The 115,343-nt window shown below is 66.5% G+C and carries 102 protein-coding genes and 2 pseudogenes (2 of these 104 only partly in view); 46 read left to right on the top strand and 58 right to left on the bottom strand.

The genetic code is table 11. The features are described 5' to 3' along the window. From L8G49_RS07185 to L8G49_RS07175, 3 genes are all read right to left on the bottom strand, one after another. Positions 1–491, bottom strand: the 5' portion of a protein-coding gene (locus L8G49_RS07185; RefSeq protein ID WP_242183526.1) for a glutathionylspermidine synthase family protein. 649 nt of this gene lie to the left of the window's left edge; only the first 491 of its 1,140 coding nucleotides appear in the window; the start codon lies at positions 489–491; its stop codon lies beyond the left edge, outside the window. Next, entirely contained in the window at positions 491–871 is a 381-nt protein-coding gene (locus L8G49_RS07180) for a hypothetical protein (protein ID WP_242139596.1), read from the bottom strand. Before L8G49_RS07180 ends, L8G49_RS07185 begins: the two co-directional genes overlap by 1 nt. A 216-nt stretch (positions 872–1,087) precedes the next feature. Beyond that, positions 1,088–2,422, bottom strand: coding sequence for a chloride channel protein (locus tag L8G49_RS07175; RefSeq protein WP_242183525.1), 1,335 nt, complete (start codon positions 2,420–2,422; stop codon positions 1,088–1,090). Between the two features lie 86 nt (positions 2,423–2,508). Here L8G49_RS07175 and L8G49_RS07170 point away from each other — a divergent pair, with 86 nt between their 5' ends. Then, positions 2,509–3,177 (top strand): glutathione S-transferase family protein, encoded by a 669-nt coding sequence (locus L8G49_RS07170; RefSeq protein ID WP_242183524.1) that lies wholly within the window; start codon positions 2,509–2,511, stop codon positions 3,175–3,177. A gap of 868 nt (positions 3,178–4,045) precedes the next feature. Here the strand turns inward: L8G49_RS07170 and L8G49_RS07165 are convergent. Next, positions 4,046–4,150 (bottom strand): annotated as a pseudogene (locus tag L8G49_RS07165) (transcriptional regulator); the annotation flags it as partial. A gap of 117 nt (positions 4,151–4,267) precedes the next feature. Next, positions 4,268–4,900 carry a PEPxxWA-CTERM sorting domain-containing protein gene (locus L8G49_RS07160; protein WP_242139593.1) on the bottom strand — a complete coding sequence of 211 codons (633 nt, stop codon included), beginning with the start codon at positions 4,898–4,900 and terminating at the stop codon, positions 4,268–4,270. Between the two features lie 199 nt (positions 4,901–5,099). Here L8G49_RS07160 and dapE point away from each other — a divergent pair, with 199 nt between their 5' ends. After that, a complete protein-coding gene (dapE, locus tag L8G49_RS07155) occupies positions 5,100–6,239 on the top strand; it encodes a succinyl-diaminopimelate desuccinylase (RefSeq protein ID WP_242139625.1) in 1,140 nt (379 codons plus the stop codon). A gap of 378 nt (positions 6,240–6,617) precedes the next feature. After that, entirely contained in the window at positions 6,618–7,784 is a 1,167-nt protein-coding gene (locus L8G49_RS07150; protein ID WP_242183523.1) for a glycosyltransferase, read from the top strand. A 42-nt stretch (positions 7,785–7,826) separates the two neighbouring features. Here the strand turns inward: L8G49_RS07150 and grpE are convergent, their stop codons facing one another. Next, positions 7,827–8,378, bottom strand: a complete 552-nt coding sequence (gene grpE / locus L8G49_RS07145) for a nucleotide exchange factor GrpE (protein WP_242139591.1) — start codon at positions 8,376–8,378, stop codon at positions 7,827–7,829. 20 nt (positions 8,379–8,398) lie between these two features. Beyond that, positions 8,399–9,442, bottom strand: a complete 1,044-nt coding sequence (gene hrcA / locus L8G49_RS07140; protein ID WP_242183522.1) for a heat-inducible transcriptional repressor HrcA — start codon at positions 9,440–9,442, stop codon at positions 8,399–8,401. A 145-nt stretch (positions 9,443–9,587) separates the two neighbouring features. On the opposite strand from hrcA, the gene L8G49_RS07135 reads away from it, so the two are divergent. Genes L8G49_RS07135 through L8G49_RS07125 form a run of 3 tightly spaced genes read left to right on the top strand, consistent with a single transcriptional unit; the run spans position 9,588 to position 12,165 of the window. After that, complete coding sequence (locus L8G49_RS07135; protein WP_242183521.1) at positions 9,588–10,169, top strand: SRPBCC family protein; 582 nt, start codon at positions 9,588–9,590, stop codon at positions 10,167–10,169. Then, a complete protein-coding gene (locus L8G49_RS07130) occupies positions 10,169–11,356 on the top strand; it encodes a zinc-dependent alcohol dehydrogenase (protein ID WP_010215963.1) in 1,188 nt (395 codons plus the stop codon). The genes L8G49_RS07135 and L8G49_RS07130 overlap by 1 nt, the downstream gene beginning before the upstream one ends. A 23-nt stretch (positions 11,357–11,379) precedes the next feature. Continuing rightward, positions 11,380–12,165, top strand: coding sequence for an SDR family NAD(P)-dependent oxidoreductase (locus L8G49_RS07125; RefSeq protein WP_242183520.1), 786 nt, complete (start codon positions 11,380–11,382; stop codon positions 12,163–12,165). A gap of 662 nt (positions 12,166–12,827) precedes the next feature. Here the strand turns inward: L8G49_RS07125 and L8G49_RS07120 are convergent. Further along, on the bottom strand, positions 12,828–13,592 hold the full coding sequence (locus tag L8G49_RS07120; protein ID WP_242183519.1) for a TonB family protein: 765 nt from the start codon (positions 13,590–13,592) through the stop codon (positions 12,828–12,830). A gap of 97 nt (positions 13,593–13,689) precedes the next feature. On the opposite strand from L8G49_RS07120, the gene rph reads away from it, so the two are divergent. After that, entirely contained in the window at positions 13,690–14,406 is a 717-nt protein-coding gene (rph, locus tag L8G49_RS07115; protein ID WP_131527368.1) for a ribonuclease PH, read from the top strand. Further along, entirely contained in the window at positions 14,403–15,047 is a 645-nt protein-coding gene (gene rdgB, locus L8G49_RS07110) for an RdgB/HAM1 family non-canonical purine NTP pyrophosphatase (RefSeq protein WP_242139587.1), read from the top strand. The genes rph and rdgB overlap by 4 nt, the downstream gene beginning before the upstream one ends. A gap of 76 nt (positions 15,048–15,123) precedes the next feature. Here rdgB and L8G49_RS07105 read toward each other — a convergent pair whose 3' ends face one another. Both L8G49_RS07105 and L8G49_RS07100 read right to left on the bottom strand, forming a co-directional pair. Continuing rightward, the gene (locus tag L8G49_RS07105; protein WP_242183518.1) at positions 15,124–15,735 is read right to left on the bottom strand and encodes a PEPxxWA-CTERM sorting domain-containing protein; all 612 of its coding nucleotides are present in this window, start codon (positions 15,733–15,735) and stop codon (positions 15,124–15,126) included. A gap of 204 nt (positions 15,736–15,939) precedes the next feature. Further along, positions 15,940–16,482 carry a CAP domain-containing protein gene (locus tag L8G49_RS07100; RefSeq protein WP_242139623.1) on the bottom strand — a complete coding sequence of 181 codons (543 nt, stop codon included), beginning with the start codon at positions 16,480–16,482 and terminating at the stop codon, positions 15,940–15,942. Positions 16,483–16,544: 62 nt separating this feature from the next. Between L8G49_RS07100 and hemW the strand changes: the two genes are divergently transcribed. Further along, positions 16,545–17,723: a radical SAM family heme chaperone HemW gene (gene hemW / locus L8G49_RS07095; RefSeq protein WP_242183517.1), complete on the top strand. Its 1,179-nt coding sequence runs from the start codon at positions 16,545–16,547 to the stop codon at positions 17,721–17,723. Positions 17,724–17,853: 130 nt separating this feature from the next. Here hemW and L8G49_RS07090 read toward each other — a convergent pair whose 3' ends face one another. Then, entirely contained in the window at positions 17,854–19,053 is a 1,200-nt protein-coding gene (locus L8G49_RS07090) for a penicillin-binding protein activator (protein ID WP_242139584.1), read from the bottom strand. Positions 19,054–19,064: 11 nt separating this feature from the next. On the opposite strand from L8G49_RS07090, the gene rsmI reads away from it, so the two are divergent. The 5 genes from rsmI to L8G49_RS07065 all read left to right on the top strand — a co-directional run bounded on the left by rsmI (position 19,065) and on the right by L8G49_RS07065 (position 22,956). After that, the gene (gene rsmI / locus L8G49_RS07085; RefSeq protein ID WP_242183516.1) at positions 19,065–19,898 is read left to right on the top strand and encodes a 16S rRNA (cytidine(1402)-2'-O)-methyltransferase; all 834 of its coding nucleotides are present in this window, start codon (positions 19,065–19,067) and stop codon (positions 19,896–19,898) included. A gap of 157 nt (positions 19,899–20,055) precedes the next feature. Further along, the gene (locus tag L8G49_RS07080; protein ID WP_242183515.1) at positions 20,056–20,412 is read left to right on the top strand and encodes a YraN family protein; all 357 of its coding nucleotides are present in this window, start codon (positions 20,056–20,058) and stop codon (positions 20,410–20,412) included. Positions 20,413–20,624: 212 nt separating this feature from the next. Next, positions 20,625–21,575: a glutathione synthase gene (gene gshB, locus L8G49_RS07075; protein WP_242183514.1), complete on the top strand. Its 951-nt coding sequence runs from the start codon at positions 20,625–20,627 to the stop codon at positions 21,573–21,575. A 13-nt stretch (positions 21,576–21,588) separates the two neighbouring features. Beyond that, on the top strand, positions 21,589–22,188 hold the full coding sequence (locus L8G49_RS07070) for a DedA family protein (protein ID WP_242183513.1): 600 nt from the start codon (positions 21,589–21,591) through the stop codon (positions 22,186–22,188). A 90-nt stretch (positions 22,189–22,278) separates the two neighbouring features. Continuing rightward, positions 22,279–22,956 (top strand): type 1 glutamine amidotransferase domain-containing protein, encoded by a 678-nt coding sequence (locus tag L8G49_RS07065; protein WP_242183512.1) that lies wholly within the window; start codon positions 22,279–22,281, stop codon positions 22,954–22,956. Positions 22,957–23,095: 139 nt separating this feature from the next. Here the strand turns inward: L8G49_RS07065 and L8G49_RS07060 are convergent, their stop codons facing one another. Then, positions 23,096–23,980, bottom strand: coding sequence for a tyrosine recombinase XerC (locus tag L8G49_RS07060; protein ID WP_242183511.1), 885 nt, complete (start codon positions 23,978–23,980; stop codon positions 23,096–23,098). A gap of 237 nt (positions 23,981–24,217) precedes the next feature. On the opposite strand from L8G49_RS07060, the gene L8G49_RS07055 reads away from it, so the two are divergent. Next, entirely contained in the window at positions 24,218–26,386 is a 2,169-nt protein-coding gene (locus L8G49_RS07055; protein WP_242183510.1) for a primosomal protein N', read from the top strand. Between the two features lie 163 nt (positions 26,387–26,549). On the opposite strand, the gene L8G49_RS07050 is transcribed toward L8G49_RS07055, so the two are convergent. The 3 genes from L8G49_RS07050 to L8G49_RS07040 are packed head-to-tail and all read right to left on the bottom strand — an operon-like array spanning position 26,550 to position 30,133. Beyond that, positions 26,550–28,718, bottom strand: coding sequence for a TonB-dependent siderophore receptor (locus L8G49_RS07050; protein ID WP_242183509.1), 2,169 nt, complete (start codon positions 28,716–28,718; stop codon positions 26,550–26,552). A 60-nt stretch (positions 28,719–28,778) separates the two neighbouring features. Then, a complete protein-coding gene (locus L8G49_RS07045; RefSeq protein ID WP_242139576.1) occupies positions 28,779–28,946 on the bottom strand; it encodes a hypothetical protein in 168 nt (55 codons plus the stop codon). After that, complete coding sequence (locus L8G49_RS07040) at positions 28,943–30,133, bottom strand: PepSY-associated TM helix domain-containing protein (protein ID WP_242183508.1); 1,191 nt, start codon at positions 30,131–30,133, stop codon at positions 28,943–28,945. The genes L8G49_RS07045 and L8G49_RS07040 overlap by 4 nt, the downstream gene beginning before the upstream one ends. Before the next feature lie 155 nt (positions 30,134–30,288). On the opposite strand from L8G49_RS07040, the gene L8G49_RS07035 reads away from it, so the two are divergent. Both L8G49_RS07035 and L8G49_RS07030 read left to right on the top strand, forming a co-directional pair. Beyond that, positions 30,289–31,368, top strand: coding sequence for a sialidase family protein (locus L8G49_RS07035; RefSeq protein ID WP_242183507.1), 1,080 nt, complete (start codon positions 30,289–30,291; stop codon positions 31,366–31,368). A gap of 199 nt (positions 31,369–31,567) precedes the next feature. Next, positions 31,568–33,112, top strand: a complete 1,545-nt coding sequence (locus L8G49_RS07030; RefSeq protein ID WP_242183794.1) for a trypsin-like peptidase domain-containing protein — start codon at positions 31,568–31,570, stop codon at positions 33,110–33,112. Here L8G49_RS07030 and L8G49_RS07025 read toward each other — a convergent pair. From L8G49_RS07025 to L8G49_RS07010, 4 genes are all read right to left on the bottom strand, one after another. Continuing rightward, complete coding sequence (locus L8G49_RS07025) at positions 33,101–33,988, bottom strand: type II CAAX endopeptidase family protein (RefSeq protein ID WP_242183506.1); 888 nt, start codon at positions 33,986–33,988, stop codon at positions 33,101–33,103. The genes L8G49_RS07030 and L8G49_RS07025 overlap by 12 nt on opposite strands. A gap of 126 nt (positions 33,989–34,114) precedes the next feature. Next, a complete protein-coding gene (ada, locus tag L8G49_RS07020; RefSeq protein ID WP_242183505.1) occupies positions 34,115–35,152 on the bottom strand; it encodes a bifunctional DNA-binding transcriptional regulator/O6-methylguanine-DNA methyltransferase Ada in 1,038 nt (345 codons plus the stop codon). 58 nt (positions 35,153–35,210) lie between these two features. Further along, positions 35,211–35,888: a dienelactone hydrolase family protein gene (locus tag L8G49_RS07015; protein ID WP_242183504.1), complete on the bottom strand. Its 678-nt coding sequence runs from the start codon at positions 35,886–35,888 to the stop codon at positions 35,211–35,213. A 460-nt stretch (positions 35,889–36,348) separates the two neighbouring features. Beyond that, positions 36,349–38,130 (bottom strand): methyl-accepting chemotaxis protein, encoded by a 1,782-nt coding sequence (locus L8G49_RS07010; RefSeq protein ID WP_242139570.1) that lies wholly within the window; start codon positions 38,128–38,130, stop codon positions 36,349–36,351. Positions 38,131–38,351: 221 nt separating this feature from the next. Here L8G49_RS07010 and L8G49_RS07005 point away from each other — a divergent pair, with 221 nt between their 5' ends. The 5 genes from L8G49_RS07005 to L8G49_RS06985 all read left to right on the top strand — a co-directional run bounded on the left by L8G49_RS07005 (position 38,352) and on the right by L8G49_RS06985 (position 43,340). Further along, positions 38,352–38,906, top strand: coding sequence for a F0F1 ATP synthase subunit delta (locus tag L8G49_RS07005; RefSeq protein ID WP_242183502.1), 555 nt, complete (start codon positions 38,352–38,354; stop codon positions 38,904–38,906). 7 nt (positions 38,907–38,913) lie between these two features. Beyond that, positions 38,914–40,443 (top strand): F0F1 ATP synthase subunit alpha, encoded by a 1,530-nt coding sequence (atpA, locus tag L8G49_RS07000; protein ID WP_242183500.1) that lies wholly within the window; start codon positions 38,914–38,916, stop codon positions 40,441–40,443. Between the two features lie 138 nt (positions 40,444–40,581). Beyond that, positions 40,582–41,460, top strand: a complete 879-nt coding sequence (locus L8G49_RS06995; RefSeq protein WP_010162902.1) for a F0F1 ATP synthase subunit gamma — start codon at positions 40,582–40,584, stop codon at positions 41,458–41,460. A 41-nt stretch (positions 41,461–41,501) separates the two neighbouring features. Beyond that, positions 41,502–42,962: a F0F1 ATP synthase subunit beta gene (gene atpD, locus L8G49_RS06990; RefSeq protein WP_242183792.1), complete on the top strand. Its 1,461-nt coding sequence runs from the start codon at positions 41,502–41,504 to the stop codon at positions 42,960–42,962. Between the two features lie 126 nt (positions 42,963–43,088). After that, on the top strand, positions 43,089–43,340 hold the full coding sequence (locus L8G49_RS06985) for an ATP synthase F1 subunit epsilon (protein ID WP_131527320.1): 252 nt from the start codon (positions 43,089–43,091) through the stop codon (positions 43,338–43,340). Here L8G49_RS06985 and L8G49_RS06980 read toward each other — a convergent pair. Further along, positions 43,337–44,785 (bottom strand): hypothetical protein, encoded by a 1,449-nt coding sequence (locus L8G49_RS06980; protein ID WP_242183498.1) that lies wholly within the window; start codon positions 44,783–44,785, stop codon positions 43,337–43,339. The genes L8G49_RS06985 and L8G49_RS06980 overlap by 4 nt on opposite strands. Positions 44,786–45,047: 262 nt before the next feature. On the opposite strand from L8G49_RS06980, the gene L8G49_RS06975 reads away from it, so the two are divergent. Beyond that, a complete protein-coding gene (locus tag L8G49_RS06975; RefSeq protein ID WP_242183496.1) occupies positions 45,048–46,571 on the top strand; it encodes a CpaF family protein in 1,524 nt (507 codons plus the stop codon). 60 nt (positions 46,572–46,631) lie between these two features. On the opposite strand, the gene L8G49_RS06970 is transcribed toward L8G49_RS06975, so the two are convergent. Then, positions 46,632–49,250 carry an HWE histidine kinase domain-containing protein gene (locus tag L8G49_RS06970; RefSeq protein WP_242183494.1) on the bottom strand — a complete coding sequence of 873 codons (2,619 nt, stop codon included), beginning with the start codon at positions 49,248–49,250 and terminating at the stop codon, positions 46,632–46,634. Between the two features lie 3 nt (positions 49,251–49,253). After that, on the bottom strand, positions 49,254–50,222 hold the full coding sequence (locus L8G49_RS06965; RefSeq protein WP_242183492.1) for an AraC family transcriptional regulator: 969 nt from the start codon (positions 50,220–50,222) through the stop codon (positions 49,254–49,256). Between the two features lie 3 nt (positions 50,223–50,225). Here L8G49_RS06965 and L8G49_RS06960 point away from each other — a divergent pair, with 3 nt between their 5' ends. Then, positions 50,226–50,765 (top strand): biliverdin-producing heme oxygenase, encoded by a 540-nt coding sequence (locus tag L8G49_RS06960; RefSeq protein WP_242183490.1) that lies wholly within the window; start codon positions 50,226–50,228, stop codon positions 50,763–50,765. A gap of 33 nt (positions 50,766–50,798) precedes the next feature. On the opposite strand, the gene L8G49_RS06955 is transcribed toward L8G49_RS06960, so the two are convergent. Together L8G49_RS06955 and phaR are read right to left on the bottom strand one after the other, a co-directional pair. After that, positions 50,799–50,957, bottom strand: a complete 159-nt coding sequence (locus L8G49_RS06955; RefSeq protein WP_242183488.1) for a hypothetical protein — start codon at positions 50,955–50,957, stop codon at positions 50,799–50,801. Between the two features lie 26 nt (positions 50,958–50,983). After that, complete coding sequence (gene phaR, locus L8G49_RS06950) at positions 50,984–51,553, bottom strand: polyhydroxyalkanoate synthesis repressor PhaR (protein WP_242183487.1); 570 nt, start codon at positions 51,551–51,553, stop codon at positions 50,984–50,986. A gap of 79 nt (positions 51,554–51,632) precedes the next feature. Between phaR and L8G49_RS06945 the strand changes: the two genes are divergently transcribed. Together L8G49_RS06945 and L8G49_RS06940 are read left to right on the top strand one after the other, a co-directional pair. Then, positions 51,633–52,673: an alpha/beta fold hydrolase gene (locus tag L8G49_RS06945; protein ID WP_242183790.1), complete on the top strand. Its 1,041-nt coding sequence runs from the start codon at positions 51,633–51,635 to the stop codon at positions 52,671–52,673. 59 nt (positions 52,674–52,732) lie between these two features. Beyond that, positions 52,733–53,905, top strand: a complete 1,173-nt coding sequence (locus L8G49_RS06940) for an acetyl-CoA C-acetyltransferase (RefSeq protein WP_242183485.1) — start codon at positions 52,733–52,735, stop codon at positions 53,903–53,905. Between the two features lie 110 nt (positions 53,906–54,015). On the opposite strand, the gene L8G49_RS06935 is transcribed toward L8G49_RS06940, so the two are convergent. The 5 genes from L8G49_RS06935 to L8G49_RS06915 form a co-directional block, all read right to left on the bottom strand. Next, a complete protein-coding gene (locus tag L8G49_RS06935; RefSeq protein WP_242139558.1) occupies positions 54,016–55,056 on the bottom strand; it encodes an alanine racemase in 1,041 nt (346 codons plus the stop codon). A 33-nt stretch (positions 55,057–55,089) separates the two neighbouring features. Then, complete coding sequence (locus L8G49_RS06930) at positions 55,090–56,715, bottom strand: MFS transporter (RefSeq protein ID WP_242183483.1); 1,626 nt, start codon at positions 56,713–56,715, stop codon at positions 55,090–55,092. Positions 56,716–56,797: 82 nt separating this feature from the next. Further along, positions 56,798–57,571, bottom strand: a complete 774-nt coding sequence (locus tag L8G49_RS06925) for an ABC transporter ATP-binding protein (protein WP_242183481.1) — start codon at positions 57,569–57,571, stop codon at positions 56,798–56,800. Then, a complete protein-coding gene (locus L8G49_RS06920; RefSeq protein WP_242183479.1) occupies positions 57,562–58,524 on the bottom strand; it encodes an iron ABC transporter permease in 963 nt (320 codons plus the stop codon). Before L8G49_RS06920 ends, L8G49_RS06925 begins: the two co-directional genes overlap by 10 nt. Beyond that, complete coding sequence (locus tag L8G49_RS06915) at positions 58,521–59,327, bottom strand: ABC transporter substrate-binding protein (protein ID WP_242183477.1); 807 nt, start codon at positions 59,325–59,327, stop codon at positions 58,521–58,523. The genes L8G49_RS06920 and L8G49_RS06915 overlap by 4 nt, the downstream gene beginning before the upstream one ends. Positions 59,328–60,177: 850 nt before the next feature. On the opposite strand from L8G49_RS06915, the gene L8G49_RS06910 reads away from it, so the two are divergent. The 3 genes from L8G49_RS06910 to L8G49_RS20980 all read left to right on the top strand — a co-directional run bounded on the left by L8G49_RS06910 (position 60,178) and on the right by L8G49_RS20980 (position 62,454). Further along, positions 60,178–60,636, top strand: coding sequence for a hypothetical protein (locus tag L8G49_RS06910; protein WP_242139553.1), 459 nt, complete (start codon positions 60,178–60,180; stop codon positions 60,634–60,636). A gap of 100 nt (positions 60,637–60,736) precedes the next feature. Beyond that, positions 60,737–62,227 (top strand): DEAD/DEAH box helicase, encoded by a 1,491-nt coding sequence (locus L8G49_RS06905; protein ID WP_242183475.1) that lies wholly within the window; start codon positions 60,737–60,739, stop codon positions 62,225–62,227. Continuing rightward, positions 62,179–62,454, top strand: a complete 276-nt coding sequence (locus L8G49_RS20980) for a DUF1289 domain-containing protein (protein WP_347272044.1) — start codon at positions 62,179–62,181, stop codon at positions 62,452–62,454. The genes L8G49_RS06905 and L8G49_RS20980 overlap by 49 nt, the downstream gene beginning before the upstream one ends. Before the next feature lie 90 nt (positions 62,455–62,544). Here L8G49_RS20980 and L8G49_RS06895 read toward each other — a convergent pair whose 3' ends face one another. From L8G49_RS06895 to L8G49_RS06850, 10 genes are all read right to left on the bottom strand, one after another. Continuing rightward, on the bottom strand, positions 62,545–63,189 hold the full coding sequence (locus tag L8G49_RS06895) for a glutathione S-transferase family protein (RefSeq protein WP_242183474.1): 645 nt from the start codon (positions 63,187–63,189) through the stop codon (positions 62,545–62,547). A gap of 65 nt (positions 63,190–63,254) precedes the next feature. Then, positions 63,255–64,127 (bottom strand): dienelactone hydrolase family protein, encoded by an 873-nt coding sequence (locus L8G49_RS06890; protein WP_242183472.1) that lies wholly within the window; start codon positions 64,125–64,127, stop codon positions 63,255–63,257. Between the two features lie 122 nt (positions 64,128–64,249). Further along, positions 64,250–65,344, bottom strand: a complete 1,095-nt coding sequence (locus L8G49_RS06885) for an MBL fold metallo-hydrolase (protein ID WP_242139550.1) — start codon at positions 65,342–65,344, stop codon at positions 64,250–64,252. Between the two features lie 32 nt (positions 65,345–65,376). Continuing rightward, positions 65,377–66,036, bottom strand: a complete 660-nt coding sequence (locus tag L8G49_RS06880; RefSeq protein WP_242183470.1) for an HAD hydrolase-like protein — start codon at positions 66,034–66,036, stop codon at positions 65,377–65,379. 138 nt (positions 66,037–66,174) lie between these two features. Beyond that, positions 66,175–66,675 (bottom strand): EF-hand domain-containing protein, encoded by a 501-nt coding sequence (locus tag L8G49_RS06875; protein ID WP_242183468.1) that lies wholly within the window; start codon positions 66,673–66,675, stop codon positions 66,175–66,177. A gap of 2 nt (positions 66,676–66,677) precedes the next feature. Beyond that, positions 66,678–67,712: a tRNA preQ1(34) S-adenosylmethionine ribosyltransferase-isomerase QueA gene (gene queA / locus L8G49_RS06870; protein ID WP_242183466.1), complete on the bottom strand. Its 1,035-nt coding sequence runs from the start codon at positions 67,710–67,712 to the stop codon at positions 66,678–66,680. A 34-nt stretch (positions 67,713–67,746) separates the two neighbouring features. Further along, entirely contained in the window at positions 67,747–68,505 is a 759-nt protein-coding gene (locus L8G49_RS06865; RefSeq protein ID WP_242183773.1) for a peptidylprolyl isomerase, read from the bottom strand. 131 nt (positions 68,506–68,636) lie between these two features. Further along, positions 68,637–69,161, bottom strand: coding sequence for a pantetheine-phosphate adenylyltransferase (gene coaD / locus L8G49_RS06860; RefSeq protein ID WP_242183464.1), 525 nt, complete (start codon positions 69,159–69,161; stop codon positions 68,637–68,639). Next, positions 69,158–70,057: a polyprenyl synthetase family protein gene (locus L8G49_RS06855; protein ID WP_242183462.1), complete on the bottom strand. Its 900-nt coding sequence runs from the start codon at positions 70,055–70,057 to the stop codon at positions 69,158–69,160. Before L8G49_RS06855 ends, coaD begins: the two co-directional genes overlap by 4 nt. A gap of 4 nt (positions 70,058–70,061) precedes the next feature. Then, positions 70,062–70,301 (bottom strand): exodeoxyribonuclease VII small subunit, encoded by a 240-nt coding sequence (locus tag L8G49_RS06850; RefSeq protein WP_242139544.1) that lies wholly within the window; start codon positions 70,299–70,301, stop codon positions 70,062–70,064. Positions 70,302–70,408: 107 nt separating this feature from the next. Between L8G49_RS06850 and L8G49_RS06845 the strand changes: the two genes are divergently transcribed. Then, entirely contained in the window at positions 70,409–71,755 is a 1,347-nt protein-coding gene (locus L8G49_RS06845; protein WP_242183460.1) for an NAD-dependent succinate-semialdehyde dehydrogenase, read from the top strand. 126 nt (positions 71,756–71,881) lie between these two features. On the opposite strand, the gene leuB is transcribed toward L8G49_RS06845, so the two are convergent. The 7 genes from leuB to L8G49_RS06810 all read right to left on the bottom strand — a co-directional run bounded on the left by leuB (position 71,882) and on the right by L8G49_RS06810 (position 79,837). Then, positions 71,882–72,934, bottom strand: coding sequence for a 3-isopropylmalate dehydrogenase (leuB, locus tag L8G49_RS06840; RefSeq protein WP_242183459.1), 1,053 nt, complete (start codon positions 72,932–72,934; stop codon positions 71,882–71,884). A 52-nt stretch (positions 72,935–72,986) separates the two neighbouring features. Next, on the bottom strand, positions 72,987–73,613 hold the full coding sequence (locus L8G49_RS06835; RefSeq protein WP_242139541.1) for a recombination protein O N-terminal domain-containing protein: 627 nt from the start codon (positions 73,611–73,613) through the stop codon (positions 72,987–72,989). Between the two features lie 226 nt (positions 73,614–73,839). Continuing rightward, positions 73,840–74,784, bottom strand: a complete 945-nt coding sequence (locus L8G49_RS06830; protein ID WP_242183458.1) for a polysaccharide deacetylase — start codon at positions 74,782–74,784, stop codon at positions 73,840–73,842. Between the two features lie 83 nt (positions 74,785–74,867). Next, complete coding sequence (locus L8G49_RS06825; RefSeq protein WP_242139540.1) at positions 74,868–76,271, bottom strand: nitronate monooxygenase; 1,404 nt, start codon at positions 76,269–76,271, stop codon at positions 74,868–74,870. A gap of 68 nt (positions 76,272–76,339) precedes the next feature. After that, positions 76,340–77,476, bottom strand: a complete 1,137-nt coding sequence (locus tag L8G49_RS06820; protein WP_242183457.1) for a glycosyltransferase family 4 protein — start codon at positions 77,474–77,476, stop codon at positions 76,340–76,342. A gap of 254 nt (positions 77,477–77,730) precedes the next feature. Beyond that, a complete protein-coding gene (locus L8G49_RS06815) occupies positions 77,731–78,858 on the bottom strand; it encodes a glycosidase (protein WP_242183455.1) in 1,128 nt (375 codons plus the stop codon). 103 nt (positions 78,859–78,961) lie between these two features. Then, positions 78,962–79,837 (bottom strand): alpha/beta hydrolase, encoded by an 876-nt coding sequence (locus tag L8G49_RS06810; RefSeq protein WP_242183453.1) that lies wholly within the window; start codon positions 79,835–79,837, stop codon positions 78,962–78,964. A gap of 37 nt (positions 79,838–79,874) precedes the next feature. On the opposite strand from L8G49_RS06810, the gene L8G49_RS06805 reads away from it, so the two are divergent. The 14 genes from L8G49_RS06805 (at position 79,875) to L8G49_RS06740 (ending at position 94,894) form a co-directional block, all read left to right on the top strand. Next, on the top strand, positions 79,875–81,236 hold the full coding sequence (locus L8G49_RS06805) for a protein adenylyltransferase SelO (protein ID WP_242183452.1): 1,362 nt from the start codon (positions 79,875–79,877) through the stop codon (positions 81,234–81,236). A 50-nt stretch (positions 81,237–81,286) separates the two neighbouring features. Further along, a complete protein-coding gene (gene astD / locus L8G49_RS06800) occupies positions 81,287–82,699 on the top strand; it encodes a succinylglutamate-semialdehyde dehydrogenase (RefSeq protein ID WP_242183450.1) in 1,413 nt (470 codons plus the stop codon). A gap of 147 nt (positions 82,700–82,846) precedes the next feature. Then, positions 82,847–83,227, top strand: coding sequence for a hypothetical protein (locus tag L8G49_RS06795; protein ID WP_242183449.1), 381 nt, complete (start codon positions 82,847–82,849; stop codon positions 83,225–83,227). A 151-nt stretch (positions 83,228–83,378) separates the two neighbouring features. Further along, a complete protein-coding gene (locus tag L8G49_RS06790) occupies positions 83,379–84,371 on the top strand; it encodes an alpha/beta hydrolase (RefSeq protein WP_242183771.1) in 993 nt (330 codons plus the stop codon). Positions 84,372–84,604: 233 nt separating this feature from the next. Continuing rightward, positions 84,605–85,831, top strand: coding sequence for an L-fucose:H+ symporter permease (gene fucP / locus L8G49_RS06785; protein WP_242183447.1), 1,227 nt, complete (start codon positions 84,605–84,607; stop codon positions 85,829–85,831). After that, positions 85,828–86,805: an aldo/keto reductase gene (locus tag L8G49_RS06780; protein WP_242183445.1), complete on the top strand. Its 978-nt coding sequence runs from the start codon at positions 85,828–85,830 to the stop codon at positions 86,803–86,805. Before fucP ends, L8G49_RS06780 begins: the two co-directional genes overlap by 4 nt. After that, positions 86,802–87,101, top strand: coding sequence for a UxaA family hydrolase (locus L8G49_RS06775; protein ID WP_242183443.1), 300 nt, complete (start codon positions 86,802–86,804; stop codon positions 87,099–87,101). Before L8G49_RS06780 ends, L8G49_RS06775 begins: the two co-directional genes overlap by 4 nt. Continuing rightward, positions 87,098–88,300, top strand: a complete 1,203-nt coding sequence (locus L8G49_RS06770) for a UxaA family hydrolase (protein WP_242139529.1) — start codon at positions 87,098–87,100, stop codon at positions 88,298–88,300. Before L8G49_RS06775 ends, L8G49_RS06770 begins: the two co-directional genes overlap by 4 nt. Continuing rightward, positions 88,297–89,025, top strand: coding sequence for an SDR family oxidoreductase (locus L8G49_RS06765; protein WP_242183442.1), 729 nt, complete (start codon positions 88,297–88,299; stop codon positions 89,023–89,025). Before L8G49_RS06770 ends, L8G49_RS06765 begins: the two co-directional genes overlap by 4 nt. A gap of 156 nt (positions 89,026–89,181) precedes the next feature. After that, the gene (locus tag L8G49_RS06760) at positions 89,182–90,024 is read left to right on the top strand and encodes a fumarylacetoacetate hydrolase family protein (protein WP_242183440.1); all 843 of its coding nucleotides are present in this window, start codon (positions 89,182–89,184) and stop codon (positions 90,022–90,024) included. Then, entirely contained in the window at positions 90,024–90,374 is a 351-nt protein-coding gene (locus tag L8G49_RS06755) for an L-rhamnose mutarotase (RefSeq protein WP_242183438.1), read from the top strand. The genes L8G49_RS06760 and L8G49_RS06755 overlap by 1 nt, the downstream gene beginning before the upstream one ends. A gap of 130 nt (positions 90,375–90,504) precedes the next feature. After that, positions 90,505–91,677, top strand: coding sequence for an FMN-dependent L-lactate dehydrogenase LldD (lldD, locus tag L8G49_RS06750; protein ID WP_242183436.1), 1,173 nt, complete (start codon positions 90,505–90,507; stop codon positions 91,675–91,677). Next, positions 91,674–94,007, top strand: a complete 2,334-nt coding sequence (locus L8G49_RS06745; protein WP_242139524.1) for a TIM-barrel domain-containing protein — start codon at positions 91,674–91,676, stop codon at positions 94,005–94,007. Before lldD ends, L8G49_RS06745 begins: the two co-directional genes overlap by 4 nt. A gap of 98 nt (positions 94,008–94,105) precedes the next feature. Continuing rightward, positions 94,106–94,894, top strand: a complete 789-nt coding sequence (locus tag L8G49_RS06740; RefSeq protein WP_242183434.1) for an IclR family transcriptional regulator — start codon at positions 94,106–94,108, stop codon at positions 94,892–94,894. Between the two features lie 31 nt (positions 94,895–94,925). Here L8G49_RS06740 and L8G49_RS06735 read toward each other — a convergent pair whose 3' ends face one another. Further along, complete coding sequence (locus L8G49_RS06735; RefSeq protein ID WP_242139522.1) at positions 94,926–95,843, bottom strand: ROK family protein; 918 nt, start codon at positions 95,841–95,843, stop codon at positions 94,926–94,928. 367 nt (positions 95,844–96,210) lie between these two features. Between L8G49_RS06735 and L8G49_RS06730 the strand changes: the two genes are divergently transcribed. Beyond that, positions 96,211–97,434, top strand: a complete 1,224-nt coding sequence (locus tag L8G49_RS06730; RefSeq protein ID WP_242183432.1) for an ROK family transcriptional regulator — start codon at positions 96,211–96,213, stop codon at positions 97,432–97,434. A 17-nt stretch (positions 97,435–97,451) separates the two neighbouring features. On the opposite strand, the gene L8G49_RS06725 is transcribed toward L8G49_RS06730, so the two are convergent. From L8G49_RS06725 to L8G49_RS06700, 6 genes are all read right to left on the bottom strand, one after another. Beyond that, complete coding sequence (locus L8G49_RS06725) at positions 97,452–98,876, bottom strand: glycoside hydrolase family 125 protein (protein ID WP_242183430.1); 1,425 nt, start codon at positions 98,874–98,876, stop codon at positions 97,452–97,454. Between the two features lie 25 nt (positions 98,877–98,901). Beyond that, complete coding sequence (locus tag L8G49_RS06720) at positions 98,902–101,268, bottom strand: GH92 family glycosyl hydrolase (protein WP_242183428.1); 2,367 nt, start codon at positions 101,266–101,268, stop codon at positions 98,902–98,904. Between the two features lie 64 nt (positions 101,269–101,332). Continuing rightward, positions 101,333–102,379, bottom strand: a complete 1,047-nt coding sequence (locus L8G49_RS06715) for a glycoside hydrolase family 43 protein (protein ID WP_242183427.1) — start codon at positions 102,377–102,379, stop codon at positions 101,333–101,335. A gap of 92 nt (positions 102,380–102,471) precedes the next feature. Continuing rightward, positions 102,472–105,504 (bottom strand): TonB-dependent receptor, encoded by a 3,033-nt coding sequence (locus L8G49_RS06710; RefSeq protein ID WP_242183426.1) that lies wholly within the window; start codon positions 105,502–105,504, stop codon positions 102,472–102,474. Positions 105,505–105,715: 211 nt separating this feature from the next. Further along, a complete protein-coding gene (locus L8G49_RS06705; RefSeq protein WP_242183425.1) occupies positions 105,716–107,668 on the bottom strand; it encodes a sugar-binding domain-containing protein in 1,953 nt (650 codons plus the stop codon). Then, entirely contained in the window at positions 107,665–109,983 is a 2,319-nt protein-coding gene (locus tag L8G49_RS06700; RefSeq protein ID WP_242183424.1) for a GH92 family glycosyl hydrolase, read from the bottom strand. The genes L8G49_RS06705 and L8G49_RS06700 overlap by 4 nt, the downstream gene beginning before the upstream one ends. Positions 109,984–110,252: 269 nt before the next feature. On the opposite strand from L8G49_RS06700, the gene L8G49_RS06695 reads away from it, so the two are divergent. After that, a complete protein-coding gene (locus L8G49_RS06695) occupies positions 110,253–111,947 on the top strand; it encodes a GGDEF and EAL domain-containing protein (RefSeq protein ID WP_242183423.1) in 1,695 nt (564 codons plus the stop codon). A gap of 1,432 nt (positions 111,948–113,379) precedes the next feature. Here the strand turns inward: L8G49_RS06695 and L8G49_RS21095 are convergent. From L8G49_RS21095 to L8G49_RS06675, 5 genes and pseudogenes are all read right to left on the bottom strand, one after another. Next, a pseudogene (locus L8G49_RS21095) lies at positions 113,380–113,583 on the bottom strand (methyl-accepting chemotaxis protein); the annotation flags it as partial. A 118-nt stretch (positions 113,584–113,701) separates the two neighbouring features. After that, positions 113,702–114,394: an HAD-IA family hydrolase gene (locus tag L8G49_RS06685; RefSeq protein ID WP_242183422.1), complete on the bottom strand. Its 693-nt coding sequence runs from the start codon at positions 114,392–114,394 to the stop codon at positions 113,702–113,704. A 69-nt stretch (positions 114,395–114,463) separates the two neighbouring features. Next, on the bottom strand, positions 114,464–114,727 hold the full coding sequence (locus tag L8G49_RS06680; protein ID WP_242183421.1) for a hypothetical protein: 264 nt from the start codon (positions 114,725–114,727) through the stop codon (positions 114,464–114,466). Then, on the bottom strand, positions 114,724–114,858 hold the full coding sequence (locus tag L8G49_RS20970; RefSeq protein WP_277923120.1) for a hypothetical protein: 135 nt from the start codon (positions 114,856–114,858) through the stop codon (positions 114,724–114,726). Before L8G49_RS20970 ends, L8G49_RS06680 begins: the two co-directional genes overlap by 4 nt. A 129-nt stretch (positions 114,859–114,987) precedes the next feature. Then, positions 114,988–115,343, bottom strand: partial view of a LysR family transcriptional regulator gene (locus L8G49_RS06675; protein WP_242183420.1) — the final stretch only. It continues 451 nt past the right edge of the window; the window shows 356 of its 807 coding nt (coding positions 452–807); its start codon lies off the right edge, out of view — the gene reads right to left on this strand; the stop codon is at positions 114,988–114,990.

Raw genomic sequence — 115,343 nt, 5'->3', positions numbered from 1 at the left:
CCCGGCGGTGGCGCGATGTCGCGCCATTTGGCGACGAGCGTGTCGTGCAGGCTGTTATACTGGTCGGCATTCGGGAAGACCGCTTCCTTCCAGTCCCACTGGATCACCGCCGCCTCGACCAGCGAGGTCGGGGTATCGCAGTTGAATTCGAACAGCTTGGGCGGATTGGTCCCGTCATAGCCGAGATCGAACCGCCCGAAATTGAGCGCGGGCGGCTCGGCGTTCCAGGAGTCGTGAATCGCATCGTGGCAGAAGGCGGGAATGCCGAAGTCGCCCAACAGTTCGCGGTCGAGCACATGCTGCCCCGCTGCGATGAACATCTCGTACAGGTCGGCGCTCGCCGCCTCGATCGTCGCGATCTGGGCGGGGGTGAAGATGTAGCACGCGCTCTCGTCCCAATAGGGCTTGCCGTCGGCGGTGTGCCAGACGAGCCCGAGCGCTTCGACTCGAGCCTGCCAGTCGGCACGGGGCGTGGTGTCGATCCGGCGCATCACTCGCCGCCCCCGCCGCCGCCGCGCGCGCTCATTCCGAAGCCCCCGCGCGAGACGGTGGCGGCGGATGCGCGCGCGTAGCTCGTCCCGGCGCGTGGCGACATGTAGCCGCCCGCGAGCGGGCGTCCCATCGCCGGAACGACGCTGCCGCGCGAAAGGTAATACCACGCCGCCGCGCCCATGATCGCGCCGTTCATGCCGTGCCCGCCACCGCTGCGCGCGCAATTGGCGTCCGCCGTGCGCACCCCGTTCGCATCACGGCACACCGCGACGTCGGACCGCGCGACATCGGTCGAGGGACCGCAGCCGCTCGCCAGCAACGCGGTCGCGACGGCGCTGGTGATCGGCAGGAATCTGGGATCGAACGTACGCTTGGTCATCAAAAGGCCTCCCCGTGTATGGCGAGCATAAGCCACGCGGGCCGGCGCGAACAGGAAAACCGAGGAAGCCGGATGCGCGTTACCGTGTTCCTGCGAACGCAGGAACCCAGAGCCGAGCAGACCAGCCGATGGCAATGCCGGCGACCCCTGGACTCCCGCCTTCGCGGGAGAACGGTGCACGACGGTTCTGCACCGACCAGCTCCGTCACCCGCCGCTCAGTCGCGCTTGTCCTCGACCAGCGCGAGGAACGGTTTGGCGAGCCCATGATACAGCCGCTCGCGGCACACCAGCGTGCTCGCCGCATCCGCGATCAGCGCGGTCGCGAACAGCGGCAGGATCATCCCCCGCGCGGCGGTCGCCTCCATCACGATGATCACCGCGGTGAGCGGCGCGCGCACCACCCCAACGAAATACGCCGTCATCCCGAGCAGCACGACCGCGCCCGCCGGTTCGGCACTGAACAGCCCGGTCAGCAGGTTGCCCAGCCCCGCCCCCACCGCCAGCGACGGCGCGAAGATCCCGCCCGGCGCGCCGCTCAGCGTCGTCGCCAGTGCTGCCAGGAACTTGGCCGGGCCGAACCATTGCGACTGCCCGGTCCCCTCGACCAGCGCGCGGGTCGCGCCATAGCCCGTCCCCCAGGTGCCGCCCCCGGTCGCAATGCCGAGCACCGCCACGACCAGTCCGCACCCGAGCGCCAGCAGCATCGGCCGGGACCGCGCGGCGGCGACCGGCCGCCACCGTGTCGTCGCGAAGCCCAGCACCAATCGCGAGAAGGCACCCCCGGCGGCACCCCCGAGAACGCCCGCGACCGGGGTCAGCGTCAGCACCGCGCTCACCCCGAGCGTCGCGTGCATCGCGCCGAAATAGACATAGTCTCCCGCGATCCCGAGGCTGGTCAGCCCAGCGATCATCACCGCGCCCATCACCAGCACCGCGACGCGCTGTTCATAGGCGGCGGCGAGTTCCTCGATCGCGAAGGCGACGCCCGCGAGCGGCGTGTTGAACGCCGCCGCCACGCCCGCCGCGCCGCCCGCGATCAGCACGCCCGCGGTGATCGGCACGCGGAAGTAGCGGTGGACCTTGACCATGATCGCCGCGCTGACCTGCACGGTCGGCCCCTCGCGCCCGACCGAGGCACCACCGAGCAGCATCACCACCGTCAGTACGAGCTTGGCCGCCGCGGTCCGCAGCGAGACCAGCGCCGCCGCCGCGCGCGATTCGGGCGCACGGCTTGCCGCGATCACCTGGGGAATGCCCGAGCCGCGCGCATAGGGCGCGAACCGCCGCGTGATCCACACCACCAGCACGAACACCGCCGGCGTCAGCGCGAGCGGCACATAGGGCCAGCGGACGACGAATGCCGCGAAGGCGGCCTGCGCCCGATCGCTCACGCCGGCAAACGCCAGCGCCGCGAGCCCGAGCAACACCGCGCCCACGCCCGTCGCCATCCGCCGCCGCAGCCGCCCGAGCTGTTCCCCCGCCCGTCGCGACCCGCGCCGCCGCCACACAATGGAGACCAGCCGGACGAGATGGGGGATGTTGCGACTCATGCGGTGCGTCATGCGGGATCGGTCCCGGGGATACCACCCGGGATTGCGCCGTTGCGCGCCGTCCGGCGCTCGCTTAGGCAGGGCGCATGAAACTGATCATCGGCAACAAGGCCTATTCGTCCTGGTCCATGCGCGGCTGGCTCGCGTGCAAGCAGTCGGGCCTGCTGTTCGAGGAAGCGGTCGTCCCGCTCTACGACGAGGAATGGGACAAGCGCCGCGAGGGCGACGAGTTCGCGCCGTCCTCGGGCAAGGTGCCGATCCTGTGGGACGGCGATGCGGTGGTGTGGGACAGCCTCGCGATCGTCGAATATCTCGCCGAGAAGACCAGCCGCGACCTGTTCTGGCCGGCGGACGATGCGGCGCGCGCGATGGCGCGGTCGATGGCGGCGGAAATGCATTCGAGCTTCACCGCGCTGCGCCGCAAGCACAGCATGAACGTCCGCCAGATTTTCCCGCCGGTCGCCCCGGATGCCGATGTCCTCGCCGACCTGCAGCGGATCATGGAACTGTGGGCGCAGGCGCGTGCCCGCTTCGGCGGGGACGGAGACTTCCTGTTCGGCGCGTTCGGCGCGGCGGACATCATGTATGCGCCGGTCGTCACGCGGATCGTCACCTATAGCCTGCCGATCGCGCGCTTCGCGAACGGGTATATGGACGCCGTGCTCCACCACCCGTTCGTGCAGGACTGGATCGCACAGGCGCAGGAAGAAGAATGGGTGATCGAACAGTTCGAGCAACCCGCTACGACGGCCTAGCGCTACCGGAGCCGGGGGCGCCGCTGCGCCGCACACACCGGCTGCAACCATCGCAACGGCCCCTTGGCCGCCACTCCGGCGAAGGCGAGACCTGTGCAAAACCATAGGTGTTCCCCCGCGGAGGCGGGAGCCCAGGCGTTGCGAGAGCCGTAAGCTGTTGTTTTGCTCGGCCCTGGATTCCCGCATTCGCGGGAAAACAGCAGACTAGGGGTCCGTGCACCGCCTTCGCATTGGGCGTACGAAGGCCGGGGTCGCTGCGGCGCCGCACACGCCGGCTCCTTCATCGCATCGCCCCCCGGCCGCCACTCCGGCGAAGGCGAGACCTCTGCAAAACCATAGGTGTTCTCCCGCGAAGGCGGAAGCCCAGGAGTCGCGAGGGCCGTAAGCTGTTGTTTTGCTCGGCCCTGGATTCCCGCATTCGCGGGAAAACAGCAGACTAGGGGTCCGTGCACCGCCTTCGCCTTGGGCGCGCGAAGGCGCCGCACACACCGGCTCCTTCATCGCATCGCCCCCCCGGCCGCCACTCCGGCGAAGGCGAGACCTCTGCAAAACCATAGGTGTTCTCCCGCGGAGGCGGGAGCCCAGGCGTTGCGAGGGCCGTGAGCCGTTGTTTTGCCCGGCCCTGGATTCCCGCATTCGCGGGAAAACAGCAGACTAGGGGTCCGTGCACCGCCTTCGCATTGGGCGCACGAAGGCGCCGCACACACCGGCTGCCCCCATCACAACGGCCCTGGCCTGCGCCGGGGTGACGAGCGCGTTCGCCAGCCCCCGACCGCCACCAGCCGTCACCCCGGCGAAGGCCGGGGCCGCCAGGGTACCGCAAGCACCGCCCGCCCACGTCACCATGGTCGCCGGCCGTGACGCGTACGGGCGTCAGGCGGCGGTACGGACGGCCCGCCACCGCGCTATCGAACGGCGGCGGATAGCCGGTCGCGTTGGTTTGCGGGATTTGCGCGAGATCGCGCTTCGGCACCATCGTTTCGAGGTTGCGCCTGCCAGCCTGACGCATCTCGGTCGTTTGGACAGGCCAACGAAAAGGCCGCCGGTCCGCATGGACCGACGGCCTTTCAGCGTGCGCAGCGCGCGTGGATCAGGCGTAGGCGACCTTCGCCTGCTCCTTGCGGCGCGACCGCAGGCCCAGGCCGATCATGCCGAAGCCGGCCAGCATCATCGCCCAGGTGGTGGGCTCGGGAACTGCGCTCTGGACTGCGGAGAAGGAGAACTGGCCGGCGTAATCGCTGGTGTCGCCCCCCGCGACGGCCTTGTTCCCGCTGACGTTGTCCGCGTGCGAGCGATCCCAGGCGAAGCCCGTGAAGGTATAGGTCGTGTCGCCGACCGTCGACGACGTCGCGTCGAGGACGCCGCTGATGCCCTTCTGGTAGATGCCCGAGATCGTCGCGCCGTCGGCGAACTTCAGGGTCATCGTGTAGCTCGGGTCCGAATCGGTGGTGCCGCCGATCGGCCAGCCGTCACCGTTGATCGTGAAGCTGTTGAGGCCCGCCTCGGTCGGATCGTTGATCGCCTGACCTTCGGGGTTCATGATCTTGCCGTACGGCTGCTGCAGGAAGACCGTATAGAAACCGGTCGCGCTCGTGGTGTTCCAGACAGTCGAGCCGTTCGAGCCGGTCACCGCTGCACTGACGAGGTTGGCAGCGGCGTTCGCGCCGGTCGAAACGAGCGCCATGGCAGTGGCGGCGGCGGCGAACAGGATGGCCTTAGTCATTCACTTTACTCCAGAAATTACCGTACTTCTCGAGCACAGGCTTCGCAAAAGCTGTGCCAGTTCAGCAATTCCGCGCGCCTTTATCGTTAACGCCTTTCGCACCTGTAAGCAGGGCCGACGGGTCTGGTCAGCGGTGCTTTTTTCCCGCGACCGTCCCGGGGGATTGAATGCGATGCGCGCTTGGGCGATGCCGGACGGCATGCAGTCTCCTTATTCCGCCGATGTCGTCGCGCTTGCCTCCGCGCTGATCGCCTGCCCCAGCGTCACCCCCGCCACCGGCGCGGTATTCGACGTGCTGGCCGATACGCTGGTACCCTTGGGGTTCACGATCGACCGGTTCGTGGCCGGCGAAGCGCCGGACGGTCCCGTCGAAAACCTGCTGGCGACGCGTGCGGGTACGGGGCGGCATCTTGCCTTCGCCGGGCACCTGGATGTCGTTCCCCCGGGTCAGGGCTGGACCGACGACCCCTTTACCCCGACGACGCGCGGGGGCCTGTTGCAGGGGCGCGGCGCGGTGGACATGAAGGGCGCGATTGCGGCGTTCATCGCGGCGATCCCGGAAGCGCCCGGCGCCCCGCTCAGCCTCATCCTTACCGGCGACGAGGAAGGCCCCGCGATCTTCGGAACGCGCGCGCTGATCGATCGCATGCGCGCCCGTGGCATCGCACCCGACCTGTGCCTCGTCGGAGAGCCGACGTCCGCGCATCGGCTGGGCGATACGATCAAGATCGGCCGGCGCGGATCGGTCAATCTCTGGATCGCCATCGCCGGTCGGCAAGGGCATGTCGCCTATCCGCACCTTGCCGACAATCCGATCCCGCGCCTGATCGCGATCCTGCGCGAGATCGAGACGATCGTCCTGGACACGGGCAATCGCTGGTTCCAGCCGTCGAACATCGAAGTGACCGACATCACGGTCGGCAACCCGGCCACCAACGTCATTCCCGCGCGCGCCGAGGCGCGGCTGAGCATCCGGTTCAACGACGAACAGAATGGCGCGGCGCTGGTCGCGCGGATCGAAGCGCTGGTCGCGCGGCACGATCCCGCCGCGACCGTTACCGCGCGCATCTCGGGCGAGGCATTCCTGACCGAGCCAGGGCCGCTCTCGACGCTGGTCGCGGCGGCGATCGAGCGGCAGACCGGGATCGTCCCCGAATTGTCGACGACCGGCGGAACGTCGGACGCGCGGTTCCTGTCCGCCCTGTGTCCGACCGTCGAATTCGGATTGCTCAACGCCACGATGCACAAGCTCGACGAGGCGGTTGCGCTGGAGGATCTGGCGGGGCTGACTCGAATCTATGCCGACATCATCGCGCACGTGGCGCTGGAGCGCCCATAGGATCGTCGGCGCGAAGCGCTCGCGGTGGGGTCCCCTCCCGCTACTGCGTCTTGCCCCCGCCAAGGAATAGGGTGTTGCGCATCAAGGTTAACGGGGCGTGACCAGCGTCATCCGAAATATCGATCAGTCAAATACCGATCGTGATGTGACAGTCTTGTCATAAAGTGATCCGGTTGCTGGTTCGCACCGCGCGTCGTTTCGCAGTTCGAATGACCGTCGTCGAGGAAATGACCCGCAGTGTACTTCGCGGATCGTGCGAGACCACGGGTGCGCGCTGCGCAATTCGCGGCAATTTGTGCAGGATTCGACGCTGCGCCTGTTGACTTCGCGTCACAAATGGCGTCGAGCGCGCTCGTGATCGCGTATTGGAGCACGAGGTTGAGTTCGCAGACCCTGGTAGTTACGCCCAGCGTTCCCTTCGCGATGGACGGATCGCGATACTATCTCGACATCAAGGCGGTCGACGGACTGAAGCGCTACGCGGCCTTGTGGCCCGGACGCGTGCGCTGCTTGATGCGCAGGGGGGATCGGTCGCAGATCGTCTTCGGCAAGGCGTATGACGCGGCGGACCTCCCGTTCGACGTGGTTGCCCGTGGCGACGCCCCGGACAGCAATCGCGCCGACTTCGACGACGCCGCGATCGTGCTGGCCGCTGGCGACAGCTACGGCGATCTGGCGATCCCCGACGTGACCACCACGCCGACCGTGTTCATCATCGAGAATACGCTCGTCACGCGCCTGCGCATCCTTCGACTGAGCCAGGGGCTGACGCTGCGCACCGCCAAGTCGATGGCCTGGATGGTGCTGCGCGAGCGCGACCGTCGCCGTGCGTTCGAGCAGGCCGCCGGGCTTCAGGCAAACGGCAGTCCGGCGTTCGACAGCTACCAGCACCTGTCCGAGGCGCCGATGCGCTATTTCGACACGCGCATGACCCGCAGCCAGCAAGCGTCGCCGGCGGAGATCGACCGGAAGGTCGCGCAGGCCCTTGCGGGCGCGCCGATCCGGCTCGCTTTTTCGGGTCGACTGGCGCGGATCAAGGGCGTCGACCATCTGGTGCCGTTCGCCGAGGCGCTCCAGCAGACCGGGACGCCCTTTGTGCTCGACATCTTCGGCGACGGTCCGTTGCGCGCCGCCATGCAGGACGCGGCGACGCAGAGCGGCCTGGGGGACAAGGTGCGGTTGCACGGCGCGGTGCCGTTCGACGAAACGCTGGTGCCGACGCTGAAACAGACCGCCGATCTGTTCGTCTGCACGCATCGTCAGGCCGATCCGTCCTGTACCTATATGGAAACGCTCAGCTGTGGCGTGCCCATCGTGGGGTACGACAATGCCGCCTTCCGGGGCATCGCGGCGCTGGGCAACGTCGGCGTTACCGTGCCGATGGACGATGTGAGCGCGCTGGCGCGCGCCGTCGCGCGGTTGAGTGCGGATCGTCCTGCGCTCGCGGACATGATCCGCGCGGCCGGGCAAGTCAGCCAGGACCATAGTTTCGAAAACGTCGTCCAGCAGCGGATCGATCATTTACGGACGATCGCGCAGGTCTGAGTCCCCGTTCGAGGCTCCCAGACCGCGCGATCCGGCAAGGGTCTATTGTGCTTTCGCGACCCCGACGAGCGCCGGCCGCAACAGCCGGTCCTTGATCATGTAGCCCGACTGCATTTCCTGGACGACCGTGCCCGCCGGCTGGTCGCTCGGCAGTTCGAACATCGCCTGGTGGAAATTCGGATCGAGCTTCTCGCCGATCGTCGTCATCTTGGTGATGCCGTGGCGCTGGAATACCGCCTCGAGCTCCCGACCCGTCGCTTCCAGCCCCGCGACGAGCCCCTTCATCTTCTCGTCGTCGCGAAGTTCGGCGGGGATCGCGTCGAGCCCGCGTGCGAGATTGTCCGCGACCGACAGCAGATCGCGCGCAAACGCGGTCGACGCATAGGCGCGCGCATCAGCGGTTTCCTTCTCCGCGCGGCGACGGATGTTCTGCGCCTCGGCGTGCGCATAGAGCACCGCCTGCTTCGATTCGGCGAGCTCCGCCTCGAGCTTCTCGAACCGCGCGTCGGCGGCGTCATGCTCGGCGACCTCGGGAGCGGCTGCGGCGGTTTCCTCGCGCAGATCCTGGGCCTGGTTGGTGTCGTTATCGCTCATGTCGTCCAAAAATCCCGTGTTCAACCCATCAAGCGCGCGAGTGTCGCGGCGGTATAATCCACCATGGGCACGACGCGCGCATAGTTCAACCTCGTGGGGCCGATCACCCCGACCACTCCGACCACGCGACCGTCCAGCCCGCGGAACGGTTTGGCGATCACCGAGGACCCCGTCAGCGCGAACAACTTGGTCTCCGCCCCGATGAAGATGCGGGTCGCATCCCCTGCCGCAGCATTGTCGAGCAGCCGCGCAATATCCTGTTTTCCCTCGAGATCATCAAGCAGATCGCGCACCCGTTCCAGGTCGGCCGCGGCGGCATCATCGATCAGCCGCGCCTGCCCGCGCACGATCAGCACCGGGCGGCGGTCGCCATCCTCGCTCCACACCGCGAGCCCGCGCTCGATCAACGTGCGCGCGGCACCGTCGAGTTCGGCGCGCTCGTCGGCCATCTCGATCTCGATCCGCGCACGCGCCTCGTCGATGGTCAGCCCGCCGAGCATCGCGCTCATGTAATTGCCCGCCTCGACCAGCGCGGACACCGGGAGACCCGGCGGCAACGCGATCACGCGATTCTCGACCGATCCGTCCGCACCGACCAGAACCGCGAGCGCGCGTTCGGCCGACAGCGGCACGAAGCTCATCTGCCGCAACACCAGTTCGCGCTTGGCGACCATCACCATCCCCGCGCAGGCTGACAGACCCGACAGCGCGGCCGTCGTCGCGGCGATCGCTTCCTCGACCGGCCCGGCATGCGTCAGCCGCGCCGCGATCGCCGCCTGTTCCTCGGCAGAGGGCTCCAGCGCCTGCATCATCCCGTCGACGAACAGCCGCAGCCCGGTTTCGGTCGGCATCCGCCCGGCGCTGGTGTGCGGTGCCGCGAGCAGCCCGAGTTCTTCCAGATCCTGCATCACGTTACGGATCGACGCGGGCGACAGGTTGAGCCCCGACAGATGCGCGATCGCGCGCGACCCGATCGGTGCGCCGGTGTCGAGATAGCTCTCTACCACCACCCGGAAGATGTCGCGCGCACGGTCGTTGAGTTCGGTGATCGGGGCTGCGTTCATGCCTGTCATATGGCCCCCCTTGACGCTCCGCTCAACCGGCGCGGACAACGACCGGATCGTCGCACCTGATCGAGGTTATCCTCTTTTCGCAGGAACCGCCCCGCCCCCCCGGCGCGTTAACGACACCGCAACCCAGGAGGGCCCGATGCCAGACGTCACCACCGACGATGCCCCGTTATCCGCATCCAAACACACCTCTGCCGCGGTCGAGGCGATGACCGACTCGCTGCTCGAAAAGCGTGGCGATTCGGTCGTCGGCCGCGCGGTCACGATCAACCGGCCGCGTGCCGAACTCTTCGCCTATTTCCGCGACTTCACCAATCTTCCGACCTTCATGGACAATGTCGAGCGGATCGACGTGCTCGACGCCAAGCGGTCGCATTGGGTGGTGAAAGCCCCCGGCGGCAAGACGGTCGAATGGGATTCGGTCGTCACCGACGAAGCCGACGGCGAGTATATCGCCTGGGCCTCCGAGCCGGGCGCGGACATCGACAATAGCGGTCGCGTCGACTTCCGCGATGCGGGCGCACGCGGCACCGTCGTCACCGCGACTTTGCTCTACGATCCGCCCGCGGGTGTCGTCGGCAAGCTGATCGCCAAGCTGTTCCAGCGCGAACCCGCGATTCAGGCGCGCCGCGACCTGCGCCGCTTCAAGCAATTGATGGAAACCGGCGAAGTCGCCACCGCCGCGCAGACGCGCAAGCAATATGAAGAGGAGAAGGCCTGATGCGCGCGCTGACCTGGCATGGCCGTCACGACGTCCGCGTCGACACCGTCGACGATCCCGAGATCATCAACCCGCGCGACGCGATCATCAAGATCACCGCGACCGCGATCTGCGGCTCCGATCTTCATCTGTACGACGGCTATATTCCGACGATGCAGTCGGGCGACATCCTCGGCCATGAATTCATGGGCGAAGTCGTCGAGATCGGCCCCAAGTCGACTCTCAAGAAAGGCCAGAAGGTCGTCGTCCCGTTCACCATCGCGTGCGGCAGCTGCTATCATTGCGGCAAGCACCAATATTCGGCCTGCGACAACGGCCTGCCCGCCGACAATCAGGACATCGCGCAGACGCTGTACGGCCAGCCGATGTCCGGGCTGTTCGGCTATAGCCACATGACCGGCGGCTATGCCGGCGGCCAGGCGGAATATGTCCGCGTGCCGTTCAGCGACGTCGGCCCGATCGTCATTCCCGAGGGGATCGACGACGAGAAGGTGCTGTTCCTGTCGGACATTCTGCCGACCGGCTGGATGGCGGCGGAGAATGCCGACATCGAGCCCGGCGATACTGTGGCGGTGTGGGGCTGCGGCCCGGTCGGCCTGTTCGCGGTGCAGTCGGCGTTCCTGATGGGGGCCGAACGCGTGATCGCGATCGATCACTTCCCGCGCCGCCTCGAGCTGGCGAAGAAGTTCGGCGCGGAGACGATCAACTTCGAGGATTCCGCGGTCTATGACGCGCTGATGGAGATGACCGGCGGGATTGGTCCCGATGCGGTCATCGACAGCGTCGGATTGGAAGCACACGGCTTCTTCGTCGACAACGTGATCGATCAGATCAAGAAGTCGACCTTCCTCGGTACCGATCGCACGCACGCGATCCGTCAGGCGATCTATGCCTGCCGCAAGGGTGGCCGTGTCTCGATGCCTGCGGTGTACGGCGGGTTCGTCGACAAGTTCCCGCTCGGCGCGTTCATGGAAAAGGGCCTGACGCTCAAGACCGGCCAGACGCATGTGCAGCATTATCTTCCGGGTCTGCTCGCCGCGATCCTCGAGGAGAAGATCGACACGACCTTCCTCATCTCGCACCGGCTGTCGCTCGAGGAAGCCCCGCAGGGCTACAAGATGTTCCACGACAACCAGAATGAGGTGACCAAGGTCGTCCTCAAGCCCGGCCTCGCGCCCACGCTCTGACCCATATTTCAGGAGAGACCAACATGGCCAACAAACTCGCAATCGTCACCGGCGCATCGACCGGGATCGGCTTCGAACTCGCCACCATCGCGGCGAAGCAGGGCTACGATCTGATCGTCGTCGCAAACGAAGCGCTGATCGATTCCGCCGCCGCCGACTTCAAGCAGTTCGGCACCGACGTCCAGTCGGTCAACGCCGACCTGTCCTCGATCGACGGCGTCGACCAGTTGCTCGATGCCACCGCGGGCCGTCAGGTCGACCTGCTCTGCGCCAATGCCGGGATCGGGACCGGCGGCGCGTTCCTCGACCAGGACGTCGCCAAGTGGCGGCGCTCGGTGGACACCAACATCACGGGCACGGTCTATCTCATCCAGCGCGTCCTCAAGGACATGGTCGCGCGCGACGATGGCAAGATCCTCGTGACCGGGTCGGTCGCGGGCTACATTCCGGGCGCGTTCAACGCGGTCTACAACGGCACCAAGGCGTTCGTGGACAACTGGACCGAGGCGCTGCGCAACGAGATCAAGGAGTCGAAGGGCGTCACGATCACGACGCTGATGCCCGGCCCGGTCGAGACCGAATTCTTCGACCGCGCCGGCATGAACGACACCAGCGTCGGCCAGAGCGACAGCAAGAGTGATCCGGCCAAGGTCGCGAAGGACGGCTGGGAGGCGCTGTTCGCGGGCAAGGGCAGCATCGTCTCGGGGTTGTCGAACAAGCTGCAGGTTGCGGCCACGGGCGTCTTGCCCCCGTCGTTCGTCGCCGAGCAGCATCGCAAGATGGCGGAGCCGGGCAGCGGGACGGAGTAACGCGCGTTGGCGGCATCCCCGGCCATAAGCGCCGGGGGTAGCCGCTAACCACGCTTCTGTTTTTAGCGCTTCCCCGGCGAAGGCCGGGGCCCAGTAGAGAGAAGCCTGGGGGCGACCGTTTCACCCGACCACATCGGACCTCTCTACTGGGCCCCGGCCTTCGCCGGGGAAGTAACAGGGTGGGGGAAACCCGCTACTTCTCCTCATCCCCGCCTTCCCCACGCTCGGTCCGTCAAACCTGCCTCACCTGAAATCACATCCGGCCCCCGCAGGAGCGAATAACGGCCCACTGCGCAGTCCCCCCCGGCGAAGGCCGGGGCCCAATAGTGAGACGGGTAGAAGCGGACGCTGCGCCCGATCTGCTCTGACCGCTCTATTGGGCCCCGGCCTTCGCCGGGGAGGCGTGCAAGGGTGATGGCGGCATGATCGACCTTCCTCGTCGCCGCCTTCCCCACGCTCGATCCGTCAAATCCGCTTCACCTGAAATCATATCCGGCACCCGCAGGAGCGAATAACGACCCACTGCGCAGCCCTCACCCCCCCCGGCGAAGGCCGGGGCCCAGTAGAGAGAAGCCTGGGGGCGACCGTTTCACCCGACCACATCGGACCTCTCTACTGGGCCCCGGCCTTCGCCGGGGAAGTAACAAGGTGGGGGAAACCCGCTACTCCTCTTCGTCCCCGCCTTCCACACGGTCCGACGTCCAAACCTGCTCGCCTGCAACCGTATCCGGGACGGCCATTCCGGCCGCCGTCCTGGTCGGACGGTAACGAAGTTTTGCAACGGTCAGCCCGCACGTCGCCGCGTCCAGCCGGGCGTTGCCGCTGGAGCGCGTGATCCGGCACGCAGTGACGCGGCCCTTGACGCCGACGACAAATTCCATCTCGACGGTGCCTGTGACATTTGCGGCGTACAGGTCTCGCGGCAGATCACGATAGCGAAGCGGCCCGCTGATCAATCGGAGCGGGATCTCCCCGCCCCCGCCGCCATCGCCATCCCCGCCGCGACCGCTGCCGCGTCCATTGCCCTGCCCGCCGCTCCCCGTCCCCGGCCCGACCACGGGTGCCGCCCCCGCCTTGGAGTCCGTCCCCGGCCCGGCCACGGGTGCCACCACGATCGGCGGCGGCTTGGGCAGGCGGATCACCGGTGGCGGCACTACGACTTCGGTCGGCTTGGCGGTGAGGTTCGGCGGTGCGGCTTCGGCCTCCTTGCGCTTCTCCGCCTTGCGCGGTGCGGGCACGACCTCCTTCTTGGGCGGCGGCGGAGCGGGCGGAAGCACCGAAAACGCCTTCATCTCCTCGACCACGCGGGTGCGAAAATCGACCGACAGCCCCGTCACCAGCCCGTATCCGATCGCCACCACCAGCAACGCGGCCCCGCCCGCCCCCTTGATCCGGTCGCCAGTCGAGGAAGGTTGGTAGGTCGTCATCAGGGGGTCGGGCTCCGGGGTCGCGGCCCCTTCAGATAGGGGTGACACTGTCCCAACGCACGGGTAGGTCGTCGCGACCATTCTCAGGAGATTCCCGATGCGCCCCAGCGGCCGTACCCCCGACCAGATGCGCGCGATCACGATCGAGCCGCGTTTTACCCGTCACGCCGAAGGATCGGTGCTGATCGGTTTCGGCGACACCAAGGTGCTCGTCACCGCCAGCATCGAGGAAAAGGTCCCGCCGTTCCTGCGCGGCAAAGGCGAAGGCTGGGTCACCGCCGAATACGGCATGCTCCCGCGCGCGACGCACACCCGTGGCAGCCGCGAAGCCGCCAAGGGTAAACAGTCCGGCCGCACCCAGGAAATCCAGCGCCTGATCGGGCGCAGCTTGCGCGCGGTTACCGACCTCAAGCTGCTCGGCGAGCGCCAGATCGTGCTCGATTGCGACGTGATCCAGGCGGATGGCGGCACGCGCACCGCGTCGATCTCGGGCGCGTGGGTCGCGCTCCGCCTCGCGATCGACGGGCTGATGGCGAGCGGCAAGCTCACCGCCGATCCGCTGACGCAGAAGGTCGCGGCGATCAGCTGCGGGATCTACAAGGGCACGCCGGTGCTCGACCTCGACTATGACGAGGATTCGAACGCCGACGCGGACGCGAACTTCGTCCTGCTCGAAAACGGCAACATCGCCGAAGTCCAGGCAACCGCCGAGGGCGCGACCTATGACGAGGAAGCCCTGCTCCGCCTGCTCCGTCTCGCGCGGATCGGCTGCACCGACATCTTCGCCGCCCAGGCGCGGGCGGTCGCCAAGTGACGCCGACCGGGGATGAGGGCGTGGCGCCCCAGGCGATCCGCAAGCTAGCCCCCGGCAAGCTCGTCATCGCCAGCCATAATGCGGGCAAGGTCCGCGAGATCGGCGCGTTGCTCGCCGAGCACGGGATCGAGGCGATCTCCGCCGCCGATCTCGACCTGCCCGAGCCCGAGGAAACCGGCACGACCTTCGTCGCCAATGCCGAGCTGAAGGCGCTGCAGGCCGCCGACCTGTCGGGCCTGCCCGCGCTCGCCGATGACAGCGGGCTGTGCGTCGAGGCGCTCGGCGGCGATCCGGGCGTCTACACCGCCAATTGGGCGGAAACGCCCAACGGGCGCGACTGGACGCTCGCGATGACCAAGGTCGAGGACGCGCTCGTCGCCAAGGGCCCCGATGCCAGCCGCAGCGCGCATTTCGTCTGCGTCCTCGCGCTGGCGTGGCCCGACGGGCACGTCCAGTGGTTCGAGGGCCGCGCCGAGGGCACGCTGACGTGGCCGCCGCGCGGCGCGGTCGGGTTCGGCTACGACCCGGTGTTCGTGCCCACCGGCAGCGACCAGACCTATGCCGAGATGGACCCCGCGCAGAAGCATGCGATCAGCCACCGCGCCGCCGCCTTCGCGCAGATGACCGCGGCAGTGCTGTAGGTCCGCGCAGCCCGCTACCGAAAAAACCCGGCGGTCGCGCGACCGCCGGGTTTTTGGGCACCCGCTACGCCGGGGATCAGGCCAGGGTCAGCTTGGTCGAGCGCTTGCGATAGCGCAGCGCGGCGCCCATCAGGCCGAAGCCGGCCAGCATCATCGCCCAGGTGGCAGGCTCGGGCACCGCGGTCGTCACCGATGGCGTGAACTTGGCATAGACGAAGCTCGCCAGCGAAGCGGTCGACGTCTTCGATCCGATCAGCGACGCGAAGGTGAAATCGAGCGACGTGGTCGGCATGTTGACGGTGTCGGTCACCAGCGCGACGCCATCGCTCGCCGCGAACGGGATCAGGACATTGCAGGCGACGGCGCTCGTGCAGCCGGCCGTCAGCGCCGGATGCGTATCGAACGCGCCGGCCTTGCCGTTGAGGAAGACCTGCGACAGCAGCGCATTGCCCGCGGCCAGCGCGCTCGACAGCGTGGTGAAGGAAAAGTTGCCGGTGGTGCAGCCGCCGAACACGCCCGAGCAGGTACCATCGAGGAAGGCGACGTCATAGCTCGCGCCACCGACGGTCACGCCGGTTGCGCCCATCAGCTTGCCGCTGCTGACGATCGGCGTCGCGGCCGTGGCCGGCACCGCGGCAATGGCGCAGGCAAGTGCCGCGGCGGCCGAAAGGCTCTGGATCATCTTCATGGGATACGCCCTGTATTGCTGGGCCACGATCTGGCCGGTTGATGCAACCGGCTGTAGCGCCAGACAAAATGGCAGCAACGGCCAATATCTGCCTGTTAACCAAGGATTGTTCCAGAAGAGGATAGGTCTTCTCTGTGCAACGATCGCTATGTTTCAATGTGGCACATGATGAAGATCTTGCCGCGATCGCGCGCCATCTTCGCCTCAGCCCACACGTTCTCCAATGACATTTCCTGGCGGCGAGTAGCGGCACACGAGATAGTCGTCCTCCCGGCTGCTCCGCAGCGCGCACCCGACTCGGGTCGTCGCGCGCCAGATGATCTGGGTGTAGTGCGCGACGTCCTCGCCCCGTCCGGTCCGGCTGAAATCGGGGGTGACCGCGTCGACGAAATCCTTTTTCTCGGCGACCCAGAGGTCCACCATTTCCCGATAGGAATAGGCGCCCCGCGTCCCGCGGAACAGCGTCTCCCCTTCGCGTCCAGGACCCATCGGCTGGTCGGCGTGGCGGAACCGCCCCGTCACGACCAGCGTATCGGCATAGACCGCCGCATCGGCCGCAAGCGCATCGTCCCACTGCAACGGCGGCGCGCCGACCTCGGCCCGCGCCGCGGCGTGACCGGCCAGCATCGCGGCCTTGAGCAGGGCCTCGCCGCGCGGATAGCTGCCGGCGATCACCCGCGGCTCCACCACGCGTTCGGGCGCCGCGACCTGGCATCCGCCGAGCACGATCGCTGACAGCACGGCCATCATCCGATTTTTAAGGCCCCCCAACCTTTCCACCGTCATCGTCTGCCTGCATAGCACGATCGATGCCCACTGCCCCAATCCCTGCTGCCGATCTGACCGTATCTCCGCTCGCGCTGTATGTGCATTGGCCGTTCTGCGTCTCGAAATGTCCATATTGCGACTTCAACAGCCACGTGCGCGACGTGGTCGACCAGGCGGCCTGGCGCAAGGCATTGCTCGCCGACCTGCGCTACGAAGCGGCTGCACTGCCGGGACGGCGCTTGGGCTCGATCTTCTTCGGTGGCGGCACCCCCTCGCTGATGCCCCCCGAAACCGTTGCGGCGGTGATCGACGCCGCCAAGACCTATTGGGCGCCCGAGCCCGACATCGAAATCACCCTTGAGGCCAATCCGTCTTCGGTCGAGGCTGCACGCTTCGCCGATCTCGCGCGGGCGGGGGTCAACCGGGTTTCGCTCGGATTGCAGGCGCTCGACGACGCCGCCTTGCGGTTCCTGGGGCGTGCACACGACGTGACCGAGGGTCTGGGCGCGCTGGCCACCGCCCAGGCGGCCTTCGCACGGGTTAGCTTCGACCTGATCTACGCGCGCCCTGGCCAACGTCTGTCGGACTGGCAAACCGAACTGGAGCGCGCGCTTTCCTTCGGGACCGAGCATCTGTCGCTATACCAGCTGACGATCGAGCCGGGCACGCGGTTCGCGACCGAGGCGGCGGCGGGGCGGATCGTCATTACCGACGGCGATTCGGCAGCCGATCTGTTCGAGGCGACGCGCGCGATGACCGCGGCGGCGGGATTGCCGGCATATGAGATCTCCAACCATGCCCGGCCCGGGGCAGAAAGCCGCCACAACCTCGTCTACTGGCGGTACCGCGACTATGCCGGCATCGGCCCGGGAGCCCACGGCCGGCGCGGCGGACTCGCGACGGCACGCCACAAGAAGCCTGAGAACTGGATGACGGCCGTCGACCGGAACATGCATGGGGCCCAGATCGAGGAGCTACTCCCCCCCGCCGACCGTGCAACCGAGGCGTTGCTGATGGGGCTGCGCCTGCGCGAGGGAGTCGATCTGGCGCGGATCGCCAGGGTCGGCGCAACGACCATCGACCGGCTGATCGACACCCCAGCAGCGGACCGGCTCATCGCGCAGGGACTACTTGCCCGGAACATGGATTGGTTAGGCGTGACCGAAGCAGGCATGCTGCTGCTGGACGCGATCCTGCCGCTGGTCGTGCGGACGGACTGAACCCGAGACCGTGATCCGGGGAAGGTCATTGCCGCAGGCACTGCCTGCAACGCCCTCCCCCGCCTCGCACCGGACAGCAACTGGGCCCCGGCTTCACCCGGGGGCCCGTCGACCAGAGCAGGCGCTTATCCTAGAACCCCGTCGGCGCGGGCGACACGGTCACGGTCGTCCCGCCGCGGATCTCCTGTACCTCCAGCGCGCGTTCGGCGACATTGTCGCGACCGAAACGAAACGCGCCGTCGATGCCAGAAAATCCGCCACGATCGTGCAACCGGTCCTCCGGGAACGCGGTCCCCATCGACCAATCGCGCATGATCCGGATCGTCAGCAAGACGGAATCATAGCCAAGGCTCGACAGCCGGAACGGAGCCGCCCCGAAGCGCGCGCGGTATTTGGCGGCATATTGGCGATACAATCCGTCCGAGACGCTGGCGAACCAGGCGCCGTTCAACGCCGTCTTGCTGGCAATCGCCGCTTCCGAATTCCACAATTCCGTCCCGAGAATGCGCGCGCCTCCCATGCCATTGCGACGCAACACGGGAACCCCGGCGGCTGCGGCCGAGCCGCCATCGGCAATCAGGACCGCCTGATACGGGGCGCTCTTGGCCATCCGCGCGATCGCGGCGGTCATCGCGCCGCCGACCCGGTCGTAGGTCTGGAGCGACCCGACCCGTCCGCCGGCCGATTCCACCGCACGCAGGAAGGCGGTCGATGCGCGCTCGCCATAGACGCCGTTGGGCACGAGCCCGCCGAAGCTGGTAACGCCGTGCGCCGCCGCATAATCGACTACACGGCCGATCGACTGAGCCGGTGCATAGCCCAGCAGATATACGCCGTTGCCAGCGGCGGTGGTGTCGTTCGAATAGCTGACCACGGGCACATGCGCCTGTTTGGCGATCGGCGCGACGGCGCGCACGTCATCGGCGAGCAACGGCCCCAGGATCAGCTGATTGCCATCGGCTAGCGCGCGTTGCGCGGCCTGTGCCGCACCGGACGCAGTATCGTACGTCGTGATGCGAACCGATTCGTTGCGCGAATCCAGCAGCGCGAGCTGGGTCGCATTTGCCAGACTCTGCCCGACGCCCGCATTGGTGCCACTGAGTGGGACAAGCAGCGCAACCCGGTGGCGCGCGGTATCTTTCGGAATGCCTTGCTCGAACACCGGCTGCTGCGACTGGCTGGGTCCTGCTGCGGGACGCGGACGGGGCACGGCGCCCCGCGGCACGACCGTCTGGCACCCGCTGAGCACCACCGCGCCGGCTACCAGCGTCGCCTGCGAAAGCCGCCTTATTCCGTTGCGCCGTTGCGCCCCTGTATCCTGCTCTGCCATGACCGCTCCTGATGACCAATGATCTTTCCCCGGGCCTCTACATCGTTGCGACCCCCATCGGCAATCTCGGCGATCTGTCGCCGCGTGCCGCGCACATCCTGAGCCATGCTGCTGTGATTGCGGTGGAAGACAGCCGCGTGACGGCGAAGCTGCTGCACCATATCGGGGTCAAACGCCCGATGGTGCCGTATCACGACCACAATGCCGAGGAGGTCCGCCCCGGGCTGATCGCGCGGATGGGAATGGAGCCGGTCGCCTTGGTGTCGGATGCGGGGACGCCGCTGATCTCGGATCCGGGCTACAAGCTGGTCCGCGATGCGCGCGCGGCGGGGCATACGGTGTGGACGATCCCGGGGCCATGCGCGGCGGTGGCGGCGCTGACGCTCGCGGGCTTGCCGACCGATCGGTTCCTGTTCGTCGGGTTCCTGCCCGCCAAGGCGCAGGCGCGCGCGACCGCGATCGCCGAGATCGCGACGATCCGCGCGACGCTGGTGCTGTACGAAAGCGGCCCGCGGTTGGGCGTCACGCTCGCCGCGCTGGCCGAGGGGCTCGGTGACCGCGAGGCGGCGGTGACGCGCGAGATCACCAAGCATTTCGAGGAAGCGGTGACGGGCACGCTGTCGATGCTCGCCGCGCGCTATGCCGATGCGCCGCCCAAGGGCGAGATCGTCGTGGTGGTGGCTCCGCCGGGCGCGCCCGACGCCGCAAGCGCGGAGGACGCGGATACCGCGCTGACCGAGGCGCTGACGCGGCTTTCGACCGGACAGGCGGCGAGCGAAGTCGCCAAGAAGCTCGGGCTGGATCGCAAGACATTGTACGCAAGGGCGCTGGAATTGAAGGCGTGAGCGACGCCCGCCCCTTGTCACTCCCCTCCCTGGAAGGGAGGGGCTGGGGGTGGGTCGGTCCGTTGGTCGCGCTACGGATATCCCCCACACCAACCCACCCCCGGCCCCTCCCTTCCAGGGAGGGGAGGAGAGTCACAACTCGCCGAAAGCACAGTCCTTGGTAAGGGACCGCCGCGTTGCCGAAGCCGCGGGCCGACGCGGCGAACGGCTCGCCAGTTGGTGGCTGCGGCTCCACGACTGGGAAATCCTCGCGCGCCGCGTGCGCACCCCAGCGGGCGAAGTCGACATCGTCGCGCGCAAGGCGAACCTCGTTGCGTTCGTCGAGGTCAAGCAACGCAAGACCGCCGCCGCGCTCGACTTCGCGATCGACGAACGCCGGCTCGCGCGGGTCGCGGCGGCGGCGGAAGTGCTGATGCCGCGCTTCGCGGGACCGGGCGACGACATTCGCGTGGACGTGCTGCTGCTTGCACCGGGGGTACGCCCCCGGCATATCGAGAATGCGTGGATCGCGTGAGACACGTGTCGCGAATACCACCATCCCGTTCGTTTCGAGCGAGGTCGAGAAACCCGGCACAGCGCAGGTTTCTCGACTTCGCTCGAAACGAACGGTTAGGTCAGGATTGATAGCCCGTCGTCGGAACGGCGGAGCCTGCTCGGGGTGACACGCCGCGATCGACCCCCTATCTGCGCCGGGTAACGGAAGAGTCCCGGACGGAGTTACGATCAATGAGCCTGACAGTCGCCGTCCAGATGGACCCCATCGCTTCCATCAACATCACGGGCGATTCGACCTTCGCGCTGATGCTGTCGGCGCAACAGCGCGGGCACAAGCTGTTCCATTACAATGCCGAGGCGCTCAACTATTCGAACGGCCGGGTCTGGGCGAAGGCCGAGCCGGTCACCGTCCAGCGCGTCGAGGGCAACCATTTCACGCTCAGCGAGCCGGTGAGCCTCGACCTCGGCGACGAGGCGGATGTCGTGCTGATGCGGCAGGATCCGCCATTCGACCTCGGCTATATCACCGCGACGCACCTGCTCGAGCGGATCGCGCACAAGACCTTGGTGGTCAACGACCCCGCGCAGGTCCGCAACGCGCCCGAAAAGGTGTTCGTGCTCGATTACGCGCAGTTCATGCCGCCGACGCTGATCACCCGCTCGCTCGACGAGGCGCGCGCGTTCCTGGCGGAGCATAAGGAAATCGTGATCAAGCCGCTCCACGGCAATGGCGGCAAGGCGATCTTCAAGGTCGGCAGCGACGGCGCGAACCTGTCCGCGCTGATCGAGGTCTTCAACACCATGTGGCGCGAGCCGCATATGGTGCAGGCGTTTCTCCCCGATGTCGCGAAGGGCGACAAGCGCATCGTGCTGGTCGACGGCGAGGTCGCTGGTGCGATCAACCGCTTGCCCGGTGAAGGCGAGATCCGCTCCAACCTCGCGGTCGGCGGGTCGGCGGTGAAGACCGAGCTGACGGACAAGGAACGCGAGATCTGCGCGGTACTCGGGCCGGAGCTCAAAAAGCGCGGGCTGCTGTTTGTCGGGATCGACGTGATCGGCGGCGAGTGGCTGACCGAAATCAACGTCACCTCCCCCACCGGCATCGTCGCGATCGAACGCTTCGATGGCACGGATGTCGCGGGGATGATCTGGGACGCGATCGAACGCAAGGTCGCGGGCTGACGCCCGCTTCGCGATGACCGAACTGATCATCGAACTGACCGCCTGGGGCGGCTATTTCGGCATTTTCCTGCTGATGGTGCTGGAAAATGTGTTCCCGCCGATCCCGTCCGAAGTCATCATGGGGCTTGGCGGGATCGCGGTCGCGCGTGGGCAGATGAGCCTCGTCCCGCTGATCGTCGCGGGGACCGCGGGGACGGTCGCAGGGAATTACTTTTGGTACGCGATCGGCTACCGGCTCGGCTATCACCGGTTGCGCCCGGTCGTCGACCGGTACGGCCGCTGGCTGACGCTCGACTGGCAGCATGTCGAGAAGCTCGAGGCGTTCTTCCGGGCGCGCGGGCAATGGGTCGTGTTCGTGTTCCGCTTCATGCCCGCGTTCCGCACCATGGTGTCGCTGCCCGCCGGCATGGCGCGGATGCCGCACCTGCGCTTCATCCTGTGGACCGCCGCGGGGTCGGCGATCTGGAACACCGGGCTGGCCTATGCCGGTTACTATCTCGGCGCGAATTTCCGGGAGCTCGACGCGTTCATCGGCCCGGCGGCGGTGGCGCTGACGGTCGCGATCGTGGTGGGGTATGTCTGGCGGCTGCTGACGTGGAAACCGCGCGGCTGAACGCGGTTTTGCTGCACTGCGGTAGTAATTGTCGGGTGCGCCACCCATCTGCCGGTCAACGCGGGCTCATCGCCCGTTGGAGTAGACATTATGAATATCCTGATTGTCCTTACCTCGCATGACCAGCTCGGCGACACTGGTGCCAAGACCGGCTTCTGGCTCGAGGAACTTGCCGCCCCTTATTATGTGCTCAAGCAGGCTGGTGCCACGCTGACGCTCGCCTCGCCCAAGGGTGGCCAGCCGCCGCTCGACCCCAAGAGCGCCGACGAGAGCGCCAAGACCGACGATACCCGCCGGTTCGAGGCGGATGCCGACGCCAAGGCACAGCTCGCCAGCACGGTGCGGCTCGACTCGGTCAAGATCGAGGATTTCGACGCGGTCTTCTATCCTGGCGGGCACGGTCCGCTCTGGGATCTCGCCGAGGATTCGACCTCGCGCGCACTGATCGAAGGCGCGATCGCTGCCGACAAACCGGTCGCTTTGGTGTGCCATGCACCGGGCGTGCTGCGCCACGTGCGGGCTGCCGACGGTACGCCGCTGGTCGCTGGCAAGAAGGTCACGGGCTTCACCAACACCGAGGAAGCTGCGGTCGGGCTCACCGACGTGGTGCCGTTCCTGGTCGAGGACATGCTGACGCAGAACGGCGGTGTCTACTCCAAGACCGATGATTGGGGCGTCCACGTCGTGCGCGACGGGTTGCTGATCACCGGGCAGAACCCGGCGTCGTCCGCTGCGGCGGCGGAAGCGTTGGTCGCGGCGCTCCGCTAAACCTTCAGCATACGCGCGGCTTCCGTCACCCCGGCGAAGGCCGGGGCCGCCATGTTGGTCGCGAAGCCGACGTTCCGGATCACAACATGGCGGCCCCGGCCTTCGCCGGGGTGACGGCTGTGATTCTTCCGCTACGCCGTCAGGCGCGCGGGTGCGCGTTGCGATAGACGTCGAGCAGATGCGCCGCATCCACTTGCGTATAGATCTGCGTCGAGCTCAGGCTCGCATGCCCCAACAGTTCCTGCAACGCGCGCAAATCCGCCCCGCGCCCGAGCAGATGCGTCGCGAACGAATGCCGCAACGCATGCGGCGTCGTCCGGTCCGGCAATTGCAGCCGCACCCGCGCCCGCTGCACCGCGCGGCGCACCATCCGTGGCGAAAGCGGCCCGCCTTTCGCGCCGCGAAACAGTTCGGCATCGCGCGCGGTGCCATAGGGGCACAAAGCGACATAGGCCTCGATCGCGGCTTGCACTTGCGGCAACAGCGGCACGATCCGCGTCTTGTCACGCTTGCCCGTGACGACCAGCGTCGCGCCGAGCGGCAACGCCGCACCGGTCAGCCCGAGCGCCTCCGCCACCCGTAGCCCCGCGCCGTATAGCAAAAGCAAAACCGCGAAATCGCGCGCGCCGATCCACGGTTCATCCGGATCTTCGGATACGTCCTCCGCCAGTGCGATCGCCTCGGCGGGTGAAATCGGGCGCGGCACGCCTTTCGCGACGCGCGGGCCTTTGAGGCGCGGCGTGGTGCCAGCGCCGGTGACGTGATCGAGGAACCCCCGCACCGCCGACAATTCGCGGGCGGCCGAGGCATTGCCGATCCCCTCCCCACGCCGCGCGGCGAGAAACGCGCGCAGGTCTGCGGTGGTGACGCGGGCGAGCGCGGCCTTGTCGATCGCTTCGCCCCAATGGGCTTGGAGGAAGCCGCACAGCCGCACTGCGGTGGCTTCGTAGGCGCGCACGGTATGCGGGGAGCGCCTGCGGTCGCGCGCGAGATACTCGGCATAGGCGCGGGGGAGGTCGCTCATGGGGTGGGTGTAGCGGATGTCTGCCGCAAGGTGAAACCGAAAGCCCCTCCCCTTTAGGGGAGGGGTTGGGGTGGGGAAGTCCAGCAGAACTAGCTCTCTATGAGACACAGCCCCACCCCCAACCCCTCCCCTGAAGGGGAGGGGCGTAAGGAGAAGAAGGGCGCTCCCAGAAGGCGAGGGCTCGAGCAAAACACGCCCCCCTTTGCACCCGCCCCCGCAACCCGCCATATGCCCCTCATGTCCCGCGCCCGCGTCATCCTCCTCAACGCCGCTCTCGGCCCGCTGGATTACCGCGTCCCGCACGGCATGACCGTCGAACCCGGCTCGATCGTCGTCGCGCCGCTCGGCCCGCGCCAGTTGCTCGGCGTGGTGTGGGAAAGCGAGCACATGCCGTCCGATGCCGAGGTCGGCGACAATCGCCTGCGCAACCTCGTCAGCGTCCTCCCCGTCCCCCCGCTCGCAGCACCGCTGCGGCGGCTGGTCGAATGGACCGCGGATTATTACCTCGCCTCGCCCGCGTCGGTGGTGCGGATGGCGCTCGCCTCCACCTCCGCGCTGGAAGGCGCGAAGACGATCGTCGAATATCGCGCGACCGGCACGCTCCCCGACCGCCTCACCCCGCAACGGGAGCAGGCAATCGAACGGATCGGCACGACCCAGGGCCTGATCCGCGAACTCGCCGCGATCGCCAAAGTCTCCGACGCGGTGATCCGTGGGCTGGTCAAGGTCGGTGCGCTCGAGGCGGTCGAAGTCGACATCGACAGCCCCTTCCCGCGCCCCGACCCCGCCTTCGCCGCGCCTGCGCTCTCCGCCGACCAGCGCGCCGCGTCGGGCGTGCTCGTCGCGGACGTCGCCGCGAAAGCGTTCAAGCCGACGCTGCTCGACGGCGTGACCGGCTCGGGCAAGACCGAAGTCTATTTCGAAGCGGTCGCCGAGGCGATCCGCGAAGGTCGCCAGTCGCTCGTCCTGCTCCCCGAAATCGCGCTGACCGAGCCGTTCCTCAAGCGCTTCGCCGCGCGCTTCGGGGTGCAGCCGGTCGCGTGGCATTCGGGGCTGCGCTCGTCGCAACGCCGCCGCGCGTGGCGCGCGATCGCGAGCGGTCAGGCGCTGGTCACGGTCGGCGCGCGTTCCGCGCTGTTCCTCCCCTACGCCAATCTCGGGCTGATCGTCGTCGACGAGGCGCATGAGACGAGCTTCAAGCAGGAGGAAGGCGTCCACTACCACGCGCGCGACGTCGCGGTGATGCGCGGCAAGTTCGAGCAGATCCCGGTCGTGCTCGCCTCCGCCACCCCCGCGATCGAAACGCGCCAGCAAGTTGCCAACGGGCGCTATGCCGAGGTCAAGCTCCCCGGTCGTTGGGGTGCGGCGGAAATGCCGTCGATCCAGGCGCTCGACCTGATCGCCGATCCGCCCGAACGCGGCCGCTGGATCGCGCCAAAGCTCGTTACCGCGATTGGTGAGACACTCGCGCGGCGTGAACAGGTGCTGCTGTTCCTCAACCGGCGCGGCTATGCGCCGCTGACCTTGTGCCGGACTTGCGGGCATCGGTTCCAATGCCCGAATTGCACCGCGTGGATGGTCGAGCACAGGCTCGTCCGCCGTCTTGCCTGCCACCATTGCGGCCATACCGAGCCGGTCCCGCGCGTCTGCCCCGAATGCCAGAATGAGGACACGCTCGCGGCGGTCGGCCCCGGGGTCGAGCGGATCGCGGACGAGGTGGCCGCGCTGTTCCCCGATGCGAAGACCGCGGTGGTGACGTCCGACACGATGTGGTCCCCCGCCAAGGCCGCCGAGTTCGTCGCGAGGATGGAAGCGCACGACATCGACATCGTGGTCGGCACGCAATTGGTGACCAAGGGCTATCACTTCCCCAATCTGACGCTGGTGGGGGTGATCGACGCCGATCTGGGGCTCGACGGCGGCGATCTGCGCGCGAGCGAGCGGACCTTCCAGCAGATCATGCAGGTGGCCGGCCGCGCCGGACGCGGCGCGAAGCCGGGGCATGTCTTCATCCAGACGCACAGCCCCGATGCGAGCGTGATGCGCGCATTGGTGTCGGGGGATGCGGAAGCCTTCTACACCGCCGAGACCGAGCATCGCCGCGAGGCGGGCGCGCCGCCGTTCGGGCGGTTCGCGGGGATCGTCATCTCGAGCGAGGATCAGGGCGCGGCGTTGGAGACGGCGCGCGCGATCGGGCGGTCGGCGCCGACGCATGAGGCGATGGAAGTCTATGGCCCCGCGCCCGCGCCATTGGCGATGCTGCGCGGACGGCATCGCTATCGGTTGCTGGTGCACGCGCGGCGCGCGTTCGACGTGCAGGACATGCTGCGCGAATGGCTCGGCGGGGTGGACTGGCCGTCCAAGGTGCGCGTGGTGGTGGACGTCGATCCGTACAGCTTCGTTTAGCGGCTACCCGCCAAGCGCTTCCCCGGCGAAGGCCGGAGCCCAGTAGCGAGACGCCGGAAGGCGGGCGACTGCGCGATGTTTCATCGGTCATCACTACTGGGCCCCGGCCTTCGCCGGGGAAGCGCCATCGGTTTTAGCCCGATCCAGCCGAGCAATGGTATCGCTACAGATCCACCGAAGCCGACACTTTCACCGTCCTCGGCGCGCCCTGCAGCAACGCCGCCCCGAACGAGTCGAACGACGACGCCCAATAGCGTCGGTCCGCGACGTTATCGACGCCCAGGCGGAACGTCACCGGGCGGTCCGCCACGACCGCGACGTAGCGAGCGCCGAGATCGACCCGGGTCCACGACGGGATCGACAGGCTGTTCGCTGCATTGACCTGCTGCCGCCCGGTGTTGACCACCCGCCCGGTCAGCGTCACCCCGCGCAGGAACGGCGTATCCCACTCGACATTCCCGTTGATCAGATAGTCCGGCACGCCGACCGCGGTATTGCCGTCGTTCGCGCCGCCAGCGGTGTTGCGGAGCTTCGCGTCGTTGACCGACCCGCCCGCAATCACCCGCAGGCCACGCGTGAGTTCGCCATCGACGCTGAGCTCGATCCCGCGATTGCGCTGCTTGCCGAACACCCCGTAGCGGAACGTCGTCGGCGTGACGGCGATGCTGTACGCGCTCGGCTGCTCGGTCTGGAACAGCGCGATGCTCGCGTTGACCCGTCCGAGCCCGAGCTTCCCGCCGACCTCATATTGGGTGGATGTGTAGGGCGCGAAGATCTCGCCCGCATTGAGCGTCCCCGCCGGCGCGACCGGCCCGGCCGCGAGCCCTTCAATCCGGTTGGCGAACAGCGACAGCCCCGCGACCGGCTTGATCACCAGCCCGACGACGGGCGTCACCGCGCTCTCGTCATAGGTGCCGCTTAACGACCCGTCGGTGTACGAATAGCTGCGCTGGTTGATCGTCTGGAGCCGCAGCCCGGCGGTCAGCAACACGCGGTCGTCGAGCACCCCGATCGTGTCCGACGCGAACGCGCTCCCCAGCCGGGTCCGCGAGATGGGGAACGGGTCCGCGAGATTGCCGCCGACCAGCAGTGACGCGGGCAGCGCGATCTGCTGCGTATTGTAGAGGTTGGTCGCGAACCCGTCGAAGCTCGAGCCGTAGCGGAAGTCATACGCATTGCGGTTGACCTGCCAGATCATCGAGCCGCCGAAATTGATCTCCTGCGTCACGCCCCCCGCCGCGAGCTTGACGCGAATCCCCGCCTGCGCGGTCTCGTTATTGTCGGTCCGCGGGACGTACAACGCCGTGCCGCTCGCCGCGCCCGTCACCGCGTTGGTGACGGTGATCCCGCTGTAGATCCCCTGCTCACTCCCGTCGCGCGCGCCCGCGGCGGCGTAGAGCATCGCATTGTCGGTGACGTCATATTCGATCCGCCCCGATCCGAAGATGTCGCGCAGCGTGGTGTAGGCGAACTTCTGCCCGTAATTGGCGGTCGAATCGGGCACGCGCGGGATCGTCGCGCTGGCGATCGTCACCTTGGGGCGCAGGTCGCGGACCTGCACCCGCTGATACGCGAGATCGAGCGACAGCCGCAGCCGCTCGCCGCGATAGTCGAGGCCAGCGCCGATCACCGCGCTGCGGCGGAACTCGTCGTCGATCGCGACGTCGCCCGCGCGATACGCGCCGTTGATCCGCACCCCGATCTCGCCGCCGCTGCCGAAGCGCCGGCCGACGTCGAAGCTGCCGCCGAAATGCCGGTCGCCGCTATAGGTCGCGCTCAGTCGCGTGAGTGGTGTGTTGCCCGCGCGCTTGGAGACGAGGTTGACGCTCCCGCCGATCCCCGATCCGCCGGGGGCCGCACCATTGAGGAACGCACTCGCGCCGTTGAGGACCTGAACCTGTTCGTACAGTTCGGGCGCGACGAGCTGGCGCGGGGTCAGGCCGTACAGCCCGTTGAACCCGATATCGTCGCCGAACAGCGTGAAACCGCGGATCACGAACTGCTCGGCGGCATTGCCGAAGCCGTACGTCGTCCGCACCGACGGATCGTTCTCGAGCACCTGCCCGAGCGTCTGCGGCTGCTGGTTGAGGATCAGCGCGGCATTGTAGCTCTTGATGCTGAACGGCACGTCCGCCGCCACCTTGTTCCCCAGCACGCCGACCGCCCCTTCGCGCGACACTTCGGTGCGGTTCTGGCGCTGCGCCGTGACGACGATGTCGGCCGAGGAGTCGTCGGGCGTTGCGTCTGTGCGATCCTGGGCAACGGCGGGGGCGGCAAGCACGGCAGCGGCAAGCGCGACCGCCGAGGCGGTGCGGGGGAACAGCAAGGTCACGGTATCAATCCCTTTTGAAACCAGCGGGTCTTTGCCCGCCTCTGGAAGATGCAGCGTTGATCAGCGGCGACGCGCGGCCATTGCCCAGCCGACCGAGGCGACCGGAATGCCGAGCCCGATCCATGCGGCAGCGTCCCGCCAACCGCTGCCGGTCAGCGCGGCGATCAGGCCGGCGACCGTGCCCAGCGCGATCAGGGTCGGCAGCGCGAAGGTCGACCGAAGAATCATGCGACGTTCTCGGGAAGGCGGATGCGCGCCCACGCCCTGCCGCCGGCACGCCGACCGGCGGAGCGAGGCCCTGTCTCAGGGCCACGACCGAGCCAGAGATAGAGGCCGGATCCGAGAACAACGATGGTGAACAGATCGAGCATCGCCCAAAGCAGCTTGAGCGGCAGCCCGCCATAATCCCCGAAGTGCAGCGGACGCGACAATGACAGAGCCTTGAAATACCACGGCATCGGTCGCGCGTCGGTAAGCTGCCCGGTTTCCGCATCGACCAGCGCGGTGGTCAGCAAGTTTTCCGTCAGCGGCGTCGCGCCCTGGAAAAACACGGCATAATGATGCCCGCTGCTGAACGCCCCGCCCGGGAAGGCGATGAATTGCGGGTTCATACCCGGAATGGCGCGACGCGCCGCAGCCATTGCGACGTCGAGCGAGCCATAGCGCGATGGTGGCAGCGGCGGACGTCCCGCATAGGCTCGCGTCATTTCCGCCAGCTCGTTGGCCTGCCAAAGCTTGGTGATCGGCGTGACGAAGGCGTTGATCACTCCGGTCAGTCCGACGACGACCATCCATGCCAGCGCAACGATACCAACGAGATTATGGTAATCCAGCCACTTGAGGCGGCGACTCCGCGTAGTACGCAACGTCCCGAAGTCGAGTTTGCGCATGAACGGCGCATAAAGCACGATCCCCGAAACGACGGCGATCACGAAGACCAGGCCCATCACGCCGAGGAACAGCTCGCCCGGCAGGCCAAGGAACATGTCGGTGTGGAGTTGCAGCAGAAATTCGGTCATCGCATGCCCCGGACCGCCATTGCCGTCTTCCAGAACGTCACCGGTCAACCGATTGAGGTTCTGGATCTTCATCCCGCTGGCGGGAACATCGGGTCGCGCGCCCGTGGTCACGGTCATCAATGGCCGGTCGCTATCGAAGGCCATGTAGAGCGGGATTTCCCCCGGCCGCTTCGCCAGCGCTTTTGCAAGCATCGCGTCGAGCGGTCGCAGCTCCGGCGAGTCGCGGGACGCGGCAATGCCGGTGACCGACATCGCAGGATCCCCACCCAGGGCATCGATCTCGTCATGGAAAATCAACGGCAGCCCGGTGAGGCACAGCATCAGCAGAAACAGCGTGCAGGCCAGGCTGCTCCATTTGTGCAGCTGAACCCAGAAGCGGACCATACCGCGCGTCATCGCGGCAGTCCGTTATTTTTATTGCGACGCATTCGCAGCAACTAGCCGAGACGCTTGTTGCGAGCAAGTCGCAAAATGCCGACCCGTCATCAGCCAAGCTTAGCCTGCGTCTTGCTACGGTTGTCCGACGACGGCGTCCCTGCCATTGCCGGCACATGACCAGTCCCACGCGCCCGCTCCTGAGATGGTTTGCCGGTTGGAGCATCGTGCTGGCGGTCGGGGCGACGCCCTCGGTTGCTTCCCCGATCCTGGTGTCGGAGTTCGTCGATGCGGCGCCGCCCTACCCCCAGGCGCATGCTTCGACGATCATCCAGCTGACCGACGGAACGCTGGCGGCGGCGTGGTTCGGGGGCAGCGGGGAAAGTCGTCCGGACGTCACTATCTGGTTTGCGCGCCGGGGGCCGGCCGGATGGGACAAGCCGGTTGCCGTGGCCGACGGGCGCACGCGCGACGGCGTCCGCTATCCGACCTGGAACCCGGTGCTGTTTCAACCCGCGGGAGAACCATTGCGGCTGTTCTACAAGGTCGGCGCCAGTCCCCGCACGTGGCATGGCATGGTGATCGTGTCGCGCGACAACGGCCGGCACTGGAGTGCGCCGCGCGCCCTGCCGGATGGCGTGCTGGGTCCGATCAAGAACAAGCCGGTCGTCACGCCGGGGCGCGCGTGGCTGGCGCCGTCGAGCCGTGAGGCGGGCACGGCGGAACAGAATCGCTGGTTCATCCAGATGGAGCGATCGACCGATCACGGCCGGACCTGGCAGATCGAACCGCCCATTCCCTCGCCCATGGGGATCGAGGCGATTCAGCCAAGCGTGCTGACGTTCCAGGACAAGCGGCTGGAGCTCATTGCCCGGACGCGGCAGGGCGCGCTCGCGATGAGCTGGTCACGCGACGATGGCCGGAGCTGGACACCGCTCGCGGCCATCGACCTGCCCAATCCCAACGCAGGGACGGATGCCGTGACGCTGCGCGACGGTCGTCAGCTGCTCGTCTACAACCATAGCGCGCACTGGCCGGACCGGCCGGGAGATGGCCCGCGCTGGCCACTCAACATCGCGCTTTCAGACGATGGCGTACAGTGGCATCCGGCGCTGTCGCTGGAAACGCGACCGATGCCGGACGGGTACGCCTATCCCGCGGTCATCCAGTCGCGCGACGGGCTGGTCCACATCACCTACACCTACAACCGGACTCGGATAAAGCATGTCGTCGTGGATCCGGGCGCGCTGAAGTAGCAGGCGGCGACCGTTCGATCCGTCGTGGTGACACACCGTTCTGGCACCAGGCCCTCGATGCGAGCGCTGCGCCGCACATTCCCGCTGTCCCGCAGCGACGCTTCCTGTCAGAATCGACAGTATGGCTTTTTTACCGATCCTCAGCCCGACCGCCGCCCTGACGTCTTCGCGCGTCGCGACGACGGGGACCCCGCGGACCATGCGGACGCTTGTTCTGGCTGCTCTCCTGATCCTGGCCGGTCTTGGTTTCTTCCCGCAACCCGCCCGCGCCGACGACATCTCGGCCACGGCGCGCAGCGTGGTGCGCGTCGTGACGATCGCGATCGTCGATGATGAAGTCGTCGGCTTCGGGCACGGGAGCGGCTTTGCCGTGGCGCCCAACCGGATCGTCACCAACGCGCATGTCGTCGAGCTGGCGTCGCGGTACCCGGGCAATGTCGTCATCGGCGTGGTGCCGTCGGAGGGTACCAAGGGCTATGAAGGCAAGGTCATCGCGATCGATACCGTCCACGATCTTGCGCTGATCGAATTTACCGGCGCGCGCCTGCCGACGGTCGCGCTGTACAGCGGCCCGGTCGACGAGGGGAGTAACGTCACGGCGCTCGGCTATCCGGGCAACGTCGATCTGGCCACCGCGCGATCCGCGGCGGACTATATCCATCCGCTTTCCCCGATCCGATCGGAAGGCGTGTTCTCGGGGCGGCGGCAGATGTCGGGAACCGACGTGATGCTCCACACCGCAGGGATCGCGCGCGGCAATTCGGGCGGTCCGCTGCTCGACCCGTGCGGGCGCGTGATCGGGGTCAATTCGGCGATCACGAAGGCCGAGGACGGCGACACGAGCTTCGGCTTCGCCATTGCCGACAGCGAACTCGCGGCCTTCCTCGCGCGCGCGAAACAACCCTATGCCGCCGTAGGGACGCCGTGCACGAGCATCGCCGATGTCGACAAGGCCGATCGCGATGCCGATGCGCAGGCCCTGAGCCTTGCCGAGGCGAACCGCCGCGAGGCCGCCGCCCGGGCAGCGAGCGACCAGCAAAGCGCGCTGTCCAGCGCGCGTATCGCCGCAGACCGCCACCGCGAAAACGTCATGGCGATTGCCACGCTGATGCTGGTGCTGGGCGCCATGGGGATCGGTGGCGGGACGCTGCTCGAGCTGCAGCGTCGACGTCGTGGCGCGATCTGGGGCTGGGCGGGCGGCGGAATGCTGATGGTCGGCGCGGTCGTGCTGTTCGTGTTGCGCCCCAGCGGCGAGACGATGCTGCCCAAGGGTGTCGCCACGCCCGCGCCCGTGCCGTCCTCGACCGCTGTCTCCTCGACGGCGGCGCTGGGCAAGATGGTATGCCGGTTCGTTCCCGAGCGGAGCCGCGTGATATCCTCGCAAACCAGCGACGTCGCGATCGACTGGGGCCAATCCGGCTGCATGAACGGCCGGACGCAATATGCCGAGAACGGCAGTAAATGGGATCGCATCCTCGTTCCCGGGGAAGAACAGACGGTTTCCGTCATGCAGTTCGACCCCGCGACCCGCCAATATGTGACTCGTCGGTATTTCCTGTCGGCAAGCCAGATGGACTCGGTACGCAAGATCCGGTCGCAGGTAACGCTGAAGGCGTGCACGCCCGACGAGGCGGGGCGTGCGAACCTTGCCACGCAGCAGGCGGCGATCCGCGCCGCGCTGCCGCCACAACCCAATGAGAAGATCGTGTACACCTGCTCCCCCGCCGACCCGTCAGGCGTCTGAACGACGACGCACCCACACCGGATCGACGAACAGTCCGCGCCGGTGCGCCAGAACCAGCAGCATAACCCCGAAGACCAGGTTGACCATCACGGCGGGGACCGACGCTTCCGCACCGAAGCTGCCGCCGGTGAGCCAGTTCGGTCCCTGGATGGCGGGGCGTAGCAACCCGGTCTGCCTGAAGCCCGATACGGCGATCCCATAGATTCCGCCCTGCGCGAAATTCCACGCCGCATGCATCCCGATCGCCGCCCACAAACGCCGGGTCAGCATGTACAGCGCCGCAAGCATCACTCCCGCCTCCAGCGCGATCGCCACCGCGGCGGACATCGTCGCATTGGGATTGCCGAGATGCAGCGCGCCGAACAGCGCTGCCGACAGCGCAAGCGCGATCCAGCTGCCGAGCAGACGCTCGAGCAACCGAAAGAACAGCCCGCGCAGAACGATTTCCTCGACAACGCCCGACAGGATCGCCAGCGCGGCGGCGGCATAGAGCGACGAGACCGCCCCGGTCCCGACCATGCGATACCCGCCCAGCGCCGCGATGATCCCGATTACCAGGCTGAACAGCAGTGTTCCGCCCGCAAGCCCCGCCACCAGTTCGCGCACCCAGCCGGCTGCGGCGAACTCATAGACGGGCCGCCGCTCGATCAGCCGGACGAAGGCGACGTAGCTGCCCGCGATCAGGGCGGCAAAGGCTACCGCCTGGAGCACGCTGATCGGCGAGCCCTTGAGCGGCGGCCACTGCTTGGCGAACATGCTGGCGACGACCTGCCCGCCGAACACGAAGACGAAGCCGACGAACAACAGGATCAGCGGGAAATGCAGGAAACGCCAGACACGGCTGTGGGGCGGTGTATTCGGTTCGGTCGGCAGCATTGGCGGTTCCCCCTGTGAAAGGGGAGGCTAGCGTGGTTTGCGCGGGAGACAATGGCGGGGGGGCGCCTGCCTTGTCAGCGGCAGAGTGTGGTGCCCCCTCTTCGCTTTTCGAAATCCCAGTGGCGCCTAAGGTACTCCCTCGCGCTTACGTAGCACCACCTTCCGATCGATCCCGTAGGCGTAGCCGCCCAATGTCCCATCGCCACGCTGGACACGGTGGCATGGGACCACGATCGAGACCGGATTCGCACCGCACGCGGTCCCCGCCGCGCGCACGGCTGCCGGATTGCCGACCATCGCCGCCAATTCGGCATAGCTGCGCGTCTCGCCGAGCGGGATCGCGCGGAGCGCTTGCCAGATCGCTTCCTGAAATGCGGTCCCCTGCACGTCGAGCGGCAGATCCTGGTCGCGATCCGGGGATTCGACGCTGGCGACCACTTGCGCGGCAAGCGTCGCGAGCGCAGCGCCCCCGGGCAAGATCTCGGCCTCGGGAAAGCGTGCGCGGAGCGCAGTCTCGTCCTCGTCGAACGACACGCGACAGAGGCCCTTGTCGGTCGCCGCGACGAGCATCGCGCCGAGACTGGTGTCCGCGATCGTCCAGCGGATCGTCACCCCGGCCCCGCCGCGCTTCCACGCGCTCGGGCTCATCCCCAGCCGTTTCGCGCCATCCTCATAAAAGCGGCTCGGCGCCGAATAGCCCGCTTCGTAGATCGCCTCGGTCACGCTCGTGTCTCCCGTCAACGCCAAGGCCGCCCGCCGCGCCCGCAGACCGCGCGCATAAGCCGCCGGGGTCACCCCGGTCGCGCGCTTGAACAGGCGATGGAAATGGTGCGGCGCATAACCGACCTGCGCCGCGAGATCGTCGAGCGCGAGCATGTCCTCCGCCGCCTCGAGCAACGCGACCGCGCGCGCGACCGCGATCCGGTCGCGCCCGACCTCGTCGGGCTTGCAGCGCAGGCACGCACGATAGCCGGCGGCCCGCGCCTCGGCGGGGTCGCGGTAAAAGGTGACGTGCTCACGCTTCGGGTGACGCGCGGGGCAACTCGGCTTGCAGTAGATTCCGGTGGTCTTCACCGCGCCGACGAAGCGGCCGTCGCTATGGCGATCCCGCGCTTCGAACGCGGCCCAGGCCATCGTGGGATCGAGAAGGAAGGTCTGCGTCATGCCGACGCTATACGCTTCGGCGGGATGCGATCACATCCCGCCGGTTGCGTTCAAAGCGTCAGCCGCCGTTCGCGGCGAACAGGTCGAGCGTGCGCTGCTTGGCGAGCTTGGCGCTTTCCGCGTCATAATCGTCGCGCCGATCGGAGTTGAAGCCGTGGCCCGCGTCGTAGAGGTAGACGGTCGCGTTGGCCCAGTCCTTCGCGATGACCTTCTCGACGCCGGCGAGCGGAATGTGATCGTCCTTCTTGCCGAAGTGGAGGATCGTCGGAACCTTGGGCTCCTCGTCAGCGGCATCGGGGATCATGCTGCCGTAATAGCCCGACACTGCCGCGACGCCGCGCAGGCTGGTTGCCGCCTTCCACGCGACCGAGCCGCCGTAGCAATAGCCCACGACGAACACCGGGCCCTTGTCAGCGAGCGAATCGATGCAGGTCTGGACGTCGGCGAGCGTGAGTTCGAACGGATGCAGCTTGCTCGCGAGCTCGACGCCCCGCGCGAAGCCTTCGCCGGAATATTCGGCCTCGAACCCAGGATGCTCGCGGTCGAACACGGCGGGTGCGAGCACCTCGAAGCCGTCGGCGGCATAGCCGTCGCACAGACTGCGGATGTGATCGGTCACGCCAAAGATTTCCTGCACGAGCACGAGGCCGCCGCGGCGCGTCCCCTCGGGTTGCGCGTGGTAGACCGCGATTTCGGCGCCGTCGGACATGGTCATCGTGGTGGTGGTGGCGGACATGTGAGTCGCTCCTGCTGGGGGTGCCTGCCCATACCGCGCCGCCAGCGGTGGTCTAGGGGGTGTGTCCTGTCGCGCTGAGTTTCCACCGCAAAGGGTCCTCGTCCCGGCGCAGCGCCATACACTTGCGAACGTGCTCCGCAGCCCCCGCCCGTCACCCCGGCGGAGGCGAGACCTCTTCGAAAGTCGCGCCATTGCCTCTTTCCGTCACCCCGGCGCAGGCCGGGGCCGCCATGTAAGGGGGCAAAACCGGTGATACCGCACTTAGCCGTCTCGCCGCGCCCGGGTAACAACACGGCCCCGGCCTTCGCCGGGGTGACGGATGTGAGATCGAGCGACTTTCGCAGAGGTCTCGCGCAGGCCGCGGCCGCTTGATCATGACGCACACCGGTTGCCCCGAAGCCAACGCCCTGGCCTTAGCGGGGGTGACGGTGCGTGACGCCAGCACGGCCGGCGACGAACGTCATGCGGCGCGCACGTCCGCGATCAGGCCGTTGATCTGGCTGCGCAGCGCCTCCACGCCGCCGGCCACGTCGCCAGCGGTGCGCGTAACCTGGTCGGCGCTATGGCGCGAGCGCTCGGCGCGTTCGCGCAGCGTCTGCATATTGGCGGCGGCGTCGGCGGTGCCGTCCTCGACCTCGGCGATGGCGTGCGCAATCGCCTGGGTCATGCCGCGCTGCTGGTCGACCGCCTGCGCGACGTTCGCAGACGAACGATCGAGCTCGGCGACCAGGCCGTTGACCGATTCGATCGTCGCCAGAACGGTGCCCGTCGCGATTCGCACCGCATCCAACCGCCCCTCGATCCGACCCGCCGCGAGCTGCGTCTGGCGCGCCAGTCCCTTCACCTCGTCCGCGACGACCGCGAAGCCACGCCCGGCCTCGCCCGCCCGCGCCGCTTCGATCGTCGCGTTGAGCGCCAGAAGATTGGTCTGGCCCGCGACCGCTGCGATCATATCGAGCACCCCGGAGATTTCGGCCACCAACGCCCCCAGCGATTCGGCGCGATCGCGTCCCTCCAGCGTCCGCGACCGCACGGTTGCCACGCTGGCGCGCGATTCGTTCGCCTCCCGGCTGATCTGGTCGATCGCCCCGGCAAGCGCAGCCGCCGAATGCGCGATCGTCCGCGCGTTGGTGGCGCTCTGTTCGGTCAGCGCGGCGGTTGCCATCGCCTGCTCCTGGGTGGTTCCGGCCTCGTCTGCCATCGCCCCGGCCGTCTGGCGCAGCGCTGGACCCGCCGAGGCAAGCCGCCGGACCGAGGACCCCGCCTCTTGTTCGAACTTCTGGAACAGGGCTTCCAGATGCGCCGCCCGACGGGACCGTGCGGCATCCTCGCGACGTTCATTGGCGTTGAGCGCATCGGCGGTCCTCCGAGCCTGCTCGCTCATGCGTCGCGCCTCCGCCGACCGGTCGCGCGCGAAGGCGAGCGCGCGTGCGATCTCGCCAATCTCGTCGGTGCGATCGAGCGCAGGGATGATTGCCTCGGCGCGTTCCAACGTGATGTCGCGCGTCGCGGCGGCAATCTGCGCCAGCGGACGCTCGACCCGCAGCGACAGCATTCGCATCCCCCAGATCGAAACGAGGACCGCCCCCACCGTGATCAGCGTCACGAGCAGATAGATCTGGCCGAAACCCCGGTCGAGCGCTTGCCGCTCGCGCATCGCATCGGCACGCAGATCCTCGATTAAGGTGGCGCTGGATACGGTCAGCGGGTCGATCGCGCTGTACATCGCGCCACTCAGGAAAAAATCGAGCTGGTCGACATGTCCCCCGCGCAGCAATGCCAGCAGCTTGTCCAGCGCAGCATCGGCATCGTGCCGCGCCGTCGCAACCTGTGCCACCTCGTCCGAGCGGCCGACATCGAACCTGTGACGGGTAAAGGCGTCCCAATCCGTAGCGATCAGGCGGCGCGACGCCGCGATCGTCTCGATCGCGCCTACCGCCGACAGATTACCGCTGCGGACCTTGTTGGCGGTAAGCAGCGCGGTGCCATAGCTGGCGTTGATCCGCTGCAATTCGCCGATCGGATACAGCCGGTCCACCACCAGCGCGTTGACCCGGTGGCTCGTGGCGAGGGTGGTCCCCAGCAACGTGACCGCAAACAAAGCCTGGATCGCCAGCAGCGCGCCGACGATGCGGCGCAGCTGCACCCGCATGTTCCGGCCACCCTCCGCCCATTTGACGAGAAAGCGGCGCAACAATGCCTTGAGCGAGCGGACGTGCGGCCGAAGCGAAGGGGTCTTCATGCCGCGGCTAATGCGCAGCAAGGGCCTGACAGGTAGTTAACTGAATATTACAGTTAAAAGAAATTCCACAGGAAAGTCGTCCCGCTCCGGACGCATTTCAGCGCACGGCTTGCATCGTCCGCGACCCGATGCTAGCGAACCGGCAACCCATCTGGAGGCGCGTTTTGCCGCCTTCATTCCCCATGGGGCCACCTTATGACGTCCAAGAGGATCCTAATCGCGTGGAGACATCCGGCGGTATTCAAGCAAGCTTAAGCGGACGTTATGCCACCGCATTGTTCGAGCTTGCCCGAGACACCCGTAGCATCGACGCAGTCGAGGCGAGCCTCGGACGTGTGCGTGAAGCGCTTGCGCAATCGGACGAATTCGCCGCGCTGGTTGCCAGCCCGGTGATCTCGCGCGCCGCCGCTGCCAAGGCAGTCGCCGCAGCCGCCGAGATGATCGACGTGGACGACACGACGGGCAAGTTCCTCGGCGTGCTCGCCGACAACCGCCGCCTGCCGCAATTGCCCGCGATCATTCGTGCGTTCCGCGATCTGGCTGCACGCCACCGCGGCGAGACGACCGCAGAGGTCACGTCGGCGCATCCGCTTTCGGACGATCAGGTCGACGCGCTCAAGCAGCAGCTGCGCACCCGGATCGAGACCGACGTTTCGGTCGACCTGTCGGTCGACCCCGCACTTTTGGGAGGGCTGGTCGTCAAGATCGGCTCGCAGATGATCGATTCGTCGATCCGCACCCGTCTCAACACCCTCGCGCACGCGATGAAAGGCTGAAGTCGTAATGGATATCCGCGCCGCAGAAATCTCGAAGGTCATCAAGGACCAGATCGCATCGTTCGGCACCGAGGCGCAGGTCTCGGAAACCGGCCAAGTGCTCAGCGTCGGTGACGGCATCGCGCGCATCCACGGGCTCGACAACGTCCAGGCGGGCGAAATGGTCGAATTCTCGAACGGCGTGCAGGGCATGGCGCTCAACCTCGAGGCCGACAATGTCGGCGTCGTGATCTTCGGCTCGGACAGCCAGATCAAGGAAGGCGACGTCGTCAAGCGGACCGGCACGATCGTCGACGTCCCCGTCGGCAAGGGCCTGCTCGGGCGCGTCGTCGACGGCCTCGGCAACCCGATCGATGGCAAGGGCCCGATCGTTTCGGACCAGCGCAGCCGCGTCGAAGTTAAGGCACCGGGCATCATCCCGCGCCAGTCGGTCAGCGAGCCGGTCCAGACCGGACTCAAGGCAATCGACGCGCTTGTTCCCGTCGGTCGTGGCCAGCGCGAGCTGATCATCGGCGATCGCCAGACCGGCAAGTCCGCCGTCGCGATCGACACCTTCATCAACCAGAAGGCGGCGCATCAGGGCGACGACGAGTCGAAGAAGCTGTATTGCATCTACGTCGCGGTGGGCCAGAAGCGCTCGACCGTCGCACAGCTCGTCCGCACGCTGACCGAGCAGGGCGCGATGGATTACTCGATCGTCATCGCGGCGACCGCATCCGACCCTGCCCCGCTCCAGTTCCTCGCACCCTACACCGGTTGCGCGATGGGCGAGTATTTCCGCGACAACGGCATGCACGCGGTCATCGTCTATGACGATCTCTCGAAGCAGGCCGTCGCCTACCGTCAGATGTCGCTGCTGCTGCGCCGCCCGCCGGGCCGCGAAGCCTATCCGGGCGACGTCTTCTATCTCCACTCGCGTCTGCTCGAGCGTGCGGCGAAGATGAACGACAAGGAAGGCGGCGGCTCGCTGACCGCGCTCCCGATCATCGAGACGCAGGCAGGCGACGTGTCGGCCTACATCCCGACCAACGTGATCTCGATCACCGACGGCCAGATCTTCCTCGAGACCGACCTGTTCTTCGCGGGCGTCCGTCCCGCGATCAACGTCGGCCTGTCGGTGTCGCGCGTCGGCTCCGCCGCGCAGACCAAGGCGATGAAGAAGGTCTCCGGCTCGATCAAGCTCGAGCTCGCGCAGTATCGCGAGATGGCGGCGTTCGCGCAGTTCGGTTCGGATCTCGATGCGTCGACGCAGCGCCTGCTCAACCGCGGTGCCCGTCTGACCGAGCTGCTCAAGCAGGCACAGTTCCAGCCGATGCCGTTCGAAGAGCAGACCGTGTCGATCTTCGCGGGCACCAACGGCTTCCTCGATACGGTCCCGGTCAATGACGTGGTGCGCTACGAGCAGGCGATGCTGTCGACGATGCGCAGCGATCACGCCGATCTGCTCAACGACATCCGCGACAAGCGCGACCTGTCTAAGGACACGACCGAGGCGCTGAAGACCGCACTGGGTGCGTTTTCGAAGACGTTTGCGTAAACTTCTCCCTCTCCCGTTTGCGGGAGAGGGCAGACGAGCGAAGCGAAGTCGGGAGAGGGCAGTAACGCGGACGCAAGTTTGTGACTGCCCCTCTCCCCGACCCTCTCCCCGGGGGGGAGGGGGAGAAGAAGGACGAGAATGGCAAGCCTAAAGGCCCTCAAGATCCGCATCGGCTCGGTGAAGTCGACGCAGAAGATCACCAAGGCGATGAAGATGGTCGCCGCTGCCAAGCTGCGTCGCGCGCAGGAAGCGGCCGTCGCCGGTCGCCCCTATGCCGAGCGGCTCGAGCAGGTGATGGCGAGCCTCGCGTCGAAGGTCTCGGTCAGCGAATCGAGCCCGAAGCTGCTCGCGGGCACCGGCAAGGACCAGGTCCATCTGCTGATCATCGCGACCAGCGAGCGTGGCCTTGCGGGCGCGTTCAACTCGAACATCGTCCGCGCCGCACGCCGCAAGGCCGAGGAACTCGAAGCCGCGGGCAAGACCGTCAAGTTCTATGTCGCGGGCAAGAAGGGCCGGGTCATCCGCCGCTTCTTCCCGACGCAGATCGCCGCCGATCACGAAATGAGCCACATCAAGACGGTGTCGTTCACGGACGCGCGCGCGATCGCCGATGACGTCATCGCGCGCTTCGAAGCGGGCGAGTTCGACATCGCGCATCTGTTCTACGCGAAATTCCAGTCGGCGCTGGTGCAGACCCCGGTCGGCAACCAGATCATCCCGGTCGCGATCGACACCAACGCCGCTCCGGTTTCGGACGGTGGTGCGGCGGTCGAATATGAGCCCGACGAGGAAACGATCCTCGCCGATCTGCTTCCGCGCAACGTCGCGATCCAGATCTTCCGCGCGCTGCTCGAGAATGCAGCGTCGGAGCAGGGCTCGCGCATGACCGCGATGGACAATGCGACCCGCAATGCGGGCGACATGATCAAGCGTCTCAGCATCCAGTACAACCGCGCACGTCAGGCCGCGATCACGACCGAGCTGGTCGAAATCATCTCGGGCGCCGAAGCGCTCTAAGCAGTCGATACGAGGAAAGAACCATGGCAACCGCCCCCGAAATGACCACGCCCCCCAAGGCTACCACCAACAGCGTCGGCCGCATCAGCCAGGTCATCGGCGCCGTCGTCGACGTGACGTTCGAGCAGGATCGCCTCCCCGCGATTCTCAACGCGCTCGAGACGTCGAACAACGGCAACCGCCTCGTGCTCGAAGTCGCGCAGCATCTGGGTGAGAACACCGTCCGCACGATCGCGATGGACTCGACCGAGGGTCTCACCCGCGGCCAGGAAGTCACCGACACCGGCTCGCAGATCCGCGTTCCGGTCGGCCCGCAGACGCTTGGCCGCATTCTCAACGTCATCGGTGAGCCGATCGACGAGCGCGGCCCGGTCGGCCACACCGACACGATGCCGATCCACGCACCTGCCCCGCTGTTCGTCGACCAGTCGACCGAGAGCGCAATTCTCGTCACGGGCATCAAGGTCATCGATCTGCTCGCGCCTTACGCAAAGGGCGGCAAGATCGGCCTGTTCGGCGGCGCGGGCGTCGGCAAGACCGTGCTCATTCAGGAACTGATCAACAACATCGCCAAGGGCCACGGCGGCACCTCGGTGTTCGCGGGCGTCGGCGAGCGCACCCGCGAGGGTAACGATCTGTACCACGAGTTCCTCGACGCAGGCGTCATCGCCAAGGACGCCGACGGCAACCCGACGCCTGAGGGCTCGAAGGTCGCGCTCGTGTTCGGCCAGATGAACGAGCCGCCAGGCGCGCGTGCACGCGTCGCGCTCTCGGGCCTGACGATCGCCGAATATTTCCGCGACGTCGAAGGCCAGGACGTTTTGTTCTTCGTCGACAACATCTTCCGCTTCACGCAGGCGGGTTCGGAAGTGTCCGCACTGCTCGGTCGTATTCCGTCGGCAGTGGGCTATCAGCCGACGCTGTCGACCGACATGGGCGCGCTGCAGGAGCGCATCACATCCACGAACAAGGGATCGATCACCTCAGTGCAGGCGATCTACGTTCCGGCAGACGATCTTACCGATCCGGCGCCGGCAACCTCGTTCGCCCATTTGGATGCAACGACCAACCTCAACCGCGCGATTTCGGAGCTGGGCATCTACCCGGCAGTCGATCCGCTCGACTCGACCTCGCGCGTGCTGACCCCCGCGATCGTCGGCCAGGAGCATTACGACACCGCCCGCCGCGTCCAGGAGACGCTGCAGCGCTACAAGTCGCTCCAGGACATCATCGCCATTCTGGGCATGGACGAGCTGTCGGAAGAAGATAAGTCGACCGTGTCGCGCGCTCGCAAGATCCAGCGTTTCCTGAGCCAGCCGTTCCACGTTGCAGAAGTCTTCACCGGCATCAGCGGCAAGTTCGTCCAGGTCGAGGATACCGTGAAGTCGTTCAAGGCCGTCGTCGACGGCGATTACGATCACCTGCCCGAGAGCGCCTTCTACATGGTCGGCGGGATCGACGAAGTCGTCGCCAAGGCCGAGAAGATGGCCACGGAAGCCTGATCTACTAAAGCCCCTCCCCCTCGGGGGAGGGGTTGGGGTGGGGCAGTCCAGCAGTGCTGACGCTCGGTGAGACACCCCCCACCCCCATCCCCTCCCCTGAAGGGGAGGGGCGAAGAGAGAGATACAATGCTGCACTTCGAACTCGTCACGCCTGAAAAGCTGGTCCGCTCGGAATCGGTCCACATGGTCGTCGTTCCCGGCACCGAAGGGGACTTCGGCGTGCTTGAAGGCCATGCGCCCGTCATGTCGACGATCCGCGACGGCGCGTTGTCGGTTTATCGCACGCCCGACGGCACGCCCGAGACGATCACGATCGAAGGCGGCTTCGCCGAAGTCAGCGCGCGCGGCTTGACCGTCCTCGCCGAGCGCGTCGCCTAGCGCTTACGACGGCACGCCACGACCGTCGCCATCGGCTTCCCGAAGTCCCTGCACTCCCAGGATCCTTCGGCAAGCTTCGGGACGATATGACCGGGCGAGCTGACATCGTTTCCGATCCAGAGTATTGCGCTACGCGGATCTGTTCCCGCGAGAGACAGGACCTCGCTGCTCGATGGCGGCGCATGTGCCCTTCCCGCCACCACGACCTCGACGGCCTGCCCCGCCCTGCGCAGGAAGAACCCGCCAACCTCGCCGACATTGGCGCGCCCCAGGGGCGTGGCGGATGAAGCCACGCCGACCGGATCGGCAAAGGCGAACACGAGCCGATCCGGATGCCGCTGCAGCAGCCATGCCGAAGGTTGTTCGAGGTTAAACAAGTGCCGATGATCCAACGCGGTATCGGTCAAGGCCGCACGCGTCTCCTGGAGCATGCCGCCTGCCATCGCGGCAAACAACGCGAGCACGGGTATCGCGCTTCGGTCGATGGACCACCGCATCCACCACGCTACTGCGAACAACAGCGCAGGATGACAGGGCGCAAGATAGCGCGGCGCGAAGCCGGGCCGCACTGTTGCAAAGACCAAAACCAAGCCGAAGGCCAGCGCGCCACTCAGGACCAGCGCCCATTCCGGAGCCAGCCCCATCGTGCGGAACGAACCGCGTTTCGGGGGCACCTTCGCCAGAAGCACGACAGTGGACAATCCGATGATCGCCAAAAGCAGAATGCCTTGCAGACCGGTACCGAACATGAGGAGCGGGATCAGGGGCAGCAGGTTTGGCGTTGGAGCGTAACACGACGCCGCGCACGCAGCCGACAGGCCGAACACGAAGGGCAGGTGCACGGCCATCCAGCCCAACAGGAGCAAAACCGGCAGAAACGCCGGCCATGTCTTGATGGCCCGCTGGCGACCGAGCAGCAGATACAATACCCCCTGCGATCCGACGATCGGGATCGCATAATAATGGGTGAGGACCAACAGCACCGAGACGCATGTCCACGACAGCGCGCGCCGCGTGCACGGGCCACGGAGCAGGTGGAGAAATGCAATCGCCTGTACACTACCCAGCAAGAAGAGCTGCGCGTACGAGCGCGCGTCGTTCGCGAATATCAGAGCCGGCAACCATAGCAGAACGATCGCGCACCAAAACACCCGTAGGAGCCTGTCAGGACTTCCATACCGCAAAATGACCAGCGGTGCCGCAAGCGAGCAGGTCATGCTCGCCGCACGCAGGGCGACGTCGCTCGCACCGAACGCCTTCACCCATATCCACAGGGGAACGTAATATGCCGGGCCAGTCAGCTCGTTGAGACACCATCGCAGCAAGCTTCCGAGATTTGGCTGAGTCGCGATGACCGCCGAGAACGTCTCGTCGAACCACAACGGCAGACCATAGCCGGACATCAGTCGCGTCGGCACGCCGATCACGAACGCCAGCCCGAGCAAGATCGCTTGCCAATGCCGTTCGAGAAACGGCGGACGCGGCGGCGTACCGGCAAGATTGATCGGTGACGCAGTCCGATCGTAAGGAAGTTCGGGATGTGACCGCATCGGCTGACTCTGCGCCACTGCGGTAAAAACACGATTAATGGGCAGCGAGCGGGATCGGCCACCGGTCCCCGTTCTGCTTACCTCCGACCCCTAACACATTAGGTAAATATCAAGTTTTGCCGGCTAGCTCGGTCGTTGCTATGAGGAATCAGACGGCATGAGTGCATTTGGGCGTCGTCCTGGAATTGCAGGACAGGGTTCGCGCCCGGCGTTCGGCGTGGCGCGCCCGATGCAGGGCGGCGGCAGCGCGCGACCGGCGGAAGCCGAAGCCGGTGGTGAGCAATTCCCCCCCCTGCCAATCTCGGCCGCGGAGCTCGATCCGTTCGGCGTCCTTCCCCCACTCCAGCAGGATGCGATGCAGCGGCTCGCCGATCGCCAGGCATCGTCGGGCGACGCGGGCAATTCCAAGGTCGAGGGCTTCGAAAGCTCGATCCACAAGATCAAGGAGCAGGTGCTCCCTCGCCTGCTCGAACGCGTCGATCCCGAGGCCGCCGCGACGCTCGACAAGGACGAGCTAGCCGAGGAATTCCGGCCGATCATCGGCGAGGTGCTCGCCGAGCTGAAACTGACGCTCAACCGCCGCGAGCAGTTCGCGCTCGAGAAGGTGCTGGTCGACGAGCTGCTCGGGCTCGGGCCGCTCGAGGAATTGCTCGCCGACCCGAACATCACCGATATCATGGTCAACGGCCCCGACCAGACCTATGTCGAGCGCAAGGGCAAGCTCGAACTCGCGCAGATCCAGTTCCGCGACGAGGAACATCTGTTCCAGATCGCGCAGCGCATCTGCAACTCGGTCGGCCGCCGCGTCGACCAGACCACGCCGCTCGCCGACGCCCGCCTCAAGGACGGCAGCCGCGTCAACGTGATCGTGCCGCCGCTGTCGCTCCGCGGCACCGCGATCTCGATTCGTAAGTTCTCCGCCAAGCCGATCACGCTCGACATGATGGCGGGGTTCGGCTCGATGTCGCCCAAGATGGCGACCGCGCTGAAGATCGCGGGCGCGTGCCGCTTCAACGTCGTCATCTCGGGCGGTACCGGTTCGGGCAAGACGACGATGCTCAACGCGCTGTCCAAGATGATCGACCCGGGCGAACGCGTGCTGACGATCGAGGACGCGGCCGAACTTCGCCTGCAACAGCCGCACTGGCTGCCGCTCGAAACCCGCCCTGCCAACCTCGAGGGCCAGGGCGAGATCAGCATCCGCGATCTCGTCAAGAACGCGCTGCGTATGCGCCCGGATCGCATCATCCTGGGCGAAATCCGTGGCAGCGAATGTTTCGACATGTTGGCGGCTATGAACACCGGTCACGACGGATCGATGTGCACGCTCCACGCCAACTCCCCGCGCGAGGCGCTGGCGCGTATGGAGAACATGGTGATGATGTCCGACATCAAGGTGCCCAAGGAGGCGATCTCGCGTCAGATCGCGGACTCGGTCGAGATGATCATCCAGGTCAAGCGCCTGCGCGACGGGTCGCGCCGCGTGACCAACGTGACCGAGGTAATCGGGATGGAAGGCCCGGTGATCGTCACGCAGGAACTGTTCAAGTTCGAATATCTCGACGAGAGCGCAGACGGCAAGATCATCGGCGAATATCGCTCGATGGGGCTGCGCCCCTACACGCTCGAGAAGGCGCGGACGTTCGGGTTCGACCAGGCGTATCTCGAGGCGTGCCTGTAAGCGCACCCGCGCGACGCTTCCGGTCGCTACGCTCCCGGAACTATGCTGCCGGCGCCCGGATCACCCTGGTAGTTTCGGCAGTCCAGCCGGACCGGACGATGCGTCGACCCGACCGTCGATGCCCTTAAGCAAGGCCTCCCGAAGATGGTCCAGCACGAACGGCTTCTGAAGCACGACAGCCCCCGCCTCGTCGCCGTCGAGCGCAACCTGATCGCCATATCCTGACGCAAAAATGAACGGCACCCCGGTTCCTCGCAGGCGCCTGGCGAAATCGAAGCTCACCTGCCCGGCAACGTTGATATCCAGCACGGCAAGATCGAACCGGCTGGACGCGACCGAAGCGACCGCTTCAGCGATGGTGGACGCTGTGGTCACGTGATCCGCCCCCAGCGCGTACAGCATGTCTTCCGTCTCGAGCGCGATGATCATGCTGTCTTCCAGCAACAAGACGGCGGCGCCCGCGAGCGGGCTGTTCGCCTTGGCCTTCTGTTCCACCGTGCGATGGGGCGACACGACATCCGCCGCGGCGACGCTTGGAACCTCCTGCGGCGGAACGAGGTGTTTCGCCGGAAGGTAGAAGTCCGCCTCCAGCCCACCGAGCAGATAGCGAACTTCGGCCGTCCCCTGCAGGTCGAACGGTACCGTCCGCTCGATCACGACCGATCCAAAGCCGCGTCGGGTCGGCGCCTGAACCGCCGGACCGCCGCGCTCGCGCCAACGCACGTCCAGCCCGCCGTCCGTGCGCAGGGCGAGCGTCACGTGGATGCAACCGTCGGTCGACAGCGCACCATATTTGGCGCTGTTGGTCGCCAGTTCGTGCACGACCAGCGCCATCGTCGTCATGGCGGTCGGGTGAAGCTGGACGGGTGGCCCGTCGACGGTGAGGACTTCGTGCCCGTTGCGCCGATGCGTGTTGACCTCATCCTCTAACAGAGATGCCAGTGACGCCGGTCCCCAGGCGTTGCGGGTGACATAGTCGTGCGCTCGCGCAAGGGCCTGCACGCGACCGTTGAGCGCGGACATGTACTCGGCCACGCCATTGACGCTCTGGCCGGTCCGCGTGATCAGACCGCGCACGAGCGTCAGGATGTTGCGGACCCGGTGGTTGAGCTCGGCGATCAGCAATTCGCTGCGTTCGGTCGAACGGCGGCGCTCCTCGCTCGCTGCCTCCGAATATCGTAGGATCACCTCGATGATCGCAACCCGCACCGCTTCGCCGAGGCGCAGATCGGCTTCCGAAAATGGCTGGGATTTTCCGCGCACCATGCTGGCGAAAGCGGCAAAGCTCTTGCGTGGTGACAGGCGGAGCCCGTCATCCGTTTGGACCACGGCCTTGGTGGGGTCCCCGCTCCATCGCACTTCCTGCAGCATCTCGCGACGGAACAGCATGATGTAGTCGCGCGGCGTCCGGGACACGGGGATCGACAGCATCCCAGCCGCGCGATCGGCGGACTGCGCGCAGCGCGGCTCGATCGACGCCAGCTCGCTCGTATCGAAGACCCTGCTCGGCGAAGCGGTGTCGAGGTAGCGGGCGATCCCGTAGACGTCTTCTTCCGGCGGTGTCGATCCGTTGAGCGATACCCGCCCACCCTGAAAGATCGCAACGCCATCGCAAGGGATCATGCCGCCAACGATGTCGCGGATCCATTCGGCGTTGGTAAGCAGCGACTCGTCCGCGGCGATCGCGGTCATCATCCGGTCGCTGAGCTCGCGCGCACTGCGCTCGGCGGCGGCGGCATCGCCGCGCAGCCGGCTTTCGAGCGTCATCGAATACATGTGCCCGAACAGTTCGGCAGCGGTGCGCATCACGAAGCTCGGGCAGCGCGCGGCACCGTGATGACAGGCGATCAACCCCCACAGCTTGCCCTCGACGATGATCGAGATCGACAGCGAGGCCCCCACCCCCATGTTGGTCAAATATTCGATATGCACCGGGGAAACGGCGCGCGTAACGGCATGGGTCATGTCGAGCGCCTGCTCGGGGCCGCCACGCAACGGCAGCACCGGCACCGTCGGGGCGTGAACGTCGGCGATGATCCGGAATGGATTGGCAAGATACAGGGCTCTTGCCTGCACCGGTATGTCCGACGCCGGATAGCGCAGCCCGAGGAAGCTCTCGATGTTCGACCGGGTCGATTCCGCAATGACGTCGCCATCGCCATTGTCCTCGAAGCGATAGATCATCACCCGCTCGAACCCGGTGATCGCGCGGATCTGCCGCGCCGCGTCGCGGTGGAATTCGCCAAGCGCCTTCATGCGCTTCAACCGCTCTATCATCGCGCGGACCATCGACGCTGCTTCCATCCGGTCCTGCGGCAACGATGGTTCGCCCTCCAGCACCAGCAACTCGCCGCTATATTGCAGGCTGAGGTCGAAGCGCTGCTTCGGGTTGACCAGGCCGATATCGTACAGCCGTTCGCTCGACGTCGCCTGCAGGATCGTCATCCGGTTGCGAATGTCGTGCAACGCCTGCCGGCTGATGACGCTGTCGAGCGGCCGGCCAATCAGCATGTCGGGCGCAACGCCGAACATCTCCGCGGTATTCGCCGAGGCGCGGGCAATCGTCCAGTCGTTGGAGAGAGCCAGCAGGAAGCCGAAGGACTGGATGCGATCCAGCCGAGTGATCGGTTCGCGGTCGCAGATCGTGAGATCCGGGAGGGATGGATCGGTGTCGGACATGGTTTAGCGGATTCTCCGTCTCAGGCGGCGATATTCCAGGGCGGAACAACCAACCCGGGCGCGGAACGCGCGCCGGAACTGTGCGCTCGTCGGAAAACCGACCCGCCCGGATATGTGCTCGATGCCAAGCCCGGATTCGGCCAGCAACTCGCGCGCCCGATCGATCCGTTTGGTCGTGACATAGGCATAAGGTGTCGTCCCGGTCGCCGTCTTGAACGCCCGGGTGAAATGGAACCGGCTCAGCCCGCACAGCACCGCCAGGTCGGATACGCTGATCCCGTCCGCCAGATGATCCGCCACGAAGGCGTCGACCAGCTTGAGATGCCGTTCGGACAAGCCCACGCCGACCGGGTCGGACTGGATGCCGAACACCTCGAGCGCCGCTACCAGACACACGCTTTCCGCCAGCATCTCATCGACGTTTGGCGCCAGCAGCAAGGTCTCCAGTCGCGTGAGCGCCGCCTGCAACGGCGGAGGCCTGACGAACAGAAACGGTGCAGGGTTCGTCACCGTATAGCGGCGCTCAAGCTCTTCGCTGATCAGGGCGGGTTCGAAGTACAGGGCGGTAAAGGCATTCTTCCGCGAGGCCGGGGTCACCCATCCCTGCGCCGAACGCCCCTTGGGGATGAAGCTGACCGATCGGCGCCAGTCGCGCGTGTAATTGGTCGCCATGCCGTCGATGGCGATTTCACCATCATCCAAAATCATGTCGTGCAACGCCAGATACTGTGTTTCGCCGCTACGCTGAAACGAATATGGTTGCGTACCCGTCACGACATGCTCTGCGGAAAAGCCGCGCCATTGATGCAACGATCGCGGCACGACCGCACCCGTCGCGAAAGCCAGACTGAGATCCGCTGGAACCTGCACTATCTCAACCGATTGTTTCTTGCGATTCGATGCATTTGTGCTTTGTATGGTATTCGTCGCAGCGATGGAACCCATGAGAAGCGAACCCCGATGCAGTCCCACTTAATGACCAGCGCGGTAGTTCGCCTGCGCGCCGCGACGCGCCCATTCCATGATCTGACCGACACCGAGTACAGCAGCTTCGATCTGAGCGACCGGCGCGATTACACGGCTTTCCTGCTGGCGCATGCGCGGGCGACGCGGGCTGCCGAGGCGGTTCTCCACGACGATGAGACCCTTCCGACATGGCGGCCGCGCGCGCCGTTGCTGGCAGATGATCTCGACAAGCTGGGATGCGCCATGCCCGCGCCGCTCGTGTTCGAGGATTCGGCCGACGAGGGCTGGCGCTGGGGCGTGCTCTATGTGCTGGAGGGATCGCGGCTGGGTGGCGCTGTGCTCGTCAGTAGTGCCGACCGGGATGCACCGGTCGCCTTCCTATCGGCGCGCCATGCCAAGGGCGAATGGCGCACGCTGCTCGCCGCGATCGATGCGCGCGGCGCGGTTCGCGGTCCCGCGTGGATCGACGGTGCAATTGCCGGCGCGTCCGCCTGTTTCCAGCTTTACCGCCGTGCAGCAAAACCGCTCGGCGCTGGGCAGGACGGGTAGCGCTGCGCCGCTAGACGGGGCGTGACCACGAACTCAATGCTGCGCAGCAATGACGCACAATGCGGCACCGAGCAGTGCCGTCATCTGGACCGTTCGCCAGTCGAACCATCCGACCCGATCGAGATCGTCGCGGCGGGTGCGCCGCCAGTCGGCGACGCCTGCAAGGACCGCCACCGCCAGCGCACCCGCCATCCCTGCCCACCACATCAAACAGCCGATCAGCTACCGAGTTTTTCGACCTTTTCGTTCAACCGGCCGAGCTCGGCTTTCAACGCAGCAATTTCCTCGTCTTTCGAAACGGTTGCAGCCGAGGCTCCCGGCATGCCCGGCATCACGGCCGTCCCACCGGGCTTGAACGCGGCGGTGGCCACTTCGAACATGGCCATATTCTGCTTGGCCAGTTCGGCGAACGGCGAGTTGGCAAAAGCCCCCTCCACCGCGGTCTTGAACTGCTGCTGGTTGCGGCGGAAGCTGTCCATCGATGCTTCCAGGTACCCCGGTACCATAGCTTGCATGGAGTCCCCGTACATCGCGATCAGCTGCCGCAAAAACGGAACCGGCAACATGGTCTGGCCGCGCTGCTCCTCTTCCATGATGATCTGGGTCAGGATGTTGTGCGTGATATCCTCTTCGGACTTCGCATCGATGACCTTGAAATCGCGGCCTTCCCGCGTCATCGCCGCAAGGTGTTCCAGCGTGATGTAAGACGAAGTCTCGGTATTATAGAGGCGGCGATTCGCATATTTCTTGATCGTCACCGGGCCGTCGCCCGGAATGGTCTTCTTCATGGAGAAGGGCTCCCGCCTGATGGTCTTCGCGACCCTACCACCATTCGTTACCGCGCTGCAACACGGGCGCTTTGCGGCGATGCCACGCGGTCCGCGGCCGCTCCCGCTGTTTCTGGACATGCTGCACGCCGAGACCGCAACCGCGCCGGACCGACGGTCTGCGGCGCTTGCCGGTTTGCGCGCCTATCAGGATGCCCCGCGCGGTCTACCGCCAAAGCCTGCGCCCGTGCGCTATCGCAAGGGTACCGTCCGCGTCCGGGAGTATGCGCCGGTCGGCTCGACCGGCCGCGCGGTGTTGTTCGTGCCCTCCCTGATCAACCCCGCGCATATCCTCGACCTGTTGCCCGAACGGTCGCTGCTGCGCTGGCTGGCGGCGGAAGGGCACCGGCCGTTCCTGCTCGATTGGGGCACGCCCGATCCGGGCCAGGCGCTTGATATCAGCCAGCATGTCGAGCGTATCCTGCTCCCACTGATCGCAAAGTTTCCCGAGCCGCCGATTCTGGTCGGCTATTGTCTGGGCGGGACGATGGCACTCGCTGCGGCGCAATGCGCGAGCGTCGCCGGGCTCGCGCTGATCGCCGCGCCCTGGCATTTCGCCGGACTGGGCGAAGCGGCGCGCGCGGATGTCGCCCGGCTCTGGACCGCCGCCGAACCGTCGTGCGCGCGCATGGGACTGGTCCCTATGGAAGTGTTGCAGAGTGGCTTCTGGAAACTCGATCCGGCGCGAACCATTGCCAAATACGAAAGCTTCTCGCGCACCGCGGCCGATACACCGGCATTCCGCCAGTTTGTCGCGATGGAGGACTGGGCTAATGCCGGTGCCGCTCTGTCGTTCGCCGCGGGCCGCCAGCTGTTCGAGGAGTTCGTCGCACGCGACCTTCCGGGTTCCGGGCGCTGGCACGTCGCCGGCACCGCGATCGCGCCGCAGGCACTGCCCTTCCCGGCGATCGACTTCGTCTCCCGCAACGATCGGATCGTCCCGGCAGCGACCGCGGCGGATCTCCCCGATCGGCGCGACATCGGGGCAGGACACGTCGGCATGATCGTCGGTAGCGGCGCGCGCGCGCAGCTGTGGCAGCCGCTGTCGGACTGGCTAAACGCGGTCCCGAGCCCTAAATAGCGGGTCTGTCGCTTCGAGCAGCGTTTCACCGCGATCCCAGTTTTATCCAGGAGCCCGCCATGCAGGACATCGTCATCACCGCCGCAAAGCGCACACCCGTGGGCAGCTTCCTCGGCGCCTTCGCGGCAACGCCCGCGCACGAGCTCGGACGCATCGCGATCGAGGCCGCGCTGGCGCAGGCGGGTGTCGCGGGCGAAGACGTTTCCGAGGTGATCCTTGGGCAGGTCCTCACCGCGGCACAGGGGCAGAACCCCGCGCGGCAAGCGGCGATGGCGGCCGGTATCCCGAAGGAAATTCCGGCTTGGGGCGTCAATCAGGTCTGCGGTTCGGGTCTGCGCGCGGTCGCACTGGCGGCGCAGTCGATCGCCTGCGGCGATGCGACGATCATGGTCGCGGGCGGGCAGGAATCCATGTCGATGAGCGCCCATGCCCAGTCCCTGCGCGGCGGGCAGAAGATGGGTGACCTGAGCCTGATCGACACGATGGTGAAAGACGGGCTGACCGATGTCTTCAACGGCTATCACATGGGGATCACGGCTGAAAACCTGGCCGAGCAATATCAGATCACGCGCGGAGACCAGGACGCGTTTTCGGTCCGATCGCAAAACCTGGCGGAAGTCGCCCGCGCCGCCGGCCGGTTTCGCGACGAAATCGCACCGGTGACGATCAAGGCGCGCAAGGGCGACACGATCGTGGCGGACGACGAGTATATCCGGTCCGGCGTGACGCTCGAGAGCGTGGCCGGGGTACGTCCTGCGTTCAAGAAGGATGGAACGGTCACGGCCGCGAACGCATCCGGTCTCAACGATGGCGCCGCCGCGCTCGTTCTGATGACGCGGACGGAAGCCGAGCGCCGCGGGTCGCCGATCCTGGGGCGGATCGCGAGCTGGGCATCGGCCGGGGTCGATCCGTCGATCATGGGGATCGGGCCGGTCCCCGCGACCCGCCGCGCGCTGGAGAAGGCGGGGTGGACGATGGCCGATCTCGACCTGATCGAGGCGAACGAAGCCTTTGCGGCGCAGGCGCTTTCGGTCGGCAAGGAACTTGGCTGGGATGCGGAACGAGTCAACGTCAACGGCGGCGCCATCGCCATCGGCCATCCGATCGGCGCATCGGGGGCACGCGTGCTGACGACCCTGCTCTACGAGATGGCCAAGCGCGATTCGCGCAAGGGTCTCGCCACCTTGTGCATTGGTGGCGGCATGGGGATCGCGCTCTGCATCGAGCGGTAGCGGCCGCGATCGGGCCGGATTGTCACGCTGCGTCTTGGGTGTCTGCTGCCCCGCGAGGACTACGCCGGCGCGTGCAACGACGGATTGGGCGCTCCTGCGGGGGCGCCCTTTTACTGCCAGATGCGATCGAACCGCTGGCCGAGCCCGGTCAGCAATTCATATTGCGACATGCCCGACGCCGCTGCCGCGCGCGGCAAGGCGAAGTCGAGCGTGACCCAGTCGCCTTCGTCAAGGGTCGGGAAGGCATCGACCGATATCGCGGTCAGATCCATCGATACGCGCCCCAGCACCGGCAGTACCGCATCGCCCGCCCGTGCCTGCCCCGTGTTGGTAAAGCCGCGCCAATAGCCGTCCGCATAGCCGATGTTGAGGATCGCCACCTCGACCGGCACGCTGGCGGTGTAGAGCGCATTGTAGCCGATCGAGTCCCCTGCCCGAAGCGTCCGACGCTGCAGGATCTGCGCCTGCGGGGTGGCGACCTGCCGAACGACATCCGCCAGCGCGGCGCGCGGGACGCCGCCATAGAGCGCGAGGCCGGGCCGGGTCAGATCGAACGCATAGTCTGGCCCCAGCGCGATCGCGGCGGAATTGGCGAGGCTGAGCCGCTTCGCCGTTGTCGCGCCACGCAGCCCGTTCAGCCGGTCGCGCTGCCGCGCATTCGCCGGAACGTCCTCGTCCGCACAGGCGAGATGGCTCAGCAGCGTGTCGATGCCCAGGCCGTCCAGAAGGCCTTGTGCGACGTCGTCTGGGGAGATTCCCAGCCGGTTCATGCCGGTATCGACCATCACGTCGCATCGCCCGCCCCCCGCATTGCGCCAGCGCCGGACCTGCTCCACGGTACTCAGCACGGGCCGCGCGTTCGCGTGCAGCGCAAATGCCATATCGTCCTGACGAACCCCGTGCAGAACGGAGATGGCGATCGAGCGGTCGGTCGCCACATCGGCCAGGGCAGCTGCCTCCCCCCAGTTCGCCACGAAAAAGTCCCGGCACCCCGCCGTCGCCAGGCGCTCGACCACGCCCCGGGCGCCAAGCCCATACCCGTCGGCCTTGACCGCCGCGCCGCACGCCGCGGTCCCGCTCAATCGATCCAGCGCGCGCCAATTGGCGACAAGGGCAGCGGTATCGAGCGAAAGGCGGAGCGGGGCAATCATGCAAGCGCGGGTAACGCGCCCAGCCGCATTCGGCTAGCCCGCCTTCGATCGGGCGGGGCGGATGTCTTCCAGCCAGAGCGTCGTCACCACCAGTGTCATCGCCACGACGGCGAAGGTATACCACAGCCCGGCATAGGGGTTGCCCGTGCGTGCGACGATGAACTGGCTGATGAAGGGCAGGAAACCGCCGAAGTAGCCGGTACCGACATGATAGGGAATCGACATCGAGCTATACCGGATCCGCGGTGGGAACATCTCCGTCAGCAACGCCGCGACCGGACCATAGGTGATCCCGGAAAGCGCGCTGAGCGCCAGGATCGCGACCAGGATCAGCGCGATGCTGCCCGGCCGCGGTACGACGCGGTCTAGATTATAGCCGGCCTTGGTCAAAGCGGCGTCGAGCCCGGAGGTACTCATGTCGTCGACCGGGGATCCCCCGATGATGACAAGCGTGACCGGCGTATGCGCCTTCTTGTACGGCACGCCCTTCTTGGAAAGGGTGTCTAGCAACTGTCCGCAGGCGTCCGCCTGCCTGGCGGCGAACGGGTTGTACGTACAGGCAGGCCCCGAGACGACGACCGGCGCGCGCTTGGCGGCATTGGCGAGCTCGGGGTTGGCCGCGCTGCCCATGACCCAGAAGATCGGGAAGAGCAGCACCAGGGTCAGCGCATAGCCGACAATGATCGGGGTCTTGCGGCCATAGCGATCCGACAATCGGCCGAACAACACGAAGAACCCGAGCCCGCCGAGCGCACCGACACCGACGATCAGTTGCGCGGTCGTCTCGTCGACCCGCATCGGCCCCTCGAGGAACGACAGCACGGTGAACATCGCCGTGTACCAGATCACCGTCAGCCCGGCCGCAATCCCGAACAAGGCGACGAGCAGCCGCTTGAGATTGCCCGGATAGGTGAAGCTTTCGAGGAACGGGTTGCGCGCCGTCGTTCCGGCGGCCTTCATCTGCCGGAACACCGGGCTTTCCGACAGCTTGAGCCGCATGAACACCGATACCGCCAGCAGCAGCAGCGAGAAGACGAACGGCACCCGCCAACCCCAGGCGGTCCAGGCCGCGGTGCCAAGGACACCCTTGGTCAGCAGTACCACCACCAGACTGAGGATGAACCCGCCGGCGACGCTCGCCTGGATGAAACTGGTGTAATAGCCACTCTTGCCGGGTGGCGAATGCTCCGCGACATAAATCGCCGCGCCACCATATTCGCCGCCGAGCGCAAGCCCCTGAAGGATTCGCAGGCCGATGACGATAAACGGCGCGGCCAGACCGATCGCGGCGGCGGAAGGCACCATGCCGACCGCCGCCGTTGCCAGGCCCATCATCGCGATCGTGACCAGAAACGTGTATTTACGGCCAAGACGATCGCCGAGAAACCCGAACAGGATCGCACCCAGTGGCCGGAAACCGAAGCCGACCGCAAACCCTGCCCAGGCATAGAGCGTCTGGAGCAACTCGCTCTGCGCGGGGAAGAAGGTCCGGCCGATGATCCCCGAGGCGGCAAGCGTCCCGTAGATGAAAAAGTCATACCATTCGAAAATCGTACCCAGCGACGAAGCGGTGATGATCAGCTGGATGTCGCGGCGGCTGGGCTCCGGCATGGCGTCGGGCAAGCTCGGTCCTACGTCGCCCGCCAGGATCGTTGCCATCGTTCACCCCTCATCCAACGCCATATTGGCCGTGTCGGCGACGATAAGCGGTTTCCACGCCGCGGCAAGCGCTGCCCGGGGTTCAGCCGCGGCCGGTCGCGATGCAGACGGGGCGCCCGTGCGCATCCAGCGCAACGGAGACCGCGATGTCGAACACGGCGCTCAAGCGGGCGGCCGTCATCGTTTCCAGCACCGGTCCATGCGCAACGACACGCCCATCGCGCAGCAACAGCACGTCGTCAGCGACACGCCCGGCGTGAAGCAGATCGTGCAGGACGATCACCACGCCCCGACCAGCCGTCGCCACGGCACGCAACCGATCGAGCATGTCGAACTGATGCGACGGATCGAGCGCAGCCAACGGCTCGTCGGCGAGCAACCAGTCCGGGGTTCCCGCGAGGGTTCGCGCCAGCAGCACCCGCGCACGCTCCCCGCCCGAAAGCGTGGCAATCCCGCGCTCGGCCAGCGCCGTCGTCCCGGTCGCGCGCATCGCCTCCGCGATGGCGGCACGATCGGCGGCCGCTTCCGCGGCGAACGGGCTGCGATACGGCAAGCGCCCGAGCGCGACGACGTCGCGTACCGGCACGTCCCAATACGCCCTGCCATCCTGCGGCAGGTACCCGATCGATCGCGCGCGCTCGCGCGGTGCAAGCGTGGCGACATCGCGTCCGCCAAGCTGCACGCCGCCGCTGACTGGCGTGATCAGGGCGGCCATCGTCTTGACGAGGCTGCTTTTGCCGGCGCCATTCGGGCCGAGGATCGCGGTGATCCGGCCCGGTCGAAACATCGCGTCAATCCCGCGCAACACCGTCCGCCCACCCAGCCGGACATCGAGGCCAGCAACGATCAACTCCATGGGACGCGCCCCCGGAGCAACAGCCAGAGGAAGAACGGCGCGCCGATCATCGCCATCGCAACCCCCAGCCGAACTTCGCCCGCGCCGGGCGCGAGCCGACACAGGCTGTCCGCGACCAGGACCAGGGCCGCGCCGCCCAACGCGCTCGGCAGCAACAACCGCGACGGCCGTGCGCCGAACCACGGCCGCAGTACATGCGGCACGATCAGCCCGACGAACCCCACTACGCCCGAAACCGCGACACAGGCACCCACGCCCAGCCCGGTTCCCAGGACGACCAGCGTCTGCACCCGACCGAGGCGTACGCCGAGCGACCGCGCGGTTTCCTCCCCCAGACCGAGCGCGTCGAGCGATCGACCGGTCATCGCCAGCAACACACCGCCGACGATCAGAAAGGGACACGCGTTCCGGACATCGTCCATCCCACGGTCCGTCAGCGCCCCCATCAGCCAGTCGAGCACCTCGGCGACGGCATAGGGGTTTGGTGCGATCGAAATGAGAAACGCGGTCAGCGCGCCCGACAAACTGGCCAGCACGGTGCCGGCAAGGATGAACTGCACGCTGCTTGCCCGCCGCCACGTCAGCGCCGCGAGCAACGCCATCGCCCCCGCCGCCGCCGCCATCGCGCAGGCGAACAGCGCGACGGGGCCGGCTGCGGTGCCCAGGACGATCGCCGCGACCGCCCCCAGCGCCGCACTGGACGACACGCCGATCACCGCGGGATCGGCGAGCGGGTTGCGGAGATACCCCTGCAGCACCGCCCCGGACAGACCGAGCATAGCACCGATCCCGAGGCCGAGCAGCGCGCGTGGCAAGCGCAGCTCCAGCAGGATCGCCCCGTCGCGCCCAGCCTCCATCCAGACGTTCGGTGCGATCCACAGCTTGCCCGCCATAAGAGACAGGGCGAAGCCGGCAACGACCAGCAAAACGAGAACCAAATGTTGGCGGATCATCCAAAGGTCCTTCGGATCGCCACAAGCCGGGTGATCACGGGAACGATCGAGGGTCCCCCGCAATTGAGGAGGGCTCGCGGGATCGCTGCCAACCGGGTCGCCGCGCCCATGCGCGCGAGCACTTTTCCGCGCAACATCCCGCCGCGCGTCGGCCCGGGTTCGAGTAGCAGCGCGGGCGGAGCGGCGACGATCGTCTCCATGGTGACGGACGTACTGTAGGTGAGCCCGTAGTGCTGCGCGGCATTGGCAAAGCCCACCCGTCGCATCAACTCATCGAGGAGATTGCCCGGACCATTGGCCAGCGACCCGCCCAGAAACAACAGCGCATCGATCGCAGGCGTCCGCCGCGGCACCGCTGCGAGCGCCGCATCGATCCGCGCAACCATTGCCCTGCCCCGCTGCGGCTCGCCGACCGCTTCCGCCAGGGTCCTGATCTGCGCCTCGCTGGCCGCCACGCTTCGGGGGGAATCGAGGGTCAAGACGGGCAGTCCTGCACGACGGTATGCGGCCTGTGTCGCAATCGGGGTAAAGCTGGACGTGACGACCAGCGCCGGGTGCAGCGCGATCACCTCCTCGGCGGTTCCGGCAGTCGTGGAGAACCGGCGCGCAACGTCCAGCGGCAGCGAACTCGCCGTCGGATCCTGCGAATAGCGACTGATCGCCCTTATCCGTTCCGGCGCGAGATCGACGAGCATCGCATCCGCGCACGGGTTGGTCGAAACGATCCCGCCGCTTTGAATCGGCTCGCGCTGCGGTTCCGCGCAGCCGGACACGAGCGCCAGAAGCAGGAGCGGCCACCGCATCAATCGTGCCTTATCCGCATGGAGTCTGAGCCGCCCGCCATCGATGCCGTGATTGGCCAAGATCTGGTACGGAGCAACCGGGCGCTTGTCGACGCGACGGCGCGTTGTCGATCGACAGCGGGGCGCGACCTTTCTTGCGGTCGTCGCGACCCGCGCGTCGGGTCGCTCCTGACCATGATTCGATCGCTGCGGCTCAAAGTGTCCCGGAATCGGACGATGGTCCGCCCCGTAGCAGGGGGACGGGCTCCGTCGAGACCAACCAATATGAAAAAATATTCAGCTTTCGCGCCGCATCTGCGAACGTGATTGTCGGTTGCAAGACAACACCTGCATGTCACCTTTGGGCCTCGTCCGCTGCAAGTGCCTTTCGCTCGGGCGACTTCGAGAACAGAGGCTTCTCGGACCGATCCGCACGATGTGTTCATCCTTTCCTGCAAACCTTCCCGGCTCCATCGCCTCGCTTGGGGCCCACCGTAAATGGTGCGATGCAGCGTATGCTTGCGATCGTCGTGGGAGCGATACCGTGAACAAAGACTTCCACTGCTCGTTAACCACTGTAATCATGGAGCGGAGACTCCACGGAAGAAGGGCTCGTACGGGAGCATTGAGGATGCGCACTGATTGGACACACGCACGGCGCCTGACGCCCTTGACGCACGGCCGGACACTTTCTGCCGGAACCGGGCTGTTGATCGCGAGCTTGATTTCGCTGCTGATGTGGGCAGTAATCGTGGGCGTAGCGATCGTCCTTTGATCGCCGCGCTTCGCGCCGTTTCAGAGGTTCTGCCGCCCTTGCAAATCTTTCAGTTCAGCAACGGTTCAATCCGGTAGGGTAACGCCGCCGTTACCCATGACCAATGTCGTCCTTCCTCTCGCCTTGATGCTTGCGCTTGCGCCGACCGCGTCCGTGGTGGAGGGTCCGATCGAACGCGTCGAACTTGCACAGGTGACGATCCACCAGCGGATCATCATCCGGATCCCGCGCGTTCTTGGCGGCCACCCGGTGCAGCAATCGATGCCCACCCGGGCGATCCGCTGGGCCGAAAAGCGGGGCCCGAAGTGCATTGCCGCCGAATTGCTCGAGGGCGCGGTCATCACCGGGGCCGACAGCGTGGACCTCATCATCGCCGATGGCACCCGACTGCGCGCCGAGCTGGAGGACCGCTGTCCTGCGCTCGATTTCTATTCCGGCCTGTATCTCAAGCAAACCAGCGATGGGCTGATCTGTGCCGATCGCGACTCCATCCGGTCGAGATCGGGCAGCGTTTGCAAGATCGACGGGTTCAAGCGTCTCGAAGCAAAGCGATAACGCTGAATATCGCCCTTTACCTTGACAATTGGCGCCCAATCCGCAAGCGCTCTACGTCGTTTACGGGCGCTTTCGCCCGGACGATCATTCCGGACACCGCATGACCTTTGCCGATCTCGGCCTTTCCGACGAACTCCAGCGCGCCGTCAACGAGTCCGGCTATACCGAGCCGACTCCGATCCAGGCGAGCGCGATCCCGTCGATCCTGATGGGCAAGGACCTCGTTGCCGTTGCACAGACGGGCACCGGCAAGACTGCCGCCTTCGTCCTGCCGATGATCGACATTCTTGGCGAGGGGCGCAGCCGCGCCCGCATGCCACGCACGCTGATCCTCGAGCCGACCCGGGAGCTCGCCGCACAGGTTGCCGAGAATTTCGAGAAATACGGCAAATATCACAAGCTCTCGATGGCACTGCTGATCGGCGGCGTGTCGATGGGGGACCAGACCGCCGCGCTCGAAAAGGGCGTCGACGTGCTGATTGCGACGCCGGGTCGTTTGATGGACCTGTTCGGGCGCGGCAAGATCCTGCTGACGGGGTGTTCGATGCTGGTCATCGACGAGGCCGACCGGATGCTCGACATGGGGTTCATCCCCGACATCGAGGAAATCTGCACCAAACTGCCCAAGACGCGCCAGACCTTGCTGTTCTCGGCCACGATGCCGCCGCCGATCAAGAAGCTCGCGGACAAGTTTCTCGCCAATCCCAAGACGATCGAAGTTGCCCGCCCCGCGACCGCCAACGTCAACATCAAGCAGTGGCTGGTCAACGTTACCGCCGCGAAGAAGCGCGACACGCTGATGAAGCTGCTGCGCTCGGAAGAGGTCAAGACCGGGATCATCTTCTCGAACCGCAAGACGACCGTGCGCGAACTCAACAAGGCGCTCCAGCGCGCCGGGTTTGCATCGAGCGAGATTCACGGCGACATGGAACAATCGCAACGCATCGCGGAACTGGACCGGTTCAAGAAGGGCGAGGTCAATATCCTCGTCGCGTCCGACGTCGCCGCACGCGGGATCGACATCAAGGGCGTCAGCCACGTCTTCAATTTCGATGCGCCATGGCATCCGGACGATTACGTCCATCGCATCGGGCGCACCGGGCGTGCGGGTGCGACGGGCATTGCGTTCACGTTCGCAACGCCGGACGACGCCGAGAACATCCAGAACATCGAAAAGCTGACCGGCCTTAAGATCGAGCGCTATGCGACCTCCGAGGCCGCGCCGGTCGTGGAAGAGCCGGCTGCGCTGGAAGAAGCGCCAGCCGCTCCGAAGAAGCGTCGCAGCCGCAGCAAGGCGAAGAGCGATCCTGCGGTCGCGAACCTCGGTAGCGAAGCCGACGTAGCGGCTCTAGTCACCGAGCCGTCGCTCCCGGAAGATCCCGTGGTGGAAGCCGTTGCAGCCCCGTCCCCCGTACGATCGCGCCGTGAACAGCCCACCCGCGACCGTACGCCGCGTCGCGACCGGCCAGAACGCGCCGAGCCCCTCGCGCCGCCACAGGACCGCGTGCCGGCGGCGGATGAGCGATCGTTCGCCGACAGTGACTGGAACGGTCCGGTTCCCAACTTCCTGTTGGCCCGGCTGACCTACTGAGCGGGTCGCCCATCGCACCGCTCGGCGAACCGGCAGTCGCCACGCCGGTCGAGAGTCCTTGCGTTTCGACCTGCCGGATCGATCCGGCAACCGCGATATGTACCGGATGTGGTCGTACCCTCGAAGAAATCGCCTGCTGGTCGACCGGTACGTCGCACTGGCGCGCCGAGGTAATGACCGCGCTTGCCGGCCGCCTTGCCGACCTGAAACCGCGCGCTGGTCGCTGAGTCGGTGCCGTCGCGGGCCCCGCGGACCTGGCCGAAGGAGCCGTCGCACGGCGACGTGCCCGCCCCACACCGACCGTGCTTCCCCTTCCGCTACCCAACAACCGCCGCAGGCGCAGCGGGCGCAGCCGCGGCAGCGATCAGCGCATCGTCGATCTGCGCCGCGCGCTTGTACCCGGGGCGGTCGGTTACACGCTCGACGTATGCCGTGAACAAGGGATTGGCTGAAATCAGACCGAATTGCAGCCCCCAGATCAGTTGGGATCCGGCATAGACGTCGGCCGCGCTGAAACGGTCGCCCGCGAAATACGGGTTGATCGTGATCGCCTTGGCCAGCGTATCCATCGCCAGGTCGAACGTACCATAGCCGGCCATCCGCTGTTGCTGTTCGTTGGGAATGGTCCCGAGCGACTTGTTGGTGACCGCATGCTCGATCGGGCCGGCCGCAAAGAACATCCAGCGGTAGTAATCCGCCCGTTCCGTCAGAGCCGGCGCCAGGCTGGCCTCGGGAAACGCATCCGCGAGATACGCGCAGATTGCTGCACACTCGGTCACCACATGACCGTCATGGACGATCGCGGGCACCTTTCCCATCGGGTTGATCGCGCGATACGGCGCGTCCTTCATGCTCGACGCATAATCGAGCACGACCGTTTCGTACGGAACGCCGACTTCTTCGAGCATCCATCGCACGATCCGGCCACGTGATGCCGGGTTGGTATAGAGCGTCAGCGCCATTGTTTCTCTCCCGAATCGACCAGGAACAGGAGTAGAACACGAGCTCTAGGTCGGGTCAATCGCGTTTACAGCGTTCGCCCGAACAACCCCAGCATCCGGCCCCATGCCCGGTCGGCCTGCTCGGCGTTGTAGACCCGGCTGTCAGGCGGACACCAACCGTGCTTGGTGCCGGTATAGACCTCGATCTCCGCAGGTAGTTTCGCCGTCGCAAAGGCCGCGCGCAACGTATCCTTGTCGGTCGGCGCGCGCTGATCGTCATTCTCCGCGATCGCGATCAGATAGGCCGCCTTCATCTGCGGGATCAGCTTGTCAGGCGCGTCCGCCTCGGTCCCGACCAGGCCGCCACCGTGGAAGGTCGCCGCGGCCCTGATCCGCTGGGGTACGGCCGCCGCGGTGCGCATCACCATGGGACCGCCCATGCAATAGCCGGTTGAGGCCATCCCGCGCTTGCGGTCGACCTGCGGTTGCGCATCGAGGAAGCTGGTAAAGGCGATCGCATCGCGGACCGTACCCGCCGAACTCAGCGCCTTGGTGAAAGGCATGATCTTGGCGCGGACTTCGGGCTGGTCATAGGACTCACCCGGCGCGAGGAACGGCGCCTTGGTCGAGCGGTAGAATTGATTGACGACGAGCACCGCGTAACCCGATTGCGCGAGCCGATCCGCCATCTGCCGGAAGGCGGGACGCAAGCCCATGATATCGGGCCAGATCAGCACGGCGGGATGCTTTCCCGCGGCAGGCGCGACGAAATATGCATCGGCGGTGCCGTCGGGTGTCGTGACCGCGACGTCGCGGCCATTGATCGGCGCGGCGTTGGCGGGCCCCGGCAACAGCATCGCAAGCCCCGCTGCGCCCGTCATCGTACCGAACTGGCGGCGCGAGATCGCGCTGCCGCCCAGGAATGCGTCGTTATCGGCTGTGGTATGCTCGTCGCACATAGGCCTCTCCTGCTGATTCGCCTGCCGGCTTTGGATCAGGCTAGGCCGAAAAGGGGGTGAACGGAATGGCTTCGGCACGCCGCCCCCCCGGTCGCGCTACCGGGACACCGCGCGCTTTGGTGTCATGCGGCGTGAAACCACCACACGCCTTCGACCATCTCCCGTTTCGCCCGTCGCTCGACCTCGAGCCGCCGGAGATGCGCCAGTGCCTCGCCGGTCGCCATGCCGAGCATGTCGGGACCGATCGCCCGGCGAAACAGGCGCCCGAAACAGTCGATCGCGCGGCGCGGCTCGTCGAGAAACGCATGGAGTTCGTCCAGCCGTTCGCGATGTTCGCGGTCCATCGCCTCCAGCCGGCGGTGCAATCCGGTAAACGGATCGCCATGCCCGGGCAGCACGAGCAGATCGTCGGGAAGCTGCCGAAGGCGCGCAATCGACGCGAACCATTCCCCTAGCGGATCCGCCTCCGGTTCGGTCACGCCGAGCGATACGTTCGGGCTGATTCGCGGCAATACCTGGTCTCCCGCGATCAGAACCCTGCCGACCGGATCGTACAGGCACGCGTGTTCCGGGCTGTGACCGGACCCGACGACGACGTGCCACGCGACATCGCCGATCGTCAGCGTGTCGCCCTGCGCGATGCGCCGGTAACCGAGCGGCAATGGCGTGACGATCTTTCGGAAACCGGCCCAGCCGCGCGCTTCGGCATGCGCAATCTGCGCCATGTCCCACCCCGCACCACGCCAGAAGGCGAGCATTTCCTCAGGCACGGCATCGCGCGCATCCGCAATCAGCATCCGCGCGGTCAGCCATTCGCCGCGGGTCATCACCAGCGGCGCGTCGTGGCGATCACACATCCATCCCGCCAGCCCGATATGGTCGGGGTGGAAATGCGTCCCGATCATCTGCGTCACGCGGACGCCGGACAGCGGGTCCCGCCACAGCGTCTTCCATGCATCCCGCGCCTCGGTGGTATTCATCCCGGTGTCGACCAACGCGACGCCCTCGCCGCGATCGTCAACGTCGTCGAGCAGCCAGCAATTGACATGCCGCAACGGTCCGGGAATGTGCAGCCGCACCCAGCGAATGCCCGGCGCGACCGGCAGCGCTGCCCCCGATTCCGGCTCCCGCCCGCCAAAGGGATAGACCAACCCCTTGTGCGTCGTCGGTTGGAGATCCTGCACCAGCAGGGCTGCGGCATCGGGAGCATCGGACATCGGTTGCAATTAGCAACGCGGTAGACGGCAAGTCACGCGATATATGGGATCGACGGGTCGGCAAGCACCCGCTGCACGATCTGCTCTGGCGTCGCGAACACCAGGTCGGGGCGCATCTCCACCAGCGCGTCCGGGTGCGCATAGCCCCACAACACCGCGCCCGACGCAATCCCCACCTTGCGCGCGGCCTGGATGTCGCGCGTCTCGTCGCCGATCGATAGCACGTCGGAGACCATCACGCGGCTCTGTCGGATCACGCGCCGATAGCATCGCGCCTTGCCGAACAACGACGCGCCACATTCGAGCCGCTCGAACAGCGCCGCATGCGGGCCGAGGATCGCACGCGCATTCTGCTCCGCGTTGGAGGTCACCAACGCCAGCCGCACGCCGCCCTCGCGAAGCGCGTGCAAGACGCGCGGAATGCCCTCGAACAAGGCGATCCGGTCAGTCTGCTGCGCCAGCAAGCCGTGCAGATAGCGCCCCATCGCGGGGAGCTTCCAGCGCGGAATGCCGAGATGGCGGATCACGTCCCGGGTGCTCTTGCCGCGCAGTGCCTCGACCTCATCGCGGGAAACGCGGCGAAACTTGAAGCGATCGGCGAGGTGGTCGACGGTCGACAGGAACCAGTCGCCGCTGTCGGCCAGGGTGCCGTCGAAATCGAAGATGACCAACCGATAGCGCGGATCCCCCATGAGTCCGCGCTCCTATGATAGCGTGCGAGGTTGGCGAACGGTCCCCGCCCGCTGGTTTCCGGCACGGGCGGCGAACCGGCGCGGATCCGGCCGCTTCGGCTTTGGACGGATCGCGCGGAGGTGGGCCATCCGCAATCGCTACGGCTTGCGCTTGCGCTTGCCCGTGTCCACGGGACGCAACCCGCTGCGGATCGTCAGCAACTCTGCGCGCGTCACCATGCCATCGCGGTCGAGGTCGAACCGCTCGAACAGGCGCCCGAATTCGCTCTGCAGTTCAGCCACCGTGATGCGATTGTCCTGGTTGGCGTCGACGCCGAACGGGCTCGGCAAGGCGTTGCGGTCCCCCAGCCACAGCAGCGCCCAATCGGCATAGCCGATATACCCGATCGTCCCGCTGTTCGCCGTATCGATCCGTGCGAAGCTGCGCGCAACGCAAGCATCGAGTTCCGCGCGGCTGGTACGCGCATCGCCATTCTGGTCGCAGGCGGCGATGAACACGGCGGCTGGCTCGGCGACGATCGTCGCGGTCGGCTGGGCGGGCGCAACCGGCGCTGCGGCGACCGGCGGCGTGGTCTGCGCGGTTGCGCTCCCCGCGGCCATGACGCTCAACCCTAGTATCGCGGCAACGACCAGACGCATCCTCAGCCCTTCGACGGCAACAGCAGACTGGCATCGCCATAGCTGTAGAATCGGTATCCGTCGCGTATCGCGTGGTCGTAGGCGTCCTGCATCCGCTCGATCCCCATCAGCGCGCTGACGAGCATGAACAAGGTGGACCGCGGCAGGTGAAAATTGGTCATCAGCCCGTCGATTCCGCGAAAGCGATATCCCGGCGTGATGAAGATCGCGGTGTCACCCTCGAACGGCTTGATCACACCCGCCGCATCCGCCGCGCTTTCGATCAGTCGCAAGCTGGTCGTGCCGACCGCAATCACCCGCCCACCGCGTGCGCGCACGACGTTGAGCCGGTCGGCCGTCGCCGCGTCGATCCGCCCCCATTCGGCATGCATGCGATGCTTCGTCGTGTCATCCGCCTTGACCGGCAGGAACGTTCCTGCCCCGACGTGCAGCGTCAACGTCGCATGCTCGACCCCGGCGGCCGCGAGTTTGGCAAGCAGACCGGGCGTGAAGTGCAACGCCGCGGTCGGCGCGGCCACCGCGCCCTTCTCGGCCGCGAACATCGTCTGGTAATCGTCCGCGTCCTGCGCGTCGGCGGGACGGCGCGCGGCGATATACGGCGGCAACGGCATCCGGCCCGCGCGCTCGATCAGCACCTCGACCGGCTCGTCCCCCTCGAAGTCGAGCGCGAAACTGCCATCGTCCCCGCGGTCGCGCGCACGGGCAATGACGCCCGCCCCGAAATCGATCGCATCGTCCTGCTTCAACCGGCGGGCATTGCGGATGAAGGCGCGCCAGCGCCGTGGCCCCTCGCGCTTGTGAAGCGTCGCGCCGATCTTCGAATCGCCGCGCCGCCCCTCCAGCTGGGCCGGGATCACCCGCGTATCGTTGAATACGAGCAGATCGCCCGCCCGCAGTTCAGCGGGCAGGTCGGCAACCGAACGATCCCGTGTCGCCGCGCCGTCCAGCACGAGCATTCGCGCGGAATCCCTGGGCACGGCGGGGCGCAACGCGATCCGCTCGGGCGGCAGCGCGAAATCGAACAGGTCGACTTTCATGACGCTCCTTTAGCGCGCCGCACCGGCTGGCGGATTACGCCGCCTTCTTGCGCGGCGTGGCGACTGGCTTGGCCCGGGGCGCAAGCTTGAACGCGGGAGCGGCGGTCGGCAATGCCGCGGGTGCCGCGGGCATGGGCGGTGCAGGGACGTAAGCCGGGGGATTATCCGTGCCGAGATAGGCGTGGAGGATCCGCGACGGCGCCGTCGGCGGCTCGCCGCGCGCAACCGCATCGACATAGTCCATGCCCGAGATCACGCGACCGAACACCGTATATTTCTTGTCGAGCTTCATCGTCGGGTTGAACACGATGAAGAACTGGCTGTTGGCGCTGTTCTCCGCCTTGGCGACGTCCTCGACCGAGGCGCCCTCCGGCGCTCCCTCGCGAGCCGCCGACACCGCGCCGCGGACGTGCGGCAGCCAGTTGAACTCGGCGGGGACGTTCGGGAGGGTCGAACCGCCGGTGCCGTCGCCCTTCGGGTCGCCGGTCTGCGCCATGAAGCCTTCGATCACCCGGTGGAACAGCAGGCCATCGTAGAAATGCTGACTGGTCAGCAGCTTCACCCGCTCGACCATCTTGGGCGCTGCATCCGGCCGAAGCCAGATGACGACACGACCGCCAGTCGACAGATCCAGATACCACAGGTTCGCGGGGTCGGTCACGGACGGGACAGGCGGGCGACCGGTGGTCACCACCTTGGCGTCCTTGACCTGCACCTTCTCCTTCTTGGCGGCTAAAGCGGGGCCGGAAACCAGCGCGAGGATGAAGGCAAGAAGAGTGGCAACGAAACGCATCATGTCCCCGCGAAAAATCTCGGTGAAAGGTCGCTTAGACCAAGTCGTCGCTTGCGCCAACGTGAACGTCACCGCAGCCGTATGGCGGCAGATGCCGCGCGAAAGCGACCATAATAGGGCCACGGGTATTTTCAGGGGCGAAGGCGGTGCGCCTCGCCCTTCCGCCCGATGCGGTCGACGCGCTCCGCGACCTCGGCCGCGACCGCCGGCGTGACGAACCGGTCGATCGGTCCGCCGTACAGCGCGATCTCCTTGACCAGGCGGCTGGCGATCGGCTGGAGCGACACGTCCGCCATCAGGAACACCGTCTCGACCCGCGGATTGATCTGCTGGTTCATGCCGGCCATCTGATACTCATATTCGAAATCGGCGACCGCGCGCAGTCCGCGAACGATGACCTTCGCCCCCTCGCGCTCGGCGAAGTCCATCAGCAGCGAATCGAAGCTGACGACGTGGATCTCGCCCTCGACCCCCTCGACCTCGCGCTGGACCATCGCCATCCGCTCGTCGATCGTGAACATCGGCGACTTGGACGGGTTGGTTGTCACGCCGATCACCAGCCGGTCGACCAGCTTCGCGCCCCGGCGGATGATGTCCATGTGCCCGAGCGTCACCGGATCGAAGGTGCCGGGGTAGACCCCGGTGCGGATCGTCACCGATCGCGCTCGAGCGTGAATCGGGCGATTTCGCGGAGCAGATCGGCCTCGGGCCCGAACGCGTGGAGATGCGCGATCGCCTGGTCGACCAGCATCCGCGCCTGTTCGCGCGCGCGCGGCAGGCCGAGCAGCGAGAGGAAGGTTTCCTTGCCGGCCCCGGCGTCCTTGTGGAGCTTCTTCCCGACCGCGGCCTCGTCGCCTTCGACGTCGAGGATGTCGTCGGCGATCTGGAACGCGAGCCCCAGGTCGCGCGCATACCCGCGCAGGCCCGTGCGCCCCTCGGGCGGCAGCTTGCCGAGGATCGCGCCGGCCTCCACCGAACAGGCGATCAACGCTCCGGTCTTCATCGCCTGCAACCGCGTGACGGTCGGCAGGTCGAAGGTGGTCTTCTCGGCTTCGAGGTCCATAGCCTGCCCGCCAGCCATGCCCGCCGGCCCCGCCGCCCGCGCCAGATCGAGCACGAGTTCGCTGCGCACGAACGGATCGGCATGGGTTGCGGGATCGGCAAGGATCTCGAACGCCAGCGCATGCAGGCAATCGCCCGCGAGGATCGCGGTGGCTTCGTCGAACGCTTTGTGGACGGTTGGCTTGCCGCGCCGCATGTCGTCATTGTCCATCGCGGGCAGATCGTCGTGGATCAGCGAATAGACGTGGACGCACTCGATCGCCGCGCCGGCACGTCCGACGCAATCCCGATCGACCGCGAACAACCGCCCGGTCGCCATCACCAGCAACGGGCGCAGGCGCTTACCCCCGCCGATCGCGGCATGGCGCATCGCGCGGTACAGCGGCGCGCGGGCGTCGTCGGGAATGGCGATCAGCGAATCGAGCCGCTGGTCGATGTCGGTGCCAACCTCGGACAGGGCCTCGGCGAGCGACAGGGGCGCTATGGTCACGGGGTCAACCTGCCGCAAAGGGCTGCGTGCCGATGGCCCGCCCCTCGCTATCGGTACGGATCGCTTCGATCCGCGCCTGTGCCGCGTTGAGACGGTCATCGCAACGCCGGCGCAGCTTGTCGCCACGTTCGTAGAGCGCGATCGCCTGGTCCAGCGGCGCATCGCCACTCTCGAGCCTCGACACGATCCCCTCCAGTTCCTTGAGCGCCGCTTCGAACGTCAGCTCTTCGATCGGTATATCCATTGGCAACCTATGCGGCAGGCAAGCAACGGGGGTCAAGGATACCTGGGCAAGACTTTGCGTTTGAAAGGGGCATCCCCTTCCCGATTTTCCTTCAGGAGCGCTTTTCCATGTTTACCAGCATCAACCCCGCCACCGGCGCGCCCGGCGAAAGCTATCCCGAGCTGACCAGGGACGAGATCGAGACCAAGGTCGCGCGCGCCGCAGCGACCTTTCGCGAATGGCGGGTGACCGATCATGCGACGCGCGCCGCGCTGCTCGAGAAAATCGCCGAGCAGTTCGATGCGCAAAGCCACCGTCTCGCGGAAATCGCTACGCGCGAAATGGGCAAGACGCTCAAGTCCGCGCTCGCCGAGGTCGAGAAATGCGCCGCCGCCTTCCGACATTATGCGCAGGAAGGCCCCGCGATGCTCGAGCCGCGCGCCTTCCCGAATGCGACCGCGACGTGGCATCCGATGGGGCCGGTGCTTGCGGTGATGCCGTGGAACTTCCCTTATTGGCAGGTCGTCCGCTTCATGGCGCCAACGATCATGGCGGGGAACGTCGGGCTGCTGAAGCATGCCTCGAACGTGCAGGGCTGCGGCGCGGCGCTCGAGGAGATGGTGATCGCGGCGGGCGGACCGGCGGGGCTGTTCCAGAACCTGGCGATCAAGTCCGACAAGGTGGCGGACCTGATCGCCGACGACCGCATCGTCGCGGTGACGCTGACCGGCAGCGAAGGTGCCGGGATGAAGGTCGCCGAGGCCGCGGGGCGTGCGCTCAAGAAGGTCGTGCTCGAGCTCGGCGGATCGGATCCGTTCATCGTCATGCCCTCGGCGGACCTCGACGAGGCGGTCAAGCAGGCGGTCACCGCACGCGTCCAGAATACCGGGCAATCGTGCATCTGCGCCAAGCGGATGATCGTCCACGCCGATATCTACGATGCGTTCCTCGAGAAGTTCTCCGCCGGGATGCAGGCAGTGGTCGCGGGCGACCCACTCGATGCGGACAGCACGATGGGACCGCTGTCGAGCGAGGAGCAACGGCAGACCGTGCTCGGCCAGTTGAAGCTGTTCGAACAGGCAGGCGGGAAGCTGCTGTTCGGCGGCGAAGCGCTTCCCGGCAAGGGGGCGTACATGTCGGCGGGGATCCTGGTCGACGTGCCGCTCGACGATGCGGTCGCGCATGAGGAATTGTTCGGGCCGATCGCGCTGCTGTTCAAGGCGGACGATCTCGATGCGGCGATCACACTGGCGAATGCGGTGCCGTTCGGGCTGGGCTCGTCGGTGTGGACCAACGACGCGGACGAACGCGCGCGGTTCGAGCGCGATCTCGAGGTTGGCATGATCGCGGTGAACGCGATGCTCGCGTCGTCGCCGGAGGCACCGTTCGGTGGTGTGAAGCGGTCGGGCCATGGGCGCGAGCTCGGGCCGTACGGGTTGCATGAGTTCATGAACCTGAAGACCGTGATCGGGTGATTTCTCAAGCCCCTCCCCTTCAGGGGAGGGGTTGGGGTGGGGAAGTCCAGCAGTGCGCGTTCTCTGCGAGGCACCGCCCCACCCCCACCCCCTCCCCTGAAGGGGAGGGGCTTCAGAAGTAGAAGGTTACTTCAGCGCCGCCAGCACCGCATCGCCCATCTCCGCAGTCGTCAGCGCCCCCCCCAGATCCACCGTCCGCGCACCATCCGCGATCGCGGCCTTCACCGCATCCTCGATCCGTACAGCCGACGCCTCATCCGACAGCGAATGCCGCAGCAACAGCGCCGCCGACAGGATCGCCGCGCACGGGTTCGCCTTCCCCTGCCCCGCGATGTCCGGCGCCGACCCGTGGATCGGCTCGTACAGCCCGCACGACCCCTGCCAGTCGTTGAGCGACGCCGACGGCAGCATCCCGATCGACCCGACGCACATGCTCGCCTGGTCGGACAGGATGTCGCCGAACAGGTTGCTCGTCACGATCACGTCGAACGCGCCCGGGTTGCGCACCAGCTGCATCGCGGCATTGTCGACATACATGTGCGTCAGCTTGACCTCGGCATAGTCGCGCGCGATCTCGTTGACGATTTCGCGCCACAGCTGCGACGTCTCGAGGACGTTGGCCTTGTCGACCGACGTCAGCATCCGGCTGCGCCGCGCCGCCATCTCGAACCCGACCCGCACGATCCGCGCGATCTCGACCTCGTCGTAGCGCATCATGTCGTGCGCCTCGCGGAGGCCAGTGTGCGTGAAGCCGCGGCTCTTTTCGCCGAAATAGACGTCGCCGGTCAGCTCGCGGACGATCACCATGTCGATCGCGCGCGCGATTTCTGGGCGCAGCGCGGACGAATCCTCCAGCCCTGCCAGCATCGTCGCGGGCCGGATGTTGGCGAACAGGCCGAGTTCCTTGCGCAAGCCGAGGATCGCCTGCTCGGGCCGCACCGACCGCTCGAGCCCGTCCATGTCGGGATCACCGACTGCGCCGAACAGGATCGCGTCCGCGCGCTGCGCTAGGTCGAGCGTCTCGGGCGGGAGCGGATGGCTGGTCTTGCGATACGCCGCACCGCCGACCAGGCCATCCTCGAACGTGAGGTCGAGCCCGAGCGCCTCGAGCACGCGGCGCGCCTCGTGCGTGACCTCGGGGCCGATGCCGTCTCCGGCGAGGATTGCGATCAGTGCCATTTTCCGTCCCGATCCGTGTTTCGAAGGCGCGGCCATGCCGACCCTTGGCGGATCACGCAACCGCCCTTTTGAGCCGATCGACCAGCCGCGCGCGGGCTTCCAGCGTCACGGCGCGCCGGTCCGCCAGGATTTGCGCGCCCAGCGCCTCCCCCAGGATGCGCAACGCGGCGAGGATTTCGGGCCATTCGTTGGCATCGGGATCGGTCAACGCGGGGGGCAGCACGTCGTCGTCGAGACCATAGCCGAGCTCGGCGAGCAGCAACTGCTCGTAGCGCGCGAGCGTCAGCGCCCATCCGCGCGCGGCGGGGGCGAGCGCGATCGCCTCGATCACCGCGTCGAGCGCGAGATAGATCCGCGGATAGGGCAAAGCCTCGGGCAACGCCGCCGCCGTCAGCGCGGTGACCCATTCGAGCGCGAGCGCTGGCAACGGCTCGGCGTAAAGCGGCGCGCGGCTGATGACGAGTTCGACCGTCAGGCTCGCGAGCTGGTCGTCAGTCCGCGCGCGCCATTCGCCCATAACGCGGTTGGCGGGTTGCAGAATCGGCCGGATCCGGCTCGACCGCCCGCCGCGGACATAGCCCGCCTGCAGCCCGTCGTCAGGGGTAAGCGCGCGGACGATCGCGCCATGCTCGCCGTGGTGACGGACGCCGAGGATCAGGGCTTGGGTGCGCAGGTGCATCGCGGGTGTGTAGCGCGTGGTCCGGGTCGAGGGAACGAGGGGGATTGCGTGGGGCGGGGATACGCTGCGCCCGGTCCCCCCTCCCACCACTTCCCCGGCGAAGGCCGGGGCCCAGTAGCGATACAGTGGAATGCGACCGCTGCGCTAAGTTGGCATGACCTCCGCTACTGGGCCCCGGCCTTCGCCGGGGAAGCGCGAAAAAGAAAAGGAAGCTACCCGGCGCCCCTCACCCCACGCGCTCCGCCACCAGGTTCGACCACAGTTGCTCCGCCTGCCGCCACCGCGTGCGCAGCGGGTCGGGCGACAGCGGCGTATCGGCGTGGCCCGTACGCAAGGCCGGCAAGTCCGCGAAATGCACCGTCGGCATCGCGTCCGCCCGCTCCGCGAGCGCCGCGCACACCCCTTCGAACCGCCGCACATGTACGGCATTAAGCCGTGTGCCCGACCGATTGGCGAGTTCGAACCCATGCGTCACGATCGTCACCGCCGCATGGTCGCGCGCAAGCGCGTGATCGAGCGCCGCGCGCATCTCGCCGAGCGACAGCGCGCAGATCTGGAAATTCCGCATTTGCCCCGGGCGTTCCTCGATCAGCGTGACCGGCACCTCGATGACGCCCAACCGCTCCACTGGCGCGATCTGCCGGATCGACAGGTCGATCTGGCTTGGCCAGGGGTGTTCGCTGCCGTTGTGGCTGCTGTCATACGCAATCCCGTGCCGTGCCAACGCGCGCAGCGTATCGTCGTTTGCGGCATAGGAGCCCGCGCGAAACGCCACCGGCCGTGGGGCACCCGCCGCCATCAACAGGTCGAGCGCGCCCGCAATCAGCGCGGTCTGGTCGTCCAGCGTATATTCGACCATCTGGAAGCGGCTATAGGTCGCACCGCCATCGCCGACCGCCGCGCCCGACCAATTGGGATGGAGATGGAGCTGGACCTCCTGGCCCCCCGCGAGGATCGTCTCGACGACGCGGCGGACATGCCCGAGCCCGAACACCAGCGCCGGCATCGGATCGACGAAGAAGCACGCCTTCAGCCCGTAGCGCGACAGGGTTTCGAGCATGTGCGAAACCCCGACGCCCGCTGGCTCGAACGACCGCGCGAAAAGGACGTCGACCGGCAGGCGTGCGGCGTGGTGGCGCCACATCAGCTCGGTATCGACGGTCAGAAACACGGGTACACTCACCCCCCGCGCCGTAGCGCGCAGGGGGTAAAGATTTACCGAATCAGCCTGTTACGAAACATTGCAGCCAGCGATCAGTCGCCGGTCAGAATGCGATCGACCAACTGCTTGACCGTCGGCACGAACCCGTTGGAATAGAACGGATCGCGCTTGAACTGATAGGCGCCGTGCCCGGCGAACATCAGGTTCTGCTCGACGTCGCCGCCGTGCGCGATGTTCTGCAGCGTCTTCTGGATGCAGAAGCTGCGCGGATCGGCGAGACGACCGGTCGAATTGGTTTCGGTATCCGACCAGGACGAGAAGGAGCACTGGCTGAGGCAGCCCATGCAATCCGCCTGGTCCTTGCGGATCACGCCCTTGTCCTCGGGCGTGACGAACACGAGCGTATTGTCCGGCGTCTTGAGGGCATCGGTGAAGCCCGCCCCGAACCACTCGCGCGCGCGCAGCAGGTCGTTGCGCGTGACCCAGAAGTTCTTGCCCTTCACGCCGACGTCGAGCTGGAACGTATGGTCGCCCGCACTTTGCGTCGAAAAGGCGATCTGCCGTTCCGAGCGCGACTGCAGATGGCGGAGGAACGGGTTGAGCACCGCGCTCGAATAGAAGCCGGTCGGCGAGAAGCGATGCAGCAGCACCTCGCCTTCCTGAATGTTGGTCAGCCGTGCCTTCCAGTCCTCCGGAATCGGGCTTTCCTGCGTCAGCAGCGGGCGCGTACCGAACTGGAATGCGATCGAACCGAGCTCGGGATTGTCGATCCAGTCGGACCAGTCGCGCAGATACCAGACACCCCCCGCCATCACGATCGGGACGTCATCCGAGATCCCGCCCTCGCGCATCGTGTCGCGCAGCGCCTTCACGCGGGGGTAAGGGTCCTGCGGCTGCAACGGATCCTCGGCGTTCGACAAGCCATTGTGCCCGCCCGCGAGCCAGGGATCCTCATAGACCACCGCCGACAGATATTCGGCCGCCTTGGAGTAGGCACGCTTCCAGAGCGCGCGGAAGGCGCGGCCCGAGCTCACGATCGGGAGATAGCTAACTTCATAGGACGAGGCGATCTCGCTCAGCTTGTACGGCATGCCCGCGCCGCAGGTGACGCCCGAGACGAGACCGCGGGTCCGCTCGAGCACACCGTGCAGGATCCGCTGGGCGCCGCCCATCTCCCACAGCACGTTGATGTTGATGGCACCCTTGCCGCCGGCGATGTCGAACGCCTTGCGGACTTGCTGGACCGCGCCCTCGATGGCGTAGTCGATCAGTTCCTCGTGCCGCTCGCGCCGGGTCAGCGCCTTGTAGATCTGCGGGATGATCTTGCCGTCGGGATCATAACTGTCGGCATTCACGGCCGAGACGGTGCCGATCCCGCCGGCCGCCGCCCAGGCGCCAGCGCTCGCGTGATTGGTCGCGGCGACGCCCTTGCCGCCCTCGACGAGCGGCCAGACCTCGCGGCCTCCATAAACGATGGGCTTCAAACCTTTGAACAAGTGAACGGCTCCCGGACTAACATACGTTTCGATATACGCTCTGGATGCCCTGCGCGGCAAATCGCGAATTAAGCCAACGCGCCGGGACGGCCCAGCACGCTGGAATAGAGCGCGCCATAGCGCGCAATCATGCTCGCTTCATCATATTCCGCGACCGCCTTCGCGCGGTTCTTCTCGCCCAGCCAACCGCGTTGCTCGGGCGTTGCGGTCACCAGCGTCTGCAGGGAGTCGCGCAGCGCGACCTCATGATCGCGCCGTTCGATGAAACTGTGGTTGTCGGGCGAGACCATCTTCAGGATGTCGCCGACCGGCGTCGCGACGATCGGCAGCCCCGCCGCCATCCCCTCGATCACCGAGATCGGGAACTGCTCGCTCCTGGAGGACAGCGCCAGGATGTCGAACAGCCCGATGTAACGGTGCGGCTCGGGCAGGAAGCCCGGCAGCACAAGCTGGCTCTCCATCCCCATCCGCTCGGCGGTGTCGAGGATTGCCTGACGCTCGGGCCCTTCGCCGACGATCACCAGCCGCACACGGCCGGACAGGCCCCCGACCGCGCGGACCAGCATCGGCAGGTTCTTGACCTCGCGCAGGCCAGCAAGCGTGCCGATCACGACCTCCCCCGGCTTGCGCTTGAAGCCGGGGATCGCCTTGGGGTCGGGCTTGCGCGCGTAAAGCGCGGTGTCGATCCCGTTGGCGATGCGATGAACGCGACCGCGCGGCTGCTTCCAGACCTTCAGCGCGATCTGCTCGAGCGTCTCCGACGGGACCACCAGCGCCTCGGCCTTGGTCAGCGCGAAACGGCGATAGAGGTTGCGTTGCGGCTTGAGCCCGTCGGCCTCGTCGGCGTTGAAGCCGTCCTCGTGATGCACGACCGGAGGCATTCCCTTGGACGCCACGCGCTTCGCCATCACCCCATCGATCGCGCCCCAATTGTAGGTGAGCACGAGATCGAACCGGCGCATGTACGCCGCGATCGCCTCATAGCGCTGGACCGAGGGGCCGCCGGTCAGCGGCGGCGGGTTCTGCGCGATCTCGTAATCGATGCCGGGCGCGATCGCCGTTTGCGCGCCATAGTGCCCCTCCATGCTCGACACGATCGTATGCCGCGCGTTCGCGCCGAACGCGTTCATCAGACGGACCGCGCGCGCCTCTTTCCCGCCGAGCGAGAAGGTCGAGTGGAGGTGGAGGATGTTGACGGGGCGCATTTCCCGGAGTGCTTACCGACTCCGTCGCGCAAAACCAGCCCCATCCTCGCCTCGCCACGCCACCGTTGCCCCGGCGAAGGTGAGACCTCTACAAATTCACGCGTTACTGATTTGAAGCTGTTTTCCTGCGAAAGCAGGAATCCAGGGCCACGCAAAACAACGGCTTGAAGTTCTTGCGACTCCTGGGCTCCCGCCTTCGCGGGAGAACAGCTATGGTTTCGCAGCGGCCATGAGACCGCCGGGGTGCCGGCAGGTCAGTCGAACAGCGTCTTGGGCACATGCGAGATCCGGCACGCCAGATCCGCCTCCCCGCTGGCGACCACATAATGGTCGCCCGCATCCGCGATCCCGGTCGTGAACACGACGTTATCGATATACATCTGTTCGCGCAGCGGATCGGTCAGCATCGGGTTCGCTTCGATCAGCGGATCATGGCTGGTGCGGAGCACGCGGCTCGGGTCGTTGCGGTCGAGCAGCGACCAATAGGTGCGGTAAACCCCCACCACGCCCATCGGCTCGACCCCGTGCCACAGGCTCAGCCAGCCGCCGCCATCGGGCCCGTCGATCAGGATTGGCGGGGTGCCGCCGCCCATGCGCGCGGTCGCCATGGTCGCGGCATGCGGGCGGATGCCGGGCCGATCATGCGGCTTCCAGTGCAAAGCATCGGGCGAGGTCGCGAGGTTGATCGATGGCCCCGCGCGCCATTCGCTCCCCGGGGGGTACGCGAAATACAGGTCGCCCAAGGGCCGCGTCTGTGCCCAGTATCTGCCGTCGACCAGCCCTTCGAAGATCAGCATGTCCTTGTTCTGGTGATCGAGCACGATCCCCTCGAGCGTCCAGTCGAGCGCATTGTCCGAGCTGTACAGCGTGGTCGAATGCCGCTCCGGGCTGACCGAACAGGTCGTCATCAGATAGCGATCGCCGACCTTGCTGATCCGCGCATCCTCGACGCCGTAGCATTGGTAGGATGCTCGCGGCGCGATCGCCTTGTCGTAATGTACCGTCACGACCTGCGTCCCGTCGGCGGTGAGTTCGACCGGGAGCAGCCACGACAGCGACGTCAGCGCCATCACCTTCCAGCCGCCGCCGCGCATCATGAACTTGCGCGGGTCGGCGGTGTCGACGAAGTCGAGCGGCCAGGCATCGAGGCAATAGCCGCCATCGTGCCAGCGGATCGCGTGGATCTGCTGGTCCTTGATCGGCGTCCGCAACGCCTCGGCGATCCGCACCATCAGCAGCAGGTTGCCGTTCGGCAGCCGCGTCATTCCCGGGTTGAACGCGCCGAGCACATAGGTTTCGGCATCGATCTGCCCGGCGAGCGGGGACTTGGTCAGGTCGACGTCGGCGGGAGTGAAGATCAGCGCATCATGAGGGAAGGTCATTCAGACTCCTGGTTCCGCGGCGTGAAGGTCGGGCATGTAGGGTATGCCGGGCGCAAAGTCTTCCGCACGCCGCCCGGTTTCGTCGCGGATCTTTTCGCACCAGTCAGCCCGAAGCGGGTTCCGCCGGGATCCGCGCGAGCAACCGCTCGATCGCCGCGATCGCCGCCGGTTCATCCAGCGTCGGCGCGTGGCCGGTGTCGGGAATGGTGAGGAGCTCGCGCTGCTCCAGCATCCCGGCCATCCGCTCGGCAACCGGCGCCGCGAGCACGTCGGACGTCGCCCCGCGCACCAGCAACGTCGGCACGGTCTTCAACCCGTCGAGCGCGCGCCACATGTCCGGTCCGGCCTCGTTGCCGGGAACGCGGAACGGTTCGGCGATCTTCATGTCGTAATCGAGCACGATCCGCCCGGCGCTGTTGAGCCGGTACAGCCGCTTCGCCATCGCCAGCCAGTCCTCCAGCTGGAACTGCGGATAGACGTCGCCATTCGCCTCCGCCACGGCACGGGCAGCGTGGAGCCAGGTCGGCCAGGTATTCGACTTGCCGACATAGCTGCGGATCCGCGACAGCCCCTCGGGCATGATCTCGGGACCGACGTCGTTGAGCAGCACGCCCATCAGCGTCTCGCGCGCGGTGCCGGCAAGCAGCATCGCGACGATCCCGCCGAGCGACGTCCCGAACGCGATGTAGCGTGACACGCCCAGCTCCCCGAGCAACCCCTCGATGTCCTGCACGTAGGTCAGCGGGACATAGGTCATCGGATCCTTGGCATAGCCGCTGTCGCCGCGCCCGCGCAGATCGACCGTGATCACGCGCCATCGCGGCGACAGCCGTTGTGCGAGATCGTCATAGTCGCGCGCGTTGCGGGTCAGCCCGGGGAGGCACAGGATCGGCGGGCGCTCGGACGGGCCTGGATAGTCGCGATAATGCAGCCGCAATCCATCGTTGGACCACCAATATCGGTTTTCATAGGGTGGCATGGTTGCGTCCTGCGGTTGGCGCCCTCCATATCCACGCATGGACACGACCCCGCAAGCCTACCGCCCCGAAACCGCGATCCTCGATCTCGGCGACGCTTTCTATGATCCGGTCACACCAGCGAATTTCCCCGAAACGCACTTGCGTTTCCGGAACGATCGTGCCGCTGCCGAGGTCGGGCTGGAAACGCTCGGCGGGGGAGAGTGGATCGAGCATTTCGGACGATTCGAGCCTATGCCGGGCAGCCTCGTCGAGCCGCTGGCGCTGCGCTACCACGGGCACCAGTTCCGCAACTACAATCCCGAGATCGGCGACGGCCGCGGCTTCCTGTTCGCACAGCTGCGCGACACCGGCGACCGATTGATGGACCTCGCGACCAAAGGGTCGGGCACGACGCCGTGGAGCCGCTTCGGCGATGGGAGGCTGACGCTCAAGGGCGGCATGCGCGAGGTTCTCGCGACCGAAATGCTGGAAGCACTGGGCGTGCCGACATCGCGCAGTTTCTCGCTGATCGAAACCGGCGAACAGCTCGAGCGCAACGACGAGCCGTCGCCGACGCGCGCGGCGGTGCTCGTCCGCCTGAGCCATAGCCATATCCGCATCGGCACGTTCCAGCGGCTTGCCTACGACCGCGATGCCGACAACATGGCGCGCCTGGTCGGCTATGTCCTGCGCAACCTGTATGCGGAGGAACCAGGCGACGATGCGGCCGCCCAGCTGCTCGATCGCGTCGTCGGCCGGACGGCCACGCTGGCGGCAAGCTATATGGCCGCGGGGTTCGTCCACGGCGTGCTCAACACCGACAACATCAACGTGACCGGCGAGAGTTTCGATTACGGACCGTGGCGCTGGGCCCCCACCTGGGACCCGGCCTTTACCGCCGCCTATTTCGACCACGCCGGGCTCTATGCGTTCGGTCGCCAGCCCGAGGCGATCCACTGGAACGCGATGCAGCTTGCGGTCGCGCTGCGCACCGTCAGTGAGGCGCAGCCGCTGATCGACATTCTCGAAACCTTCCCGGAACGCTATCAGCGCGCGGTGTCCGAGGCGATTTTGTGGCGGGTGGGCGTGGTCCCGCTGGATTCGACGCGCGACCGCGCGCTGGTCCAGGCGATCGAACAGGGGATGACACAGAGCGGGATCGGCATCGACCGCTTCTTCTTCGACGCCTTTGGCGGGACCGTACCCGCGGACGACGCCTTCGCGGCGGCTCGAGCCGCTCTGGTCGGCTATACAGCGCGCAAGCCCCGCGACCATGCCTATTGGTCCGGCGCACCCTGTTCGATGCTGATCGACGAGGTCGAGGCGATCTGGTCGGCGATCGATCAGCGCAACGACTGGGCACCATTCCATGCCAAGATCGCGGCAATCCGTCATATGGGCGAAGCGCTCGCCGACTGATCCGCGTCTGTGAAGTGGATTATCGCTGCATTCTGAGGCAAGACCGTACCATGTCGAGTGACCTGCTTTCCTACGAACCCGCGACCGGTGCCCTGTTGTGGCAAGGCGCGACCGGCGATGCCGATACCGAAGTTGCCGCCGCGCGCGCGGGCTGGCCGATCTGGGCGGCGCAACCGCTCACCAACCGGATCGAGACGTTGCGCCGGGTCGCCAATGTCGTGCGCGCCCGGGCAGACGCCTTTGCCGACCTGATCGCGCGCGAGACCGGCAAGCCCTTGTGGGAGGCGCGGACCGAAGTCGAATCGGTCATCGCCAAGGTCGACATCTCGGTGACGGCGTATGCCGACCGCACGCCGCAACGTCGGCTCGACACGCAGATGACTGGGCGGATGGCGCTCCGGCACAAACCGCACGGCGTGCTCGCGGTGCTGGGTCCCTACAATTTCCCTGCACATCTGCCCAACGGGCACATCGTCCCGGCGCTGCTCGCGGGGAACGCCGTGGTGTTCAAGCCGTCCGAAAAGACGCCCGCGACCGGCGCGTTCCTGGTCGACTGCTTTCGTGCCGGCGGCGTGCCCGCCGGCTGTATCCGCCTGCTGATCGGTGGCGCCGACGAGGGCAAGGCGCTTGCCGCGCATGACGGGATCGACGGACTGCTGTTCACCGGCTCCGCGCCGACGGGGATCGCGCTCAACCGCGCCTTCTCCACCCGGCCCGAGAAAATCCTCGCGCTCGAGATGGGCGGCAACAACCCGATCATCGTGTGGGACTCGCCGGATCTGCATGCCGCCGCGGTCCTCATCGTCCAGTCGGCGTTCACCAGCGCCGGCCAGCGCTGCACCGCGGCGCGGCGGCTGATCGTCGACGAGAAGCTCTACGACCCGTTGCTGGACGAGGTCACCAAGCTCGTCAGCCGGATCATCGTCGATGAACCGCATGCGAGCCCCGCCCCGTTCATGGGCCCGGTGATCGACAATCAGGCAGCCGACATGCTGACCGAGAGCTTTCTAGAGCTGATGATGCGCGGCGGACGCGCGATCCGCCATCTCGAACGGCCCGTTCCCGATCGACCGTTCCTTCGCCCCGCGCTGATCGACACGACCGAGATGAACGACCGGCCCGACGTCGAACTGTTCGGGCCGATCCTGCAGGTGATCCGCAAATCGAGTTTCGAGGATGCGATCGTGGAGGCGAACAACACGCGCTACGGCCTGTCCGCCTCCCTGCTCAGCCAGAACCCCAAGCTGTACGACCAGTTCTGGGCAAATGCGCGGGCCGGGATCGTCAACTGGAACAAGCCGACCAACGGGGCGTCGTCGGGCGCGCCGTTCGGGGGGATCGGCTGGTCGGGCAATCACCGGCCGAGCGCCTATTATGCGGCGGACTATTGCGCCTATCCGGTCGTGTCGAACGAGGCCGAGCAGGCCCGCGCGAGCATCGGCGTGGGGCTGCGCGACGCCTGACCGGATAGGCGTGCCGAGCGGGTGCTCCTGCACCGACCGGATCGGGTTGATCCGTATCAGTGCATTAGCCCGCTCGCTGCGCGGACATTTAGCAAGCCTCCTGACGTTTCCCCGATCGCCACCACACAGGCAATTCGGAGATGGAACATGGCCGTTAAATTCGCCGGTACGATGAACGCGATCAATCGCGGTCTTGAGACGACCAAGCCCACCAAGGGCGCCGACATGGTCGAGGATTGGGAAGCCGCGCTGGCGGATATCGACACGTCCGGGGCCAAGGGCATCCTGCGCGATCTGGCATCCTTGCGCAAGCAGCTGGAGCGGGACGAACCGGATGCGGATCGCGTCCACGCCCTGCTCCATCGTCTTGGTGCTGCAACGACCAAGATCGCCGACAAGGCCGATTCCTCGCAGGAAAAGCTGAAGGCGCTGGGCGAGGCGCTGACCGAAGCGGGTGAGGACTCGCCCGAAGAGGAAGAAGACACCGCCGCCGCCGCCGCACCGAAGCGGGCACGCAAGAAGAACTGATCCCGGCGATACCGTCGCAACGATCAAACGCCCGTCGTCTCCTTCGAGACGGCGGGCTTTTCTTTGGCGCAATTGTAACCCCCGCGGAAAACGGCATGATGACGCATCGATCACCGGACCGCCGCCCCCGGCTGTATTGAAAGGCTCCATGATGCCCCTTCACGAACCGACCCGCCGTACCGTACTGACAAGCGCCGCCGCGTTGTGCTCGCTTGCGCCGACGTTGCTCGCGTCCTCCGGGCTCGGCGCGCAGGTGCGGTCCGGCGACGAGATCGTCCCGCTTTGGCCGAACGCGATACCGGGCGATCGCCATGAAGCGATCACGGCCAGCATTGAGGAGCGAAGCCGGGATGCGCACCATCCCGATCGTTGGGTCCGTGGCGTCGCGCACCCCGTCCTCGTCGTGAAACGTCCCGTGAGGTCCAATGGCGCGGCGGTGTTGGTGATGCCCGGGGGCGGATACGGTTTCCTTTCCTATGACAATGAAGGGCTCGAACAGGCGGCATGGCTCAATGCGCGCGGCATTACCGCCTTCGTCCTGCAATACCGGCTGCCGGGCGAAGGCTGGGACAACCGCCAGCTCGTACCGTTGCAGGATGCCCAGCGCGCGATGCGGCTGATCCGGGCAGGCGCGCGCCGCTACGGCGTGGATATCGCACAGATTGCGGTTCTGGGATTTTCGGCCGGCGGACATCTGGCGGGATCGCTCGCGACACGACATGCCGAGCAGAGCTACGCACCGGTCGACGCGATCGACACCCAGTCGGCTCGGCCCGATTATGCCGGACTGATCTACCCGGTGGTGAGCATGGAAGCCCCCTTTTCACACGGCGGATCGCGCGATGCTCTGCTGGGAAATGCGGCGTCGGCCGCACTGCGCCATGCCGCCTCCGTCGAGGCCCGCGTCACCGCGGACACGCCACCGGTCTTCTTGGCGCATGCCGCGGACGACGATCTCGTACCCGTCGCCAATAGCGTCGTCCTGTTCACCGCGTTGAAGGCACAGGCACGACCGACGGAATTGCACGTCTTCGATAGCGGCGGCCACGGTTTTGGCGTGCGCCTCCCTAAAAGCAGACCGGCGTCGTCCTGGCCGGACCTGTTCCTCGCGTTCGGAGCCAGCCGGGGCGTGTTCCACGGATGACCCGCCGCTCCGTCGGCAAGCCAAAAATGACTGTTCATATATAAATTGCCGCTTTATGGTTGGACGAAAGAGGCCGGTCGGGTCGCGGGACACCATCGTGGTCCGCATCCGGATCGGTTGGAGCCTGGAGGGGATTCCGAAATGCCCATGCGATCGAGCTATCTCCCGTTTCCAGCGGCATCAGCCACGCGATCGGCACGCGCTCCCGGGACTGCGTCCGGGCAAGAGCGCGCATGAGTCGCCCCATTCCCGCACGTGCGTCGCTCAAGCTCCCGATCGTGCTGATCGTCGCGCTGTTCTTTCTCTGGGGCGTCGCGAACAATCTCAACGACGTGCTGATCTCGCATTTCAAGGGCCTGTTCAGCCTGGGGGATTTCGGCGCGGGACTGGTCCAGTCCGCCTTCTACCTCGGCTATTTCTGCCTTGCGATCCCAGCCGCGCTGTTCATGCGGTCGTTCGGCTATCGGGCGGCGGTGTTGCTCGGGCTTGGCCTTTATGGCCTCGGCGCGCTGCTGTTCTGGCCCGCCGCGAGCGCGTTGAGCTACCCCGCGTTCCTTGCCGCGCTGTTCATCATCGCGAGTGGTCTCGCCTTTCTGGAAACATCCGCCAATCCGCTGATCGCGCGGCTCGGCAGTGCCGAGACCGCATCCCGTCGGCTGAACTTCGCGCAGGCGTTCAACCCGCTCGGGTCGATCACCGGAGTCCTGATCGGTCGCGCCTTCATCCTGTCGGACAATGCGACACTCGATCGCGCCAGCGCAGCGGCGGCGGTCCAGATCCCGTATCTCTGCATCGGGATCGGCGTCCTGGTATGGGCGCTGTTCGTCCGTCTGGCGCCCTTCCCCGACATCGCGACCCGGCCCGACGTCGAGGACGGGGTCGGCGCAGCGTCCGATTTCGCCTGGCTGTTACGATCGCCGCGCTTCCTGATCGGCGTGCTGGCGCAGTTCTTCTACGTCGGGGCGCAGGTGGGCGTGTGGAGTTTCCTGATCCGCTATGTCGAAACCGCGCTGCCGGGAACGCCGGCGACGCAGGCGGCGGGGTATCTGACCGCCTCGCTGATCGTCTTCATGATCGGTCGCTTCGCCGGCGCCGCGCTGATGGGTCGGATCCGGCCACTGCCGCTGCTGTCGATGTTCGCGACGATGGCCGCGCTGCTATGCCTGATCGCAAGTATCGTCGGTGGCATGCCCGGCGTCCTCGCGCTGGTCGCGAGCAGCTTCTTCATGTCGATCCTGTACCCCACGATCTTCGCCGAGGCGGTCGATGGCCTGGGCGCGCGGACCAAGGCTGGGTCGGCGTTGCTGGTCATGGCGATCGTCGGCGGCGCGGTGTTCCCCGCCGTGATGGGCCTTGTGTCCGATGCAAGCGGATCGATCGTGCGCGCCATGATCGTTCCTGCGGGATGCTTCGTCGTCGTGCTGGCGTTCGGCCTGTTTCATCTGCGGAGGCCCGCATGATCGACCTACCCCCGATCGGCATGGGCTGCGCCGGGATCGGCAACCTGTATCGGCGCGTCGACGATGCGGTGGCAACCGACACCGTCGCGGCGGCGCTCGACGCCGGGATCGGCTATTTCGACGTTGCGCCTCATTATGGGTTCGGTCTCGCCGAAAGCCGTCTCGGCGCGGCGCTGGCGGCGCATGACCCGGACGCGCGCGCGCTGGTATCGACCAAGGTCGGGCGCTTGCTGGAACCGACCGGCAGCACCGATCACGAGCGGCACGGCTTCGTCGACGCCCCCCCGCTCGAGCCGGTTTTCGACTATACGCGCGATGCGGTGCTGCGCAGTTACAGCGCAAGTCGCATGCGCCTCCGGCGTGACCGGATCGACGTGCTGTTCGCGCACGACCTGGGCGAGGAAACGCACGGGGACGATGCCGCGCGCCACCTGGCTGCGTTCCTGGACGGCGGCTACCCGGCATTGCGCGAGTTGCGCGACGCTGGCGACATCGGTGCGATCGGGATCGGCGTCAACGAAGTGGCGGTCTGTCACCAGTTGCTCGACTTCGCCGACCTCGACCTGATCCTGCTGGCCGGCCGCTACACGTTGCTCGAACAGGACGGCGCCGTCGCGCTGATCGAACGGTGCGAACGCGCCGGAACGCGGCTGGTGATCGGCGGACCGTACAACAGCGGAATCCTCGTGGAAGGCAGCGCGCAGGCGCGCCATTTCAACTACGCCCCCCCGCCGGCGCTGGTCGTGGCGCGGGTCGCGGCGCTGGAACAGGCGTGTCGTGCGTTCGACGTCCCGCTCGCGGCGGCGGCCCTGCAATTCCCGTTGCGCCATGCCGTCGTCGGCAGCGTCATCCCCGGCCTGGTCGGGCGTGATCAGGTCGAGGCAACCCTCCGCTATGCCCGGTGGCCGATCCCCGACGCATTGTGGGACAGACTGACCGCCGACGCCCTCTCTTCGGACGCCTTTGCCGCATGACCGCTATTCTTCTGCACCCGAGCGACAACATCCTGGTGGTTACCGCCGCGATTGCCGCCGGCGACATCGTTTCGATCGATGGCGATGCCGTCGTGATCCCGGTTCCGGTCCAGGTTGGCCACAAGATCGCGCGCCTGACGCTCAGCCTCGGCGAAACGGTGATCAAATATGGCGCGCCGATCGGATCGATGACCGCCCCCGCCGCACGGGGCGATCACGTCCACCTGCACAATATGAAGAGCGATTACATCGCGTCGCACCTGCGCGACACGCTCGAACGGAGCACCGAATCATGATTTCCGCCTGGTCCCGCAGCGACGGCCGCAAGGGCATCCGCAACGTCGTCGCGGTCGCGTATCTGGTCGAGTGCGCGCATCACGTCGCCCGCCGCATCGTCGACAAGATCGATCATGCCGACGTGCATCTGATCGGCTTCCCCGGTTGCTATCCCAACAGCTATGCGGACAAGGTGATGAAGGCGATCGCGACGCATCCCAATGTCGGCGGCCTCGTGATCGTCTCGCTCGGCTGCGAGAGCTTCAATCGCGAGGGACTGGCAGCGACCGTCGCGGCGAGCGGGCGTCCGGTCGAGACGCTGGTGATCCAGCAGAACGGCGGCACCGCCTCGACGATCGCCGCGGGGCTCGCCGCCGTCGCGCGCGTCCAGGCGATCGCGGACGCGGGCCCGCGCATCCCGATGGCTCCCAGCGAGCTCGTCATCGGGACGATCTGCGGCGGCTCCGACGGGACCAGCGGGATCACCGCCAACCCAGCAGTCGGCCGCGCGTTCGATCGCTTCGTTGCGGAGGGCGCGACCTGCATCTTCGAGGAGACCGGCGAGCTGGTCGGGTGCGAGGCGATCATGGCCGACCGCGCGATCACCCCCGAGCTCGGCGCGGCGCTGATGGCGAGCGTCGAGAAGGCGGAACGCTATTATACCATCCTCGGCTTTGGCAGCTTCGCTCCCGGTAACGCCGAGGGCGGCCTGACGACGCAGGAGGAAAAGTCGATGGGCGCCTATTCCAAGTCGGGCAGCTCGCCGATCTCGGGGATCGTCAAGCCCGGCGACATCCCGCCTTCGCCCGGCCTCTACATGCTCGACGTCGTGCCAGACGGCGAGCCACGCTTCGGCTTTCCCAACATTTCGGACAATGCCGAAATCGTCGAGCTGATCGCTTGCGGCGCGCACATCAACCTGTTCACGACCGGGCGCGGGTCGGTGGTCGGATCGGCGATCTCCCCGGTCATCAAGATCTGCGCCAACCCCGAGACCGCGCGCCGCCTGGCAGACGACATGGACGTCAACGCCGGCCGGATCCTCGAAGGCGCCGCGACGATCGAGCAGGTCGGCACCGAAATCTACGAACGAACGCTTGCCATCGCGGCGGGCGAACGCAGCGTGTCCGAGGCGCTCGGGCATCAGGAGTTCATCTTGACCTACAAGAGTTTCGATCCCGTCGGCCCCGCCTGCCTGCCGCGGAGGCAGGCGGCATGAGCGCGCGGCTAAGCGGCAAGACCGTCTTCATCACCGCCGCCGGGCAAGGCATCGGTCGCGCCAGCGCCGAACTGTTCATCGCCGAGGGCGCGAGGGTCATTGCGACCGATATCGACGCGTCGAAGCTGGAGGGTCTTGCATGCGAGACCTTCGCGCTCGACGTGCGCGATGCCGCCACGGTCGCCGCGCTGCCCGGGCGCACCGGGCCGGTCGACGTGCTGATGAACAGCGCTGGCGTCGTTCACAACGGGACGATCCTCGACTGCGGCGAGGACAGCTGGGCGTTCGCCAACGACCTCAACGTGACCGCCATGTACCGCACGATCCGCGCCTACCTGCCGCTGATGCTGGATCGCGGCACGGGGAGCATCGTCAACGTCGCGTCGATCGCGAGTTCGATCAAGGGCATCCCCAACCGCTTCGCTTATGGCGCGACCAAGGCTGCGGTGATCGGGTTGACCAAGTCGGTCGCGGCGGATTTCGTCGCGCGCGGGGTGCGCTGCAATGCGATCTGCCCCGGCACGGTCGATTCCCCCTCGCTCCAGCAACGGCTGCGCGATACCGGGGATTATGACCAGGCGCGCAGGGATTTCACCGCGCGACAGCCAATGGGTCGGCTCGGCCGCCCGGAGGAGATCGCCGCGCTCGCGCTGTACCTCGCCAGCGACGAATCCGCGTTCACGACGGGCCAGGCGCACATCGTCGACGGCGGCTGGATCAACTAAGGCTTTCGTTTCGGCGCCCTCTCCCCCCTATCGTCATCCCCGCGAAACCGGGGATCCATACTGGCTACCGAGGGAAAGACGTACGCAGGCCAGCCACTATGGATTCCCGCCTCCGCGAAAATGACGGAATGTGAATCACCCCCCAGGAGTTTCCCCATGAAGTTAGTCCGCTACGGCCCGCTCCACGAAGAACGCCCCGGCCTGATCGATGCGAACGGCACGCTGCGCGACCTGTCGGGTGAAATTCCCGACGTGATCGGCGCAACGCTGTCCCCGGACGTCCTCGCCGAACTGGCCCGCCTCGACCCCGAAACCCTCCCCCCGGTCGAGGGCACGCCGCGTATCGGCGCATGCGTCGGGCAGGTCGGCAAGTTCCTGTGCATCGGGCTCAATTATTCGGATCACGCCGCCGAGAGCGGGATGACCGTCCCGCCGGAACCCGTGCTGTTCACCAAGGCGACCAGCGCGATCGTCGGGCCGAACGACACCGTGCGCATCCCGCGCGGATCGACCAGGACCGACTGGGAAGTCGAACTGGGCATGGTCATCGGCACGGCTGCCAAATATGTGTCCGAGGCCGACGCGCCTGCCCACATCGCCGGCTATTGCCTCATCAACGACGTGTCCGAGCGCGAGTATCAGCTCGATCGCCACGGGACCTGGGACAAGGGCAAGGGCTGCGACACGTTCGGCCCGATCGGCCCGTGGCTCGTCACGCCCGACGAGGTCGGCGACCCGACCGACCTCGGCATGTGGCTCGAGGTCAACGGCCACCGCTATCAGGACGGCACCACCGCGACGATGGTCTACAAGCCCGCGTTCCTCGTCAGCTACCTCAGCCAGTTCATGACGCTGCATCCCGGCGACGTGATCACCACCGGCACGCCCCCCGGTGTCGGCATGGGGCAGAAGCCGCCGGTCTTTCTCAGGGCAGGCGACGTCATGCGGCTCGGCATCGACAAGCTCGGCGAGCAGCGGCAGGCTGTGGAGGCCGACTGATGCTTCATGTCCTGCTGCTCGACCTGAAGGACGATCCAGCCGGGATCGCGGAATATGAGCGGTGGCACGCGGCGGGGGCAGTCCCCGCCGCGGTCACCGCCAGCATCCGACGCGCCGGGATCGAGGACATGCGGATCTTCCGTGCAGGCAACCGGCTGGTGATGCTGATGGAGACGGGCGCGGCGTACGATCCCGCCGCCAAGGCGGCCGGCGACGCGGCGGATCCGGACGTTCAGGCGTGGGAAACGCTGATGGATCGTTTCCAGCAGGCGATTCCCGCGGCCGTGCCGGGAACGAAATGGACCGAAGCCGGCCAGATCTTTGCGCTCCACGAACAGGAAGGCGCCTGACCGGCGCTCGGAGCCCGCGACGCTCAGCGCAACGGTCGAGTGGCTTGCGCCAGTAAAATAATTGACCATACGTGAAAACGGATGGCGACGCGGACGGTGATGCAACGCGCGCCGATCCGGGGGGAGTGAAATGACAAAGGCGGCCGCAGTGCTGGATTATCGAGCGCAGGCGCGCCGCCGCCTGCCCCCGTTCCTGTTCGAATATCTCGACGGCGGCTCCTATGCCGAGGTCACGCTGCGCCGGAACGTGGCCGTGCTCGAACAGCTCGCCCTGCGGCAGCGCGTCCTGACCGACGTGTCCGCGATCGACCTGACGACGACGCTGTTCGGCGCGGCGCAATCGCTGCCGGTGATGCTGGCGCCGATCGGGCTTGCGGGCATGAACGCGCGGCGGGGCGAAGTGCAGGCGATTCGCGCGGCCAATGCGGCGAGCATCCCCTTCTGTCTGTCGACCGTCAGCGTGTGCCCGTTGGCCGAAGTCGCCGCCGCGGCAACCGCCCCATTCTGGTTCCAGCTCTACATGATCCGCGATCGCGGGCTCGTCCGCGCCTTGCTCGACGAAGCGCGGCAGCTCGGATGTTCGGCGCTGGTCTTCACGGTCGACATGCCGGTCCCAGGCGCACGCTACCGCGATTACCGTTCGGGTCTGGCCGGCGCGTCTGGCTTGGGCGGGACGCTGCGCCGGTTCGGCCAGGCCATGACCCATCCCGAGTGGGCGATCGACGTCGGCGTGCGCGGGCGGCCGCACCATCTGGGCAACGTCGCCCCGGCGCTGGGGGACAAGACCGGGCTCGAGGATTTCCTCGGATGGATGCGCACCAATTTCGATTCCAGTGTCACCTGGCGCGACCTCGACTTCATCCGGTCGCATTGGCAGGGGCCGCTGATCATCAAGGGTATCCTCGACCCCGCCGACGCGCGCGAAGCAGCGCGGACCGGCGCGGACGGGATCGTCGTCTCCAACCACGGGGGGCGGCAACTCGACGGCGTCCCCGCCACCGCCGACGCGCTGCCCGCGATCGTCGATGCGGTGGGCGATGCGCTGACGGTGCTCGCTGACGGCGGGGTCCGCTCGGGTCTCGACGTCGTCAAGCTGATGGCCCTCGGCGCGAAGGGCGTGTTGCTCGGGCGCGCCTGGGCCTATGCGCTTGCCGCCAATGGCGAGGCCGGGGTCGCGCACGTCCTGCGGCTGATCGAAGCCGAGATGCGCGTCGCCATGGCGCTGTGCGGCCGCACCCGAATTGCCGAAATCGATCGATCGATGCTCGTTTCCACCGCCTTCCAACGACAGGATTCCCTATGATCACCGTATCGGTTCCCAAACGGATGCTCGCGCGCTGGACCGGCGCCGCCGCGATTGCGCTGTTGCCTGTCACCGCGCAGGCCGACCCGATCGCCACGCTCGACCGCAATGGCAGCCTCGTCGCGATCGAACCGTATGCGCCCAATATCGTGCGCGTGACGATCGCGGTCGATCGCGGGCTGGCCGATGCGCCCCCCGGCCCCGGCCCGAACGCCAGGGCGGACGCAACCGGCTGGACGCATCGCACCGATCCCGCGGGCGACGTCTTCGCGTCGTCCGGGATGACGCTGACCGTCGCCGCACAGCCATGGCCCAAGGCCCCCTCGCAGATGGAACGCTATTTCGCGCCGTCCCTGCCCCCCGTCGCGATCACCGTCCGGGGAACGGACGGCCATGTCATCACGCAGATGAGCGGCTGGGAAATGGCCCCGCACACGGTTGCCGGGGAAAAGACCTTCAAGGTCGGCGCCAGCTTCGCCGCACCGCTCGACGAGCATTATTACGGGCTCGGACAGAATCAGGAAGGCAAGCTCGACCTGCGCGGCCGGACGATCGACTGCCGCCACAATTATGACGCGCCTGCGGGGGAGACGGTGTGCGTACCGTTCATGGTCACCAACAAGGGGTATGGCATCGTCTGGGACAACCCTTCGACGACGACGGTTTCCCCGGGGCTCCACAACAGCACCCACTGGCAGTCGCAGGTCGGCGAGCGCGTCTCCTTCTTCGTCATCACAGGGGACACGACCGACGCGCTCTACGCGGGCTACGCCAGGCTGACCGGGCCGACCCCGCTGCCCCCCAAGGCCGCATTCGGGCTGATTCAGAGCAAGGCGCGCTATGAGACGCAGGCCGAACTGCTCGGCATTGCCGACGGCTATCGCAGCCGCGGCTATCCGCTCGACGCGATGGTGCTCGACTGGTTCTACTGGAGCCGGATGGGCCAGCTCGACATCGACCGCACCTATTTCCCGGATCCTGCGGGCATGAATGCCCGGCTCAAGGCAATGGGCATGCGCAGCATCATCAGCGTGTGGCCGCGCTTCGAGAAGGAGTCGCGCTATTACGACATGCTCTCCGCCAAGGGATGGTTGCTGCACGATGCCGACGGCAGCGTGGTCGACGGCCTGCCGGTGCGGTATGACCGGGCCGGAGCATTGCTCGACAGCACCAATCCGGATGCGGGCAAGTGGTTCTGGGGCAAGATCCGCGACAATATCGCCTCGCAGGGCTTCGACTGGTTCTGGCTCGACGAGACCGAGCCGGATCTGGTGCCGGACGGCCATCAGTTCTCGATCGGGTCCGGCGATCGCTATCACAACGTCTTCCCGCTGGTGCATACGGCGAGCGTTGCGGATGGGTCGGCCAAGGACCGGCCCGACCTGCGCAACCTCATTCTGTGTCGGGCGGCCTATCTTGGTGCCCAGCGCAACGGCTGCCTTTTCTGGTCGTCGGACGTCCAGTCGACGTGGGAGGCCTTGCGCCGCCAAGTCCCGACCGGGCTGAACTTCACCGCGTCCGGCATGGCATATTGGAGCAGCGACACCGGGGGCTGGCAATATCCGGCCGGCCCGACCGCGGAACACCCGGTCCTGCTCGACCCCGCCGGCGCGACCGCCATGGGGGCAAACTATCCGGACTATCCCGAACTGTTCGTCCGCTGGTTCGAGTATAACAGCTTCACCCCGACTCTGCGGATCCACGGGCAGCGTCCGGGCACCGCAATCTGGCAATATGGCAAGGCCGCCGAACCGGTGCTCGCGCAGTATCTGAGGCTTCGTTACGCCTTGATGCCCTACCTCTACGCGCTCGGTCATCAGACCCAGCAGAGTGGCGCGCCGTTCATGCGCGGGTTGTTCATGGACTTTCCGAACGATCCCAAGGTCGCCGACATGGGGGACGAATATATGTTCGGACCGGCGTTCCTCGTCGCCCCCGTCACCGAACAGGGCGCGACCAGCCGCCCGGTCTATCTGCCGGCCGGCGCGGACTGGTATGACTACTGGACCAACGAGCGCCACAGCGGCGGCCAGACGATCACTGCGCCAGCGCCGATCGACCGCATTCCGCTGTTCGTCCGCGCCGGATCGATCATCCCGATGGGTGTTCAGGTCCCCAGCACGGCCACGCGGCAGCAACTGGACAGTATCCGCGTCTATCCGGGGCGATCGACCAGCTTCACGCTGTACGACGACGATGGCGTGAGCAATCGCAAGACCGGCAGCAGTGCGACGCTGCGCTGGGACGATACGACAAAGCGGCTGAGCGCATCGGGCAAATTGCCGACCGGGCAGGATCCGGCAGGCCTGGTCAAGATCATGGGCCGCTGACGGGTTTGCCCCCGCCAGCGCGCGTGGGGGCGGACCTTGTCCGCTGCCACGCGCCCCGGCTAAGGTCGACGGTACATAAGACCGAAGCGGGGGCGATCATGGAGCAGGACGAGCACGAAGAGCAGGACGGCCGCCGGTACAAGGCACCCGCGCTCGAGAAGGGGCTCGACATCCTCGAATTGCTTGCCAATGCGCGCGATCCGATGTCGTTCACGACGATCGCCGACCAACTCGATCGGTCGCGCGGCGAATTGCACCGGATGGTTCAGGTGCTGCAGTTCCGCGGATACATCGAGCAGGATTCGGCATCGGAAGGGTTCCGCCTGACCGACCGGCTCTTCTCGCTCGGCATGCGCCAGCCCCGCACCCGCAATCTGGTCGAGCTCGCCCTGCCCGTGATGCGGCGACTGGTGCAGGAGAGCAGCGAGTCCTGCCATCTCGCGCTGCACAGCCGGGGCGAAATCGTGGTCGTCGCCAGGGTCGAATCCGGCGAGCATCTCGGCTTCTCGGTCCGCGTCGGGTATCGCCGGCCCCTGCCGTGGACCGCATCCGGCACCGTCCTCTACGCTTTCCAGAGCGATGCCGTCCGCACGCGGTGGGAAGGGTTGTTCGACCCGCCGCTGTCGACAAAGGATCTCCATGCCTTTCGCGCCCACGCCGATGCGATCCGCGCCGCCGGTCTCGAACAGATGCCGAGCCCGCTGATCGCAGGCGTGATCGACACTTCGGTCCCGATCCTGCGGAGCAATGCGGCCGCCGCGGCGCTGACGGTTCCCTACCTCGAGCGTCGCCAGCCACTCCATACCGCGCAGCAGGTCGCCGCAATGGCGCAGGCTGCCGCCCGGCAGATCGCCGACCAGCTCATCCAGAGCGACGAGCGGCTATGACCATGGCCGGCGGTGCGGCCGCACCGCCGGCTCAGGACCGGCGCGCGCCCGTATCGGCGAAATTGGCGACCGCGATCGAACCGAGCGGCCCCGCCCGGTCTCCCAGCGCCGGCGCGACGATATAGGGCGCGTCCGCGGGCAGCCGCATATAGCCGTTGAGACTGGCGACGAGACTTGCTTCGATCCGCTCGAGCAAATGCGCCTGGCCGGTCACCACGCCCCCGCCGATCGCGATGCGGTGCGGACCGGTCGCGCAGACGAGGGTATGACACAGGACGGCGAGCACATGGACCACCTGCGCCCAGACGGGGTCCCCCGCCGCGACATCGCGCGCGGATCGCTCGCCGAGCCGCAGCGCGAGGGCGGATCCCGAAGCCAGCCCTTCCACGCAATCGTCGTGGAAAGGGCAGAAGCTGGGAAACGTGTCGCCGGCCAGCCGTGGCACGCGAATGTGCCCCAGTTCGCTATGCCCGATGCCGCGCGTGGGAAGACCGTGCACCACCAGCCCGACCCCGACGCCGGTGCCGACGGTGACATAGGCAAAGTCGGTCATGCCCTGCGCACACCCCCACGCCATCTCGGCGAGCGCCGCACCGTTGACGTCCGTATCGAACCCGACCGGGACATCGAACGGGGCCGACAGGATGCGAAGGACGTTGGTACCGGTCCAGCCCGGCTTGGTGGTCGCGCCGATCTCGCCATGATGGAGCGACGCGACATTCAGCTCCAGCGGGCCGAACGACGCGATTCCGAGCGCGGTGAACCCGTGCGTATTCTGCCACGCCCGCAGAATCGCGATGATCGCCGGCAGCGTCTCGCCGGGATCGCGGGTCGGTACGGTGGCCTGGTCAATGATCTCGCCAGTGCTCCGCGCGAGCGTGCACACGCATTTGGTCCCACCAAGTTCCACACCGGCGCGCAGCGGCGCGACGTTTCCGTCAGCCGTCATGCCTTGGTCGTCCGTGCCAGGACCCGGACGCTAAGCACAAGCTGCATATTCTCTCCCAAACGCTGTCCGCGCGCACCACACACCTTACGGTCGACCGCGACGCCGCCCATCATTAATAAACCAACTTAAATAATTCAATCATCCAGAAAGCTGAGGACCGGCCGAGACGTGGCGCGTCGGGCCATGCCGTCTGCCATCCGTCCGCCGCGCCGTTTGGGCTGGTCGTTACGGTCGTGCTAGTGCAGTTTGCCGAGGCGCCGCGGTTCGCATTGCCGGAACGGGGATCGCGGGTGCGCGCAACAGGCAGGGTAGAGATGGGATCGATCATGACCGCGATGGTTCGCGCCGTACCGCGCAGCGGATGGGTATGACACGCCAGACCCCGCGGGATCAGCCGCGCCTGTCGGGCACCAATCTGGAACGCGCCGCAGACCATAACCAGCGTGTGACGCTTCATGCGATCCGCGTGATGAGTCCGTTGACGCGCGTCGAATTGGCCCGGATCACTGGGCTGACCGGTCCCGCGATCGCGAACATCACCAAGCGCCTGCTGCAGGACGGGCTGATCGAGGAAGCGGGGCAGCGGCGCGGCGCGCGCGGGCAGCCGCCGACCAAGCTCGTGGTCCGGCGCGACGCCTGCTATTCGATCGGCGTCAACATCGATCGCGATCATGTCACGATCGTGCTGGTCGACTTCTCGGGAGAAACGCTCGCCCGCGTGACCGAGGATCTCGACTTCGCGCTGCCAGACCAAGTCCGCGCGCTGTATCGTCGTTCGATCCGCACCATGCTCCGCAAGGCGAATGTCGATGTCGCCAAGGTCGTCGGGCTGGGTGTTGCCGTGCCCGACGACCTCGGGCTGGTCGACCTGCCCGGCCGCCCGCCGAGCTACGCCGCCTGGGCTGATGTCGACGTCGCGTCCCTGTTCGACGAACCTTTCGCGCTTCCGGTCTTTCTCGAAAACGACGCCGCCGCGGCGGCCATGGGCGAGATGCAGCTCGGCCAGGGGCAGCGCAACAACACCTTCTTCTACATCCTGCTGTCGTCCGGACTGGGTGGCGGCCTGGTGATCGACGGAACCTACATCCGCGGTGCGGACGGGCGTAGCGGTGAGCTCGGCTTCATGCGGTCGCCCCAGCATGACGCAACCCCGGACGAGCAGATCCAGCGCTACGTTTCGCTCTCCGGCCTCGCGCGCAGCCTTGAAGAACAGGGGTTCCACCTGGCCGAAGTGATGGATGGCACGACCGATCCCGAGGTGCAGGCCTGTGTTTCCGAATGGATCGAACGCGCCGCACATCAGCTGACGGTGCCGATCGAGGCGATCAACTGCCTGATCAATCCGGGCGTGATTCTGCTGGGCGGCAGACTGCCGACCGCGCAGCTCGACGCCCTGGCGGAGCGCACCGATGCGCTGATGCGCGCGCGCGCGCCATTGCTCCCCTCGGTCGCACCGGTGCGGCGCGCAGCTCTGTCCGCGGATGCGCCCGCAGTCGGCGCGGCGATCCTGCCGTTCAGCCATTTCCTGCTGCCAAAGCCTGGCGCCCTGTGGAAGGCGCAGGGCCAGCCGGACGTCGTGCAGGTGCTGTAAGCGGCTATCATCGCGTCCTAGAGGCGTTCGGCGAGCAATGCGGGCTTGCGCCGCAGCGTGTCGAGGATCAGCTCGCCAAACAGGCCGTTGGCCCAGGCGAACCACGGCCGCGTGAACTTGGCGGGATCGTCCTTGTGGAAGCTCTCGTGCATGAAGCCGGTGCCCGCATGCGTCGTCTTCAGCCAGCGCAGGCATTGGCGAACCACCGCATCGTCGTCGCTGTTGCGCGCGTGGACCATGATCGACATCGGCCAGATCATGTCGAGCCCGACATGCGGCCCGCCGATCCCCTGCGCGGCGCTGCCCTCGAAGAAGAACGGGTTGCGCGGGCTCCACGCCAACGCCGCCGTCCGGCGGAACAGCGGGTCCGCGCGATCCGCGGCACCGAGCAACGCCAGCCCGCACAGGCTCGGCACGTTCGCGTCGTCCATGAACAGCGCGTTGCCGAAGCCGTCCGCCTCATAGGCCCAGACCGTGCCGCCCTGCCCGTCGGGCATCCGGCCATGCGCGACGAGCGCCGCCTCGACCTCGGCGGCAAGCGCGAGACAGTCCCGCGCCGCCGCGGTGTCGCCGCGCGCTTCCTGCTGCACCTGCGCCAGCATCCGCAGCGCGGAGACCGCGAACAGGTTGGACGGGATCAAGAACGGCAGCACCGTCGCATCGTCGGACGGCCGGAACATCGAATGGATCAGCCCGACCTTGCGCGTCGGCGCACCATAACCGCCGAGCATCAGCGTCTCGGTCGGCGAAGGATCGACGCGCTGGAAGTGATAAGGCCCCGGCCCTTCCTTGCGTTGTTGTTCGCGGAAGGTTGCGACCGCGCGCGCCATGCCCTGCGCCCACAGCGCGTCGAACGGCGCCGGGTCGCGCGTGGCGGTCCAGTAGGAATGCGCCAACCGCATCGGATAGCAGAGCGAGTCGATCTCCCATTTCCGCTCCGCGACGCCTGGCTTCATCTCGGTCTTGTCGGACACCGCGCCGAGCGTCGATTTCGCGGTCGGATCCTCCATGAAGGCATTGGCGTAGGAATCGATCAGGATGCAGCGTGCCTGTCGCTGTATCAGCCCGTGGAACACGCGGCGCAGGTCGGCATCGCGCGGCGCGAGATGGACGTATGTCTGCATCTGCGCCGAACTGTCGCGCAACCACAAGGCGTCGATATCGCCGGTGATGACGAAGGCGTCGGGTTTGCCGTCGATCGTCGACAGCTTGACCGTCGTGTCGAGCGTGTTCGGGTAGCAATTCTCGAACATCCAGGCGAGCTCGGGGTCGGCAATCCGCGCCTTCACCGTGCGAATCTCCGCCTCGACCGCCTTGCTCGTAAAGCGGCGAGCGCTGACCGGCGGCCGCTTCGATCCGAAGGCGGCCGTCGCCGCGCGAGCGGGGACCGCCGCTGCAACCGCGAGCGCGCCCGCGCCCGCGATGATGTCCCGACGATTCATGCCACTCTCCCGTTCCGTTTTCAGCTCAGCGCGCCACCGGTGCGCTCATCGAGAAAGGCGCGTTCGCCTTGGCGGTGCCCCAGTGCGTGTTGGGGGTCGGCCCCATCACGAAACGCAGCGTCCCGCCCGCCTGCAAGGCAGCGCGCGACAGCCACGGCTTGTCATGCGGCTTGCCGTTCAGCGTCACGGACTGGATGTAGACGTTTTTCGGCCCGTTGCTGGGGGCCTCGATCGTCAGCACCTTGCCGCCCGGCATGGTCAGGCGGACCGATCGAAACAGTGGACTGCCGATCGCATATTGGCCGACCGTCGGGGTCACCGGATAAAAGCCCATCGCGGAAAAGACGTACCAGGCCGAAGTCTGGCCATTGTCCTCATCCCCCGGATAGCCGTCAGGCGTCGCCGAATAGAGCTTGGCCATCACGTCGCGGACATGGCCTTGCGTCTTCCACGGCTGGCCCGCCCAGTCGTAGAGATAGGTCATGTGCTGGATCGGCTGATTGCCGTGCGCATATTGGCCCATGTTGACGATCTGCATTTCGCGCGTCTCATGAATCACCGATCCGTAATAGCTGTCGTCGAACACCGGCGGCAGCGTGAAGATCGAATCGAGCTTGTCGGTGAATGCGCGATCGCCGCCCTGCAGGTCGATCAGCCCCTGCACGTCCTGCATCGCCGAAAAGCTGTAATGCAGCGCATTGCCCTCGGTGAAAGCATCCCCCCAGGCGAACGGGTTAAACGGCTGCATCCAGCTGCCGTCCTTGTTGCGCCCGCGCATCCAGCCGGATTGCGCGTCGTAGAGCTTGCGGTAATTCTGCGCCCGCGCGGCGTATTTCTGGGCATCCTCGGTCTTGCCGAGCGCGGCGGCGAGGCGCGAGAGCGAGAAGTCGGCGGTGGCGTATTCAAGCGTGCGCGCGGCGCTTTCGTTGATGCCGACGTCATAGGGCACATAGCCGAGCTTGTTGTACCATTCGACGCCCTCGCGCCCGACTGCGGTGACGACATTGCCCTTCTTGTCCTTCGGTCGCCCTTCCGAGGTGGTCGCATTCTTGACCAACGCCTCGTACAGCGTCTCGATGTCGAACCCGCGCACGCCTTCCAGATAGGCGTCCGCGATGATGTTCGCCGAGTTCGACCCGATCATCACGTCGCGCTGGCCCGGGCTCATCCATTCGGGGAGCCAGCCGCCTTCCTTATAGGCGTTCGCCAGCCCCTGCATGATCTGGCCGTCGAGCTCGGGCCGGACGAGCGCGAAATAGGGGAAGACCGCGCGCCACGTGTCCCAGAAGCCGTTGTCGGTATACATCGGCCCGTCGTGGACCTTGCCGTCATACGGGCTGTAATGGACCATCGTCCCGCGCGCATCGATCTCGTGGAACTGCCGCGGGAACAGCAGCATCCGGTACATCGCCGAATAGAAGGTGCGCTTGTTGTCGAGATCGGGATCGCTGACCCGGATGATCCCGAGCTCCTTCTCCCACGCGGCCTTCGCCTTGGCCTCGGTCGCGGCGTAGCTGTCACGGCCGATCTCGCTGTCGAGATTGCGCTGTGCCTGCTCCGCGCTGATGAAGGACGAGGCGACCTTTACGCCGACCTGTTCCCCGTCGCGCGTCCTGAAGCTGACGACCGCGCCGACATGGCCGCCTTCGCGGGTAGTGTCCGCGCCGATCTGCCAATTGTCGTCCCAGGTCCGGCTGACGCTGAAGTCGTGGTCGAACTGCGCGACGAAGTAATTGTGGAAATTGTCGGGCACGCCGCCGTGGTTGTTGCGGACATAGCCAGTGATCCGCCGGTTGGCCGCGTCGATCTTCACCATCGACCCGCCCGCCAGCCCGTCGAGCAGGATGTGCGCGTCGTCGCTCTTGGGGAAGGTGAAGCGGAATTGCGCGGCGCGGTTGGTCGGCGTCACCTCGGCGGTGACGTTATAATCGGCGAGATAGACCTTGTAATTGTACGGGTGGCTCGTCTCCGCCTTGTGGCTGTACCAGCTCGCGCGCTCGTCTTCCTTGATCTTGAGCGGGCCGGTTTCCGCGAACAGCGAGAAGGCGGCATAGTCGTTCATCCACGGGCTCGGCTGATGCGTCTGCTTGAGCCCGTTGATCTTGAGATCATGGTACATATAGCCCCAGCCGCTGCCGGGCTTGCCGGTCACCGGGGTCCAGAAGTTCATCCCCCACGGCACCGCGACCGCGGGATAGGTGTTGCCGTAGGACAGTTCGTAGGTGGAATCGGTCCCCATCAGCGGGTTGACCAGATCCGCCAGCGATTCCGCCGTCTCCCCGCCTTGCTGCGCCATCGCTGGCGAAACAAGCAGCGGGGCGGGCAGGCCGAGACTGGTGACGGCGAGCAACGCGAGGCTGCGGCCGGCGGATGCGGCGAAACGGATCTTCACGTCAGGTCTCCCGGAGAATGCGTATAGGGCTGAACGGCCAAGGTGGCCGGTGCGGACGGGCCGGTCATTGCCGCCGGCCGATCGGACGCGGTGGCGCGCCTGTGTTGGTCAGCACGACCGGCTCGATCGTGCCGTCGGTAGCAAAGCTCATCCGATCGATCGCGATCTGGCGATGTTCGCCTTTGGCGTCGCCGAGCGGACGGCGGTGATAGACGATGTACCATTCGTCGGTGCCCGGCACGTTGACGACCGAATGATGCCCCGCCCCACGCGCGATCCGCGCGTCCTCGGCGAGAATCTTGCCCATCGGCCTGAACGGTCCGGTCGGGCTGGGCCCCATGGCATAGGCGACGCTATAGTCCGACCCGGTCCATTCCCCTTCGGACCACATCAGATAATAGACCCCGCGGCGCTTGATGACGAACGATCCCTCGACATAGCCCGGCGGGGTGATCTCCTTATAGGTCGTGCCGTCCGGGAACGGCCGGACGCTGCGCAGGTCGTCGCTCAGGCGGACGACGTTGCAATGTCGCCAGCCGCCGTAATAGAGATACGTCTGACCATCGTCGTCACGATAGACGAACGGGTCGATCGGCTGCGCCTGATTGTGGAACGCCCCGATCAACGGCTTGCCGATCGCGTCCTTGAACGGGCCGCCGGGTTTGTCCGCGACCGCTACGCCGATCCCGCCGTGTTCGGCGTCGCTCTGAATGTCGTTCGCGCCGAAGAACAGGTAATAGCGGCCCTTGTGCTCGATCGCCGAGGGCGCCCACACGGCATAGCCGGCCCAGGCCACGTTGGCGACGTCGAGCACATGGCTGTGCCGGGTCCAATGGACCAGATCGGGCGAGGAAAAGGCGTTGAAAAAAGTCTGCTGGAGATAAGACGGCCGCACCGTATGCCGCCGTCGCAGCTTGGCCTGGTCGGGCGTAAAATGCGGCGAAACGTCCGGTTTTGCCGCGTCGTCGGAATAGGTCGGGTAGATCCAGTAGGTGTCGCCGAACACCCGGATTTCGGGGTCGGCATACCAGCCCGGAACGATCGGATTGTGCGCCGCGACCGGAGCCGCCAGCAGCAGCGCGGCCAGCGCGGCCAGTCCAAACCTGCTCATCGGCACATCATCCTTGCCCGGATCGGAAAAGGGCGCGGCACCGCCTGGGGAAGACGGTGCCGCGCGACGTACTCGGGGAGGGGTACGCCGTCTCAGAAAGTCCACTGCACGCCGGTATAGAAGCGGCGCCCGGTATATTGGCTCGAATAATAGCGCGCGGTCGTATCGTTCCCGAGATGCGCGCGCTGTTCGGACTTGGTCAAGTTGATCACCGAAGCGGTCAGCGAGATATGATCGGTGAGATTATACTGCCCGTTGAGATCGACCTGCTCGTACGGATCCGAATAGACGTTGAGGCCGGAGACGATCCCGCCGACCTGCTCGCCCTTGCGGTTGTACGAGGCGCGCAGCAGCACGCCGTGCTTTTCGTAGAACAGCGATGCATTCCACTGCGTCTTGGCGCTGCCGACCAGCGGCGACGTGCCGATCTTGGTGCCGTTGAGCGACACGTCCGCGGTCGACGTATGGTTGTAGGTAAAGTTCACCTGCGCGCCGAGCCCGAAATCGAGCGTGTGCTGCGCGTAAAGCTCGACGCCCTCCGACACCGCGCTCGCGCCATTCGCCTGGGTCGAATATTGCTGCACCAGAACCTGCTGGCCCTGCACCGTCTGCGCCAGGTCTAGCACCAGCGGGACGACGAAGTTCTTCACGTCCTTGCGGAACAACGCCGCGCCGACGACCGAACCCCGGTGGAAATACCACTCCGCACCGAGGTCATACGCCCAGGCGGAGAAGGGCTTGAGATTGAAATTGCCGCCATTGCCGAACCAGCCGGCAGTCTCGCCGAACTGGTTGCGGTCATAGGTATAGGCGGCCGAATGGAACGTCAGCGATCGCGCCGCCGCCAGATCGTTATAGGCCGGCCGCGCCACCACCTTCGATACCGCGCCGCGCAGCAGGACGTTGCTCGTCACGTCCCACGAAACGTTGAGGCTCGGCAGGATGTCGGTGTAGCTCTTCGATTCGTTGTTCGGGCTGAACTCGCGCACCTCGCGCTGGCTCTGCGGCAGGACCTGGCAATTGCCGTCCGCGCCCAGCGGCGGCGGGCTGAACGGACCGCCGGGGCCGTCCTGGCAATAATCGATCTCGCGATAGACGGTGTCGGTCGAGGTGCCCGACTGCTTGGTATTGGCGACGCGCAGCCCGATGTTGCCGCGGACCGGCCCCGCCTTGAAGTTCGCCTCGATATAGCCCGCCCAGATCTTCTCGTCGATCTTGTAGAGGTTCTGCGGCTGCGGCACGTTGACCGCCTGACCGTAGGTCTTGTTCAGATAGCTGAGGTAGTTGGTCAGGTTGATCCCGGGATAGGAGCTTGCGGTGAAGCCCCCCGGAATATTGCTGATCGGCGAACTGTAGAAGAACGACGGCTGCGCGACTGCGCCCGCCGGCGTGTCCTGGAAGCGCAGCTGCGTCGCCGGATCGGCATACCAGTCGAGCTCGCCGGTCTCGCGCGTGATCTTGCCGTCGCGCCATTTGCCTCCGACCTGGATCGACTGGAGCAGCCCGTCGAACTTGCGCGTGACGTCGACCTGCGCGTAGCGCTGCTCGACCGAGCTGTTGGTGAAGCCCGACCCGGTCGACCCGGTGTCGATCTGCGCGACCCCGTTCGTCAGGTTCTGCTGCAGTTCCGGCGAGAAGGTCATGTTCAGCCCGCCGCCGCTATAGTCGTACATGCTGAGGAAATTGCCGTTCTGCGTGACCGTACCGGTCAGGCGCGGCTTGGCCGCGACAGAAAACTGCTCAGACGGGCCGCCGGTGGAACGGGTCTTGCCGACGATGAACGACACCGACAGCCGGTCGTGCGACCAGTCGCCATGCAGGTCGAACGTGTTCGAGATGTCCTTTTCCCGGGCGTAGACGCCGGACAGCTGCGGCGTCTCCATGGTGCAGATCGGCGTCTGCCGCAGGCATCCCGTACCCGCGTTCGGCACCTGGAACGTCGCCGACTGCAGGATCGTCCCGCTCTTGTCGAATTTCGCCGCGGTGAAGAAATTGTCATAGCCCCATTCGGGGATCTTCAACACGTTGGACTGGGTCTTGCTGTTCAGCTGGAACCGGAAATAGTTGGCGGTGAGCCGCAGATTGTCGGTCGGCTTCCACTCCAGCGTCGCTTGCGCGCCGATCCGCTCGCGTTCGGAGACGACGATCGATTCGTCGACCGACTGCGGTGCCCAATAGCCGTTGTAATGCGTGCCGGACTGGGTCGTTTCGCCCCGCCCTTGCGACCAATAGCTCACCGCCGCATCGTTGGCGATCGGACGCCCCCGCACGTCGGTCGCCTTGATGCCGTCGCGACCGCCATCGGTCCACCACTGCCAGCTCTCGGTCGAGCCATCCATCTCGCGATTGGTCCGCTTCTGATAGGTCCCGCCGACCAGCAGGCCAAGCGTGCCGGAGGCGTTGTGCCACGACAGCTGCCCCGAAATCTGCGGCTCGACCTTGTTGGTCACGTCCGAAATCGTGCCTTCGGCCGAAACGAACCCGGACCAGGGCTTGAGATCCAGCGGCCGTCGCGTGTGCAGGATGATCGTGCCGCCGACGCCGCCTTCGTCGAGCCGTGCCTCGGGCGACTTGTAGACGTCGATGCTGCCGATCATGTTCGAGGGCAGCAGCAGATAGTTGAACGACCGCGACGGGTCGCCGGTATCCGCCCCTGCGATGAAGTTGCCGTTGAGCTCGGTCAGGGTCAGGTCCGATTGCAGACCGCGGATGCTGACCCGGCTTCCTTCGCCGCCATCGCGATCGATGATCACACCCGGGACGCGCTGGAGCGAGTCCGCGACGTTCTTGTCGGGAAACTTGCCGACGTCTTCCGCCGTGATGACGTCGATGAAGGCGTTTGCCGCACGCTTGCGCGCCAGGCTGGTTTCGATCGAGCGACGATAGCCGGTCACCACGATGTCATCGGCCGTGATCCGGACCGGGCCGGTGTTCGTCTGCCCCTGGTCCGCCGGGGCCGGGCCCTGGTCGGCGGGGGCGGTCGGCTGTTGCGCGTTCGTCACCGGCGGCGGCGTTGCCGTCTGCGCCTGCGCTACCCCGCCAAACACGACCACCGCACTCACCGACGTCAGCAACCGCCGCAGCAAACGTCCCTGCGTGCCCGACTCCGTCGAAATATAGGTCATCCCCAAATCCTCTCCCTTGCCGAACCGGCGCCCCGTCAGATTATTTTTTCGTTGGCCGCGGCGATCCCCGGCGGCGCTCAAGATCGAAATATAAAAGCAATTTGTCAATTAAAACATTTGCGGTCCCCGCCGACGGGTAAAGGACGCCGCGAGATCTGCACGAACGACGCCATGGTAGCGCAATCATAAATAGTGCCGACTGTCCGGGCCGTTACTTGGCGGGAACGCGCAGAGGCGCCGCAATCCGGGAAAAGTCCGCCAGGGACGCCTTGGCGACTTCCCGGTCATAGGTCAGCAAGCCGTTGATTTCCCCCTCGACGTCGGTCGTCTGCGTGTAGACCGATGCGCTCAGTCCATTTTCCCTGGCTTGACGCGCGACCTCGTCGACCTTGCGCTTGTAGCGCGCGAGATAGTCCTGCGCGTCGCTGGTGACCTGGTAACTCCACCGCTTGTCGGCGCGCCAGAGATGCCCGTCGATCGGGCGTCCGACACCGCCATATTCGCCGAGCACGATCGCGCGCTTGCTGTCGTGCGGCGGCGTATGCGGCACGTCTTCGTAGGTGTGGATATCGGCCACGTCCGAGACGTCGGGCGCGACGTCGAGCCAGCCGCTGTCGGCGTCGACCAGCCGGCTCGGGTCGATCCCCTTCACATAGCGGGCGAGCGTCGCGGAATCATATTGCCCCCACCCTTCATTGTTGACGACCCACAGCACGATCGACGGAAACCCGCGCAACGCGCCGATCATGTGCGCCAGCTCGTTCTGCTGCGCAGCCATCACGTCGGACGACAGCACGGCCTGGCTCTGGCTGGTACCGGTAACGAACTGGTCCTCGCCGCCGCCCGCAGGCATGTCCTGCCAGATCAGCATGCCAAGATGATCGGCATCGTAATAATACCGCGCCGGCTCGACCTTGATATGCTTGCGGACCATGTTGAAGCCCGCTTTCTTGAGGAACTCCAGGTCGGATCGCATCGCGCTCTCGGACGGCGGGGTCAGCAGACCGTCGGGCCACCAACCCTGGTCGAGCGTCCCGTTCTGGAAATAGGGCCTATTGTTGAGCAACAGCGCCGGCTGACCGGTCACCCTGCCCGGCCCCACCGAAATCTTGCGCATCGCAAAATACCCGTCGATCCGATCGCGCGGGGCACCCGCCACCGTCGCGGCCGCATAAGTCGCACCCTCGCCCTGCGTGAAGCGCGCGTCATAGGCGGTACGATCGCGGTCCGGCCTGCCGCGATAAGGATCGTCCACCGTCACCAGTTCGGCGACCAGGTCATAGAGAAACGGATCCTCCGGCGACCAGAGATGCGCCCCGGACACGTCCAGGCTCGCATGCCGGTTGGCCCGGACGATCGTCGTGGCGATCGTGCGTCCGCCCGACCGCACGCTGAGCCGGACCGCGTCGGTGTCGTGCGCCGATCCGTTCACCGCGACGTCGACCTCGACCTTGCCCCGATCGATATCCGCGATCGCCCGAACGTCGGCGATATGGAGCGCCGGGACCGGTTCGAGCCACACGGTCTGCCAGATCCCGCTGACCGCAGTGTACCAGATGCCGTCGGGATCGAGCGTCTGCTTGCCGCGCGGCTGGCTGCCCGCGCTGGTCGGGTCGGACACCTGCACCACCAGCGCATTGTCGCCAGGCTTGAGGAAGGCGGTGATGTCGAGGCCGAACGGATCCGATCCCCCTTCATGGCTCCCGACCAACGCGCCGTTCACCCAGACGTGCGCCGCGTGGTCGACCGCGCCGAAATTGAGCATGACATGCTGCCCCGCCCAGTCGGTCGGGATAGTGAAGGTCCGGCGATACCACAGGCGATCCTCGGGCCGCAGCTTGCGCGCAACGCCCGACAGACGTGACTCCACCGCGAACGGCACCAGAATCTTGCCGTCCATCGCGACGGGCATCGGCGCGGCGGCCTTGGTGATCGCATAGTCCCACGTGCCGTTGAGGGTTTGCCAGCGGCTGCGCGTCCATTGCGGACGCGGGTAGCTGCGCCAGGCGTTCTCCGGCGTGACGCCTTTGCCCCAGCGCGTCACCATCGCGCCGGTGTAGACCGAATCGGGCCGCTGCGGCGGCAGCGTCTGCGCAACGGCGCCGGCGGCATTCCACAGGCACGCTGCGGCGACGATCGCGCCGCGATGGCGGAAGCGCATCATGGCCGCCCCATCGACGGCGGGGCGTCCCCGACCGCGCTGCCCCAGGCCGGGTTGGGGTTCGGCCCCATCGTCAGCACGAACGTCGCGCCGTTCGCAACGTCGCCGTGCCGGAACCACGGCTTGCTCCAGGGTTTGCCGTTGAGCGTCGCCGACTGGATATAACCGTTCTGCGCCGAATTGTTGCGCGCGACGATGTCGAGCGTCTTGCCGTTGCCCATCTTCAACACCGCGCGATCGAACAGCGGACTGCCCAGAATGTAGACGTCGCTCGACGGATCGACCGGATAGAAGCCGAGCGCGCTCAACGCGTACCAGGACGATGTCGCGCCCTGGTCGTCCATCCCGGGATAGCCGTAGCCGCTGGCGTCGCTGCCATAGAGGTCGCGCAGGATGCGGCGGACGAGGGCCTGCGTCTTCCACGGCTGACCGCTCCACGCATACAGATACGGGGCCTGCTGGTCGGGCTGGTTGCCCTGGACGTATTGGCCGATCACGCCGGTACAGTCCCGACAGATACCGGTCGGATGATAGGGCGTTGCAAAGAACGCATCGAGCTTGGCATTGAACGCGGCACGGCCGCCGAGCAGATCGATCAACCCGGCCACGTCCTGCGGCACCAGCCACAGCGTCGACCAACCCGACGCCTCCTTCATCATGAAGTTATAATAGGGTTCGCGCGGATCGAACGGGGCAATCCATCGGCCGTCCGCGGTACGGCCGCGCATGAATCCGGTCGAGCGGTCGAACACATTGCGATAGTTGGCCGCCCGCTCCGCAAACAGCCGGGCATCGTCCCCATGCCCGAGCCGTGCGGCGAAATCCGCCAGCGCCGCGTCATCCCACGCGTATTCGAGCGTCGTCGCGGTGCCCGCCTTGCCGCCGGCATAAGGCGGGCTCGGGTTGCCGCGCGGGATCTCGTCCGAAATCCAGCCATTGCGCGCATATTCGGCAAGATACCCGCGCGGCCCGGTCGGGTCGGTCGCATTCTTGCGCAGGAAGGCATAGGCCGCCCGATAATCGAACGGGATCCCGCGCTTCATCGCCCCGGCGTAGAGGAACACGGCATTGTCGCCGTGGAACGAGGTGTTCATGAACCCCTGCTCCTGCGCCATGTCGAGTTCCGACTGCAGCACGTTCGCGGTCACCGCGGGTTCGAGCAGTTCGAGCAACACGATCTGGTTTCGGCCGGTATCCCAGAACGGCACCGGCCCGTAGCGGTCGTGGGAGGCGGTGCGGGTCTGGCCCTTGGTATCGGTGAAGCTCTCCCCCTTGCGCGCGACCAGCCGCGGGCTGGCGAAGGACTGGAACAGCGTCGAATAGAAGAGCATCCGCTGCTTCGCTGATCCGCCGCTGACCTGTACCCGGTCGAGCAGCGCTGCCCATTCGGCCCGGGCGCGTGCCCGCATGCCCTCGAAATCCCATCCCGGACTTTCCCCGCGAAGACGTTGCTCGGCGGCCGCATAGCTGGGGCCATGCGCGATCTTGACCAGCACCGTCTCGCTCGCGCGAGTGGTGAAATCGAGATAGGTTCCGGCGAAGCTGCCCGACAGCGCGCGGACCGCCGGAAGCACGTCCTTGTCGCCGATCCCATAACCGCGACGGTCGCCGGGCGCCTTGCGAAACGTCCCGAAACTCTTGAACGGTTTGGAGAATTCCGCGACGAAATAGCGCCCGTCGCGCGCATCGATGTCGCCGTTCGGTTCGGCGATGCCGCGCACGACATGATCTCCCACGATCTCGACCGATCCCCCCTCACCCGGCAGGTTGAGAATGACGTGGGCGCGTTCGGTCGCTGGAAAGGTGAAGCGCATCAGCGCGGTCGCCTGCGTCGCGGTGAGTTCGACCTTCGTCCTGAAGCTGTCGAGGAATACCGAGTAATAGCCTGGCGCGGCCGTCTCGCGCGCCTTGTCGTAATAGGCTTCGCTATATGCGGGGGGGACGGTCCAGTCGCCGACGACCGGCATCACCATCGGCTGCGCCCGCGCGCCATAGGTCGGGCCGCCACCCCCGGTGAAGCCGATCATCGTCGGGTTGGTATAATAATAGGGCGTCGCGACCCCCGACGGATAGCTGAGCGCGACGTTGAGATTGACCGGCGCCGCCTCGACCGCGCTGTGCGGCAGCCGCGCGCCCGGCGAGGTTATGCCGGAATAGAGCGGTTCGCCGGCCGGCGGCGCGTTGCCGATCAGGTCGGGGCGGTCGAGCGGCGCGGTACCGACCAGCGGGTTGGCCTGGTCGACCGGCGCGACGCTGGACTGTGCCAGCGCGCCCCCCGCACCGAACAGGGCGGCCATCGGTATCCAGGGCAGGATCATCGACCCTTTGGAGCGGCGTTGCCGCCCGGACGCATTCGAGGCCATCCCAGTTTCCTCTCCACCACGATCACCGCCAAGTCGGCGCGCGACGTCGCCTTCGCCGGCGATCTTCGTGCGGTGAATCTGGATTAATAAAACATTTTGTCAATTTTAATATTCGAGAGCTGGTCCCGCCCGGGAATCCTTCCGACACGGTGCATCGTACGGCACGTTTGCGAGGCTGCATTCGCATGCACATTCGGTTAAGTAAGAACGCTTTAAGGGGCGTTATGACCGAGTTTGATGAAGCCCGCCCCGAGGCGATGCGGCGCGCGGCGTGGTTGCTCGACATGTTGCCGGGACTCGTCGCCTATTTCGACCGCACCCTTCACTATCGCTACGCCAATGCGACATATGCCGCCTGGAGCGGACATGATCCCGCCTGGATCGTCGGGCGATCCTGCCGTGAAGTCGTCGGCGAGATGAACTACCCCCAGGTCCTGCCCCGGCTCGAAGAAGCGCTGCAAGGGCAACGGGTCACCTACGAATACACGCTGTTCGACGGGCCCGAAGCGCGTCGGGTGCAGGGCAGCTACGTCCCCGATCTGGACGATCGCGGCGTCGTTCGCGGTATCGTCGTGCTGGTCACCGACATCAGCGTTCGCCGCGACCTTGAGGCACGGATCGCGGAAACCGAAGGCATGTTTGATGACGCCTTTCGCCATGCCCCGGTGGGAATGGCGGTATCCGACCCCAGCGGTCGCCTGGAACGGGTGAACCAGGCCTTTGCGACCATGCTCGGCCGGCCGATCGAACATCTCGTGGGAACCGACTTTCGCACGATTACCCATCCCGACGATATCGAGGCGGAAGATCGCCGGTTCGGGCAGGTGGCCGATGGCCGTCGCGACGGCTATCGCATGGACAAGCGCTTTCTGCGTCCGGGGGGCGAGATCGTCCATACGACCCTCGCCGTGTCCGCGGTCCGGGACGGTGAGGGCAAGCCGGTCCGGTTCATCGCGCAGATCGAGGACGTCACCGACCGGCGTCGCGCCGAACGCGAACAGCAGGAAATCAACGCGCGACTGACGCTGGCGATGGAGGCGGTGCGGGGCGGCTTCTGGCATATCGACGTGACGAGCCGCCGCTTCGAGATGTCGCCGTCCTTCCTGCGCTTCGTCGTCGGCAGCGACGTCGGTGGTTCGCTCGATCTCGACGATTATGCCAGCCGCATCCTGCCGACGACTCGCGAGGGGGCATCGGTGCAGGCGCTGCTCGACGGAACCATGGACGAGACGTCGGTGGAATATGAGCTGCAGACCGTCGATGGACCGCGATGGATGCGTTGCGACCGCCGCTTGCTACGCGCGCCGGACGGAACGCCGCGCCGGATCGTCGGGGTCTCGATCGACATCTCCGAAGACCACGAACGCCAGCGGAAAGCCGAGCTCGCAGCGGAGACTGATCCGCTGACCGGGCTGCTCAACCGACGCGGCCTCGACGAGCGTCTCGCACAGATCCGGTCTGGGCTCCCGATCGGCGTTCTCGCGATCGACCTTGACCGGTTCAAGGCAGTCAACGACGGCTTCGGCCACCTCGTGGGTGACGCAGTGCTGGTCGAAGTGGCGGAGCGGCTGCGCAACGCCGTCCGCCCGACCGATCATCTCGCGCGTCTGGGCGGCGACGAATTCGCGGTTCTCCTGCCGGACTCCTCGCCCGAGCGGGTCGCGATCGTGGTGGCGCGGATCGAGCGCGCGCTCAATCACCCGATGACATGGGTCGATGCGGTCGTGCCGATCCATGCAAGCATAGGCGCCGTGACGATGGCGAACGCGCAGGCCGGCGGAGCGGCGGAAGGTTTCGGCACGGCCTGGCGGCGGGCAGATGCCGCGCTTTACGATACGAAACGGGTCCGCCATCTGCAGTTGCCCGTCCCGTCCGAGGGCCATGCCGTGAGCCCGCCCGCTCGTCCCCCGCAGGGGTAGCCGCGGCGCCCGGCCTTCTGAGCGCCACCGTCGGATCGTGATCAGGCGGATCGACGGCAACGCCTGACGAGCCTCGCCCGGATCGCGTCGTCGGTCGGCACGCTGCTATGCCTCGCAGCCTCGGCCGGCCGGATGTCGTGGCGCCCGGCGTGCCCCCGGCGCAGGTCGCGCCAAGGCCGCTCCAGGCCACACCGCCCAAAACCGCCGCCGCCCGTTCAGAAGCCGGCAAAGGCCACCGCGAACAGGATCAGCGCCAGGAAGACAATTCCGACCAGTTCGAACACATTCGCCACGCGTTTCACGATCTGCAACGCTCTACTCCCCCAACACTCGCCGCTTGCGCGATCGCCTCCGCCGATATTCGGCGTCAAGCGACCGGCCATGCCCGATAACGGCAGCCATGGCGGCGGGACAAAGGCCCGCTGCCCACCACGATACGCATGGCTACCGCTCGGATACGGGAAACGTAAACCAACCGATTCGATCCGCAATGTTACAATTACGTAACATCCGCGACGGACCGATGACGACGTGCCCCATATCGGGATGGCGGGCGTCGTCGTCCCGTCCCGCTACGCCAACCAGCGCGACGTCGTTACAGCGCCGTGGTTCGGGTGACTGCCGCGACGATCTCCTGGTCCGTGGCAACATGCTCCTCGATGATGCACCGCAGGTCGAGACCGCTGATGCCATGCGCGGAGACGACGCTCGCCTGCGCGACGTTGAGCCCGTCGGACGACGCATAGCGCAACGACGATCCGGCGGCCGCATGGGGGTGCTGCAGGTGATAGGCATAGCTGCCCGTCGTGGCGACCACCCGGTTCTTGTGATCGACGATCGATGCGACGCACATCGCCCCGGCCTTGTTGACGACGCGCATGATCGCCTCGGTCTGCCCCTCGAAGTCGAATTCCAGGTAACATACGCCAATCGTCGCGCCTTCCAGACGCACCGGTGCGACATAGACCAGCACCTTCCGCCCGTTCGACCAGGGATTCTCCCAGACTTCGTCGGTCATCCAGAGCACCTCCGGCGGCGCGCCAAGCGCCCGTTGAAACTGCCCGTATTCCTTGAAGTTGACGCCCCGCACCGCGGCGTTTTCATGCGCGCAGGCGGCGACTTCGCCGTCGCCGTTCACGATGAAGGCGTTGAGGAAATAGGGGGAGCAGCCGAGCAAGGCGCGCAACCGGTCGAGCGCGCGCGCATCGATCCGCGGGGTTGCGTGTTCGACCAGCAGCGCCTCGGCGATGGAATAGTCCGTCGCCAGCATCCGCACGTCGATCGAACGGTCGAACAAGGTCCGCGCCAGCGTGTCCGCGATCGACTGCGCCAGGTCGGTCAGCCGGCCGCCCTCCATCTCCTTGGCCAGTTCGTCCGCGATCATCGCGCCCTGATGAAGGTAGGTCAGGACCTGGTCCCGGAAGCTCGCCGACGACGCGCGCGCGAGGCCCGCCAAGCTCTTCACTTCCTGCGCCACCACGGTGAAGCCGCGCCCTGCGTCACCCGCCCGCGCGGCCTCGATCGTCGCGTTCAGGGCAAGCAGGTTGGTCCTGCCGGCAATCGCCTCCGATTGGTGGACATGCGCCGTGACCTGTTCGCTCAAGGTGTTCAACAGGGAGCGGATACGACGCGGCATCGGTAACTTTCGGCTAATCTTCGAACGGGTTAGCGTACGAAGGTTAATATGCCATAGCCATCGACGGTGTTGCTCGGGTCAATGCGACCCCGCGGCAAAGGCGCACGTCCGCCCAGGTTCAGGCCGCGCCGCCGCTCGGCGCGATCCGCATCTCCCCCGCCCGGTGCACCGTGGTAAGCCCACGATAATCCCGGATGGCTGGATATTCGGTCACAACCGGATGGGAATGGGTCGCGGTGATGACGACGACCGCGGCCCCGGCGGCCCGACCGGCTTCGATCCCGGCGGGTGCATCCTCGAAGACGAGGCAGCGGGTGACGTCCAGCTCCAGCCGCCGCGCGGCCTCGACGTAGCAATCCGGTGCGGGCTTGCCGACCGCAATGTCCTCGGCGGTGATGAACAAGGGCGGCGGGACGAGACCCGCCGCCTCGAGACGCGCCTCGGCGAGCGGGCGGGTGGCGGACGTCACGATCGCCCAGCCATGGTCCGGCAAGCTCGCGACGAAGTCGGCCGCGCCGTCGATCGCGCGCACTCCCGCCAGGTCGGCAAGTTCTTCGCGGGCGATCCAGTCCGCCTCCTGCTGCGGATCGATCCCGGGAATGTCGAGCCGGCGAATGGTTTCGAGTGTCTGCACGCCATGGATACGCGGCAGGATCTCGGCCGGATCGAACCCGTGATGACGCAACCAGCGTGACCAGACCCGCTCGGCGGATTCGATCGACGTGAGCAGGGTTCCGTCCATGTCGAACAGGCAAGCCTGGAACGATTGATCGGCATAGGGTCCGGCAGCGGACGAGGCGGGGTCAGTCATGGGCAGGCGTTCGTCGAATTTCCCGCGCGGATCAAGGGTGCACAAGCCGCGCCTTGGCCCGCGTCCAGATCACTCTTGCGGCTTCATCCGCGCCTGATGGTATTTCATGCGGATGACGATTGCCGCGATCATGTGCAGCGCGGCGATCCCGAGCAGGAACAGCGGCAGGATCATCGGGATCTGCGGTGCATATCGCGCACGGACCAGCGCAAGGATCGCCGCGACGATCGCAAGCGCGACCCCCAGCCAGCGGACCGGCCGCGCGACCATCCGCAATTCGCGCTGGTATGCGGCCCGCTCTGCCGGGTCATTCAATTTGGGGCGAGGCGTCATCGGGCTTTCCAATCGGTCGTGAGCATCCCCCAGCGGAAGGTGTCGCGCACGCCGATATGCGTCTCCCATTCCGCCCGCAAGCGGCCGTTACGCAGGATAACGATGGTGGTGTCATCGCCGTGGCGCGTCATCGCCCGGGCGCGCCATGGCCGGAACGGTTCGGCGAAACGGGCCCGCACGACCCCTCGACCGGTGCAAACAGGCCATGCGAACAGCAGGTTATGGTCGCAGCCATGCGGTTTCGCGAGCCGGACTCGATGTCACCCCGTCAACGCCGCGACCAGCGCCTTGACCTTCTTCTGCCGCCACTGGGGGAGCGGCGCGACCAGCCAATAGCCCAGCCGATACGCCTTCGCCTCCCCGACCGCGACGATCCGCCCCGAGGCGAGATCCGCCGTCGCGAGCAGCTCGGGTACGGTCGCGCGGCCAAGTCCCTGTGCGGCGGCGTCGAGCGCAAGACCGGCGTCGCTCACGCGCACCAGCGAGACGCCGTCGTCATCCCCGCAGCCGGGCCAGGAAATGCGCGTGTCCGCCCCCCCGCCCGGGCGCTCGACCGTCACCATTCCGGCGGATTCGATCGCCTCGCCCTCATGCTCGCCCGGGCCATCGCCCCAGC

Source organism: Sphingomonas sp. CARO-RG-8B-R24-01, assembly GCF_022662295.1.
Taxonomy (GTDB): domain Bacteria; phylum Pseudomonadota; class Alphaproteobacteria; order Sphingomonadales; family Sphingomonadaceae; genus Sphingomonas.
Note: the sequence above shows the minus strand (reverse complement) of the source record. Positions and strands in the feature narration are given on the sequence as shown.

Excerpts from the sequence above, each read along its gene's own strand:
- L8G49_RS07180 (WP_242139596.1), bottom strand. The coding sequence starts at position 871 with ATGACCAAGCGTACGTTCGATCCCAGATTCCTGCCGATCACCAGCGCC.
- L8G49_RS07175 (WP_242183525.1), bottom strand. The coding sequence starts at position 2,422 with ATGAGTCGCAACATCCCCCATCTCGTCCGGCTGGTCTCCATTGTGTGG.
- L8G49_RS07170 (WP_242183524.1), top strand. The coding sequence starts at position 2,509 with ATGAAACTGATCATCGGCAACAAGGCCTATTCGTCCTGGTCCATGCGC.
- L8G49_RS07160 (WP_242139593.1), bottom strand. The coding sequence starts at position 4,900 with ATGACTAAGGCCATCCTGTTCGCCGCCGCCGCCACTGCCATGGCGCTC.
- dapE (WP_242139625.1), top strand. The coding sequence starts at position 5,100 with ATGCAGTCTCCTTATTCCGCCGATGTCGTCGCGCTTGCCTCCGCGCTG.
- grpE (WP_242139591.1), bottom strand. The coding sequence starts at position 8,378 with ATGAGCGATAACGACACCAACCAGGCCCAGGATCTGCGCGAGGAAACC.
- hrcA (WP_242183522.1), bottom strand. The coding sequence starts at position 9,442 with ATGAACGCAGCCCCGATCACCGAACTCAACGACCGTGCGCGCGACATC.
- L8G49_RS07135 (WP_242183521.1), top strand. The coding sequence starts at position 9,588 with ATGCCAGACGTCACCACCGACGATGCCCCGTTATCCGCATCCAAACAC.
- L8G49_RS07130 (WP_010215963.1), top strand. The coding sequence starts at position 10,169 with ATGCGCGCGCTGACCTGGCATGGCCGTCACGACGTCCGCGTCGACACC.
- L8G49_RS07125 (WP_242183520.1), top strand. The coding sequence starts at position 11,380 with ATGGCCAACAAACTCGCAATCGTCACCGGCGCATCGACCGGGATCGGC.
- L8G49_RS07120 (WP_242183519.1), bottom strand. The coding sequence starts at position 13,592 with ATGACGACCTACCAACCTTCCTCGACTGGCGACCGGATCAAGGGGGCG.
- rph (WP_131527368.1), top strand. The coding sequence starts at position 13,690 with ATGCGCCCCAGCGGCCGTACCCCCGACCAGATGCGCGCGATCACGATC.
- L8G49_RS07105 (WP_242183518.1), bottom strand. The coding sequence starts at position 15,735 with ATGAAGATGATCCAGAGCCTTTCGGCCGCCGCGGCACTTGCCTGCGCC.
- L8G49_RS07100 (WP_242139623.1), bottom strand. The coding sequence starts at position 16,482 with ATGGCCGTGCTGTCAGCGATCGTGCTCGGCGGATGCCAGGTCGCGGCG.
- hemW (WP_242183517.1), top strand. The coding sequence starts at position 16,545 with ATGCCCACTGCCCCAATCCCTGCTGCCGATCTGACCGTATCTCCGCTC.
- L8G49_RS07090 (WP_242139584.1), bottom strand. The coding sequence starts at position 19,053 with ATGGCAGAGCAGGATACAGGGGCGCAACGGCGCAACGGAATAAGGCGG.
- rsmI (WP_242183516.1), top strand. The coding sequence starts at position 19,065 with ATGACCAATGATCTTTCCCCGGGCCTCTACATCGTTGCGACCCCCATC.
- gshB (WP_242183514.1), top strand. The coding sequence starts at position 20,625 with ATGAGCCTGACAGTCGCCGTCCAGATGGACCCCATCGCTTCCATCAAC.
- L8G49_RS07070 (WP_242183513.1), top strand. The coding sequence starts at position 21,589 with ATGACCGAACTGATCATCGAACTGACCGCCTGGGGCGGCTATTTCGGC.
- L8G49_RS07065 (WP_242183512.1), top strand. The coding sequence starts at position 22,279 with ATGAATATCCTGATTGTCCTTACCTCGCATGACCAGCTCGGCGACACT.
- L8G49_RS07060 (WP_242183511.1), bottom strand. The coding sequence starts at position 23,980 with ATGAGCGACCTCCCCCGCGCCTATGCCGAGTATCTCGCGCGCGACCGC.
- L8G49_RS07055 (WP_242183510.1), top strand. The coding sequence starts at position 24,218 with ATGTCCCGCGCCCGCGTCATCCTCCTCAACGCCGCTCTCGGCCCGCTG.
- L8G49_RS07045 (WP_242139576.1), bottom strand. The coding sequence starts at position 28,946 with ATGATTCTTCGGTCGACCTTCGCGCTGCCGACCCTGATCGCGCTGGGC.
- L8G49_RS07040 (WP_242183508.1), bottom strand. The coding sequence starts at position 30,133 with ATGACGCGCGGTATGGTCCGCTTCTGGGTTCAGCTGCACAAATGGAGC.
- L8G49_RS07035 (WP_242183507.1), top strand. The coding sequence starts at position 30,289 with ATGACCAGTCCCACGCGCCCGCTCCTGAGATGGTTTGCCGGTTGGAGC.
- L8G49_RS07030 (WP_242183794.1), top strand. The coding sequence starts at position 31,568 with ATGCGGACGCTTGTTCTGGCTGCTCTCCTGATCCTGGCCGGTCTTGGT.
- L8G49_RS07025 (WP_242183506.1), bottom strand. The coding sequence starts at position 33,988 with ATGCTGCCGACCGAACCGAATACACCGCCCCACAGCCGTGTCTGGCGT.
- ada (WP_242183505.1), bottom strand. The coding sequence starts at position 35,152 with ATGACGCAGACCTTCCTTCTCGATCCCACGATGGCCTGGGCCGCGTTC.
- L8G49_RS07015 (WP_242183504.1), bottom strand. The coding sequence starts at position 35,888 with ATGTCCGCCACCACCACCACGATGACCATGTCCGACGGCGCCGAAATC.
- L8G49_RS07010 (WP_242139570.1), bottom strand. The coding sequence starts at position 38,130 with ATGAAGACCCCTTCGCTTCGGCCGCACGTCCGCTCGCTCAAGGCATTG.
- atpA (WP_242183500.1), top strand. The coding sequence starts at position 38,914 with ATGGATATCCGCGCCGCAGAAATCTCGAAGGTCATCAAGGACCAGATC.
- L8G49_RS06995 (WP_010162902.1), top strand. The coding sequence starts at position 40,582 with ATGGCAAGCCTAAAGGCCCTCAAGATCCGCATCGGCTCGGTGAAGTCG.
- atpD (WP_242183792.1), top strand. The coding sequence starts at position 41,502 with ATGACCACGCCCCCCAAGGCTACCACCAACAGCGTCGGCCGCATCAGC.
- L8G49_RS06985 (WP_131527320.1), top strand. The coding sequence starts at position 43,089 with ATGCTGCACTTCGAACTCGTCACGCCTGAAAAGCTGGTCCGCTCGGAA.
- L8G49_RS06975 (WP_242183496.1), top strand. The coding sequence starts at position 45,048 with ATGAGTGCATTTGGGCGTCGTCCTGGAATTGCAGGACAGGGTTCGCGC.
- L8G49_RS06970 (WP_242183494.1), bottom strand. The coding sequence starts at position 49,250 with ATGTCCGACACCGATCCATCCCTCCCGGATCTCACGATCTGCGACCGC.
- L8G49_RS06960 (WP_242183490.1), top strand. The coding sequence starts at position 50,226 with ATGACCAGCGCGGTAGTTCGCCTGCGCGCCGCGACGCGCCCATTCCAT.
- L8G49_RS06955 (WP_242183488.1), bottom strand. The coding sequence starts at position 50,957 with ATGGCGGGTGCGCTGGCGGTGGCGGTCCTTGCAGGCGTCGCCGACTGG.
- phaR (WP_242183487.1), bottom strand. The coding sequence starts at position 51,553 with ATGAAGAAGACCATTCCGGGCGACGGCCCGGTGACGATCAAGAAATAT.
- L8G49_RS06945 (WP_242183790.1), top strand. The coding sequence starts at position 51,633 with ATGCCACGCGGTCCGCGGCCGCTCCCGCTGTTTCTGGACATGCTGCAC.
- L8G49_RS06940 (WP_242183485.1), top strand. The coding sequence starts at position 52,733 with ATGCAGGACATCGTCATCACCGCCGCAAAGCGCACACCCGTGGGCAGC.
- L8G49_RS06935 (WP_242139558.1), bottom strand. The coding sequence starts at position 55,056 with ATGATTGCCCCGCTCCGCCTTTCGCTCGATACCGCTGCCCTTGTCGCC.
- L8G49_RS06930 (WP_242183483.1), bottom strand. The coding sequence starts at position 56,715 with ATGGCAACGATCCTGGCGGGCGACGTAGGACCGAGCTTGCCCGACGCC.
- L8G49_RS06925 (WP_242183481.1), bottom strand. The coding sequence starts at position 57,571 with ATGGAGTTGATCGTTGCTGGCCTCGATGTCCGGCTGGGTGGGCGGACG.
- L8G49_RS06920 (WP_242183479.1), bottom strand. The coding sequence starts at position 58,524 with ATGATCCGCCAACATTTGGTTCTCGTTTTGCTGGTCGTTGCCGGCTTC.
- L8G49_RS06915 (WP_242183477.1), bottom strand. The coding sequence starts at position 59,327 with ATGCGGTGGCCGCTCCTGCTTCTGGCGCTCGTGTCCGGCTGCGCGGAA.
- L8G49_RS06910 (WP_242139553.1), top strand. The coding sequence starts at position 60,178 with ATGACCAATGTCGTCCTTCCTCTCGCCTTGATGCTTGCGCTTGCGCCG.
- L8G49_RS06905 (WP_242183475.1), top strand. The coding sequence starts at position 60,737 with ATGACCTTTGCCGATCTCGGCCTTTCCGACGAACTCCAGCGCGCCGTC.
- L8G49_RS06895 (WP_242183474.1), bottom strand. The coding sequence starts at position 63,189 with ATGGCGCTGACGCTCTATACCAACCCGGCATCACGTGGCCGGATCGTG.
- L8G49_RS06890 (WP_242183472.1), bottom strand. The coding sequence starts at position 64,127 with ATGTGCGACGAGCATACCACAGCCGATAACGACGCATTCCTGGGCGGC.
- L8G49_RS06885 (WP_242139550.1), bottom strand. The coding sequence starts at position 65,344 with ATGTCCGATGCTCCCGATGCCGCAGCCCTGCTGGTGCAGGATCTCCAA.
- L8G49_RS06880 (WP_242183470.1), bottom strand. The coding sequence starts at position 66,036 with ATGGGGGATCCGCGCTATCGGTTGGTCATCTTCGATTTCGACGGCACC.
- L8G49_RS06875 (WP_242183468.1), bottom strand. The coding sequence starts at position 66,675 with ATGCGTCTGGTCGTTGCCGCGATACTAGGGTTGAGCGTCATGGCCGCG.
- queA (WP_242183466.1), bottom strand. The coding sequence starts at position 67,712 with ATGAAAGTCGACCTGTTCGATTTCGCGCTGCCGCCCGAGCGGATCGCG.
- L8G49_RS06865 (WP_242183773.1), bottom strand. The coding sequence starts at position 68,505 with ATGCGTTTCGTTGCCACTCTTCTTGCCTTCATCCTCGCGCTGGTTTCC.
- L8G49_RS06850 (WP_242139544.1), bottom strand. The coding sequence starts at position 70,301 with ATGGATATACCGATCGAAGAGCTGACGTTCGAAGCGGCGCTCAAGGAA.
- L8G49_RS06845 (WP_242183460.1), top strand. The coding sequence starts at position 70,409 with ATGTTTACCAGCATCAACCCCGCCACCGGCGCGCCCGGCGAAAGCTAT.
- leuB (WP_242183459.1), bottom strand. The coding sequence starts at position 72,934 with ATGGCACTGATCGCAATCCTCGCCGGAGACGGCATCGGCCCCGAGGTC.
- L8G49_RS06835 (WP_242139541.1), bottom strand. The coding sequence starts at position 73,613 with ATGCACCTGCGCACCCAAGCCCTGATCCTCGGCGTCCGTCACCACGGC.
- L8G49_RS06820 (WP_242183457.1), bottom strand. The coding sequence starts at position 77,476 with ATGCGCCCCGTCAACATCCTCCACCTCCACTCGACCTTCTCGCTCGGC.
- L8G49_RS06815 (WP_242183455.1), bottom strand. The coding sequence starts at position 78,858 with ATGACCTTCCCTCATGATGCGCTGATCTTCACTCCCGCCGACGTCGAC.
- L8G49_RS06810 (WP_242183453.1), bottom strand. The coding sequence starts at position 79,837 with ATGCCACCCTATGAAAACCGATATTGGTGGTCCAACGATGGATTGCGG.
- L8G49_RS06805 (WP_242183452.1), top strand. The coding sequence starts at position 79,875 with ATGGACACGACCCCGCAAGCCTACCGCCCCGAAACCGCGATCCTCGAT.
- astD (WP_242183450.1), top strand. The coding sequence starts at position 81,287 with ATGTCGAGTGACCTGCTTTCCTACGAACCCGCGACCGGTGCCCTGTTG.
- L8G49_RS06795 (WP_242183449.1), top strand. The coding sequence starts at position 82,847 with ATGGCCGTTAAATTCGCCGGTACGATGAACGCGATCAATCGCGGTCTT.
- L8G49_RS06790 (WP_242183771.1), top strand. The coding sequence starts at position 83,379 with ATGCCCCTTCACGAACCGACCCGCCGTACCGTACTGACAAGCGCCGCC.
- fucP (WP_242183447.1), top strand. The coding sequence starts at position 84,605 with ATGAGTCGCCCCATTCCCGCACGTGCGTCGCTCAAGCTCCCGATCGTG.
- L8G49_RS06780 (WP_242183445.1), top strand. The coding sequence starts at position 85,828 with ATGATCGACCTACCCCCGATCGGCATGGGCTGCGCCGGGATCGGCAAC.
- L8G49_RS06775 (WP_242183443.1), top strand. The coding sequence starts at position 86,802 with ATGACCGCTATTCTTCTGCACCCGAGCGACAACATCCTGGTGGTTACC.
- L8G49_RS06770 (WP_242139529.1), top strand. The coding sequence starts at position 87,098 with ATGATTTCCGCCTGGTCCCGCAGCGACGGCCGCAAGGGCATCCGCAAC.
- L8G49_RS06765 (WP_242183442.1), top strand. The coding sequence starts at position 88,297 with ATGAGCGCGCGGCTAAGCGGCAAGACCGTCTTCATCACCGCCGCCGGG.
- L8G49_RS06760 (WP_242183440.1), top strand. The coding sequence starts at position 89,182 with ATGAAGTTAGTCCGCTACGGCCCGCTCCACGAAGAACGCCCCGGCCTG.
- L8G49_RS06755 (WP_242183438.1), top strand. The coding sequence starts at position 90,024 with ATGCTTCATGTCCTGCTGCTCGACCTGAAGGACGATCCAGCCGGGATC.
- lldD (WP_242183436.1), top strand. The coding sequence starts at position 90,505 with ATGACAAAGGCGGCCGCAGTGCTGGATTATCGAGCGCAGGCGCGCCGC.
- L8G49_RS06745 (WP_242139524.1), top strand. The coding sequence starts at position 91,674 with ATGATCACCGTATCGGTTCCCAAACGGATGCTCGCGCGCTGGACCGGC.
- L8G49_RS06740 (WP_242183434.1), top strand. The coding sequence starts at position 94,106 with ATGGAGCAGGACGAGCACGAAGAGCAGGACGGCCGCCGGTACAAGGCA.
- L8G49_RS06735 (WP_242139522.1), bottom strand. The coding sequence starts at position 95,843 with ATGACGGCTGACGGAAACGTCGCGCCGCTGCGCGCCGGTGTGGAACTT.
- L8G49_RS06730 (WP_242183432.1), top strand. The coding sequence starts at position 96,211 with ATGACACGCCAGACCCCGCGGGATCAGCCGCGCCTGTCGGGCACCAAT.
- L8G49_RS06725 (WP_242183430.1), bottom strand. The coding sequence starts at position 98,876 with ATGAATCGTCGGGACATCATCGCGGGCGCGGGCGCGCTCGCGGTTGCA.
- L8G49_RS06715 (WP_242183427.1), bottom strand. The coding sequence starts at position 102,379 with ATGAGCAGGTTTGGACTGGCCGCGCTGGCCGCGCTGCTGCTGGCGGCT.
- L8G49_RS06710 (WP_242183426.1), bottom strand. The coding sequence starts at position 105,504 with ATGACCTATATTTCGACGGAGTCGGGCACGCAGGGACGTTTGCTGCGG.
- L8G49_RS06705 (WP_242183425.1), bottom strand. The coding sequence starts at position 107,668 with ATGATGCGCTTCCGCCATCGCGGCGCGATCGTCGCCGCAGCGTGCCTG.
- L8G49_RS06700 (WP_242183424.1), bottom strand. The coding sequence starts at position 109,983 with ATGATCCTGCCCTGGATACCGATGGCCGCCCTGTTCGGTGCGGGGGGC.
- L8G49_RS06695 (WP_242183423.1), top strand. The coding sequence starts at position 110,253 with ATGACCGAGTTTGATGAAGCCCGCCCCGAGGCGATGCGGCGCGCGGCG.
- L8G49_RS06685 (WP_242183422.1), bottom strand. The coding sequence starts at position 114,394 with ATGACTGACCCCGCCTCGTCCGCTGCCGGACCCTATGCCGATCAATCG.
- L8G49_RS06680 (WP_242183421.1), bottom strand. The coding sequence starts at position 114,727 with ATGACGCCTCGCCCCAAATTGAATGACCCGGCAGAGCGGGCCGCATAC.
- L8G49_RS20970 (WP_277923120.1), bottom strand. The coding sequence starts at position 114,858 with ATGACGCGCCACGGCGATGACACCACCATCGTTATCCTGCGTAACGGC.